The 106,260-nt window shown below is 53.0% G+C and carries 106 protein-coding genes; 40 read left to right on the forward strand and 66 right to left on the reverse strand.

Annotation, left to right across the window (positions count from 1 at the left end):
• Nucleotides 1–153: 153 nt before the first annotated feature.
• From OH663_RS14940 to OH663_RS14955, 4 genes are read right to left on the reverse strand one after another with little or no spacing between them, the layout of a single operon-like run.
• Nucleotides 154–582: a hypothetical protein gene (locus OH663_RS14940; protein ID WP_017384060.1), complete on the reverse strand. Its 429-nt coding sequence runs from the start codon at nt 580–582 to the stop codon at nt 154–156.
• Nucleotides 583–585: 3 nt separating this feature from the next.
• The gene (locus OH663_RS14945; RefSeq protein ID WP_017384059.1) at nt 586–2,703 is read right to left on the reverse strand and encodes a hypothetical protein; all 2,118 of its coding nucleotides are present in this window, start codon (nt 2,701–2,703) and stop codon (nt 586–588) included.
• Nucleotides 2,691–4,457: a hypothetical protein gene (locus tag OH663_RS14950; RefSeq protein WP_007897920.1), complete on the reverse strand. Its 1,767-nt coding sequence runs from the start codon at nt 4,455–4,457 to the stop codon at nt 2,691–2,693. Before OH663_RS14950 ends, OH663_RS14945 begins: the two co-directional genes overlap by 13 nt.
• Complete coding sequence (locus tag OH663_RS14955) at nt 4,444–5,529, reverse strand: tyrosine-type recombinase/integrase (RefSeq protein ID WP_227010010.1); 1,086 nt, start codon at nt 5,527–5,529, stop codon at nt 4,444–4,446. The genes OH663_RS14950 and OH663_RS14955 overlap by 14 nt, the downstream gene beginning before the upstream one ends.
• A 142-nt stretch (nt 5,530–5,671) precedes the next feature.
• Here OH663_RS14955 and OH663_RS14960 point away from each other — a divergent pair, with 142 nt between their 5' ends.
• Together OH663_RS14960 and OH663_RS14965 are read left to right on the forward strand one after the other, a co-directional pair.
• A complete protein-coding gene (locus tag OH663_RS14960) occupies nt 5,672–5,905 on the forward strand; it encodes a hypothetical protein (RefSeq protein WP_012477417.1) in 234 nt (77 codons plus the stop codon).
• Nucleotides 5,906–6,304: 399 nt separating this feature from the next.
• On the forward strand, nt 6,305–6,940 hold the full coding sequence (locus OH663_RS14965) for a hypothetical protein (protein WP_012477419.1): 636 nt from the start codon (nt 6,305–6,307) through the stop codon (nt 6,938–6,940).
• A 27-nt stretch (nt 6,941–6,967) separates the two neighbouring features.
• On the opposite strand, the gene OH663_RS14970 is transcribed toward OH663_RS14965, so the two are convergent.
• The 18 genes from OH663_RS14970 to OH663_RS15055 all read right to left on the reverse strand — a co-directional run bounded on the left by OH663_RS14970 (nt 6,968) and on the right by OH663_RS15055 (nt 18,802).
• Entirely contained in the window at nt 6,968–8,023 is a 1,056-nt protein-coding gene (locus OH663_RS14970) for a phosphoadenosine phosphosulfate reductase domain-containing protein (protein ID WP_022652116.1), read from the reverse strand.
• A gap of 177 nt (nt 8,024–8,200) precedes the next feature.
• Nucleotides 8,201–8,647 carry a hypothetical protein gene (locus tag OH663_RS14975; RefSeq protein WP_015063027.1) on the reverse strand — a complete coding sequence of 149 codons (447 nt, stop codon included), beginning with the start codon at nt 8,645–8,647 and terminating at the stop codon, nt 8,201–8,203.
• Between the two features lie 46 nt (nt 8,648–8,693).
• The gene (locus OH663_RS14980) at nt 8,694–9,500 is read right to left on the reverse strand and encodes a hypothetical protein (RefSeq protein ID WP_015063028.1); all 807 of its coding nucleotides are present in this window, start codon (nt 9,498–9,500) and stop codon (nt 8,694–8,696) included.
• A 229-nt stretch (nt 9,501–9,729) separates the two neighbouring features.
• On the reverse strand, nt 9,730–9,993 hold the full coding sequence (locus OH663_RS14985; RefSeq protein ID WP_040115189.1) for a hypothetical protein: 264 nt from the start codon (nt 9,991–9,993) through the stop codon (nt 9,730–9,732).
• Nucleotides 9,994–10,049: 56 nt separating this feature from the next.
• Nucleotides 10,050–10,382 (reverse strand): hypothetical protein, encoded by a 333-nt coding sequence (locus OH663_RS14990; RefSeq protein WP_022652118.1) that lies wholly within the window; start codon nt 10,380–10,382, stop codon nt 10,050–10,052.
• 334 nt (nt 10,383–10,716) lie between these two features.
• On the reverse strand, nt 10,717–10,947 hold the full coding sequence (locus tag OH663_RS14995; RefSeq protein ID WP_040115188.1) for a hypothetical protein: 231 nt from the start codon (nt 10,945–10,947) through the stop codon (nt 10,717–10,719).
• A gap of 58 nt (nt 10,948–11,005) precedes the next feature.
• Entirely contained in the window at nt 11,006–11,443 is a 438-nt protein-coding gene (locus OH663_RS15000) for an RES family NAD+ phosphorylase (protein ID WP_040115187.1), read from the reverse strand.
• Complete coding sequence (gene parS / locus OH663_RS15005; protein WP_032610495.1) at nt 11,440–11,880, reverse strand: type II RES/Xre toxin-antitoxin system antitoxin; 441 nt, start codon at nt 11,878–11,880, stop codon at nt 11,440–11,442. The genes OH663_RS15000 and parS overlap by 4 nt, the downstream gene beginning before the upstream one ends.
• An 82-nt stretch (nt 11,881–11,962) precedes the next feature.
• Complete coding sequence (locus OH663_RS15010; RefSeq protein ID WP_022652122.1) at nt 11,963–12,271, reverse strand: hypothetical protein; 309 nt, start codon at nt 12,269–12,271, stop codon at nt 11,963–11,965.
• A 175-nt stretch (nt 12,272–12,446) separates the two neighbouring features.
• Nucleotides 12,447–13,715, reverse strand: a complete 1,269-nt coding sequence (locus OH663_RS15015; protein ID WP_015063031.1) for a DNA methyltransferase — start codon at nt 13,713–13,715, stop codon at nt 12,447–12,449.
• Nucleotides 13,702–14,313, reverse strand: a complete 612-nt coding sequence (locus OH663_RS15020) for a polyamine aminopropyltransferase (RefSeq protein WP_022652124.1) — start codon at nt 14,311–14,313, stop codon at nt 13,702–13,704. The genes OH663_RS15015 and OH663_RS15020 overlap by 14 nt, the downstream gene beginning before the upstream one ends.
• Nucleotides 14,314–14,374: 61 nt before the next feature.
• Nucleotides 14,375–15,010 (reverse strand): polyamine aminopropyltransferase, encoded by a 636-nt coding sequence (locus tag OH663_RS15025; RefSeq protein ID WP_015063032.1) that lies wholly within the window; start codon nt 15,008–15,010, stop codon nt 14,375–14,377.
• A gap of 115 nt (nt 15,011–15,125) precedes the next feature.
• Nucleotides 15,126–15,446, reverse strand: a complete 321-nt coding sequence (locus tag OH663_RS15030; RefSeq protein ID WP_077258061.1) for a hypothetical protein — start codon at nt 15,444–15,446, stop codon at nt 15,126–15,128.
• Entirely contained in the window at nt 15,447–15,881 is a 435-nt protein-coding gene (locus tag OH663_RS15035; protein WP_015063073.1) for a hypothetical protein, read from the reverse strand.
• 135 nt (nt 15,882–16,016) lie between these two features.
• Complete coding sequence (locus OH663_RS15040; protein ID WP_015063074.1) at nt 16,017–16,394, reverse strand: hypothetical protein; 378 nt, start codon at nt 16,392–16,394, stop codon at nt 16,017–16,019.
• 390 nt (nt 16,395–16,784) lie between these two features.
• Complete coding sequence (locus OH663_RS15045; protein WP_015063075.1) at nt 16,785–17,966, reverse strand: hypothetical protein; 1,182 nt, start codon at nt 17,964–17,966, stop codon at nt 16,785–16,787.
• 8 nt (nt 17,967–17,974) lie between these two features.
• A complete protein-coding gene (locus OH663_RS15050; RefSeq protein WP_015063076.1) occupies nt 17,975–18,271 on the reverse strand; it encodes a type II toxin-antitoxin system RelE/ParE family toxin in 297 nt (98 codons plus the stop codon).
• A 63-nt stretch (nt 18,272–18,334) separates the two neighbouring features.
• Nucleotides 18,335–18,802, reverse strand: a complete 468-nt coding sequence (locus tag OH663_RS15055) for a DnaJ-like cysteine-rich domain-containing protein (RefSeq protein WP_022652128.1) — start codon at nt 18,800–18,802, stop codon at nt 18,335–18,337.
• Between the two features lie 813 nt (nt 18,803–19,615).
• Between OH663_RS15055 and OH663_RS15060 the strand changes: the two genes are divergently transcribed.
• The 7 genes from OH663_RS15060 to OH663_RS15090 all read left to right on the forward strand — a co-directional run bounded on the left by OH663_RS15060 (nt 19,616) and on the right by OH663_RS15090 (nt 23,909).
• Entirely contained in the window at nt 19,616–20,392 is a 777-nt protein-coding gene (locus OH663_RS15060) for a hypothetical protein (protein ID WP_022652129.1), read from the forward strand.
• Between the two features lie 148 nt (nt 20,393–20,540).
• A complete protein-coding gene (locus tag OH663_RS15065) occupies nt 20,541–21,317 on the forward strand; it encodes a hypothetical protein (protein ID WP_022652130.1) in 777 nt (258 codons plus the stop codon).
• Nucleotides 21,318–21,779: 462 nt separating this feature from the next.
• The gene (locus OH663_RS15070; RefSeq protein ID WP_032610383.1) at nt 21,780–22,121 is read left to right on the forward strand and encodes a hypothetical protein; all 342 of its coding nucleotides are present in this window, start codon (nt 21,780–21,782) and stop codon (nt 22,119–22,121) included.
• 100 nt (nt 22,122–22,221) lie between these two features.
• On the forward strand, nt 22,222–22,485 hold the full coding sequence (locus tag OH663_RS15075) for a hypothetical protein (protein ID WP_022652132.1): 264 nt from the start codon (nt 22,222–22,224) through the stop codon (nt 22,483–22,485).
• A 48-nt stretch (nt 22,486–22,533) separates the two neighbouring features.
• Nucleotides 22,534–22,791 (forward strand): hypothetical protein, encoded by a 258-nt coding sequence (locus OH663_RS15080; RefSeq protein ID WP_125362998.1) that lies wholly within the window; start codon nt 22,534–22,536, stop codon nt 22,789–22,791.
• 35 nt (nt 22,792–22,826) lie between these two features.
• The gene (locus tag OH663_RS15085; RefSeq protein WP_032610385.1) at nt 22,827–23,126 is read left to right on the forward strand and encodes a hypothetical protein; all 300 of its coding nucleotides are present in this window, start codon (nt 22,827–22,829) and stop codon (nt 23,124–23,126) included.
• 84 nt (nt 23,127–23,210) lie between these two features.
• A complete protein-coding gene (locus OH663_RS15090; RefSeq protein ID WP_022652135.1) occupies nt 23,211–23,909 on the forward strand; it encodes a hypothetical protein in 699 nt (232 codons plus the stop codon).
• Nucleotides 23,910–23,918: 9 nt separating this feature from the next.
• Here the strand turns inward: OH663_RS15090 and OH663_RS15095 are convergent, their stop codons facing one another.
• From OH663_RS15095 to OH663_RS15105, 3 genes are all read right to left on the reverse strand, one after another.
• Nucleotides 23,919–24,341: a hypothetical protein gene (locus OH663_RS15095; RefSeq protein WP_015063082.1), complete on the reverse strand. Its 423-nt coding sequence runs from the start codon at nt 24,339–24,341 to the stop codon at nt 23,919–23,921.
• An 87-nt stretch (nt 24,342–24,428) separates the two neighbouring features.
• Nucleotides 24,429–24,833, reverse strand: coding sequence for an Ig-like domain-containing protein (locus OH663_RS15100; protein ID WP_071701118.1), 405 nt, complete (start codon nt 24,831–24,833; stop codon nt 24,429–24,431).
• Entirely contained in the window at nt 24,827–25,294 is a 468-nt protein-coding gene (locus tag OH663_RS15105) for a DUF4165 domain-containing protein (RefSeq protein ID WP_015063083.1), read from the reverse strand. The genes OH663_RS15100 and OH663_RS15105 overlap by 7 nt, the downstream gene beginning before the upstream one ends.
• A 224-nt stretch (nt 25,295–25,518) precedes the next feature.
• On the opposite strand from OH663_RS15105, the gene OH663_RS15110 reads away from it, so the two are divergent.
• Entirely contained in the window at nt 25,519–27,939 is a 2,421-nt protein-coding gene (locus OH663_RS15110; RefSeq protein ID WP_015063084.1) for an Ig-like domain-containing protein, read from the forward strand.
• Nucleotides 27,940–28,397: 458 nt separating this feature from the next.
• Nucleotides 28,398–29,279, forward strand: coding sequence for a RepB family plasmid replication initiator protein (locus OH663_RS15115; RefSeq protein ID WP_040115182.1), 882 nt, complete (start codon nt 28,398–28,400; stop codon nt 29,277–29,279).
• A gap of 587 nt (nt 29,280–29,866) precedes the next feature.
• Here the strand turns inward: OH663_RS15115 and OH663_RS15120 are convergent.
• On the reverse strand, nt 29,867–30,382 hold the full coding sequence (locus OH663_RS15120; RefSeq protein ID WP_015063086.1) for a hypothetical protein: 516 nt from the start codon (nt 30,380–30,382) through the stop codon (nt 29,867–29,869).
• Nucleotides 30,383–30,570: 188 nt separating this feature from the next.
• Here OH663_RS15120 and OH663_RS15125 point away from each other — a divergent pair, with 188 nt between their 5' ends.
• Complete coding sequence (locus OH663_RS15125) at nt 30,571–30,897, forward strand: hypothetical protein (protein ID WP_015063087.1); 327 nt, start codon at nt 30,571–30,573, stop codon at nt 30,895–30,897.
• Nucleotides 30,898–30,943: 46 nt separating this feature from the next.
• Here OH663_RS15125 and OH663_RS15130 read toward each other — a convergent pair whose 3' ends face one another.
• Nucleotides 30,944–31,102 (reverse strand): hypothetical protein, encoded by a 159-nt coding sequence (locus OH663_RS15130; protein WP_022652137.1) that lies wholly within the window; start codon nt 31,100–31,102, stop codon nt 30,944–30,946.
• A 108-nt stretch (nt 31,103–31,210) separates the two neighbouring features.
• On the opposite strand from OH663_RS15130, the gene OH663_RS15135 reads away from it, so the two are divergent.
• Entirely contained in the window at nt 31,211–31,483 is a 273-nt protein-coding gene (locus OH663_RS15135; RefSeq protein WP_022652138.1) for a hypothetical protein, read from the forward strand.
• Nucleotides 31,473–31,868, forward strand: a complete 396-nt coding sequence (locus OH663_RS15140) for a DNA-binding protein (protein ID WP_223203170.1) — start codon at nt 31,473–31,475, stop codon at nt 31,866–31,868. Before OH663_RS15135 ends, OH663_RS15140 begins: the two co-directional genes overlap by 11 nt.
• A 292-nt stretch (nt 31,869–32,160) precedes the next feature.
• On the opposite strand, the gene OH663_RS15145 is transcribed toward OH663_RS15140, so the two are convergent.
• The 16 genes from OH663_RS15145 to OH663_RS15220 all read right to left on the reverse strand — a co-directional run bounded on the left by OH663_RS15145 (nt 32,161) and on the right by OH663_RS15220 (nt 47,497).
• Nucleotides 32,161–32,403: a DUF2274 domain-containing protein gene (locus OH663_RS15145; protein WP_004883121.1), complete on the reverse strand. Its 243-nt coding sequence runs from the start codon at nt 32,401–32,403 to the stop codon at nt 32,161–32,163.
• Nucleotides 32,400–33,680 (reverse strand): TraB/TrbI/VirB10 family type IV secretion system protein, encoded by a 1,281-nt coding sequence (locus OH663_RS15150; protein WP_004883119.1) that lies wholly within the window; start codon nt 33,678–33,680, stop codon nt 32,400–32,402. Before OH663_RS15150 ends, OH663_RS15145 begins: the two co-directional genes overlap by 4 nt.
• Nucleotides 33,681–33,682: 2 nt before the next feature.
• A complete protein-coding gene (gene trbG, locus OH663_RS15155) occupies nt 33,683–34,675 on the reverse strand; it encodes a P-type conjugative transfer protein TrbG (protein ID WP_004883112.1) in 993 nt (330 codons plus the stop codon).
• On the reverse strand, nt 34,672–35,376 hold the full coding sequence (gene trbF / locus OH663_RS15160) for a conjugal transfer protein TrbF (protein ID WP_004883108.1): 705 nt from the start codon (nt 35,374–35,376) through the stop codon (nt 34,672–34,674). The genes trbG and trbF overlap by 4 nt, the downstream gene beginning before the upstream one ends.
• Before the next feature lie 29 nt (nt 35,377–35,405).
• Nucleotides 35,406–36,770 carry a P-type conjugative transfer protein TrbL gene (gene trbL / locus OH663_RS15165; RefSeq protein WP_004883106.1) on the reverse strand — a complete coding sequence of 455 codons (1,365 nt, stop codon included), beginning with the start codon at nt 36,768–36,770 and terminating at the stop codon, nt 35,406–35,408.
• Complete coding sequence (locus OH663_RS15170) at nt 36,767–37,093, reverse strand: hypothetical protein (RefSeq protein WP_004883103.1); 327 nt, start codon at nt 37,091–37,093, stop codon at nt 36,767–36,769. Before OH663_RS15170 ends, trbL begins: the two co-directional genes overlap by 4 nt.
• 12 nt (nt 37,094–37,105) lie before the next feature.
• Complete coding sequence (trbJ, locus tag OH663_RS15175) at nt 37,106–37,843, reverse strand: P-type conjugative transfer protein TrbJ (RefSeq protein WP_004883101.1); 738 nt, start codon at nt 37,841–37,843, stop codon at nt 37,106–37,108.
• On the reverse strand, nt 37,840–40,290 hold the full coding sequence (gene trbE, locus OH663_RS15180) for a conjugal transfer protein TrbE (RefSeq protein WP_004883099.1): 2,451 nt from the start codon (nt 40,288–40,290) through the stop codon (nt 37,840–37,842). The genes trbJ and trbE overlap by 4 nt, the downstream gene beginning before the upstream one ends.
• An 11-nt stretch (nt 40,291–40,301) precedes the next feature.
• Nucleotides 40,302–40,574 carry a VirB3 family type IV secretion system protein gene (locus tag OH663_RS15185; protein ID WP_004883097.1) on the reverse strand — a complete coding sequence of 91 codons (273 nt, stop codon included), beginning with the start codon at nt 40,572–40,574 and terminating at the stop codon, nt 40,302–40,304.
• Entirely contained in the window at nt 40,571–40,945 is a 375-nt protein-coding gene (locus tag OH663_RS15190; protein WP_425267603.1) for a TrbC/VirB2 family type IV secretion system protein, read from the reverse strand. Before OH663_RS15190 ends, OH663_RS15185 begins: the two co-directional genes overlap by 4 nt.
• Before the next feature lie 5 nt (nt 40,946–40,950).
• Entirely contained in the window at nt 40,951–42,018 is a 1,068-nt protein-coding gene (gene trbB / locus OH663_RS15195) for a P-type conjugative transfer ATPase TrbB (RefSeq protein WP_004883088.1), read from the reverse strand.
• The gene (locus tag OH663_RS15200; RefSeq protein WP_004883086.1) at nt 42,015–42,479 is read right to left on the reverse strand and encodes a ribbon-helix-helix protein, CopG family; all 465 of its coding nucleotides are present in this window, start codon (nt 42,477–42,479) and stop codon (nt 42,015–42,017) included. Before OH663_RS15200 ends, trbB begins: the two co-directional genes overlap by 4 nt.
• Nucleotides 42,476–44,491: a conjugal transfer protein TraG gene (locus OH663_RS15205; protein ID WP_004883083.1), complete on the reverse strand. Its 2,016-nt coding sequence runs from the start codon at nt 44,489–44,491 to the stop codon at nt 42,476–42,478. The genes OH663_RS15200 and OH663_RS15205 overlap by 4 nt, the downstream gene beginning before the upstream one ends.
• A 290-nt stretch (nt 44,492–44,781) precedes the next feature.
• Complete coding sequence (locus tag OH663_RS15210; protein ID WP_004883082.1) at nt 44,782–45,057, reverse strand: EexN family lipoprotein; 276 nt, start codon at nt 45,055–45,057, stop codon at nt 44,782–44,784.
• Entirely contained in the window at nt 45,054–45,998 is a 945-nt protein-coding gene (locus OH663_RS15215; protein ID WP_004883081.1) for a LysR family transcriptional regulator, read from the reverse strand. The genes OH663_RS15210 and OH663_RS15215 overlap by 4 nt, the downstream gene beginning before the upstream one ends.
• Nucleotides 45,999–46,072: 74 nt before the next feature.
• Entirely contained in the window at nt 46,073–47,497 is a 1,425-nt protein-coding gene (locus OH663_RS15220; RefSeq protein ID WP_028699135.1) for an efflux transporter outer membrane subunit, read from the reverse strand.
• A gap of 109 nt (nt 47,498–47,606) precedes the next feature.
• Here OH663_RS15220 and OH663_RS15225 point away from each other — a divergent pair, with 109 nt between their 5' ends.
• The 6 genes from OH663_RS15225 to OH663_RS15250 all read left to right on the forward strand — a co-directional run bounded on the left by OH663_RS15225 (nt 47,607) and on the right by OH663_RS15250 (nt 55,313).
• Nucleotides 47,607–48,242 (forward strand): TetR/AcrR family transcriptional regulator, encoded by a 636-nt coding sequence (locus tag OH663_RS15225; RefSeq protein WP_022652140.1) that lies wholly within the window; start codon nt 47,607–47,609, stop codon nt 48,240–48,242.
• Nucleotides 48,243–48,292: 50 nt separating this feature from the next.
• The gene (locus tag OH663_RS15230) at nt 48,293–49,408 is read left to right on the forward strand and encodes an efflux RND transporter periplasmic adaptor subunit (RefSeq protein WP_044256783.1); all 1,116 of its coding nucleotides are present in this window, start codon (nt 48,293–48,295) and stop codon (nt 49,406–49,408) included.
• Between the two features lie 22 nt (nt 49,409–49,430).
• Entirely contained in the window at nt 49,431–52,547 is a 3,117-nt protein-coding gene (locus OH663_RS15235; protein ID WP_004883075.1) for an efflux RND transporter permease subunit, read from the forward strand.
• 190 nt (nt 52,548–52,737) lie between these two features.
• On the forward strand, nt 52,738–53,073 hold the full coding sequence (locus OH663_RS15240) for a DMT family transporter (protein ID WP_004883073.1): 336 nt from the start codon (nt 52,738–52,740) through the stop codon (nt 53,071–53,073).
• 12 nt (nt 53,074–53,085) lie between these two features.
• Nucleotides 53,086–53,703, forward strand: coding sequence for a DUF3313 family protein (locus OH663_RS15245; RefSeq protein ID WP_004883071.1), 618 nt, complete (start codon nt 53,086–53,088; stop codon nt 53,701–53,703).
• 299 nt (nt 53,704–54,002) lie between these two features.
• Nucleotides 54,003–55,313, forward strand: coding sequence for a patatin-like phospholipase family protein (locus tag OH663_RS15250; RefSeq protein ID WP_023123864.1), 1,311 nt, complete (start codon nt 54,003–54,005; stop codon nt 55,311–55,313).
• Here the strand turns inward: OH663_RS15250 and OH663_RS15255 are convergent.
• The 9 genes from OH663_RS15255 to OH663_RS26100 all read right to left on the reverse strand — a co-directional run bounded on the left by OH663_RS15255 (nt 55,306) and on the right by OH663_RS26100 (nt 62,967).
• A complete protein-coding gene (locus OH663_RS15255) occupies nt 55,306–57,288 on the reverse strand; it encodes a relaxase/mobilization nuclease domain-containing protein (protein WP_004883068.1) in 1,983 nt (660 codons plus the stop codon). The two genes, OH663_RS15250 and OH663_RS15255, sit on opposite strands and share 8 nt — an antisense overlap.
• Before the next feature lie 436 nt (nt 57,289–57,724).
• On the reverse strand, nt 57,725–58,324 hold the full coding sequence (locus OH663_RS15260; RefSeq protein ID WP_004883067.1) for a S26 family signal peptidase: 600 nt from the start codon (nt 58,322–58,324) through the stop codon (nt 57,725–57,727).
• Complete coding sequence (locus OH663_RS15265; protein ID WP_004883064.1) at nt 58,321–58,866, reverse strand: DUF2840 domain-containing protein; 546 nt, start codon at nt 58,864–58,866, stop codon at nt 58,321–58,323. The genes OH663_RS15260 and OH663_RS15265 overlap by 4 nt, the downstream gene beginning before the upstream one ends.
• Nucleotides 58,863–59,138, reverse strand: coding sequence for a hypothetical protein (locus OH663_RS15270; RefSeq protein ID WP_004883063.1), 276 nt, complete (start codon nt 59,136–59,138; stop codon nt 58,863–58,865). Before OH663_RS15270 ends, OH663_RS15265 begins: the two co-directional genes overlap by 4 nt.
• A complete protein-coding gene (parA, locus tag OH663_RS15275; protein WP_004883061.1) occupies nt 59,135–59,773 on the reverse strand; it encodes a ParA family partition ATPase in 639 nt (212 codons plus the stop codon). Before parA ends, OH663_RS15270 begins: the two co-directional genes overlap by 4 nt.
• 265 nt (nt 59,774–60,038) lie before the next feature.
• Nucleotides 60,039–60,857 carry a replication initiator protein A gene (locus OH663_RS15280; protein WP_425267602.1) on the reverse strand — a complete coding sequence of 273 codons (819 nt, stop codon included), beginning with the start codon at nt 60,855–60,857 and terminating at the stop codon, nt 60,039–60,041.
• A gap of 50 nt (nt 60,858–60,907) precedes the next feature.
• The gene (locus OH663_RS15285; protein ID WP_004883058.1) at nt 60,908–61,192 is read right to left on the reverse strand and encodes a helix-turn-helix transcriptional regulator; all 285 of its coding nucleotides are present in this window, start codon (nt 61,190–61,192) and stop codon (nt 60,908–60,910) included.
• 112 nt (nt 61,193–61,304) lie between these two features.
• Nucleotides 61,305–62,072, reverse strand: coding sequence for a DUF2285 domain-containing protein (locus OH663_RS15290; RefSeq protein WP_004883055.1), 768 nt, complete (start codon nt 62,070–62,072; stop codon nt 61,305–61,307).
• A gap of 343 nt (nt 62,073–62,415) precedes the next feature.
• A complete protein-coding gene (locus tag OH663_RS26100; protein WP_004883053.1) occupies nt 62,416–62,967 on the reverse strand; it encodes a DUF2958 domain-containing protein in 552 nt (183 codons plus the stop codon).
• A gap of 79 nt (nt 62,968–63,046) precedes the next feature.
• On the opposite strand from OH663_RS26100, the gene OH663_RS15300 reads away from it, so the two are divergent.
• Nucleotides 63,047–63,379: a helix-turn-helix domain-containing protein gene (locus OH663_RS15300; protein ID WP_004883052.1), complete on the forward strand. Its 333-nt coding sequence runs from the start codon at nt 63,047–63,049 to the stop codon at nt 63,377–63,379.
• Nucleotides 63,380–63,681: 302 nt separating this feature from the next.
• On the opposite strand, the gene OH663_RS15305 is transcribed toward OH663_RS15300, so the two are convergent.
• On the reverse strand, nt 63,682–63,996 hold the full coding sequence (locus OH663_RS15305) for a DUF736 domain-containing protein (protein ID WP_004883051.1): 315 nt from the start codon (nt 63,994–63,996) through the stop codon (nt 63,682–63,684).
• Between the two features lie 69 nt (nt 63,997–64,065).
• On the opposite strand from OH663_RS15305, the gene OH663_RS15310 reads away from it, so the two are divergent.
• The gene (locus tag OH663_RS15310; protein ID WP_174330000.1) at nt 64,066–64,437 is read left to right on the forward strand and encodes a hypothetical protein; all 372 of its coding nucleotides are present in this window, start codon (nt 64,066–64,068) and stop codon (nt 64,435–64,437) included.
• A gap of 370 nt (nt 64,438–64,807) precedes the next feature.
• Here OH663_RS15310 and OH663_RS15315 read toward each other — a convergent pair whose 3' ends face one another.
• Nucleotides 64,808–66,874: a ParB/RepB/Spo0J family partition protein gene (locus OH663_RS15315; protein ID WP_004883050.1), complete on the reverse strand. Its 2,067-nt coding sequence runs from the start codon at nt 66,872–66,874 to the stop codon at nt 64,808–64,810.
• A gap of 80 nt (nt 66,875–66,954) precedes the next feature.
• The gene (locus OH663_RS15320; RefSeq protein ID WP_004883049.1) at nt 66,955–67,785 is read right to left on the reverse strand and encodes a DUF932 domain-containing protein; all 831 of its coding nucleotides are present in this window, start codon (nt 67,783–67,785) and stop codon (nt 66,955–66,957) included.
• 679 nt (nt 67,786–68,464) lie between these two features.
• Here OH663_RS15320 and OH663_RS15325 point away from each other — a divergent pair.
• The 5 genes from OH663_RS15325 (at nt 68,465) to OH663_RS15345 (ending at nt 75,709) form a co-directional block, all read left to right on the forward strand.
• The gene (locus tag OH663_RS15325; RefSeq protein ID WP_004883046.1) at nt 68,465–68,656 is read left to right on the forward strand and encodes a type II toxin-antitoxin system RelB/DinJ family antitoxin; all 192 of its coding nucleotides are present in this window, start codon (nt 68,465–68,467) and stop codon (nt 68,654–68,656) included.
• A 61-nt stretch (nt 68,657–68,717) separates the two neighbouring features.
• The gene (locus tag OH663_RS15330) at nt 68,718–70,127 is read left to right on the forward strand and encodes a Shedu immune nuclease family protein (protein ID WP_004883043.1); all 1,410 of its coding nucleotides are present in this window, start codon (nt 68,718–68,720) and stop codon (nt 70,125–70,127) included.
• Between the two features lie 105 nt (nt 70,128–70,232).
• Entirely contained in the window at nt 70,233–72,371 is a 2,139-nt protein-coding gene (locus OH663_RS15335; RefSeq protein WP_004883041.1) for an AAA family ATPase, read from the forward strand.
• 2 nt (nt 72,372–72,373) lie between these two features.
• On the forward strand, nt 72,374–74,173 hold the full coding sequence (locus tag OH663_RS15340) for a UvrD-helicase domain-containing protein (RefSeq protein WP_004883039.1): 1,800 nt from the start codon (nt 72,374–72,376) through the stop codon (nt 74,171–74,173).
• Nucleotides 74,174–74,461: 288 nt separating this feature from the next.
• Nucleotides 74,462–75,709 (forward strand): hypothetical protein, encoded by a 1,248-nt coding sequence (locus OH663_RS15345; protein ID WP_004883036.1) that lies wholly within the window; start codon nt 74,462–74,464, stop codon nt 75,707–75,709.
• 239 nt (nt 75,710–75,948) lie between these two features.
• Here OH663_RS15345 and OH663_RS15350 read toward each other — a convergent pair whose 3' ends face one another.
• The 7 genes from OH663_RS15350 to OH663_RS15380 form a co-directional block, all read right to left on the reverse strand.
• Nucleotides 75,949–77,016, reverse strand: a complete 1,068-nt coding sequence (locus OH663_RS15350; protein ID WP_004883035.1) for a PDDEXK nuclease domain-containing protein — start codon at nt 77,014–77,016, stop codon at nt 75,949–75,951.
• Complete coding sequence (locus OH663_RS15355) at nt 77,013–78,212, reverse strand: tyrosine-type recombinase/integrase (RefSeq protein ID WP_004883034.1); 1,200 nt, start codon at nt 78,210–78,212, stop codon at nt 77,013–77,015. Before OH663_RS15355 ends, OH663_RS15350 begins: the two co-directional genes overlap by 4 nt.
• Nucleotides 78,213–78,714: 502 nt before the next feature.
• The gene (locus OH663_RS15360) at nt 78,715–81,171 is read right to left on the reverse strand and encodes an Ig-like domain-containing protein (protein WP_040115178.1); all 2,457 of its coding nucleotides are present in this window, start codon (nt 81,169–81,171) and stop codon (nt 78,715–78,717) included.
• A gap of 315 nt (nt 81,172–81,486) precedes the next feature.
• A complete protein-coding gene (locus tag OH663_RS15365; protein ID WP_040115176.1) occupies nt 81,487–83,874 on the reverse strand; it encodes an Ig-like domain-containing protein in 2,388 nt (795 codons plus the stop codon).
• A 247-nt stretch (nt 83,875–84,121) separates the two neighbouring features.
• Nucleotides 84,122–84,298: a hypothetical protein gene (locus OH663_RS15370; RefSeq protein ID WP_044256769.1), complete on the reverse strand. Its 177-nt coding sequence runs from the start codon at nt 84,296–84,298 to the stop codon at nt 84,122–84,124.
• A gap of 14 nt (nt 84,299–84,312) precedes the next feature.
• Nucleotides 84,313–85,989: a DUF4942 domain-containing protein gene (locus OH663_RS15375; RefSeq protein ID WP_040115175.1), complete on the reverse strand. Its 1,677-nt coding sequence runs from the start codon at nt 85,987–85,989 to the stop codon at nt 84,313–84,315.
• A gap of 264 nt (nt 85,990–86,253) precedes the next feature.
• On the reverse strand, nt 86,254–87,408 hold the full coding sequence (locus OH663_RS15380; protein ID WP_040115173.1) for a ParB/RepB/Spo0J family partition protein: 1,155 nt from the start codon (nt 87,406–87,408) through the stop codon (nt 86,254–86,256).
• A 339-nt stretch (nt 87,409–87,747) separates the two neighbouring features.
• Here OH663_RS15380 and OH663_RS15385 point away from each other — a divergent pair, with 339 nt between their 5' ends.
• Nucleotides 87,748–88,593 (forward strand): DNA adenine methylase, encoded by an 846-nt coding sequence (locus tag OH663_RS15385; protein ID WP_015063093.1) that lies wholly within the window; start codon nt 87,748–87,750, stop codon nt 88,591–88,593.
• 14 nt (nt 88,594–88,607) lie between these two features.
• On the opposite strand, the gene OH663_RS15390 is transcribed toward OH663_RS15385, so the two are convergent.
• From OH663_RS15390 to OH663_RS15405, 4 genes are all read right to left on the reverse strand, one after another.
• Nucleotides 88,608–89,429, reverse strand: coding sequence for a hypothetical protein (locus OH663_RS15390; RefSeq protein ID WP_015063094.1), 822 nt, complete (start codon nt 89,427–89,429; stop codon nt 88,608–88,610).
• Nucleotides 89,430–89,695: 266 nt separating this feature from the next.
• Nucleotides 89,696–90,415 carry a DnaJ-like cysteine-rich domain-containing protein gene (locus OH663_RS15395; protein WP_015063095.1) on the reverse strand — a complete coding sequence of 240 codons (720 nt, stop codon included), beginning with the start codon at nt 90,413–90,415 and terminating at the stop codon, nt 89,696–89,698.
• Entirely contained in the window at nt 90,412–90,612 is a 201-nt protein-coding gene (locus OH663_RS15400; RefSeq protein WP_022652148.1) for a hypothetical protein, read from the reverse strand. Before OH663_RS15400 ends, OH663_RS15395 begins: the two co-directional genes overlap by 4 nt.
• Before the next feature lie 17 nt (nt 90,613–90,629).
• Entirely contained in the window at nt 90,630–91,703 is a 1,074-nt protein-coding gene (locus tag OH663_RS15405) for a hypothetical protein (protein WP_022652149.1), read from the reverse strand.
• 541 nt (nt 91,704–92,244) lie between these two features.
• On the opposite strand from OH663_RS15405, the gene OH663_RS15410 reads away from it, so the two are divergent.
• The 12 genes from OH663_RS15410 (at nt 92,245) to trhC (ending at nt 104,203) form a co-directional block, all read left to right on the forward strand.
• Nucleotides 92,245–93,120, forward strand: a complete 876-nt coding sequence (locus tag OH663_RS15410) for a RepB family plasmid replication initiator protein (RefSeq protein WP_015063098.1) — start codon at nt 92,245–92,247, stop codon at nt 93,118–93,120.
• A gap of 1,034 nt (nt 93,121–94,154) precedes the next feature.
• Complete coding sequence (locus OH663_RS15415) at nt 94,155–94,340, forward strand: hypothetical protein (RefSeq protein ID WP_032610388.1); 186 nt, start codon at nt 94,155–94,157, stop codon at nt 94,338–94,340.
• A gap of 289 nt (nt 94,341–94,629) precedes the next feature.
• Nucleotides 94,630–94,983 carry a hypothetical protein gene (locus tag OH663_RS15420; protein WP_015063100.1) on the forward strand — a complete coding sequence of 118 codons (354 nt, stop codon included), beginning with the start codon at nt 94,630–94,632 and terminating at the stop codon, nt 94,981–94,983.
• A 51-nt stretch (nt 94,984–95,034) separates the two neighbouring features.
• Nucleotides 95,035–95,352, forward strand: coding sequence for a type IV conjugative transfer system protein TraL (locus tag OH663_RS15425; RefSeq protein ID WP_022652151.1), 318 nt, complete (start codon nt 95,035–95,037; stop codon nt 95,350–95,352).
• An 11-nt stretch (nt 95,353–95,363) separates the two neighbouring features.
• Nucleotides 95,364–96,149, forward strand: a complete 786-nt coding sequence (locus tag OH663_RS15430) for a TraE/TraK family type IV conjugative transfer system protein (protein WP_022652152.1) — start codon at nt 95,364–95,366, stop codon at nt 96,147–96,149.
• 2 nt (nt 96,150–96,151) lie between these two features.
• Nucleotides 96,152–97,390, forward strand: coding sequence for a TraK domain-containing protein (locus OH663_RS15435; RefSeq protein ID WP_015063103.1), 1,239 nt, complete (start codon nt 96,152–96,154; stop codon nt 97,388–97,390).
• Nucleotide 97,391: 1 nt separating this feature from the next.
• Nucleotides 97,392–97,832: a plasmid transfer protein HtdO gene (gene htdO, locus OH663_RS15440; RefSeq protein WP_015063104.1), complete on the forward strand. Its 441-nt coding sequence runs from the start codon at nt 97,392–97,394 to the stop codon at nt 97,830–97,832.
• On the forward strand, nt 97,822–99,180 hold the full coding sequence (gene trhB, locus OH663_RS15445; protein WP_022652153.1) for an IncHI-type conjugal transfer protein TrhB: 1,359 nt from the start codon (nt 97,822–97,824) through the stop codon (nt 99,178–99,180). Before htdO ends, trhB begins: the two co-directional genes overlap by 11 nt.
• Nucleotides 99,181–99,188: 8 nt before the next feature.
• Entirely contained in the window at nt 99,189–99,695 is a 507-nt protein-coding gene (locus tag OH663_RS15450; protein ID WP_015063106.1) for a hypothetical protein, read from the forward strand.
• Between the two features lie 105 nt (nt 99,696–99,800).
• Nucleotides 99,801–100,553, forward strand: coding sequence for a protein-disulfide isomerase HtdT (gene htdT, locus OH663_RS15455; RefSeq protein ID WP_185757620.1), 753 nt, complete (start codon nt 99,801–99,803; stop codon nt 100,551–100,553).
• A 9-nt stretch (nt 100,554–100,562) separates the two neighbouring features.
• Nucleotides 100,563–101,513, forward strand: coding sequence for a TraV family lipoprotein (locus tag OH663_RS15460; RefSeq protein WP_015063108.1), 951 nt, complete (start codon nt 100,563–100,565; stop codon nt 101,511–101,513).
• 8 nt (nt 101,514–101,521) lie between these two features.
• Complete coding sequence (trhC, locus tag OH663_RS15465; protein WP_015063109.1) at nt 101,522–104,203, forward strand: IncHI-type conjugal transfer ATPase TrhC; 2,682 nt, start codon at nt 101,522–101,524, stop codon at nt 104,201–104,203.
• The last annotated feature ends 2,057 nt before the right edge of the window (nt 104,204–106,260 follow it).

Consider the following 106,260-nt stretch of genomic DNA (forward strand, 5'->3'; position numbering starts at 1 on the left):
GCGATCAACAACCTGTTTGACTGCTTCAGTTTTAAACTCTTCAGGATAACGCTTACCGCTCATGGGCACCTCTCTTTAAGTCATCTTAAATGACTCTGAGGTGTCTGTTAAACGCGTGGCGATTCACCTCGCGTCCTTCCGTTCAGTATAGCCTCAGTCCCTGACACCACCCGAGAACGGAATGACGTCCCCTTTCTCCCTCCCGGTGTTGCGTTCAAGCTCCCTGACATACTGCTGTAAAAGTATAAGGTTATGTAACAGCTCTACATTTTCAGCCATCATCTTTTTGATTTCTTCCCTCAGCTCATTTCTCTGACGGCGATACTTTTCTTTCAGCTTGATCTGCTGCTCAATGCCCTGCTCATCAACCGGCGCGGTGCCCTGGCACGTTTTTTTCAGACTGCGGATAGCCTCCCTGACCTGCCTGTACTCAGGACAGTTATAATTCAGGGTGCCGTTTGCCAGCCCCGCTCGTTTTTCCACAGCATACTGGCTGATACGCTCCCCTGATAACATCAGTTCCCTCAGGGCCTGCTCTGCTCTTGCCTGTGTTTTTTTAACCCCCGACTGTTCGTTCGTCATGCTCTATTCATCCTTTTCAAAAAAGCGGACAGCATCTGCATAAAAATCTCTCTCAAGCATCAGAAAATCCCTGTCAGCCTGAGGAGCATTATTTCGCACGGCAATCTCCAGAAGGTTGTCATAATGAGCCATCCTGCGTTTCCACACGGGAACAGAATCAGCTCCGGCCAGCATGTTCTCACATCCCGGATTGCAGGACGCTGACTGAACAACCGCCTTAAACTCGCAGTCATGGCCATTCATGCAATAAAAACCGTTTCCAAGAGATACCAGTTTTTGCCCGCCTCGTTTAGCCATGCTCATCGCTTTTTTCAGTGTAGGAAACGTCATCTGATGTAAGTGCCCACCTCTCTGGGACATCAGTAACTTCCCGCCTTCGCCATAAAGCAGGCCTTCATGCTGATAAGAAACAGCCCTGGAAGCTGAGAGTTCGGTATCAACCCTTTCAATCTCGGCAGCGAATGCCTGAGGGATCGCCCGGCTAAAATGCGAAGCGTTGAGTGCACCGGACATATACCACTCCGTCATGCCTCTGATTAAGTGCTTAAACTGCCGGATAAGATCATTAGTAGAAATCAGATCAAGACGCCTGAGGTGTACAGCAAGTGAACGGCGAAACTGATGGGTTCGCAATGGCCAGAAAGCCCCCTCCCGAATCTCCATCGCAACGCGTTCATCATCACGTATGTTTGGATTTAAAAGCCTGAACTCATCAATATGGTCACGTCGGATGAACAGATGGTGTCTTTTCACAAATTTCTTTGCCCACTCAGTCTGGCGCTGCGTCCCCATAAAAGAGAGTTTTTGCTCCGAGAACCACGACCTGATATTTAAAGACAATGGAACATTGTCCAGCGTCTTCCCGTCCAGGCCTGTCATGATTTGATTAATTCTGCGTAAATGCTGAAAAGGCTTTTCCACATAGCGACAAACAACCCAGTCTTCGTGACTTCCACCTTCCGGGGCGAACTTATGCAACACCGAACGAAGTCCCAGGATATCACCATCATAAATCAGTGAACCGTGCATCACGCCAAGCACTTCGCTGTGTCTCATCCCCGACATGGCCTGTATCACATTCATGACTTTTAACGTCAGCTCAAAATGCCAGGTGTTCAGCTTTATGTGATCAACGCCAATAAAATCAGATCTCCAGCGCTTATTTTTATGTACCGAGAACCAGCCCTGCATCCCGGGGCCAAGTGTCGCGAAAAGCGCCCGAATTTCCCCGGCAACAATATTGTAGTAATACGCGGCCCGGTAATCCGGTATGCTTTTTGCTGTCCCTCTTTTACGGGCTTCCAGCATCGACGTATAGTAAGGCGAATCATAAAAACCGTTTATGATAGCGCACAGCCGGGAAAACCCGTCAAAATCGAAATCACTGATTTCAGCATCCAGTTCAGTAATCAGCCCTTCCCAGACAGACATCATAAGACTGAAAGGCATACAATATGTCTGGTTTGAATCATCCACACTGTTGTAACTGTCGAAGCTAATATCAGGAAAGTAACCGTATTTTCGAAGACGGGTATGACCTGTCAGCGAGATATCCGCCAGGTCCATAAAGTAATTACGTAATGTTCTTTCAGAACGCTTCCTGCCGTGCTCATCCTCCTCCTTCATCTTTACAATGAAAGCATTCCGGACAAGCGGAAAACGAAGCTGAAACAGACTGCGATACCCCATAGACTCAATAATACGGGCTCCCGCCACAATGTTTGCACATTTCCGGATCAGTGACTGCGTCTTCGCGGTCCTGCCGACAATCCAGAGCAGGCTGGCTGAGATGATTTTGGCTTCAAGACGCAGTTCAGGATCCCGTATGCCTGAAAAATTAACGGTTCTTAACGTTTCACCAATATGGGTTCTGACATAGCGATTGGTCCAGACATCATCCCTGAAATAAATATTCAGCGTCTCCTCATTGATAAAACGCATATCATGTTCATCTGAGCTGGCGATAACCAGGCAGTTATTCAGACGTTCAAAGCTTTTGTTTTCTAGTGCCTCACAGATGATATCCTCAGTCGGAAACTCATCCCCTGAACGAAGCGGCGTTCCGGCAGGAAACTCCGCCATTCGACTACGGCTTACCTCTTTTTTCTTCAAATCTGCCATACCGGAGCCACACCTTCTCGCTGAAGTTTAACGCGCGCTTTTTTCAGGGTCGCCTCATCTACCAGCCCAAGCCGTAAATCAATCTTCAGGAGTAACGTTTCATAACGCTCCACAGCATTGACCGAACCGATGTACAACGGTTTTCCATACTCGATAGCATGCCTGAATGACAGCAGGAGCCATACAGACTCCAGCGTTTCCACAACGCAACTTTTTGAACATTCGACACAATGAGAAAAATCCGCACAAGCCTTTGGTGTCCGGCCAAATCGTTTTTGCTTTTTTATAAAGCGCAATTCAATATCTGTAGGCGGCTCCTGCGATCGACATCCCAGGCCATTCAATAAAAGATCCACACCCTCATCGCTTCCACGCAGATCGATCCCCAGCTCATCAGCAACTTTTACCCGCTCGGATAACGCACGTGTCGCAATCCCCTGATTCATAAGCGTATCAAGTGCAGCACTGAAGTTTTCCTTCGCCCCCTGTGGGTTACCTGCAGCATAATTCCGCCTGTAAGTGCCCCAGTTATGCTGTGCTTTTTCCGCCGTAATCAGACCATTCTTTAATGTTCTGTCCGTATACTGCTCAGACGTTTTGCGCAAGCCAGAAACGGTAATTGATGGAAGCGAGGGATTAAGCTGCCGCATCGTGGCCCACGCCCCCTCAGAGTTAGAAAATTTAGTCAGATGACTGGGATTAAGAGAATAAAGCTTACGGAATTTCACCTGCGGCTCACTCAGAAACAGCGCCTGTACCGGAGGGAAGTTATCTGCGGAAACCAGATAGTTAACGATGTCGTCCCTGAGCCTGATAAAAGACAGAAACCAGTAATAGCCCGCACGTTTGGTCACATACTCCGATTTACCTATCGTCAGACGTATATACTTATTCGCTCTCCCCTTATAAACATAATCAGTGCTGATACCCTTTTCATCCAGATGTATATCATCCCGCGTCAGACCCAGAACCTGAGAGGTGTTTCCCCATGTGTGGTAACAGAACAGAAAAAAAGAAGTAAGAAAGTAATTTTCCAGAACGTCCCTGATGATGATCTCTGCCCTGCTGACCCCGTTCTCTCCCGGATACCGGAAATACGCTTCATAAACAGGTGCCAGCAAAGACGGTGAGAAATGCCGCACCCCTTTTTCCGATTTAGCGATATGCTCCCGGATACATCCCGCAAGGAACTCATTCATGGATGACAACTGCCTCAGGATCTCGGAAAGTTCATTCCTGGTATAGCTATCCCTTCCCTGCTGCTGATACGTTCCTTTCGGTAAGAATTCATATTCATACCGCCTCTGAATCTGCCCGCCCGTAAGCAAAAACCGGTTGACCACGGACAAGTAGTGTCTTGCCATCCTGACTGAAATTTTTCGCCGACGAATATCGTTCATGAGATGTTTAATATACATTTCAACGCCTTCAGCCGTGCCATAGTCATACTGATTGACTGACTGCCATATAAAAAACATATTGAGATAACGGAAAATGGTTAACCTTCCGGCGGGACGGTAAGACAGAAGAAATCGTTTCAGAGAGGCAATAAAATCGCGTTTTTCAGGGCGGGCAAGATGCGAATGTTCACTAAACCATCCGGGGAGCAACACATAATCTGAAAAATGAGCCTGAAGATAAACGTCAAGTAAATAATATCGGTTCAGATCCCGCTGAGTGATGTGTCCGCTGACCGTCTCCCATGACAGCACATTTTCGGCCATCCACGTTATCTGCGTTTCACTCCGGCTCATATATGGCTCCATCGCGACCTGCAGCACCGTCAATCAATGCGTCCATGACCCCGGCGACTGCATCAGAAATCTGGTTTTGCTGAAGAAAGACGATGTATTTCATCGTCGTATTTTCGCTTTTATGGCCCATCCAGTATTTTACTGTACCCAGCGCATTTGCGGCCTGATCGGGATAGCAACTCAGTGCCGAGCGTAAAAAATGGGTCGCAAACGTTGCCCGCAAATCATGGGGTTTATGTCTGAACACATTTCCCGGAGCAGACCGGGCCAGGCGATGGCGAAAACTGTACCAGCGGGAGTAAAAGGCTTTTTCAGACATCCGTTTCCCGTTTGCCATTAAAAATAAAGGCTCGTGCCGCCCTTCCCCACCCTGTCGTGCACGCCATTTTTGGATCTTCTTTTCATACTCCTCATCCGCCAGATAATCCAGAACCTGCTCGTACAATCGTCTGGTGATGAAGAGTTCTCGCGTCATCCCAAACTTCGTATGAACTCCGCATCTCGGACCAATATGAAGCCCCCTGATGGTCAACTCAGATACAGGGACACTGGCAAGGTACTCTTCAGTAAAGAGTGACGACGGCAGGGTCAGCATTTCATCCAGCCGTAGCCCACAATTTTTCATCAGCACAATCATTAAACTGAACAACCCGGACTCAGATTTCAGTGCCTCATCCAGGATATGAACCTCTGCATCATTCAGTGGGTTGATTGTCCTTTTTGTTGTGCTGGTTATCCTGATGGCAAGATCCGAACTTATCACCTTGCGTCGCCCGTCAACGACTTTTTCGACCAACGTAAAAAATGAGCTGGCAGCCAGCTCACCACACTTGCCCAGAAATACGTAAAACCGTCGGATAACGCTGATGTACACCGCCGCGGTGGATGAGGCGATGCGCCCCTGCCTTACGGCCCCCAGAAGATACTCCCTGAAGCCATATGTAGGGCTTTGGTATTTCAACGTTCCCGGGGTGAAAGGGTCAAGTCCGTTATCCTCCAGCCACCTTATCCAGCGTAAAAATGCCCGGGCTAAAGGCTTTAAATCCCTGGCCTGCAGGATAGCTTTATCCATAAGATAAAAGTGTACATATCGGCTCAGTTTTCGATTCTGGATGCCGCTAATATAAGGTATTTCAGCATACAGAAATCCGGGTTCAAATTTCAGTTTCGGCTCTGTTGCATCCAGTTTGCTGACACGCCCATAACGCGCATGAATGTTAGTGATTATCCTCACAGTCTGTCGCCCTGAAACGCCACCTCATGCCTACACTATAAATCCGGAAGAAGAAAAAACAAACAACCAGGTTGCCGGGAGTGAATATGCAAATCAGGAGGAAAGTAAAAGATGTAACGACACCATCACGATGCAATACATTGACCTCAACACGTTACCCGGACCATACGTGATAAACATCACAAATCCTTTGAGTGAAGAACTTAAGATGTGATTTTCATTTCCCGGCACAAACCGTGCCCTTAAAAAACAGGCAACGGATACATCTTAATGCCAGAAGTAAACCTTAATTGATTGAATACAGCCTGAGTCCATTGCAAAAATAACACACAGGGTAAATTCGCATATACAGAACCCAACGAAAAGCAAAAGAAACCTGTAACACATTTCGTTTACCTGTCACTTTCAATTGTAAAAGCCAGCAGAAAAAGCGCATATAACTATATTTATCCCTGCGGGGACTTTTGTTTGTGCTATATATTTTTTACAGAGAACCGCAACGCGTCCAAACACAAGAATATATTTACCTCTGGAAAATGGTCTGACTCCCTTTCACGTGGTTGTAGTGACCTGTTCTGTGATTCATGTAATGTCTTTTCTGGATGAGGAAAATATGTCATCACTGATATTTTATACAGACGAAGCACAAGCACTGATTGTAACAGATACCCTTGCCGTCACCGATAATGGGGAGCCGTTATCTTTTGTTTCCAAAGCAGGTTACATCCCCCAGCTAAGAACCATCATAGCAGGAACGGGGGCAGGTGGATTTTCTAACACCTGGTTGCTTGAAGCATCAACCAGAATGGTCGTATCAGGTATACAAAATCTCAATTATCATACATCGGCCTGTCTAAGGAGGCTGTGGAAACAATACAAGCATGACCATGCAATTCCCTCTTCTTCAACGGTGACAACCAGTGTTTATCAGTTCGCAATTTGCGAGGAAACAGGAAATATCGTTTCGTTCGCCTATCGCTCAGTCCATGATTTCGAATCAGAGCAATTACAATACGGAACAGGAGTAAAACCTGAGTGCCAAATCTTGGATGGGGATTTGTTGCAGACAATTCCTGTAATGATGAATGAACAAAGGGCTATACAGGCGACATACCCACACCCGGAACGGATCCATATTGGCGGTGAGATGATTGCGCATTATCTGACATCATCTATGTATCAATGCTTTAAGATTGGGGAATTTGAGGATTTCAGAACTCAGGGAGAGTATATATTGAGCAGGATTTAGGCAAAACGCGGTTCAGATAAAGTGCTTTTAACAGGCTTGCTGAACATTAAAAGGATATCTCTCAATTACGATGAATAGCTTGAATTCTAAAAATAGAAAAGTAGAGTTTAACTCTAAATACATAAAAACAAGAGTAAGCGAGCATCCATAGCGAGCGCCGCAGGCAGAAGACCGGGCCGTGTATTTCTCCGGCGTCCAGATACATTCCCCGGTCGCGTCTTTGTAAAGCGTGGCGAGGCTGAAGTTGTCCGGCAAAAAGCTTGGCAGCGGAAATCGCGCCAGCGAACCACAGGCCATCAGAAATGACCAGATATCCTGTGTCCGCCACTCTTTCACCGGGTACAGTTCGCCGCCGAGCTCCGTGAGCGAGACGCTGTCCGACTGCCCGCCCATTCTGAGGATGTTGCCTGCCCGACGGGCGCTCTCATCATCGCGGGAACCCAGCATCAGGCACACTTTGTTGCGGACGGAAGCTGGTGCATTTTTTAAATAACGGGCTTTGGCCTGGCGCAGTGGAGAGCGTTTGAGATCTGTAGAGCATTGACGCGTATTGGAATTTGTCCAGGTCGGAAGTCCGCGCCCGGTCAGAATGCGTCCGACCCAGCTCTGGGTCATGGACGGGTGGGCCACCAGGACGGTCACGGGCAGTTGCTGTTCGGCAATAAAGGCTCGGAGCTGGCTGAGAACCTGCGTGGACTGATGATGCATCTCAGGGTTTTCAATCAGGGTGTTGGAGATCTGAATGAAGTGGTGCTGGCTGACGTTCGACCCGTTCCGTACGGCACGGATCAGGGCCATGAGGAACAGGTGCAGTAGCGAGTGGGAGTCTTTCCCGCCGCTGTAGCCGACGCACATGGTCCAGCCTTCGGTAATCGCATGATAAATGGCACTGGTTGCCGTCGTCACGCGCGATGCGAGACTGACCGGCTCACCGGCATCGGTATAATTCAGATCCGCATCGGTCTTCAGTGTTTGCCAGACATCGCCCCATTTATCCTGCGTCAGAATGGCAGCGTTAGCCGCCTCAGAAAATTGAATTTCTGAGGGTAATTCAAGGAATGTTTCTTTTATTTCGATATACATATTATTTCCTGAATTTTGGCTTTCGCTGCATTATCGCGTTATTTATTAAACCCATCTAATATCTTCAGTGCAATATGTGAAGATAAAATTAGTTAAATTGGAATTATGCCAATTTAACTAAATAGCACTGAATAAATAGAATTACGCGGCAATAAATATATTATCTTTACCACGCTCTCACGAATACTGCTGGGTAATTAAAACCGTCGTATTTGATTCCAGCTCTGCCAACGGAATTCTGGGGGTATTGAGCATCATGTCATCACCGCAATGGCGGGGTACAGCCGTCAGTTGAAATGATTCTTTCATGACCCGGATGGAAGTTGTTTCCGTGCGAGAGGACGGCATGACGTCCCGGAGCATGGTTTCCTGCCCGTTACTGTCACTTTCAATAAATGCAGCCTTCGCCATGAGTTCCTCAATGTCCTCTTCCGATGTTTCGGACCAGAGGCAGTCATAGAAGAAAAACTCTGCAACGTACAAATCATTCTCTTTCACGTATGCCGCCAGTTCACGGATACGCTGAGCCAGCGATGTATCAATGGAAAAGAAGACGCTTTGCGGGACTTCACTCGCAAATTCATTGATGCAGCTAGCGGACGCAATCAAAAGTTTATTGAACATTTCAGCTCTCCATGCCACCGGCTGTCCCGGTGGCAATCTAGGGTTATCAGGCAGTCACGGGGCACAATACGTCCAGCGAAGGCAGCAATTTGCTCAGGCTGTCGTACACGACGGGCGTCAGTTCGGTGACGCTGTGAAGCGCCATGCTGGTGTTGTCTTCTTCGCTGAGAATGATGACTCCATCCTCATCAGGATCGTCAGAAGTACTCTCGTCCGAGGCCAGGCGGTGGCGTGCAACGTCATAAGGCGATTCAGACGCTTTGCAGCTCATCAGATAGCATTCTGTGTATGTGTTTTCGTGGTTATACTGGTTCACTTTCACCAACGCATACTGAACACCGGCATCATGGGCTTCGTTCATCAGGCGGGAAAAATTAAAGCCTTCCTCATAGTGGTGTGTATCTTTAGTCACCACGATTGTCGCACCGCCGAACTCGTTTTCGCGTGGTCGGTCGCAGACGAAAGCGGCATTGATTGTGACCATTTCAGGCAGGTTAAACACCGACAACACGGCAGTTGTTACCGCGATTGCGTGGTCGAGGTTAATGCTTTCATCATGGCTGATTGCCAGACCGCTACCGGTGATTTCCGCTTTGAGTTCCAGCTCGTAATTGTCTTCTGGTGACTCCGGCTGACCAAAAGTCGGCTCAAACGGATCGCACTCCGGGTGGTTCTGAATAATACCCAGGACCAGCAGTTCAGTGAGGGAACACTCTGAAGCAGGTTTAGACAGCAGGTGATCACCTTCCGACACATCCGTGTCCGTAACATACGCAATCGCGTCCAGAGCCATCTGAGCCTGTTCCTGTGAACAGAGAATTGTGAAGGATGCCTGAGTGTAATTATTTGCCATTGCATAACTCCTTATTTAATTAAGTGTGATTGCTGTCTGTGAATAGATAATATCAAAACAGATACCCGCACCTAATAACCCGAAATGAAATATTTTCGAAGTTTTTATAGAGAAGACAGGCGCCATACTTATTAATCCAGCCATTATTTAGAGGGCGGCATTAAGTAATTATGCGGAAAAAATAAAAAACCGCCACAAGGGCGGCATTTATTAAATGGGAAAGATTCAGTTATAAGGTATGTGTCAGGGCGGAAACAATGATCCGGTCTGGTAACAGTGATTGAAGGGACGCCGACGAAATGACAAGTGCCTTTTCAATGTGTGCCTCTCCGTCGGCGATATGTCGCCGGAATGCCGCTTCTGCTTCACCGGAGGAGTCGGCTTCAACCAGCATCACTTCTTCCTCATCATCAAACATCATGCGGCCTGAGATAATATACAGTCGGCTTAAGTCCGGGGGATTTACAGCGTTGCCCTGTTTGTTAATCATCATTTTTCTCCGTCTGCAATTTTTAAATTTGTCAGTTCTGCTACGGGTAAAATACACCATCAGCCCTGTAAACCCGGACAGGTATCAACGTAGCTCATCGGTTTGCCAATCGCGGCGCTTAGGCGAAGGATTTCGCCGATGGAGACGTACCGCAGCATTTCAGAACGCCCGTGTTTCTGGTATTCATCCACCGACATGGTGCGCCAGTCCTTGTGCGGTGTGTTTTTGCACAACTGCCAGTTGTCGACAGTGGTCGGGCGACGCAGGACATACACACCCAGCGAAGGCGTGAGGCCTAAGCCAAATGACTGCTGCACCACAATACGCACTTCAGAGCCGTCGGGGCGTTTCAGTGTCTGAGTAATTTTAGTGATGAGCTGTTCGGATTCCATACTATTAACCTCGACCGTCAGTTGGGTTGCTGTAGGGATATTTTAGCAAAGTCGGTTCACTGGCTAATAAGTACAAAGCGAATTTTTTAAAAATAGAGGAATAAAACAGGAAGAGAACAAATCTGGAAACAGCAAAATCACATTATCCGATTGCAATTCATTTCACATTTGACATATTCGGAATTAAGTACGCAACGAACCTGCATCGTCTGGTATAAAAGTATATTTCAAATATTCAGGTTATTATCTGAAGTAAAATACTCTCTGCCCCGGTTGCAATACCAGACGGAACACAAGACGTTATGAAGAGCCTGTCCCGGTTCAAAAGCTGCGGCTAATTTTTTCTGACCCACTTAACGAGAATGCCAGCCAGAGTCGCAGTCAGCATCAATGCCCATACTGAAGAAATAAAGTTAAGCAATGGAATACGCTCAGAATAATCACAGGTACTGGATGGGTCACTGGCAAATTTACAGATAAATTCGGGATCAAGCCCCCAGTAAACGAAAGAAAATAACACAACGAGCGATACACTGATTTTAAAGATTTTTTCGCTTGTCATCATTTATCATCTCAATCCAGGAGGTTATATAAACCTGAAACTATTTCAGCCGTGTGTCGAACTAGTAAGGAATTTTCTGGACGGTTTTCATCAGATCAAAAATCGCCGGATGAGCCGGATTTAAAAGGTAGTTAAACTCCACCGGAGATAATGCACTGGGAATACGCAGGGCAACAGAAGAGCCACTTTCAGCCCAGTTATCGCCATACAGGGCAAGTTCTGCGGGCGCATCTTCACTTGCCCAGCCCGGCGGCAGCAGGTTCAAGTCAAAGGCCTGGATCTGGTCATCCGGGACATCAATGCTCAGCAGCGTGTAAGCGTCCAGAAGCTGCGGGGCATTGATATGCACCAGCGTCTCCAGCATGGTCAGAGAGGCCGTCTCGGACAGATAGACAAGTGCTGTGCCGACACTGTTCCAGCGGCCTCCCGCTTCTTTCGCACCTAATCCCGACCATGCAGTCGTAATATAGCGGGTCTTGGTCATCCGATACAGGATCACGAATAGACTCCGTGTTCAATACGGGTGATCAGGCGCATCACTTCGAGTGCGCCGGTTTCCGAAGAGACAACATCTGCCGGAGTCTTCCAGCTCAAGCCACGGTTTGGCTCGTTCATCCATTTCTGTGCTGCCTCTTTGTCGCCTTCGAACAGCTCTACAGCCCGTTCAATGACGCGAATAATACGCACCAGACGTTCGCTCTGATCCGCAGTGAAACGGGCTTTTACGCTGCGATTGAAGGTGGTGTTCGGAATGCCGGACATTTTGCGCAGTTCCGACGGCGTGATGTTCGCCCATTCAGAAATGGAATGAGCGACTTTACCTTCCAGTCCGTGGCTAATTTTGTCCATCAGCGCAATGCCGTCATTATCCAGACCCACCACCTGCCATAAGCCGTGCGGGTTCATTTTGGATAAATCTGGAGAAAAAACTTTCATAGTCATAACCGACCCTCCCATTTGGTATGTCAATTATACCATATGGGTGACTACTGGCAATATTTTCACCTTTCTCATAACGTCAGTTCGTCACCCGGCTGACTCTGGCATGGGCATTGCCCTGAATGTTCCAGTACAGCCCAGCCGGAAGCTCTGCGGCCCAGGTTGCCCCCCGTTCCGACATTTGTTCGGGCGTTTCCAGCCATCCACGCGGAATAGTACCGGTGGTGTCACCGATAACCCGCGAGACGCAGGCGGCAACGCGGACGCCGCCGGGGACATCACAGCCGGATTCAACGATGTGCATCACTTCCATTAATGCGCCGTACGCTTCAACACGGTCGCCCTTTTGCAGTTCAATGGGGGAAACCTGTTCAGTCAAATTCTTCATGCTCACACTCCCTTCAGTGATTAAAATTGTCGCCGTCGTTTTTAAGGCATCCGGGAGAAGAATCCTGGTGGCCATTACGCCGGTATGTTGCTGAATCATTTTCTGTCAGCGCCGTCGCCGCAGGACATCCCCGCTGGCGTCACTTCCGGCTGCTGGCCAGGCTAAACCGCCCAGCTCATCCCCCTTCCCGCAGTTCATCACGGTAAAGGGCAACCAGGTCATCGAGTATCGGGCTGCTCTGGTATCCCGGCATTTCTGTAAACAGGCTGCGCGAGATCCCGAGCCATTCCATTATTTTGTCCGTTGCATACCAACGTCTGCCGAGCCGCTCAGCGGCAACCGGTACTTTGTGCAGACCGGCAAATGGCTCAACTACCAGATCACCAGGCCTGGTGAGGAACTCGATCAGGAATGCGGCGAGTCGAGTGGGTGACGTTGCACCGTGCAGCGGAAACCCCAGTTCGCGGGCGATGCGATGGCAGAGCCGCGTATCCGGGCAGGCATTGCCAAACATAAGCGTATTTTTGGGGATAGTCCCTTCTGTCTTATTGCCGAAGGCGCCATTTTTAAGCTGGTAAGCGCCATCCCCGTAAAATGTAGTGCGGTTTTCGCCGCCGGACGCCTGCAATTTCTGATGCTGCTCTGAATGAGGCTGGAGAACGCGCATGTTGTTCGAACGAACCTTTTGCGCGTCATTAGTAAACCACAGCACCGGCTCGTAAGACGAACAGAGCTGAACACGCTGTTTACACGCCCAGTGAGTCGGCGACGGGGGTTTCGCTCGGTTCACCCAGTTCAGTCTGTCCATCAGCTCAAGACCCAGCTTATCGCACAGCGCCAGTGTCAGTCTTTCCAGATACAGAGAGCGCGATGGCCTGCCTGGATTAAAGCTGTCCTGCGTCACATTGAGCGCCACGCTGCCCCCCGGCACGAGCTGCTTCACGATAGGCTCAAGAATCCGCAGCAGCCAGTCAATATACGCCTGCTCACCGCGTCCGCCGCCGTGCCCGTAATTTCGGGCATTACGCAGCAGGAACGGGGGCGACGTAAGGCAGAGATGGATTTGCTCATTGATGTTGCTGAAGAACGCGTACGCATTCCCGAAGACCGATGCCCCGAGCGAAGTTGAGAAGCCAACGACACACAGTTTGTCCCAGGACTCATGCAGCTTCTTGTCATTTTTGAAGGCATAGCGCCAGACGCCCCGCTTTTCCGGGACACGCTCGATCACCCCGGCCTGCCGCAGCGTCTGCTGATACCAGCGAACCTGATGCTTGACGCCGCTGGTTCGCATTTTGTCCGAGCCGAACGCCTTCATTTTCTGTAGTTCTGCATCCGACATCCCCGTTTCGCGTTGTACCTCGCGATACAGCTCTTCGTTCGTTAACGGGGTGTCTGACGCGGCATAGATCCGCGCAATCAAATCGCTGTTAAGGTTGCTCATCAGCCATCCTTGAAAAACGGACCAGGGCGGCTTCACACTGCTCTTTACCCCACGAGTCCTGCCAGTCGCACAGGTGGAGATATTTGCGTTCGAGTGCTTCCATTTCATCGAGATTTGAACTCGATAATCCCGCCCAGACGTCGTGCCAGCACACATCGTAAGTAACGCCTGCCGGTGGGCAGTATTCCAGAGCATCCGCATGGATGATTTCAACACGGGGATCGTGGGCAAAGGCCTCGGCAACCAGGTTAATCACATCCTGCGACTTCTCAATGACAGTCACGTTGTTAACTTCCGGCTTCTGAAGAATGGCGTGCAGCACCATCCCCAGCCCCAGTCCGTTGATCAGGACGTGCCCTGTCGCTCGCTTTATGAACTCCTGACAGAGTTGGATTTCGTATGGCAAATTGGTCATCACCACATTTCTGCCATTTGAAAGGCGGCGATAGTTACCGGGCTGTAAAACCGCGTCGATATCCTCCGTAGCGGCACGGAGGAAAAGGCTAACCGCCTTATCTTTGGAGATTTCGAAGCTGTCCAGTGTCCAGGCACCGGATGTTCCATCTTTAACAGGTAAATTAGAAAAGCAACTCTTCATCAGTCATCCTTAAAATGGATTCAGTTCAACGTAAGTGGGCGCAGGAAGACGGTGAAGCAGGTCACTTCCCTTTCTGCATCAGGGACTCCAGTGACGATTCCAGCGCCGCGAAACGAATCAGGGCAGCTTCACACTGCTCTTTACCCCACGAGTCCTGCCAGTCGCACAGGTGGAGATATTTGCGTTCGAGCGCTTCCATTTCATCAAGATTTGATCTCGAAAAATCTGGCCAGATATCATGCCAGCACACATTGAAGGTAACGCCTGCCGGTGGGCAGTATTCCAGAGCATCCGCAAGGATAATTTCAACGCGGGGATCGTGAGCAAATGCTTTGGAAACCAGGTTCATCACATCCTGAGACTTCTCAATGACGGTCACGTGGGTCACGTCAGGCTTCTGAAGAATGGCGTGCAGCACCATTCCCAGCCCCAGTCCGTTAATCAGGATGCGTCCAGTTGCTCGCTCAATGAAAGCTTCACAGGTACGGATCTCCATCGGCGTATTGGACATCACCACTTCGTTATCACAGGACAAACGCCGGTAGACGCCTGCCGGGATATATTCATCCTGATCCTTTGTATATTCGGCGCGAAGCTTCAGGGTCTGCGCTTTTTCTGGCGTAATCACAAAGGAGTCCAGCGTCCAGTTACCGGATTTCCCGTTTTTCACCGGCAGCTCAGCAAATTTACTTTTCATACTGATAACCTTAATTTCGAATCATTCTGTTGCCGGGAAATTACCACATAACCCTCGGGCTGGGCAGGCAAGATCGCGTTACAACGGACGGCGGCTGACGCAACCGTCCACGGGTTCACAGGTAACGAAGTAGGATCTCCGCATCCTCCGGTGGCAGCTGTTGGCAGCTCTTCACTTGATAGAAGAATTCCCCGCCAAGATCATACACTCCGCCGTCTTCAAAACTCAGTGCTTCGACCTCGTCGCGACACTCATTCAGTAATGCCGTCTGGCTGGCGTTTGCCTCAGTATCGCTGGCGACAAGCTTCACGCTGGAATGCTCATACTCGCCATTCCGGCATACAATTTTGACAATGAAGTTTTTTTCAGGCATCTGCGCCTCCCGGCTGGTTAGGGGTTTATTCAGCGTTGCCCCGGCGTCCGGGGCAAGACTCAATCAACCCTTGATGAAACTCTGGCCGAAAGAAGGATTGGCTTTAAACTGGTGCTCCTTTATGATTTTTTTCATCATCTGAGAGCATTTCTTGATCGATTTGGTGCTGGCATCCGTGACTTCAGCCATCTTGCGGATAAAGCGATTCACCTGATACTGCGCCTCAGCATCTTGGCTGAGGGCTTCACTGTGGATGCGGTCTTCATGCTGCGCAATCAACAGCACATAGCAGCGGAGACCTGTGGCGGTGCTCACGCGCTGGCTGATCGTGATTTCCGCCGAGCGGGTAGACTGGACGACAGAGAGAGAGACTCTCGATAATTCGCCGTCCCGGAAAATAGCCGGAGTAAGACCATTAATATCCTCGCGGGAATAATTCAGAGAGTCCAGAATGGAAAATAAATCACAGGTGGTAAAATCGAATTCCTGAATGCTCATATCGCCTCCGACGCTTCATTATTTGTTGGCATTGCCTGTAGATATATAATACCAGGTTGGGTTCAAAACCTAATAACCCGGAAGAGAATATTTTGAAGAAAATCTCAGGCATCCATGCCGTGAATTAAGCTGGCACTATTCTGAAATAATATCACCAAGGCTGGTGGTAAATTCTCTTTTGACGGATTCAGTAAACGGCACTCGCTCAATATATTTATAATTCGTGGCATAGGTGTTGGTGTCTAAAGTCCGGGAGATCTCATCATCAATCGGGTCTTCAAACATATCAATGCGCACATCGATATGCTGCGTGCCTTCTGCGGTAGGATGTGACAGGCTGCACGACACTTCGATATAGCGATCTTTCTGCTCCGCGACAAACGTCCAGAAACCTGCATTAAAGTCGGTTGATGCACCGTGACGTTTAAATACAACATCAGATACGGAATAACCGACAGCATTAAGAAGGGAAATGAAATTAAGCTGACTGGAAATGATATCTAATTTATTCATGATGTCTCCTGTTGGTATGTGGCAATTATACCAGGACGCGCTCGACGGCTAATAACCTGCGGCAAAATTTTTCCGAATAGTTGATGATGTGATTGATAGCTTTAAAAATTAGGAGGATTGTTTATAAGAAGGAATATAACCAGAGGATTTGAAATTTAATACACCATGCCGACTGACCACGTCTAATTTTTCAAAAGTTACTTTTCCCGGCTGCCCTGATCCCACGTCGCTAAGACCCGGTATACTCAGGCATTCTGCCCGGAAGGCAATTGGCTTCGGTGATCGGGTATTAAAATAGGGCCAGTCTGTTTTTCTGCGAGTTTCGCGCTCTGTTGATGGCGTGAAATCACCTTTTCCGGATGCCCTCCCTGGCTGTCCGGTGCGCTGGCGCTACGCCCAGCGGTATGGGGTAAAATAGGTCTCGTTAACTTCAAGAAATTCGGTCAGGGAATTCATCGCTCTCGTGTCGTATGCAGTCACAATAAAACGGTAACCGTCCACCGTTTCGATGTAACTGATCCCCCGTGGCGTGCTGCTGGCATTCACCACTTCCGCCGTCATCATAAACTGGCCTTGCGGGAATTCCTGTGACAGGTAGATAAATCCGGTGGTTGCTGATGACGGGGTGGCATTCATCAGCACACCGTTAAATTGCTGGCCGTGTCGCGCCGGGATCAATGTGCTGTCCGCCGTCGCCTGATTCAGCAGCTGCCGGATCAGGGTTTCCTCTTTATATGAGCTGTAAGCGCGGACATCGTCTTCAGCCCCGGAGCGTGAGCAAACACCTACATGTGCAAGCCGCCGGTATTCGTTACGCATGTAGGCATGACAGGATGCACCCGCTCGCCCCTGAAGGGTGACACCAAAATCTTCACACAGCATCAGAACCTGGCGCAGATTGTTGTCATATACCGTCGCAGTAAGGGCCAGGTTATAACTGACGAATGTCAGCTCAAAAACCCGTGTATGCATGTCACTAACGTGTGCCTCCATCCGGATCAGCGGCTTTTCAGTCAGCGGATATGGAGTGCCGTTCACGCAGTACGGGGTAACGCCGCTAAAACACTCGCCGATCACGCTAGCAATGACTACGTCGGCGTCAATGACAGCCGGTGCCGGGACATAGATCTGAAACTGTCCTTCCGTGCCAGATTGGGTAAGGACGGGGAACAAACGCGGGGAATTAAGCTGCTCAAGGTCAGCATTGATCAGTTCTGTCCAGCTGGGTTTCCCGGTGGGTGCATCGAGGCGCAGGCCCAGGTTATCGCAGAAGTCGACGATCTGCCGGGAGTGTTCCACCATCACTGCCCCGGAGAGAGTCAGACCGTGCGTCGTCATCTTCAGCTCACTCGTCCGTGTCTGGGTATTCTGGGACCAGGGCTGTAAAGAAAGTGTCGTCCGGCTTAGTGAAGGTATAATTGTTTCATTCAGTGGGTCGATCAGTTGGCAATGCGCATTCAGCCGGGGGACAAGGGCATCAAATATGAAGCTTGCCTGTTGTTTAGTGCTGGCCTGAATATAAAACATCGCATCCGTGCCTGCATCCCTGGATAAAATACCGAAAAGTTTCATTTTTTACCTTAATGGATTAGCGATTTATAATCATGCGCCGACAGGTGAACGTTATGTACGCCATCATTCCACACAAAGAATAACCGATATTTTGAATTAACTCGAATGGAAGAGTACCGGTTTGCGGTCATCCTTAAGCGTTCGTAACGCAAACTACTTGATAACAATTCGCGTTCGTTTTTTACATTATTTAACGTTTTCAGTCTGCATGAAATCGCATTTAACAGATCAGCAGGAATACCTGCTGTGGACTTTCCATTACGGAAAAAGCTTTCCAGCCGTCTGTCTTTAAATGAATGGATCATATCTTCCTCCGTAATGGAATGAGTAAAATTAAATAAGAATTATAAAAGCCTGAAGCTGATTTATTAAATCCCGAGAATTCTGGCTGCGACCGTTAGTTGTTTATCACTTAATGGATATTTCCGTGATAACGTCGATTTCAGACTGTTCAGAAAGCTGTTCTCCCCGTCTTGCTGTGTGATGGCGTCAACCAGTTCCTGATTGCTCTTACACCACAGATTGAACGCGGAAGTCTTTGATTGTACAGCACGCTGACGCACTACTGCCTGAGCTGCTGAAATCTTGCGTGCCGCTTCCGGGTATGTGCGATATAACGCGGAAAGGGTGTAACATGTACGGGTTGTGACCAGGCTATAGCCCGTACCATTACATGCCATGCAGCGGCTCCTATAAAAGTGTTTACGCTCACCACGGCCTTTGCATTTATTGCAAGTGACCCGATAAATATATTCCCCGGTGCCTTTTACTGAATCAATACACTGAATCTTAGCGTTGTCGATTTCAATTCCGCTCTGGTCAAAGTATTTATCCATTTTTGATTCCTCAGGTTTGGTCTGAAGTAATCATGACAGATTGGTCTCGCTGGCTAATAACCTGAATGAAAGATTTTTAAAAATAATTTTGCAGCACTGCTAAAGGCAGTTTATATATGCAGGATTCAATTTTACTGAGAAATATTTTCGGAATTATCTGTTTACAAATACCAAAAAAAAACCAATGAGGTCTTAATTACATCCTTAATGGGCATGGTTATTTTACATCCTTATGAGTAGCAATGCTTATGTGTTAATTTAAAAACACCATATGCGTCTAAGGAACTTCCTATCCGCCTTCATGAAGCTTTTTTCCGGTTACCAGTAAGGGCCATATGACTGGCAAATATTCCGCTCGCGGTATACCGAAGTTCCGAGAGGATGGCGAAACGGCAGAATGCTACAGTAAAGGAGAAATGTTAGCTATAAAACGGTGGCACAGGGTCGGGATACTCGCGGGCTGAAATGGCAGATTCAGTTTGTCTTCCGGCTGTAGCGTCCCTTCCCCACTCACAAGACCCATCTTAACCGAAGGTGTCGCAGCCTTTCTCCCAGACGCTCGACGATTCCTGGGTTTAAGGTCACGAAACAATGGTCATGCACACCGGCTTTCAACTGGCACAAATGTGATTACGAAACACTCGTTAATGCCCTCCCGGTAAGCCTTTAGAAAAGTTACTTTTCTGAGATTAAAATGGACTATTTTAATTATAGTTTGGATATGAATTTTTAAAAAAATAAATGCCTTCAACTTATTTGGAAAATAAGCCGGAATGTTAGAGTGTTCTCATTCAAAAAAGAGGAGAACCAACCATGCCAAAATGTCTATTACCTGCCGAGCTTGCGGAAATTGTCTGTGGATTACTGGTGCAACCCACATTAATGAATGAATTAAAAACACCGGAGTCGCATAAAGCATTTATGCAGGATATCGCTGAGCTGGTGGCGAAACATTGCGGAGGAGAGATTGACGGTGTGATCATGCCGGTGGATCGCGATGAATCAAGCCAGGCCGATTATCTGACCTCTCCGGATGTAACCCCTTATCTCGTCGTATCTCCCGGCGCGGACATGCACTCCCTCACCGATAATGTCTGGCGTCACCATGCCCGAGATGGCTGGCTTGACCATATCAAAGGCAGCGACGAAGAAAGCCCTGATGAATTGCCGACGCATAAAGAGTGCTCAGTTCGCCGCTACGCCCTCCAGCGGATGCTCCTTCAGACACAAACCAACCATGCTAATCTTCCCTCGCAGGTGGTACGAATGCGTGATTACTGCAACCTCGACGACGAACAGCCCGGGTCTTCAGCAGAGTTTATCGTTACTATGGCGCTCGGCGGTCATGCCCAGCTGGCAGTACAGGATGTGGAATCACGCCTGGTAATGGCCCTGACGTTGTTAATTGAAAATGGTGTTCCCTCGGTCCATGTAAACGCGGGTGACACTGATCCTTCAGTTCTGCACGTCCAGGCTGCTCACGGCGGCATGGTCCTTTCAACTGACTCCCTGAATCATGAATTCGGTATTTCGCCGCCTGACAGGTATACCAACGGTCGCCCTGGCTTATTAGTTAAAGCAGCCTCCTGATTCATTAATTACAAATTTGTCCTTTTTTAATTCCATTGTTCGCTCTTTGTTTAAAGGGCGAATATATTTTTAAAAAACTTCACGCCGGGTTATTAGCCAGCAAACCGAAACTGTTAGAATTAACACATCAGATGAAAGGATGACTATCATGGCTAAATTAATTTCAACTCGTGAACTGGCAACAATTATTACTGCATTACTGGTAAAACCGGAATTATTGGGCGAGCTGGATTCTCCAGAAAAACATCGCGCACTGATGGAGGATCTGGGGCGTGTTGTGGCAGAGCATTGCGGCGGCAATGTCACGGAAATCGCATTGCCGGAAACCGATGGTACGGCAGTTGATGAAGCTTTGCTGGATGGCCAGCCTGTCCGCTATCTGGAAACAAAAGAAAGCTCCCCATATCTCATCGTACACCCTGACGACTCACTACCGTCTCTGACGCATAACGTTTGGATGCACGCTGATCCTGATGGCTGGGAAGAACATTTCGATGGCGAGGACAATCCCCTGATGGAGGAGTTGAGCCAGCAGTTCCGCCAGCAGGTGTATGCGCTTCTGACGCCGGAATCGCAGGCAACGCCTTCAGAGATTATCCGGACGTTACAGGACTGGCAACTGGGTGAAACCCAGCTGCCAGAAGAAGACTGTCAGTCCTATCAGGTGAAGGTGTTGTTAGAAGAGAAAAACATTCAGTGTGAAGTGGTGAATGAATCCGGCACGACTTGTTTCGGCCTCATTTTTGAGATCGATCGGGGTGTACCGACGCTGCACATCGACACGGGCAGTGATTCACTGCTGCATATTCACGCGGCACATGACGGCCTTGTTCTGACACCAGATGCGCCGAACCACGGATTTGAAGATGCTCCAGTAGACCGCTTTTCTTATAACAGCCCGTCCCTGTTGGTGCCAGGGGTGTAACCTGGCAAACAACACAGCGGTATTTTGGCCCCGAGTGAAATAATTCAGGACAGGAGTCAGGCAGATGGGCGATGTTGCCACACTACCACCGAAAATTAACGATGGCGTACTTCGACGCTGGAATGCTCAGCGCGGGCAACGAAATGGCCGAGGCGGAAGGTATAAGCGCCTTCCGTCACAAAGCAACCTAAGTAACTGGGTTGTAAGACGTCTGATTGAAGAAATCATAATGGAGGACCGACGAAGAGCAGCATCAGGTTGAGCAGTATGTTGATCAAGTTACCACTACTGGCGCAGGAGAAGTGGAAGGTATGACCCGCGTCCCGGTAGTTCCCACGATGGAACAGCTAATTGCAGGCCGGAAGCAGATAACTTCGGCCACTGGAAAAATGTCTCGATTAATGAGCCAGCGTCTTGCAGATGTTTACCGTGCAATGGTCGCAACTGCAAAGGGGGAGTGAGATGCGTGAATTACTTGGAAAGACAGGGGCAGAACATCAAGCCTCCGTAATGTATCAAACGTTTGGACACCTCGATGCGAAGCCAGGCGAAAAGCATAAAGGTCACTTCGTTTTTATCAACGGTCAGCACGGCGATCTGTGTGTTGTGCATAGTGAATTTTCATCCTTTGACGAAGGTCCTGGCTATTTCAGTGACCGTGCCGATTTCATCTGGGAATTGGTTAAAGACGGAGGACCCTGCTCTAAGGTCGGCATCTACCGGTTTGACGGCGAATACTCGCTTCCTAAACGCCGGAACGGGAAAAGGTTTTCGGGAAGCGTGACGTGCCTTCAATCATTCTAATTTCGTAGTGCATGAGCACCGACAGGTTATCAGTAAAACGGGGAGCGCCACAGTTCGCGTGCAACCTTCCCTATCCATCAACTCGAATGAGTACATAATAATGACGAACGCTGACGCATCTAACGTTAAGACCAGTCCAGAATTACCAACTCTCGAACGTGTCTATGCTCTGCTCAAGGACAACTATAAACCCGCAAGATTTGCTGATCGGGATGGGGAAATCTGGGGGCATGAGTATTCATGGAATCTGGCAAAATCAAGCCTGCAAGACCTGGAGAAGTACGGGAAATCGTATGTATCGAAGCATTCCGACCGGATGGGCGATGGATTCAGTTTTGGTCCTGACCTGGTCATTATTCGCTGACATGCGCACGGAAGTGAGTAAGATGGCTGGCTGCACCGGAGGACAAGAGTGATGAAGGGTAAAAATATCGTGGCTCGTGTCGTGCGGGAAGCGACCTATAAGTGGGAAACCCGCCACAAGTTAACGCCAGAACAATGCTCTGAAATTAATCAACTGATGCGTCGGCTTTCAGAACACCTTGCCTGCCCCGTTTGCAAAGCAATGTCCTTAAAGCAACTCAGGCACGCAGAATACATTTTGAAATGCGGAACGTGCGGTGAAGAGTTTCTTATCAATAAACGTAAAGAATCGGCTCACGCGAGTTAAGCGCGGTGAATGAGCACAACAGTAAGGTGACAACCATGAAAGAACTGATTTCGGTAGCTCAGGCGGCTCTGGACTATATCGATGCCTTACCCAGCGACATGGTGGCATCACTCCATACGATGCCTGGCTTTGATCGCGATTGGGCAACAGAAGTCATTGCCGATGCTATCGTCGAAAGTAACGAGTCCCGGGAACAGATACAGCAGCAGTCGCAGGCAATTCAGTTGCCCGAGACCTGTTTCTTTGATGGCCCGGGCAACACAACAGAAACGTATTTCCTGGCAGACGATGTCAGAGAGTTACTCCGGTCAGCGGGCGTCCAATTTAGCGAGTGATACGGGTAAAGTTCCCAGGCAGTCCGGTCTCACATCGGTATTACGCCAGACGCTGTCAACATTAATTCGATTCAGGGCATGACAATGGAAAACACAGTAATACCGACGGTAACAGAAAACGAGATGGAAGAGGTGATCACCCGTCACACGGCATACGGGCAGGTATCGGTAAGCCGCACGACAACGACGGGGCAGCGCTTGTATGCCTCCGACCTCATTCATAAAGAGGTGATTACGCTGACCTTCAGTGAATCAGAGCAGGTTGAGCGCGATGGAGTGATCCGTCATCGGCTGGCGGAAGGCAGACGCCGTTCCCCACTTCTGAAAGTCAGTCTGTCTCCGGCTCAGTGGGCCTCAATGATCACATCGTTCGGAATGAGTGACGGCGTGCCGTGTACCATTAACAGTTTGATTCGCGGCGACTATGAGCGCCAGCCGGAGATTGGCTATATTGAGTCGACACGCGAACGTTATGAGCGTCAGATCCGGGAAGCCTCTGAGCGCGAGATGGCGAAAGTGAATGAAAAGCTGAAAGCACTGGCTTTGCTGGTGGCAAAAGGCAAGGCAGGAAAGCGCGAGCTTGAAGAAGTATATCAGTCTCTGTCCGGCGCAATCGCCAACCTGCCGGTTAATCTGGCCTTCAGCACCCAGTTGATGCAGGAATCCATGGACAAAATCGTCTCACACGGCAAGGCCGAACTCGAAGCCTCCGCCATGGGCGTGGCCGCTCGTCTCGGTATGAAAGAAATTAGCCGCTTGGCCTCGTTGGAAGACAAGAAGTAACCGGTACGATCACCCATAAGCATACCTGCTGCACACATAAGCGGCACAAAGCTCAGTGGCCAATTCATAGCGTGTTGACATAAACCGTACACACAAATGTGCTTCGTCGTGGCGGGTGCCTGATATGCGGTTCCCGACGCGGCCCCCTTCTCTCTTTAGCGGTCCACAGGACTCCAGGTAATGCCGGTGGGCTGTATCCAGGACGTTTTCCAGTAGCCGACAGTGGTCGGCGTCATACCCCTTAAGAAGGTGTTCCAGTTCTGCCATGGCGAGTGCGGGTGGTAACCAGGTGACGCCAAGACGCAAAAATTGGAGCTGCATTTGAATTTGATGGCGATCGGGCGTGAGACCCTGCACCCGGGGAGCGCGATAGCAAATTCTCTCCAGTGGAGCGAAATGCGTGATAAACGTTTTCTCAGCAATCTCTGACATTCGACTAAATCAGCCTGTTCCGTTTCTTTCTGGCTACGTTAAGACACCATGAAAAGGCCCCGTATGACGGGGCCGGTTCTGTGGTGTTTATTGGATTTGCGGCAGCTCGATCATGAAGCTGGATTCGCCAACTTTGCCGCTGGTGGCCGGGAAGATCGGGATCAGGATGCCATCCCCTTGACCGAAGTCTATTGTGATGTCTTTCGAATCTCCGGGAATGACAGTCGCCCCATTCATACTGACCGCAAAGGCCGCATCTTTACGGACCGTCAGCGTGCCGGTCTGCACTCCTGTGATCAGCGAACCATCTTTCTTCCGGATGCTGTTGGTCCGCAGATACGCCAGTGGCTGGTTATCTGATGTCTTCAGCCCCACGCCCACAGCCAGCGTCTTGATGGTATTAAATTCAATCAGGTTGTTCGGTACGTAGCGGAACCGGCTGCTCTTTGTGGTGCTGTTTCCGGCTTCATCCATTGCTATGGCAGTCAGCACGTAGGAATCTGCATCATCTGTTGCGGGGAAGATACGCGGGTATCAATGCTGAAGGAGTAGCTGGTTGTGGCCACGACATTCGACTTATTGTCGAGGGTTTCGGATTTAAGGGCAAAAGTCCCCTCGCCCAGTACCGGCAGTGCCATGGATTTGCCGTAGTACTCACTACCATCAGCGGCAGTGATCCTGTCGGCCACTGTCACCAGGCCGGTGACACTCTGGAACATCTGCACATTATCTGATGATCGTGTCACGGTAACGCGCTCGTAGCGGTCGAGACCAGATATCAAGTTCAGCGTAATTGCGCTACCTGGGTTGAGATACGCTCTGGAGGGTTCAGCATTCACTTTCGTACCACGTGTGTCGGTGTACGAATAGTTGTACAGCTGAGCCTGGCCGCAAAGTGGGAACAGCAGTGCCGCATAGACGGCGGCGATCAACGGACCTCTGTAAAATTTCATTTATGTTCTCCTGGTTGGCCAGGAAATTTTACCCGAAACGTTTTCATCACCCGGGTGATAAGAGGTGTAATTATTCAGTAAAACAACGCCCGTTTGTGCGCCTTTTGCCAGGCCAGCGAAAGTGACAATATCCGCTGATTAACGGCCCAGAAATACTCTGCTTAACGAAAAAGTGCCGGAGGTGAATCGTTTAAAATAACGACAAAACAATAGGGGAATACTGAATGAAATATCAGACTATAACTTTGGCTATGGTTTTGCTCGGCGTCTCAGTTCCGGTAACAGCTCAGATTTATGAATCCAGCTTTACAGATACCAATGGCATTGAAGTACACGCGCCTTCAACCCGGATGCTACTCAATCCGGCTTCTACCGTAACGCTGACGCTTATTTCTGGATTGGATCGCTTTGTAAACGTTAAAGTGACCCGGGAAACCGGGGCGCAGTTGTACAATACCACCACTACCCGTACCGGTGTGGCTGATCGGCTAAAAGCAGCCGACGGCAGTGAATTTTACGGGAAGAAAGTAACTTTACCCGCTCTCGGGGAAGGAAAACTGATCGTCCAGGTCAACATTTTGGATCTGAATCAGTCAGTGGTAGCTACGTATAACTACAACTGGACAATAGACACCACACCTCCGGCTGCAAATGCCCTTACAGCAACCACATCACTGGGCACTGGAACTGGAGCGGTATTTAAATTAGGTCTTGAAGCTGTGGCGCAATACAGCTTTTTATCAACGGGCATCGCTGATGCGGTTGGAATAGATAAAGGCATATTTGAAATCTATCGCGCTAATGGAACCCTTTTCAGCTCAACGCCAATGAAATACAACGTCGGTGACAAGACGATGTACCTGCCCTACACCTTCGCAAGTGTGAAGCAACCGGGCATCCCTGATAGCAACCTTGACGAAGAATTTCAGGCAAAAGCCAAAATTTACGACACCGCCGGGAATATCCGCACGTTACCGACCCAAAAATTTCGGTTTGATAATACAATTGGTGAGATATCCCTTTTCGCTGTTCATGATCCAAATGATGCAACCAGCGTCGTTCCCGGCGTGAAAAACTACCCGGCCTATAAAGCCGGTATGGTGGTTAACGAAAACCCTATCAGGCTGGTGTATAAAATCCCGAGATCTAACTACCGGGCATATGCAGAGGGTGGACTGGAATTTATTAACCTTTATTCGGCTGCAAAAGAAATCGCTTCTGATGCCACCTACAGCTATGTCGAAATGACGCTGCCATTTGGTGCCTTCAATGGGGATATGGCTCGTATGGCCAACTTTGGACAGTGGGCAGGATACTTCCCGACCTACACGATGACGCTCAACCCGAACGCAAACAAGACGCCTGCTTTTACTGGCACCTGGGAGGATTTTCAGGATAGCAATGGCACCTGGTATAAGTCGAAGGACTTCGAGACAGTTCTGTCTTCCAGATTGCCGATTAAAATCGTCCGGGCAAGATTTAATGTAGAAGCCAGACCGTTTGAGCAGGAAGTTGGGGGACGCCTAACCTGCCGCATTCCGGTTGGCCAGACAAGTTGCGAAGCTCCTGAGAATTTTGATATGGCGGTAGGGACTCAGGGTTATAACCGTACACTTTATTATGTACGCAGTGTCGCGAACCCTATTCTTCGTTCCGAGCAGTGGGTTATGACACGCTGGAACAATCAAATCGTCCCAGAAATTGGTGAGATCACCTACAGCCCGACATCTAAGATACTGACTGTTGAAGCTCATCTCAACAGAGATAATGATTGGTTCGACGGATTCAGACTCCTCGGATTCTATCTTACTGATAAGAACTCCAAACAGCGCATGACGCCTGTGGGAGTCGAAAAGTCCAGAAACGCGGGTAACTACACGATTGAGTATGACCTTTCCCGGCAGTCTGAAGGGCAATACAACGTTGAAGTGAATATTCAGGATCGTTTCGGTAACCAGACAAACAAAACCTATGGCGTGATAGCTCTCGATGCCACACCCCCAACGGTTGCTATTACCTTCGAAGGGAAGCCGGTAAAGGATGACACCGTCGTCTATGGTCTGGAAAATCTGCGCATTGCACTGAGCGATAACCTGACCACACCTCGCATTACTCGTCTCCAGCTAACTGGCGGACCGACATCAGACAATGTTGAACTCAGTTGGTCACCTGCTGGTAAAGACATATACTCGCCGGAATATCCGCGCATATTCCCGAATTTCGAGCCCTCTGAAAACTATGCTCTCAGTGTGACAGTGTCGGACAGCCAGTCCAACACAAAAACTTACACACAGAAGTTCAGTTATCTCCCGAACAACTTGGTACAGCTGCATAACCTTCGAACCCTTGCAGTAAAGTCGGCGCTCAAAACCTCTGATAACGTGCCACTTGCCTATCTGTCTACAAACATGCTCCGCAAGACTAACGGTGAAATAGCCAAAGGCTTACAGAACGCGACCCTCTCAGTACGTAAGGATGCCAACTTCGGGATAGTGTTTAATGGAGCGGAGGCAGCTCCTGGGGAGTCTGTAAATGTTAATATCGACATGGGTATGGGTGATAATCTTCTCATGCCGGTTTATCCATCAGAGAACGGCAAGACCGGAGCCGCTGAGTTTATGATCCAAATTGATGAGCTGAAGTAACCATAAAAAGCCGTCAGTCACTCTGGCGGCTTTTTTTCGTGACGCCATTTCCTGCATTTTCTCCGCTCTCTCTCCTCATAACTCTGTAGCCGCTTGCGTCAAAAAAGTAACTTTTTCTACAAGGGAAGAAGTGTGCTAGTGCGGTTCTTAGAACGGATCGGAATTTACTCACATTTCGATCGTAATGCTTCATGACGTCTCTGTGCATAGTTATCAACAGGATAGAATAATAATAAAGATCAATATAGGATCAATAGCAGATCAAAAAGGAATAACGATCCTCGCAGGCCAGTAATATCGGGGCTCTCAGCGGATCGCCATCCACTGTACAGGGGGCGAAATACACTATGTCGGGTAATCCATCCACTATACAGGGTGCATAATCCACTATACCGGGTGGATTCGATACACTATACCGGGTAGGATGTAGATCTTATGCACAAAACGGATCTTTCTATATGTCTAGTAATAACAACAAGTTATCTCTTGTCATTGAAGAGTCCCTAAAAGATTCCGGGGAAGTTATCCAACTGCTTCCCACGCTAAGACAGACCATTCAGCCGAAAGTTTTACTCCGTCTGGGTGTGTTTGTGCCAACACTGAAATCCACGGATAAGGGTGGCCGGAAGAGTCACCGTATCGATGCCACTGAACCCCTTTCGAGATTATCCATTGTGGAGGGTGAAGGCTACAGCCAGATACAAATTTATGGTCCCCGCCTCGACATGGACTCTGACTTCAAATCATGGTGTGGGATCGTTTATGCATTGTCTAACCGTCCGCTCGACTCGGAAGGTCAGCTGGAGCTGAATTTCCCGGAGTTTGCTAAGTTCTGCGGTTTTGACACCAAGCGCATTGATAAACAACTGAAAGAGCGTTTTGATGCTTCATTGACGCGTATTGCCCGAACCAGTATCTCGTTCATTAAGAAAATACCCGGTACAGACGATCAGATAACGATAAACATGCACCTCGTGGAATCCACGTACTACGACAGTTCCACCGGGAAAATCGTCATCAAGCCAAATTCGAAGCTCAATACTCTGTATCGCGTCGACGGTAAAACCCGACTCTACCTGAAGACGTTGCAGAAACTGGCCCGTAAGGAGTCCGCACAGGCCCTGTATCTGTATCTGGCTGAGTTACCGAGCACCTTTTACCGTATCGGATTTGACCGGCTGCGTGAACGCCTGCAACTGTCCTCACATCTTGGCAACCAGAATGCCACAGTTAAAAAGGCGCTGGGCCAGCTTAAAGAGATCGGTTTTCTGGAATACTCCATAGACAAAGAAAACGGCGATTATGTACTGAATATTCTGAAAAGAAACATGAAGCCATGATAGATGCCGGATAATGCAGCTGCCTGCCGCGTGGGTGGCTGCATTACCCGGAATAGTGGATATTCTTCTCCTTTCCGCTCTGTTTTTACCCGGTACAGTGGATCTCCACTACACCGGGTAATGTCAGCCCTAAAACTCCGATGCAGCCCTTTCTCTTCAGCCTTACCCTGACGATTCTGTGTGTTTTTCAACCAAAATGTGAACTATACCCGGTACAGTGGAGCCACGAAAATGTGATCCATACCCGGTATAGTGGATAAGGCCCCTTGCGAACCAGGCACCGGAAATGTGGCGGCACTGGTTGGCAAGTTTTACCCGGTATAGTGGAGCCCGTTACTGCCTCCGCCCCGGATGGCGTGATGTCACGGGAAGGAAGATATACCCGATAAAGTGGTTCGTGAAGGGTGAACGGCCCTGATAGCACGATGAGGCTGAAGTGGAAACTGTACCCGGTATAGTGGAGCCACTAAGATTGCGTACCCGGTGGCTGAGAGGGGAATCTTTTCCCGCCACAGTGGAGTAGCTGATATCGTCGAAAATGTCTTAACCACAATACGGCCATTCTGTTGCTGCACTAAAGAAATGCATCATCGAGTCTCAGGTGTTTTAAGTTGGTAAACCCCCTTCCACCAGGTGTCGAAAGAGACGCTATCATCGCAGCGCATAAACATGCCGTTATGCCTTGCGACAACGCTGAGAGAACCTTTATTTTTACCGCAGGTCTTCTCAAAAGACTCTGTAGCTTTAATAAAAGTTTCACCATCCGTGATGGTCGGGGAATCCAGTTCCTTCGCCAGCCATGACGGATAGCTGTCAGCATTAACCCATACAAGGCGTTCCACAACTGAAAAGAGTACGCCGACAAGGCCAACCGCCCAGAGCGTAATAACCAGTAAACGTAAAATTCGCAGGACTATGAATTTTGAATGCTGTAAAGGCGAGACAAGAAATGGCAACGATATCATGACTGTGAGCATGACTGATGACGCCAGCAACGTGTATAACAATGCCCATGATTTCACATAGGCCGAAAACGCGATCATCAAGCCAATAAGAACAAAGAGCGGTGCAGCGCTTTTCAGACTACCCATGTTTATTTTCATTATTTTGATGCTCCATTTTGTACGAGTTTAGAGATACTACGTTTAAAATCATCTACGGCCTCAAAAAAGGTTCGTGGATGACGTTATTGGTTTTTTATATTGTACCATTGGTGAGCGTTTACCTTTTTACCCTTTAATTAAGGCACCAGGATTCGCCCCTGAAAAAACGAATTCCATGAGGTTAATGTATGTCACACAATATTTTTATAGCTGAGTTTGATGATGGACTTCGGATGTACGGTATCAATGACGGTACAGCCTGCCATATGCATGCTTTTTTGTTTCAGACCCAGGCGCAAGTAGAACACTGGCTGGGAAGCGGTGATCGTGATACCCGCAAGTTACCTGTAATGCCAGAAAACGCCTCATTGACGGAGGAAAACGTCACTATCGGCCCTGACGAAACATGGGCTTTTCGCTCCCGAGCTTCACGCACCGCACAATGGATCACCGGCCCCCTTGAACATGACAGTGAGTCATGGGAAGACCAGTCTGTATATGGCCACAGCACGTGAACTTCACGCCTCCAGTCCTGCTGACCGACATAGGCAGGACAGGGGTTTACAGTACCCGGTACAGTGTATCGCCTTGCTGAACCCGTGTTTGCTGCTGCTGGCCCAGCGGACGGATGCTGGGAAAGTCAAAGATGATCAGTTTTAGATCCGCGTTCGCGGGGATAATTATTCCTACTGGAATGTTAGCTACAGCGTTAGAATCCATTTTGTTGCCTCACCTTACAAGGGCGATTAACCGTCTTAATGGCAGCATTCGCCCGATCAGGCCGCAGGGGTAACAACTTGTGGTCTTTTTCGTACACAAGGAGTGTTTATGCCTTACATCCCCGAAACACTGGAAGGAACGTTTTTCCGCAAGACTATTGAAACATCACCGGAAGGTGAAAGCCTGTACTGGTTTCGCCGTGCAGATGGCATAGAATTCGCCGTCATTGAGTCGGCTCGCTACCCAGGCAATGATGCCGTGGTAATTTGCGGGGACGGGCGCCCAACAGGCAACACGATTTCAGAATCGCTTTTTGTCATTACTGATGACATGCGGGCGCTTCCCCGTGGCGTGTATGAACAGGAGGCGCATGATGCCTAACCAGATCCCGAACAACCCTACACTTCCGAAGAATTTCGACATTACGCCTAACGAGAAGCGCAGCAAGGCCCAGCTCGATGCCTGGTGGGATCATCCTTACTGCGTCACCCATAACGAGAAATTTCACGTGTACTGTCTGAACGGCGGGGCGTGGGATAGGCCGACATGGCTGGCTCAGGCTGACACGTATGATGAGGCCTGTGAACTGGCAGAACGGAAACAAGCTGAGTGGGTGGCACGCCGGGAACAGCCTATTTACTATATGACCTTTGAGCCGCCTTTTCAGATGGTGCGACAGCCGCAACGCCCTGATCATGATGCTGTAGTAGTTGTGTCGTTCGAAACGAAGGAAGAACTGGACGCCTGGAGCGCAGCGCAGCAATAAAAAATGTCCGCAGTCAAGCGATTGTTGAAATCAGCCTGATGGCCGGAAGTCTATATGGGGTGCGGGTTTGGCTCTACTTCGGGCCGCCTTGCGGGGCTGTGGCGTTGTGGGCTGGGAGCCACATAGGAGCTTCGCGGTAGAAAGCCCGAGCGTGCTGCATCGGGGGCGGTTGCCTGCAGGCGGTAGCCGCGTTTGGTCTTCATAGCCCAATCGGTCGCCGTCCTCCAGAATGAAGAACGCGCAGCCTTGGGCTGCGCGTTTGAGGGATGGCCGCCAGCGGAAACCGGCATCATCAGCTTGGCTTCGGCGGCGCGGCCTTGCCCGCGCCTCCCTTCCTGAATCCCCGATCTCCGACCATGAAGGCTTCTAGCATGTGCGGAATTAGCACCGTGGCATCGACCGCCTCGCCGTAGGTCTGCGCGTGCAGCGTAGCGTAGCGGTCGAGGTCGGCTTTCAGGCTGGCCGGGCAAGCAAAAGTCAGCTTCGTGGATTCCGTTTTCGGCAGCGGCCCGAGCCGTAGCTTGCGCGTCGTCATCGCGAAGTCCCCCTGTTGAAGAAAAGTGGCTGGTACGGCCGCAGCACCAGATCGCGGTTGACGATGATGCGAACCGGCAAGCCGGGGCGCTCCGTCAAGGTGGGCTGGATGTTGAGGTTGCGCCGGGTCATCTCCTGACCGACCTGATTGATGCTGTCCTGGGCGCTATCGCGGCCGGCGATGATGACGCGATCACCGTCCTGCCGGTTCTCCGGCGCAGCCAGTTCGGCACCGATGCCCAGTAGCGTCGTCAGTGCCGCACCGGCAAAGACGCGATCCCAATGCCAATCCACATCATCTTCCAAGCCGGCGTAGCCGGCCGGATCGGTGCCGGCCAAGTTGTCGAGCTTGAGCGAAGACGTGTCGGGCAGGATGATCCGGTTCCACACCACTTGCACGCGGCTCTGCCCGTAGCTGACCTGGCTGTTGTATTTGCCCAGGATGCGTGACCCCTGCGGGATCAGCAGGAACTTGCCGGTAGCCGTGTCATAGACCGGCTCCGTCACTGTGGCGATCACATCGCCCGGCAAGTCCGACTTGATGCCCGTCACCAGCGCCCCGGCGACCACCGTTCCGGCCATGACCTGATACGGCGACGCCGGCAGCGTCAGGTTGCCGGAATCACGGGCTTCCGTGGTTCCGGCTTTCTGGAATGCCTCTTTCTGGTCTTGCCGGTTCTGCACGGCGGTCGGGTCGGCGGGCTGGGCCGCCGTCGACGCAGGCCCGGCCGCCAGCGGGTCGAAGGCCGCATTGGCGGTGAAGCCCGGCGCAGCGGCTACCTGTGTCTGCGCCACCGGCGCGGCCTTCTGCGAACCAGAGCGGAAGAACACCGCCGATGCCGCTGCTGCTTCGGCTTCCTTGCGCAACGCGTCGTTGGGGTCGTTGCCGGGGGCCGCGTAGGCGGCCGTCACCGGCTGCTGCGACTTCACAATGGCCGGGCCAAGATCGCCTGGCAGCGGCGGCCCCAACTCCGGCACGGATGCCGCCAAGGGGGGCGGCAGCTTCGAGTAGTCCGCCGGCAGCGCGTCCAACCCTTCGGACTTCGAGACGCGATCGACGTTGTAAAGCTCGGTCTGCTCGCCTGCACCGCGCCGCTGCGGTTGCAGCGACCACATCAGCGCGCCGAGCACAGCGACCGAGAGACCGCCGACGAGGATGGCCAGCGTGCGCCGGTTCAGGCGCGTGACCGGGCGCGGTTGGGCGCGCAGCGCAACTGCCTCGGGTGCCACCTTGCCCGCATGCGGCGTGGCGAGGTCGGGAGTGTCGTCCTGGCTCATGGTCAGTTCCTCCGCGCCAAGCCATCCGTGCGTTCGATACGCACCACGTCACCCTTGTCGCCGCCCAGGCGCAGTTCGGCCGCGCCGAACAGCCGATCCACGATGTAGTAAGGCGAGCGAAAACGGTAATTCACCAGTTGTCCGTCGCCCTGCGCGCCGATGACGAACAGCGGTGGCAGCTCGCCTTGGGCGATTCCCGGCGGGAACTGGATATAGACCTTCTCGCCATCGTCGAAGGCGCGCAGCGGCTTCCACGGCGGATTGCTGCCTGAGACGGAATATCGGAAGCGGATCTTCTCCAGCGACAGTCCGGTATCGACCGGTGCGGCGGCGCTAGCCGCCTGCGACTGGCGCTGCAAGGCCAACATCCGGTCTTTTGGGTAGTCCCAGGACACCGACGCCATCCATGCCTTTTCCGTCGAGGTCAGTTCCAGCAGGTATGTTCTGCGACTGGTGGTGATGACCAAATTCGTCTTGAGGCCTGAGCGGATGGGCTTGACCAGCACATTGATGCGCATCGCGTCGCCGCTGCCGCTGGACGTGTCACCGACGATCCAGCGCACGGTATCGCCGGCTGCGACCGTCACTAGTTCCTCGCCCGGCTGCAAGGAAACCACGGTCACGCGTCCCGGCGCGGCATAGACTTGGTAGAGCGCACCATCGGTGAAGGGCCACACCTGAATCGCATTGACGTAGCCCTCGCGCGTGGGCGCGATGCGCGCCTCGGCATTGGCACGGGAAACGCGCACCTTCTCATCGGCCGGCTCCGGCTTAGCCGGGGCCGCGTCCAACTCGTGCAGCGGCTTCAACTGCGCTGGCAGCGCCAGCGGCTCGGGCATGGCGACGACTTCCACTGGAGCAGGCGGCTCCGGCAGCGGCTGTGCCTGCACCGGCTCATCGAGCGAAATGGACGGAGGCGGCTTGCCCTGCGAAGCGCAGCCCGACAGGGCCACCACGGTCAGCGCGAAAGCGTATAAGCGGAAAGACAGGTTCATGGCTTGGCTCCTTCAGAAGAATCCAGTTCGCGGCTCCACGACAGGCCGTTGACGTAGATACCCAGCGGGTTCTTGCGCAGGCGCTGTTCGGTGCGCGGGGTTTGCAGGACGGTGGAAAGCACCGCGTTCCATCGCTCGGTCCCGGCGGGGGCACCGTTGATGAACCGTTGCTCCGTCCAACGGACGTTGAACGAGGCATCGCTGGCGCGTACCACGCTGGTGATCTGCACCGTCACCGACTCGCGGCCAACACGGGCGAAAGGATCGTTCTTGCTGGCGTAGTCGTTGAGCACCGCCGCGCCTTTGTCGGTGGTGTAGTCGTAGGCGTCCAGCCAGTTTTGCCGCACCACGATGGGATCGATAGACAGCGAGCGCACCAGCGTCACGAAGCGCGCCAGGTGGTGCGCGATCTGCGCATCGGCGGGCCGGTACGGCGTGGCGGCTTCGCCGACGGCGCGCACCTGCCCCGACTGATCGACCTCGATGACGTAAGGGGTGACGATGGACTGCGCCGAGCGCCACACCAGGCCACCGGCCATCAGCAGCGCAAGCGTGAGGCAGCCGAAGGCCATAAAACGCCAGTTCTTGGCCTGGACGCGGGCCGAGCCGATGCGCTCGTCCCACACCTGCGCGGCGGATTGGTACGGGGTGGCAGGCTGCGGCGTGTCGGCATAGCGCACCTGCGGGCGTTTGAATCGCATAGGGTTCTCCTTGGTGGTCAGGTATCGGGTCACGCATCGGGGCGCAGGCTTGGGCCTTGCCCTGAGCCGCCGCCGTCGCCACTGCGCAGCGTGTGGGCTGCGGTGGTTGCGGCATGGGTGATCTGCTGGCGGCGGTGCATCCGCTTTGCCCAGGCGGGTTGCTCTTGCTTCGGCGCGCTGGCTGCGCCTTCGCCTGCGGCGGCCTGGCCGGAACCGGCAGCGCCGACATCCGCACCGTTCCATCCTGCCCGGAAGGAGTCGGCCACCTTCTGACCGGCAGCGGAAGCGCCCGATGCAGCTCGGCGGCCTGCCGCTTGCGCGCCGGTCTTGGCGACATTGCCGAGGCCCGCAGCCGCGCCTTTAGCCCCGCCGCCCGCAGCGGCGGAACCGGCCTGGAATGCGGACTTGGCGCTGCTGGCCGCCGACGTGGCGGCGCGTGCGCCGCTCCCGGCCAGCTTTGCGGCGGCCGGGGCCATGCGTGCGCCCGCCATGACGGCACCGCCCACGCCGGTCGCGGCGGCACCGATGGCAACACCCGTGCCTACCGCGCCGACGGCAGCGCCCGCCATCGCACCCGCGCCGAGCTGCGGCGCACCGGACACAAGGCCCGTGGCGATGCCGGGGCCGAAGATGCCCAGCGCCAGCAAGGCAAGCGAAGCCAGCATCACGACAAGCGCATGGTCGATGGAAGGCTCGTCGGGATGAACCTGGAACTCCGCGAACAGGCCCGAGCCGATGCCGACGATTACCGCCAGCACCAAGACCTTGATGCCTGACGAAACCACATTGCCGAGCACCTTTTCCGCGAGGAACGAGGTTTTGTTCCAGAGCGCAAACGGGATCAAGACGAAGCCGGCAAGCGTGGTCAGCTTGAACTCGATCAACGTGATGAAAAGCTGAACCGCGAGCACGAAGAAACAGAGGATCACCACCAGCCAAGCGATGAACAGCACCACGATGGGGTCGAGGTTCACGAACACTTCGGGGAAGCCGGCCATGTCACCGATCTGGTCGAGGATCGGCGCAGCGGCGTCGATGCCGGTCTTGGCAAGCCGACCCGGCTGCAAGAAGTTCTCCATCGTTATGGCCGAGCCAGTGGCGGTGATGCCTAGCCCGGCGAACGAGCGGAACACGATGCTCGACAGCCAATTGAAGTTACCGATGATGTAGGCGAAGGCACCGACGTAAAGCACCTTGCGCAGCAGCTTGGCGATCACGTCCTCGCCCTGGCCGGTCGCATGGCTCATGGCCCAATACAGACCGGCAATGGTCATGTCGATGACAATGAGAGTGGCCGTCAGGAACGCGACTTCGCCTTGCAGCAGACCGAAACCGGAGTCGATGTAGCGCGAGAAGGTATCGAGGAATCTGTCGATGATCGTTACGTCGTTCATGGCGTGTCCTCCGCAGCGGCGAGCGACGCATCACCTTCCGGCGCGTCGTCGGTTGGCGTGTCGAAACTCGCCGGAATCGGCGGCAGTTCTGCCAGCGTCCGGTATTCGTCCGGCCCAGTCTGGCCGGTGAAGAAGCGCCGCCGGAAGGCTTCGGCAGCGGCGCGACAGGTGTCTTCGCCTGCGGTTTGCCGGTCGGCTGCGCATTGGGCGCGCAGCGCCTTGAGCCGCACGGGATCGGCGGCCAAGGTGGCGGTCAGGTCTTCAGCCGGCTGCTGGCCGCATGCGGTCAGCAGCACGGCCAGCAGGACAGGAACGCATCGCATGGCCGCCTCCCGTCAGTTGTTGTAGAAGTTGACGGACTGCGGTGTGTACGGCGTGCCGGTGCCCAGGAAGCGCCGCCGCACTTCGCGGGCGCGCTCGGTGGCCGCTGCCTGCCGCGCCAGCTCCAGCGAGGCCGCCCTGTCTTGTGTGATCTGGAGCTGCTGGGCCTGGATGGACTGCTTGGCCTGCAAGGCGAGAAGCTGGTTCGTTGCCTGCATCGCTTGCAGCGCACCCGTGGCCGATTGGCTTTGGCTCACGAGGTCGGCCAGCGCGCTTTCGTCTTGCGTCAGGTTCTGCGACACCTGCGCCTGCATCCGCATCGCGGTGTGCAGGCCGTCGAGCGTGTTCTTCCAGCGTTCGCGTGCGTCCTGTGCCATGCGGTCGCCGCTGATGGTGGCGGCGTACTGCTCCGGGTACAGGCGCGAGAACGTGGCATCCATGCTCTGCACGTCGTAGGCCAGCCCTTGCGCCTCGGCAATCAGGCGTTCAGTCGTGGCGAGCGTCGAGCGCAGCCGGTTGACGATGTTGAAGTCGAGATTCGCCAGGTTGCGCGCCTGGTTCATCAACATCTGCGCTTCGTTCTGGAGCTGGTTGATCTGGTTGTTGATCTGCTCCAGCGTGCGGATGGCAGTCAGCGTGTTCTGCACCAAGTTGACGGGATCAACGAAAGTGAGCGCCGCCGCTGGCTGAGCGAGCATCAGCGAGCCGGCCAGCGCGGCGGCGAGCGAAACGGAAAGTACACGGGTCTTCATGGCGAAATCTCCAGGGGTTGAGTAGCGAGGAAAGAAGCCGCCGACGGCGAGGACGGCAGCAGGTCGGCGGCCCAATCGAGGCCGCGATGGCGTAGCCACGCACCGGCGAAGCCGGGAGCGCCGGCCTGCGTCAGCACTCGGTCAATGTCGCGTTGGTCTTGCGGTGTGGATGCGCCCGAGAAGGCGAGCGCGGCTGGCCCCAGGTCGAGGTCGAACAGACGATTGCCCAGGCGCGATTGGTAGTAGTAGTCGCGCTTGGGCTGCGCGGTGGCGACGATTTCGATTTGCCGACTGTTGAGGCCAAAGCCCTCGTAGACCGTGCGAATCTGCGGCTCGGTCGCCTGCGGGTTGGGCAAGAAAATCCGGCTCGCGCAGCTTTCGATGATCGCGGGCGCGATGGTCGAATCCTTGATGTCGGCAAGCGACTGCGTGGCGAAGATCACCGACACGTTTTTCTTGCGCAGAGTTTTCAACCATTGCCGGATGCGTGCCGCGAAGGACGGTTCATCAAGGAATAGCCAGGCTTCATCGAGAATCAGCAGCGTGGGAGCACCGTCGAAACGTGCATCGAAGCGGGCGAACAAGTAGCGCAGCACCGCTTGCACGGCGGCGGGGCTGTGCATTAGCTCTTCCATCTCAAAGCCCTGCACGTCGCCGCTGCCGAGCCGGTCGCGGTCGGCATCCAGTAGCTTGCCGTGCGCGCCGCCCAGCACATACGGCGACAATGCCTGCCGCAGCGCGTTCGATTGCAGCAGCACCGAAAGCCCGGTCATCGTGCGCTGCTCCACCGGCGCACCAGCGAGGCTGCCGAGCGCCGACCAAATGGCGGCTTTCTCGTCGGGGCCGACGGTCACGCCTTCATGCAGCAGGCGGCCTTCGATCCACTCGGCGGCCCAGGTGCGATAGCCTTCGCTGTCGATACGGGCCAAGGGCTGAAAGGCAATGGCGCCGTCCGCGCCGAGGTCGTAGTGTTCGCCGCCCAGGCCCAGCACCGTCGCCCGCATGGATCGCCCCATGTCGAAGGCGAAGATGCGCGAGCCGCCATAGCGGCGGAACTGCAAGGCGAGCATCGCCAGCAGGACAGATTTTCCCATGCCCGTCGGCCCCGCGACCAGCGTATGCCCCACGTCGCCGATGTGCGTCACCAGCCGGAACGGCGTCGCGCCATCCGTGCGCGTGACGATCAGCGGCGGGCCGTCGAGATGGGCGTTTTTCTCCGGCCCAGCCCACACGGCGGACACCGGCATCATGTGCGCCAGATTCAGCGTCGAGACGATGGGCTGGCGCACGTTGGCATAGGCATTGCCTGGTATGGACGACAGCCACGCATCGACTGCATTTAAGGTTTCGGGGATGGTGACGAAGCCACGTCCTTGGATGACACGTTCCACCATGCGCAGCTTTTCGTCGGCTACGGCAGGGTCGTCATCGAACACCGTCACCGTGGCGGTGAGGTAGCCGAAGGCGACTTGATCGCTGCCAAGCTCTTGCAAGGCGGCATCCGCGTCGGCCGCCTTGTTGCTGGCATCCGTGTCCACCAGCGGCGATTCCTGCTGGAAGATGGTTTCGCGCAGTAGCGCAATGACATTCTTCCGTTTCGCAAACCACTGGCGACGCAGGCGGCCCAGCTCCTTTTCCGCCTCGGCTTTATCGAGGCAGAGAAACCGGGTACTCCAGCGATAGGCAAAGCCCAGGCGATTGAGGTCGTCCAGCAGGCCCGGCCAGGTCGAGGTCGGAAAGCCCCGCACCGACACCACGCGCAGATGCTGGTCACCCAGCATGGGCGCAAGGCCGCCGACTAGGGCGGAATCGGCCAGCAGTGCGTCGAGGTGGAAAGGCACCTCGGGCACGGCCAGCCGGTAGCGCCGCGTGGACACCGTGGCGTGAAGATAAGTCAGCGTCGCGGCATCGTCCAACCAGACGATTTCTGGCATCACGCCATCGAGCAGGTCGAAAACCCGATCCGTTTCTGCCAGGAAGGCGTCAAGCCGACCGCGCCAGTCCACACCATCGCCCGGCGCGTGCTCGTAGAGCAGCTTGGCTGCACGAGCGCGGGATTCCTCCGGCGGCAGATAGGCTAGCGTCAGGTGATAGCTGCTTTCGTAGTGGTTCCCCGATTCCTCAAAGGCAGCGCGGCGTTCTTCGTCCACCAGCCAGGACAGCGGTTCGGGAAAGTCGGAATGCGGATAGTCCGCGGCCGACTGGCGCTCGGCTTCCACGAACAGCGCCCAGCCCGAACCCAGCCGGCGCAACGCGTTGTTTAGCCGTGCCGTCGTGGCGATCAATTCGCCCTGCGTGGCGCTGTCCAGATCAGGCCCGCGAAAGCGCGCCGTGCGCTGAAACGAGCCATCCTTGTTCAGCACCACGCCCGGCGCGATCAGCCCAGCCCAGGGAAGCCAGTCGGCCAGCAAGGCGGGCCGCTGGCGGTATTCGGCAAGGTTAAGCATGGCGGCGTCTCCTACACGTCCAGCAGCGGCTTGTGCTTGATGTGCCGGGCGAAGACCTGCATGAACTGCGGATCGACCCTCGCGCCCCACACGGCCAGCGAGTGACCGACGATCCAGAGCACTACGCCAGGAATCCAGAGTTGCAGGCCCAGCCCGACGGCAGCGGCTAGCGTGCCGTTGGCAATCGCCACCGTGCGCGGTGCGCCGCCCATCAAGAGCGGCTCGGTCAGCGAGCGATGTAGCGGCACCTCGAAGCCGGCCGCGAAGCTATCCGGGCCACTCATACGACAGCCCCGCCGGAGAAGCTGAAGAACGACAGGAAGAACGAGGACGCGGCGAACGCGATGCTCAAACCGAACACGATCTGGATCAGCTTGCGAAAGCCGCCCGACGTGTCGCCGAAGGCGAGCGCGAGGCCCGTGGCGATGATGATGATGACCGCGACGATGCGTGCCACCGGCCCCTGAATCGACTCCAGAATGGATTGCAGCGGGCCTTCCCATGGCATCGAGGAGCCGGATGCCTTCGCCGTGCCCGCCGTCATCAGCATGACTGCGGCCAGCAGCAGGCCGTGGTGCGCGGGGCCGGCCAGCCGCCGCAGGCGTGCGATGGTTGAAACCGGATTTACGGAATTACGGAAAGCGTGAACGTGCATCTGCGTCATGGCAGTTCTCCAGGTAGGTCAAGGGACGAGGAAGGCGCAGCGGCATCGGCTGCGAGAGGAACCGGCATCAGCTCGGGAAACGGTGTTTCCAGCGCGTCCGCCAGGCGATAGCCGGTGCCGTCGAAACCGACGACACGGGCGATGCTTTCGACGCGGCGCTTGCGGCCACGCCCGGCGATGTGGATCACGACGTTGACCGCCTCGGCGATCAGCGCACGCGGTGGGTTCACCGCCACTTCAAGAATCAACTGTTCGAGGCGCAGCAGCGCGCCCAGCGCGGAACCGGCGTGGATGGTGGCGATGCCGCCGGGGTGGCCGGTGCCCCACACCTTAACCAAGTCCAGGGCTTCGCCGCCGCGTACCTCGCCGACGATCACGCGGTCGGGGCGCAGGCGCATCGTGGCCCGCACCAGCTCGGTCATAGACACGACGCCAGCGCGGGTGCGCAGCGGCACATGGTCGCGGGCTGCGCATTGCAGCTCGATGGTGTCTTCGAGCACAAGCACGCGGTCGCCCGTGGCGGCGATCTCCGCAAGCAAGGCATTGGCGAGTGTGGTTTTGCCGCTGCTCGTCGCCCCGGCGATCAGGATGTTCTGGCGCTCACGCACGGCGCGGCGCAGGAACTCGGCCTGGCCTGTGGTCAAGATGCCGTCGGCCACATAGCGATCCAGCCCGATGATGCTCACGGCGCGCTTGCGCAGCGCGAAGGCTGGGCCGGGCGCTGCGGGCGGCAAGATGCCCTCGAACCGCTCGCCGGTTTCGGGCAGCTCGGCGGTCAGCAGCGGCCGCCCGCGATGCACCTCTGCGCCGACGTGCGCAGCCACCAGCCGGATGATGCGTTCGCCATCGTCTTGGGACAGCTCCACGCCCAGCGGCATGCGGCCCGATGACAACCGATCCACCCATAGGGTGCGGTCGGGGTTGAGCATGATTTCCACCACGTCGGGGTCGGCCAGCGCAGCGGCGATGACTGGCCCCATTGCCGTGCGCAGCATCTGGATACGGCGATCCAGAGAGGTTGCGGCGGATGAGAGTTCGGGCGGGGTTTGCGGAATGGCGCTCATGAGGCACGCTCCTGCGCTTCAGCCAGTGCCTCCGCGTCATCCATTCGCGCCGGGTCTGGGTGCAGTTCTTCCACAACGTCGCGCACCAGGCTGCGGCCACGCAGCAGGTGGCGGCCGAGCCGCTCCACGAATTGCTCGAAACGCGCTTTGCCTTGGGCGCGAGCTGCGTCCTGATGGGCTTCGGGAATCGGGGTGCTGACGGTCAGGAAGTAGCGGATGAACAGCGCCAGTGTTTCGATCTGGATGTTCTGGTCGCGCTCCATGCGCTCGGCCTGCCGCGACAGGCGATCGAGCCGCTTGGCGATGGCCGCCTCGCGCTGGTCGCCAGCATCGGGCGATAGCCACGACGCGAGCGCCGCCGCGACAATGGACGACTTGGACACGCCTTTCTTGGCGGCCAGTTCTTCGAGACGCTTGGCGTGCTCGGGCTGAATGAACAGATTGAGGCGGTATTGGCTCATAAGTCGATTCCGTCGTTGGGGTCGAGGGAAGCCAGCCGGGCCGTGCGCTGCATGGCCGGGTCGAGCTGGCCGGGAAGCGGCAGCGGCAGGTCGTCGTCGTCATCGAGCAGAGTCAGGTCATGGCCGGCGAGCAGCGGTTCGGGGCTGTATTCGCTGACTTCGGATAGCTCCGGCTGTCGGCGTGGGCCGCCGTCATCGGCGGTGCCTGTGCCATCGCCGGACAGGCCCGCAGCCCGGACCGTTGACACGGCTGGGATCGATAGGCCGCTCCAGTCGTCGGGCCGGGCCGGTGGCGCGTCCGCGTATTGCCCGGCCGCGAGCACAGGCGGCGGTAAAACGCGGTTCTTGAAATTCGCGTCGGCGTAGTAGCGCAGCTTCTTGGCCTTGATCGGTGCCACGCTGGACACCATCACCACAGCTTCCTCAGTCGGAAGCTGCATCACTTCACCGGGCGTCAGTAGCGGGCGGGCCGTCTCCTGCCGCGACACCATGAGGTGCCCCAGCCACGGTGCCAATCTGTGCCCGGCATAGTTGCGCTGCGCGCGCAGTTCGGTAGCGGTGCCAAGCGTTTCGGAGATCCGTTTCGCAGTGCGTTCATCGTTGGTGGCGAACGTCACGCGGACATGGCAGTTATCCAGAATCGAATGGTTCTGGCCGTAGGCTTTGTCGATCTGGTTGAGCGATTGGGCGATAAGAAAACTGCGGATTCCGTAGCCCGCCATGAAGGCAAGCGCCGTCTCGAAGAAGTCCAGGCGGCCCAGCGCCGGGAACTCATCGAGCATCAGCAGCAGCTTGTGGCGGCGTTCGATGCCGTCGCTGCCGTCGAGCGATTCGGTGAGCCGTCGGCCGATCTGGTTGAGGATCAGGCGAATGAGCGGTTTCGTCCGCGAAATATCCGAAGGTGGCACTACCAGATAAAGCGACACCGGATGCTCGGACGCGATCAGGTCGGCGATACGCCAGTCGCAGCGCGAGGTGACTTCGGCCACCGTGGGGTCGCGGTAGAGGCCCAGGAACGACATGGCGGTGCTCAACACGCCGGAACGCTCGTTGTCCGACTTGTTGAGCACTTCGCGCGCCGCCGAAGCGACGACTGGATGCGGGCCACCACCTTCCACGTTCACGAGGTGCTGTGTGGTCATCATCCGGTGCAAGGTCAGCTCGAAGGGGCTGGCCGGATCGGAGAGGAAATTGGCGACGCCGCGCAGCGTCTTGTCCTCGCCCGCGTAGAGCACATGCAGGATGGCCCCGACCAGCAGCGCGTGCGAAGTCTTCTCCCAATGGTTGCGCTTCTCAAGCGCGCCTTCTGGATCGACCAGAATGTCGGCTATGTTCTGTACGTCACGCACTTCATGTGCGCCGCGCCGAACTTCTAGCAGCGGGTTGTAGGCCGCCGACTTCGCATCGGTCGGATTGAACAGCAGGCAGTGTGAGTAGCGTGAGCGCCAACCTGCGGTGATCTGCCAATTCTCGCCCTTGATGTCGTGGACTACGGCGGATGCAGGCCAAGAAAGCAGCGTCGGCACCACAAGGCCGACGCCTTTGCCTGAGCGCGTGGGCGCGAAAGTGAGGATGTGTTCCGGGCCTTCATGCCGAAGGTACTTGCCATCGTGCTGACCGAGGAACACGCCGATCGGCTGCGTAAGGCCGGCTTTGCGAATGTCCTCCGTACTTGCCCAGCGTGCCGAGCCATAGGTCGTGACTAGGCGTGATTGACGAGAGCGCCAGATCGACATGCAGACTGCGACCACCACCGCCAGCAAGCCACTGCCACCCGCTATGGCACCGCCCGTGTCGAAAACGCGTGGCGCGTAGGCATCGAAGAAGAACCACCACTCAAACAGCTTCCACGGGAGGTAGATCGGTGTGCCGAGGAAATCAAACCAGGGGGAGCCAAGGCGTACCTGATAGCCAAGGGCTGCTGCCGTCCATTGTGTGGCGCCCCACACACCCGCGATCACGATGCCGAATACCACGGCTATCTGACCGAACAGCACATTCGTACCTTGCATAGCCCCGCCTCCAATCTCTCCTACGCTGATTCCCTTGGGAAACGCGGCTTAGAAATGTGCCGCAGGCGTCAGGATCGGTGCTGGCTTAGTGCCGGTCAAAGACCGTTTGGGGCAGAAAGGTCGATAAGAAAGAATGAATTCGCGCTGTGTCTAGCCAGGGAGTGACTCCGTAAGCGCCGGCGAATATCAGCGTGCCGAACAGAAGATTCAGGCAGACTAGCGAATTGCTGAATTGCTGAATTGCTGAATTGCTGAATTGCTGAATTGCTGAATTGCTGAATTGCTGAATTTCAGAATTTGGGGGATTCTTTGGGCGGTGTGTATGGCGTTTTTCCGTCACCGTAGAACCGCTTACGTGTTGCCTCCGCTACCCGGTTGCAAAGCAGTTCGCCCAAAGTAGGCCGATCCGTCTTGCATTGCTGGCGCAACTTCTTGAGCTGTTCCGGGTCTGCCACCAGCTCTTCTACTGTCGGGGTTTTCTTTTCTGCACTAGTGGCTTTGTGCGGTTTATCAGATTGACCGCATGCGACTAGCATTGCAGCGACGAGCGTGATGGCGAGTCTCATGGCATCAATTCCTCCGGAAGATCGGGATTTCGGCTTTTTGTTGACCTGAGAAACTCTGGCAATTCGATGGCCTGTACTCGCTGAATGAAGCGCGCAAGCTCGTCAAACGGATCGCCTTCAAGTCTGAGTAGATAGGTCGTCAAAGGTGGTACGCGTGTCGAAAGCGGCCTCGCCACGACTCCTGGCTCTCGGGAGGCTGCAATGTGTGCAGCCCCTGTAAGTCCGAGTGCAAAACCGGCAGATACCAACGCCATCATCAGGTCGAAAGTGGTAACCCGCTCGGCAACTAGAGGCTGCATTTCAGCCCGGCTAAGTACTCGCTCAATGTGCTTGGCGTGGCCCTCGCACACTTGAGGATCAGATAGCACTAGCGGGTAGCGCAGCAGTTCATCCAATGGAATTCGCTTAAGAGCCAGCAACGGATGCCGAGCTGGCAGCGCCACCATAAGCGTGTCAGTCCACGCGGGAAGTGCGACGATTCCATCACCTACGTCGTCGGACTGTGCAAAGCCGACGTCATACAGGTCGTCGTGCAATCCTTTGATTTGTTGGGATAGTGGCACCTCAAAAAAGCGAATCTCAACCTCGGGCTCCTCCTCGCGACACAACGCCAATAGGGCTGGTAAGCACAGTAGTGTTGCGCCGTCTGACAAGGCGACGCGGAGTTGTCCATGAAAGCCATTTTTTGCTGCCTTCACGCAGTCCCGCGCCTGTTGCAAGGATGCGAACACCCGAGGTGCGTGCTCCATGAGCATCAACCCAGCTCGTGTCAAACGCGTGCTTCTCGTGTTCCGAATAAAGAGCTGTGCTCCTAACTCCTCTTCGAGTTCTTTGATCGTGCGAGACAGTGGGGACTGCTCAATATGCAGTTTCGCAGCGGCGCGAGCGAAGTGAAGTTCCTCGGCGAGCGCCATAAAACAACGTAGATGTCGAATTTCCATGCGTCCCCTACTAATCGTCGATCTATTCAGTATTTAAAACTCGCTGCCATGCTGCGTTCTTCCAACTCAAGGACTCAGGGTGAAGATTGCAGATTCACATGCTCTGGCGAACCAGAAAGCGCTTTAGCGAGAACACCCCATTGCACGGCTGCGTCGGCGCGAGCACGGACCAGAGCCGCTCGCTGGGACAAGGTGCCACGCTCCGCTTCTGCAACAACGGTCGCATCCACCTGTCCCGCCTCAAAGAGGCGTCGACTGCGGTCAAGGAGTCGATCAGCGACGACAAGACCATCGACCTGATGCTGCAGAGAAGTCCGCTGGGTCTGCCAGCCCAGATAAGCGTTCTCCACATCCTGAAGCGCAAGCAAAACCGTGCGTTCCAGGTCAGCCTGTGCGCCGCGACTGCGTGCTGAGCCCTCGTCGATTCCCGCTTGTATTGCTCCACCGTCAAAGATCGGAAGCGTCACACCCAAGCCCAGAGAGAAAATGTTCCCTGCCACACGTGTTCCGTTGTTCTCGAAGCGTTGGCGCCCACCACTCAAATCGAGCACAAGTTTGGGGAACCGCTCGCCTTCTGCTGCGTTCCATCGCGCCGTCGCCGCTGCAAGACGCGCCTGCGCGGCTCTGACGTCGGGGCGCTGCTGCAGCAATTCGCCTGGCACGCTTCTGGGAGTCCAATCGGGCATGGTGAGAGAGGCAAGCGCAGGACCGCTGCCAAGCGCCCCCGGAATCCGGCCAACGAGCACATCCAAGGCATGCGTTGCTTCGCCGCGTACGCGTCGCAACTGCTCTTGCTCCACCCGGAGGGCGATGACCTCGGAACGCGTGCGTTCAATGTCAAAGCCCGTAGCTTGACCTGCCTTGAACTTCTGCTCTGTCAGACGCTCAAGGCGCTCGGCGACTTGAAGTCGCTCTTTTGCCAGATCTTCCAGCTCTGCCGCCTGCCGCTGCTGCAGTGCAGCGGACACTGTCTCAAAGGCGATCTGCCAACGTGTCGCGAACCAGTTCTGTTCGACAGCAACTGCGTCCATCCGTGCGCCATCAGCGGCATGCGAGAGGCGGCCCGCTAGATCAACTTCCCATGAAGCCGACAGCGGAAGCCTGGCATCGCTGCTGATGGTCGGTGCCAAAGAAAAGTCGCGCGCGCGCGTTGCTTGGGGCGTGAGCGCCAAGCTAGGGAACATTGAAGCGCGTGTACGTCGGGTGATCGCCACAGCTTCATCAATCCGCGCTCTTGCAATAGCGAGATCGGTGTTGTGCTCCAGCGCGTTGCGCACCAGCGCGTCAATCAGCGGATCACCGTACGCCGTCCACCACTCGGCCGGGAGTGCTTGTGCTGGCACCTGCTGCACAGCCAGACCCGCTTCGTTCATGAATTTGGCCGGAACCTCAACGCGTGATGTCTCCACCCTGTGAGGCGAGTGGCTGCACGCGGCGAGAAGCGTGATCGATAGGAATGCAACAGCAGTAAGGCCGCGGCGGGCGTAGGGATCGGACATGTTGAGCCACTAGGTTGTGAATTGAGGAGGCCGTCTTGACGGGCATAGTTCATGGCGTGTACTATACCGTTCAGACGGTTCAAAAATCAAGCATCTTTGGAGTTTCACCATGGCAACTCGTATGAAATCAAGCCCAGAGGAGTCGCATTCGGCGGACAACGGCGCTGAAGCCCCCTCCATCTCTAAGAAAGCGCAACAAACACGGGAGCGCATCCTTCAAGCTGCGCGTGACGTAGTCATGGAGGGAGGTGCCGGGCACCTAACGCTTGACGCGGTCGTTGCACGGGCAGGAATGAGCAAAGGTGCGTTCCTGTACCACTTCAAGACCAAGCGCGATCTGCTCCTCACGATGATTGATGACCAGGTCTCGGCGTTTGATGGCGGGCAGGAAGAGCGAGAGCTGCCATTCGTCGGCGATCCAGACCCTTGGCTATCCAGCCAGGTCTCGGCTATGCCTGACGGCGGGATGCAAAAGATGAGCGCTGCATTGCTGGCGGCCGTGGCTGAAGACCCCACGCTGCTTGAGCCTGTGCGCGGCTGGTACCGCAGGCAGTACGAGAACGCGAGCAAATCTCCACGCGGCACCGATATCGCCGGAATCGTTCTATTTGCCTTGGACGGAGTCTTCCTCGCCGAAATGATGGGTTTTCCGACGTTTGCTGCCGAAGACCTTTCTCGACTCATGCACACCCTCCAGGCGCTCGCCCGCGGCGAACTGGAACTCACCCCTATTGATAAACGCTGATGAAAGGCCTTCCCGTGTCTTGCACTCCCTTTAAATCCCAGTCCTGGCAAATGCAGAAAGTCGGCCTCGCGTTTGTTCTGCTCGCATCGCTTGCCGGCTGTGATAGTCAGAAGGAGCCTGCTTCCGATCCACCGCGAGCGGTCAAGCTGCTCACGGTGGGGGATGTAGGTTCTGTGGCCAATCGCATTGAATTGAGTGGTCTAGCTCGCTCCAGTGAGCGGAGTACCTTGGGGTTCGAGACTGGCGGGCGTATCAGCAAGCTTCATGTGGACGTGGGAGATCGCTTCTCTCGCGGACAGCTTCTGGCTGAGTTGGATGTTCAGCCCGAGCAACTCCGCCTAGAACAGGCTCGGGCGACACTCGCTGCTGCGGAAGCCGCATTGGCAGACAGAATCGTGCAGACAACGCAGCAAAGGGGGCTGCTTGAGGGCAACGTAATCTCCCCGGCTGCATTCGAGAGTGTGAAAGCACAGTTGGTTGCAGCTGAAGGCCAGGTGCGCAATGCAAAGGCCGCATTCGGCCTTGCCGAGCGTGCGCGAAGGGGGGCCGCCATTCATGCGCCATTCGACGGCGTCGTCGCGGAGAAACTCGCTCTGCCGTTCACAGATATTGCAGCCGGAGCGCCGGTGCTTCAAGTGGATGGACTACGCAGCGGCGTAGAAGTCCTTGCGACTGCATCGACGACCCAGGCGGCAAATATCAAAATTGGGCAGGTCGCCGAACTGCGCCTGAGCGAGTCAGCAAGTCCCGTTCGTGCTTCGGTACAACGCATCGGCTTGCGTGCTGAAAATGGCTCACTTTTACCTGTCGTGCTCGTTCCTCAAGATGCTACTCTTGCGCGCAGTCTTCGACCCGGGTCTGCCGTTCAAGTATTGCTGAAGGCACCGGAAGCGAAGGATGCCTCACCAGATCGTCTGATGCTTCCCTATTCGGCACTGGTGCTCAGTGAGAAAGCAGGACAAGCCGCAGTGTTTGTATATGACGTGACCGGAAAGAAGGTGCACCGCCGGGAAGTGCAATTCCAGAGCGAGCCAGGCGGCGACAACGTTCGCGTTGTGGGCGGCCTGAAGCGCGGCGAGATGGTAGTCGCGGCTGGCGCGAGTTGGCTGACGAACGAGCAACAAGTCACCCCACTCAAGGCCACGACCCAATTGGCCGGACGCTGACCCGCTACAGGAAGACTTCGCTATGAAGATCACAGAAATGGCGCTGCGCGCCAGCAGACTCACCTACCTTGCCGCGGTCATCATTCTTGTTGCCGGCATTGCCACGTTTCTCAATTTCCCTTCGCAGGAAGAGCCATCGGTCACGATTCGAGATGCGGTTGTTGCCGTTCTGAACCCTGGCATGCCAGCCGAACGTGTTGAGCAGTTGATCGCGCGTCCGATCGAGGAGCGTTTGCGGGAGCTGGCCGAGGTCAAGCGTGTAACCACAACCGTTCGCGCGGGCGGGGCCGTCATACAGGTCACGATCTGGGAGCGGTACACCGACCTAGCCCCCATATGGCAGCGCGTTCGCGCGAAGGTTGCCGATGCTCAGCCTCTGCTTCCACAGGGTACGTTGGGGCCATTTGTCAACGACGACTTCGGCCGTGTTGCCGTGGCCTCCATTGCGGTGACCGCGCCGGGCTACTCCATGGGCGAAATGCGTGTGTCGTTGAAAGAGATGCGCGATCGCCTATACGCGCTTCCCGGCGTTGATCGCATCAGCTTCTACGGCTTGCAGGAAGAGCGCGTCTATCTCGAATTTGATCGACCAAAACTAGCCCAGCTTGGATTGACCCCACAAGGGGTGATCGATCAACTCGTTAAACAAAACGTCGTGCTTTCAGGCGGGCAAATCGCCATCGGTGGCATCAACGCTTCGCTGGCTGTTAGTGGAGAGGTTCGCGACGCCGCCTCGCTGCGCGCGTTGCCGATCATGATGGCGCAAGCTCAGGGTGCGCGCGGTGCTTCGCCTGCTCCTTCAATCTCACTGGGAGAGCTTGCGCGCGTGCAGGTACAACCTGCAGATCCTCCCGAGTCTGCTGCAGTCTATAAGGGCCAGCCTGCCGTAGTGATGGCAGTGTCCATGACCTCGGGCCAGAACGTGGAGCAATTCGGCGTAGCCCTCAAATCCCGTGTGGCCGAGCTTGAGAAACTTCTGCCCGCAGGTTTCGAGCTCTCCTATGTGACATTCCAGGCAGACGTCGTCAAACGTGAAATGGGCAAGATGAACCAGGTGATGATCGAAACGATTGTCATCGTGCTCGGCGTCGTCGTCCTTTTCCTGGGATGGCGCACAGGATTCATCGTCGGGATGATCGTGCCGCTTACCATTCTGGGGGCACTGATCGTGATGCGCGCGCTGAACATCGAGCTGCAAAGTGTTTCGATGGCAGCCATCATCATCGCTTTGGGGCTCTTGGTAGACAACGGCATCGTGATTGCCGAAGACATTGAACGGCGCTTGGCAGCCGGTGAAGACCGCAAACAGGCTTGTCTCGAAGCGGGTCGTACCCTCGCACTGCCGCTGCTGACGTCCTCATTGGTTATCGTCATCGCCTTCTCCCCGTTCTTCTTCGGCCAGAGTGCGACGAGTGAGTATCTGCGCTCTCTCGTCATTGTCCTCGCGCTCACGTTACTCGGATCTTGGCTGTTGTGTCTGACCGTCACTCCACTGCTGTGCTACCACTTCACCAAAGTGCATCATCAACCGGCGAATGACGCGCAAACCTACAACACACGCTTCTATCGCGGCTATCGCAAGTTGCTTGAGTGGGTGCTTGACCACAAGGCGATCTACGTTGGTGTGATGACGGGTGCATTGGCCGTAGCTCTGTACGGATTCACGACACTGCCATACGACTTCTTGCCGAAGTCCGACCGAGTTCAATTCCAAATACCGGTGCAGCTCGCCCCTGGAACGGATTCACGGCTCACTCTTGCCAAAGTGAAGGAAGTGAGCGGCTGGCTCGGTGATCAAGAAATCAACCCCGAAATCACGGATCACATTGGCTACGTCGCTGACGGTGGGCCGCGCTTCATCCTTGGGCTCAATCCCCCATTGCCAGCATCGAACATCGCGTACTTTGTCGTGACGGTCAAGGCAGGCACCAACATTGACGTCGTGATTGCCCGAACTCGGGCTTACTTCGCGCAGCATCATGGAGATGTACGCGCAGAGCCTCAGCGGTTCTCGCTAGGCACTACCGAAGCCGGCACAGCCGTCTACCGGGTCAGTGGGCCGGATCATGAGGTGCTGATGAATGCGGCGGCGAAAATTGAGTCCGCGCTACGGGAGCTGCCAGGTACGGCCAACATCAAGAACAACTGGGATACCCGTGTCGGCCGTCTCGATGTTCGGGTCGATCAAGATCGTGCGCGACGTGCTGGCGTCACCACCGACGACATAGCTGCCTGGCTTGGCACCCGCTACATCGGCCAGTCGATCTCTGTGATCCGAGATGGCGATACCAGCGTGCCAATCGTGATGCGCGGGACGTCCAATGATCGGCGCAGCACTGCGGACGTTGGTTCGACGACCATCTATCCAGCGTCGGGTGGCCAGCCGGTTTCCCTGGCGCAAGTGGCCGATGTCACGCTCGCTAGCGAGCCGTCTGTGATCCAGCGCCGCAATCTCATTCGTACAGTCACAGTTCAGGGGCAGAACACCGCATACACCGCGCAAGAGATCGTGGATCACCTCGCACCTCGGATCGCCGCAATTGAACTACCTGCAGGCTATGCCATAGAGCTTGGTGGAGAAATTGAGGAATCGGCTGAATCGAATGCATCGCTCACGCACTACATGCCGTTCGCTCTTCTGGCGATGTTGCTGCTATTCATCTGGCAGTTCAACTCCTTCCGCAAGCTGATCGTGATTCTCGCAACGATTCCCTTCACGTTGATTGGGGTCGTGATTGCACTGAAGGCAACAGGCACTCCTTTCAGCTTCATGGCGACATTCGGGGTGCTTGCGCTGTTCGGAATCATCGTCAACAACGCCGTTCTTCTGCTCGAACAAATTGAACACGGCCTCTCGGAAGGTCTCGCCCGACATGAAGCCCTGGTGGGAGCTGCGATGCAGCGGCTGCGTCCAATCGTGATGACCAAGGTGACCTGTATCGCGGGTCTCGTGCCCCTGATGTTGTTTGCGGGGCCGCTGTGGAAGGGCATGGCCATCGGCATGATCGGTGGTCTCGCACTTGGCACGCTCGTGACGCTTGGCCTGATTCCGTTGCTCTACGAGGTGCTGTTCGGAATGAAGTGGCCGGGCAGCAAACGGAGTCACGAGGCGGTACAACAACCAGTGCAACCGGTCTGATCCCTCAGCGTAACTGTCCACACGCTTCCCCCGATCTCTCTCGTGGCCGGAGAGATCGGGGAGACAGATTCTCGCCATCAGAGAGTTTAAGAAGAAATCAGAAGCAGAGCGAATTGACCGCCTACTGCCTATTCTTTGATGCTTTGATGCTTTGATAATCAATTTTCACTGAATAGATTTGGAGAAATATATGAACCCGTTGTCATGGAATCCATGGTTGGTTCTACTGATTGCCGGCCTGTTCGAAATCGGTTGGCCACTAGGCCTCAAGATGGGTGCGGCCAATGCAGCGATGCGCTACGTGGGGCCGGCGATTGCAGTTGCCTGTATGGCAGCCAGCGGCTTTTTCCTATGGTTATCTCTTAAACAGATCCCCATAGGAACAGCTTATGCGGTCTGGACCGGCATCGGTTCGCTGGGCGCGTTTTTCGTGGGCGTGTATGTGTTCGGCGATACCGCCTCCTTGATACGTTGGGTTGGAATTGCGCTGGTTGTTGCTGGCATCGTCTGTCTGAAAATGGGATAAATGAAAATATATATGAAACGCCCTATTTCATTAATCCATTTTGTGCTGCTGGCAGGCCTCACGGCAACCTTATCTGGCTGTGCTTCAAACGGAATGACTCGATCAGGGTTTCTTGGTGATTACGATGTATTGGGAAAAACGAAGTACGAAAATGTTCTGCTCTTCAAGGCGCCAGGCTTTGAACCCAGTCGTTACCGGGAAATATTAGTCGAGGATGCTCAGGTAGTGACGGCAACTGGACGCATAGGTGGGCTTGAAGCTGAGCAAGTGCGAGAGCTTCTCGATCACGTCAACAGTGAACTGCGACATCTCCAAACTAAGTCCGAAGCTCCCGCATCGTCAGGCCGCATACGTGTGCGTGTGGCAATTACGACCATTGAGACGCCCAATAGAGCAGTCAACACCCTAACGACGTTGCTTGTTGGACCAGTGACAACTGGGGGAGCTAGTTTGGAGTTTGAGGCAGTAGATGAACAAACAGATCGTCGGGTGGCTGCTGCTAGCTGCTTCGAGCACGGCAACGCTCTCGCGGATTTCAAAGGCTCCTACACACTGCTCGGGCATGCAAAGTCTGCAATCACCACCTGCCTTGAACGGATCAATAGCGCTTGGAGAAGTGCTGGCTCGTGAATAGCTGCTATTCCATAACTTCGCGCGGATCGCGAGGAGCCTCATCAAGGGGATTCGTAGGGTGCCGTTCTTGTAACGTCTGCAGCATTCTGGAGTGGCTCTGCTTCGTCGCAAAATTGCCGGCGTTTCTCGTTCTTGTCTATTCGAAACGCTGCGTGGTGCTGCTTGCAGAGGTAAAGCGCCTGGAGGTGTGTAAATTCACACGATGGAGTTTGGCCGGTGTGCTGGCAACGGTAGTTCTGACAGGGTGTTCCACTTACCGTCCTTGGATCAACCCGACACTTTCCGACGCCGCCTTAATGTCTCTCGCCGAGAACGACCAACGCATCAGGCCGTCGGAGGTCAACCAACCGGTGGTTGTAGCGGTGACACTGTCAGGCGGGGGCGCTCGGGCGGCGGCCTTCGGCCTGGGCGTGCTGCGCGAACTCAAGGCCACACGCTTCGCGCTAGAGGGCCAGGAGACCACTCTGTTGGATCAGGTGTTCCTGGTCAGCGGAGTGTCGGGGGGCAGCATCCTTGCCGCGCACTTCGCGGCCTTCGGCGATGCCACGCTGACTCGTTTCGAGCCGGATTTTCTGCTTGTGCCTTTTGAGGGGCGACTCATACGTGAAGCTCTGTGGCCTGAGCGTCTTTATAGACTAACTTCACCTTGGTTTGGGCGCAGCCAGATCCTGGCTCAACGCTTGGACGAACTTTTTGAAGGCCGCACCTTTGGTGACGTGCGCCGACGACCGGGCGCGCCCGAACTGATGATCACGGCAACCGACCTCACGACCGGTGCCCCTTTCGATTTCACCACCGAGCAATTCCGGCTAATCTGTTCCGACCTCGATGCAACGCCGCTGTCTTTCGCGGTGGCGGCCTCGTCGGCAGTACCGCTGGTGCTGTCGCCCGTAACGGTGCGAAACAACGCCAATACCTGTCCGCCGCCTCTCCGATCTTTGCCTGTCAGAGGGCAAAATTACAGATCACGCATCCTGCAAAGCGGCATAGACAGCTACCTCAATGCGCACGATCGGCCCTATATCCACCTCGTGGACGGTGGTGTCTCCGACAACCTCGGCGTACGTCTGATGCTAGACCGGCTAGTAGCTTCGGGCTCAATGAGCGCCAATTTCTCGGAGGTCAAGCCCGGAAGCTTGCGCCGACTCGTGTTGGTGACGGTGAACTCCGAACGAGGACTGAGCGAGAGAGTGGACAGTAGCGACCGAGTTCCCAGCACGACGCAAGTACTTGAGTCGCTGATCTTCGGTGCCGGCGCTCGCGAGACCCAGGTGACGCTGGCCATGCTTAACGACGACCTGCAACACTGGCGTTCCGAGATTGTCCGCACCCGTGGCCAAGCGGACAGCCCCTTTGCGGCCGACGCAGAAATCTACGTAGTAAGCGTAAGTCTGAACGACGTGCCGGACGACAAGATCCGGCATTCGCTGCTGCGCGTGCCCACAGCCTTCACGATCGAGGCTACGGATGTCTTGGACCTGCAAACTGCGGGAGGCGAAGCACTGAGGCAATCCAAGGAGTTTATGGCATTGATTGAATCTCTAAGAAGAATCACAGCAGCCAAGCAGACTGCGCCTGGTACTCAGCTTCCCTTGATATCTAACTGATACCGATACTGGGCTTTCGTCCAAGTTCCCAAGAGGCACTTCCGCCGATAACCTTTGCGGCAAGCTGTTGTCCCAGTCGCGGCTCAATTACCGGCCGCCACGGCACAAGGCTGAACCCCATGCCGTCATCGAGCATCGCGTAGCGCCCGCTGGCGAGCATAATGGAACGCCGGTAGATACCGGCTACGCGCTGCCCGTCGGCCACCGGGCGATGCTCTAGGCCGGTTTCCGCCGCAATGTCTTTCGCGGCCTGCACTAGTTCCCGATTGCGTAGCGTGCCCAGCAGGTTGCGCGCGAGGATGACGCGCTGCCCGCGGCGCTGTGCCAGCCCCTGTTCTTCGAGGAAATCGGCTCGCTGCTGTATGGCCTGCTTGGTATCACCGCCAAAGCCCAAGTTGCCCAGCCCACGGCCACCGCCGATCAGTTGCTGGTCAAGCCAAGTCGCGCCGATGACGCGGGCCTGCCGTTCAATAGGAAGGTGTGATTTCAGCTCTACGGCTACATCGCCCAGCCGTTGCGCGTCGTATTGGCGGCCACGCTCGGCCAGGTCGTCCGGTACCTTCCATAGCCCTTCGGCCACGCGCTCCACGATGCAAGCCCGGCGCAGGGCTTCCAGCCGCCGGACATGAGCGGCGACGACTTCCTGCGGGTCGCGTCCGGGCGTAGCCCGGCCCTGCTCGATTACCAGGTGATGATCGGTGCGGTACAGGCCATCGCTCGCCAGCGAGGCGATGTTCTTGTCGGCCGTGCGCACCTCAGTCGAACCCTTCACCTCTACCACAGCGCCCGTGGGATAGTTCGCCAGTTCGTCGCGGGCGTTCAGTGCAACGTAGTGGGCCTTACCGTCCGTGCCGTCGATGATCAGATAGCCTCGGTCGTGCAACTCATCGGCAAGCCCCTTCGCGGCCACGCGGCCGATGAGGCTGCGACCATCGTCGCCCGGCTCGAACACCGCCAGCTCACGCGGCTGGCCGCTCATGGCCCGCTGCATCGTTCGGATGATGTCGCCACGCTCACCCAGGGCACGCAAGGTCTTCTCGGCATCGGCATGAATGGCCCAGGTGCCGGGCTGCACCTCGTCGGCTAGGCCCAGGCGCTGCAAGCGTTGCAGGCGGCCGATCAGCAGCAGGCGCTGGCGTTGCAACCTCGGCTCGTTGAGCCGTTCGACATGCACCCGGCCATCCTCGCCGGTCTCGCGCTGCAAGGTGCGATCCAGGCTCGTCCACCGCTCCTGTTCCACCTCGCGCCTCAAGGTCTGCTGAATCTCCAGTTCGGTGCGCGGCCCCAGCCACTCGGTCGCCAGCTCGGCGGCGCGATGGCGGAAGCCGTGGGCGATGTAGTCACCCGCGATGATGAGGTCTTTGCCGGTGTCGTCGCGCCCGCGCACGATCAGGTGGGTGTGCGGGTTGTCGGTGTTCCAGTGATCCACCGCCACCCAATCCAGCCGCGTGCCCAGGTCGGCTTCCATGCGGCTCACCAGATGCCGGGTGTAGGTGCGCAGGTCGTCCAGCTCGGCCCCGTCCTCGGGCGAGACGATGAAGCGGAAATGGTGCCGGTCGTCGGCGCAGCGTTCCTTGAAGGCGTCCAGATCGGCTTCGTCGGCCTGTGGCCCGTAGCCCCGGCCCGGTTCGCCATCGCGACCCGCGCCGTCGCGCTCGATGTAGCGCAGGTGCTTGGCGAGCGATTGCGGGCTGGCCCGCTGGTGATTGACCAGCAAGGTCTTGATGGTCACGCGCCGCGACATGGGCATTAGCTTCGCCCCGGCGAAGCGCGCCGCCGTGTGGCCACGTCCGAGCCGAGAGCCGGGCCGCTGGCCGGTGCCAGCCGCGCCAGGACGGCGTACTGCCGACTTGCCGCTGCTGGCTTTGCCGGCCTGCTTGAGCACCTTGGAAACGAAGCTCTGCCCCTGGCCCTTGCCCCGGTTCTTCGGGGCGCTGGGGCGCACGCGAAAGTCGTCGTCGCGGCTGTCGGTCATGGCTGCGCTCCCCGCAAGCTTGGGCGTGTCCTGTCGTGCGAAGCACGCGGACATGCCAGCATTGGCGCGACCCTCGCGCCAAACGCGGCACGGTGGCGAAGCCGCTCCGTGCCGCGTTCCCCCCATGTGCTGACTGGCTTTCGACGCGGCCAGGTGCCGCGTCCTTTTGTCTTGCCTTCCGCCTTTGCCCTTCGCTGTCGCTCCAGGCAACGGCGGCCCGGCGGCGCTGCTGCGTGAACAGACAGCGCGCCGGCGAAAGCGCCAATGGCCGCAGGCCGGGCGCGTTCGAGGCAAGACGCCTGAACGTTGGACGGCTGCGCCGGATGCTGCGCGACGTGCGGTGCGAATGCACCGGCACGACAGGCGCAGCGACACTGAAGCAGCCAGCAGAACGACATGCCCGATGGCACGTCAGAGCGCAGCGAATCGGCGGCCATCATGGGCGTATCTCCGGCCACACCGGATGCGCAACGCCGATCACGGCGGATGCGCTGACCGGGCCGAAATAGCGGCTGTCGAACGATGCTGGATTCGTCACGCTCAACAGGAGCAGTTCGCCCGGTTCAAGGCGGCGGCAAAGCTGCAAGGACGGCAGCGCCCGGCCCAGCCGGTCGGCGGGCAGTACGGCGGCCGAAGGCACGCCGTCGATGCGTACCTGACCGGCGACGATGCAGACGTGTTGCGGCGCGACCGCGCCCACACGTTTGAGCAGCGGAACGCGCGTCGGCAGGTAGCCGCGCTGCGCAGCGAGCGCGGCAGCCGTGGCCGGAAGCGGCACCAGCACGATGCTGTCCACGGACAACGGACGTGGCAGCGAGGCGGTGCGCGGGTCGAACGGGTCAATGCGATACCAGCCGACCGCCACGCTGTCGGACGGGTTGTAGGTCAGACGCGGCAGCGGCGACACGAAAGCCGCCCAGGCCAGCGCAGCGAAGCCGATGGCGGCCAGTGTCGCCAGCACGATGCGAGCGCGCAGGCGTGAGCGAGGACGCGGCGCCACGTCGGGCGCGTTGGGTGTGGTGGTCGGGGCGGTCATGGCAGCACCTTCCCGGCCAGCCAGGCGGTATGCCGCTCGGTGGTGTATTCGGGCAGCGCAAGGCGAGCCGCAAGACGGTTGCCCAGCGTGCGCCAGTACGCCGGCGACACGTCGATGGCAGCGATGCCCAGCGCCTCGATGCCGTCGATGCGCTCCAGCACGGCGCGCACGTTGGCATCGCCTTCGGTGTGTAGGAGCAAGCGCGCGCCCGGCTGAACACCGGGGATGCGCTGCGCCGCGTCCAGCGGTGTGCAAGCCTGCATCACCATGAGTTGCCAGCGGATCGTGCCGTAGTCGTTGGCCTGCCAGCGGATGCGGCAGAGCATCGCGCCCGGCAGGAACACCGCGCAGCGCCGCCAGCGGTCGAGCTGAAGCGTGCGCGCCGGTTCGCCGAAGCGCAGGTAGAGCTTGAAGCGATGTTCGAGGTAGGCCAGCGAAACGCGCGTCAGCGGCACATTGCCGGCCTGTCCGGCGAGTGCCGAAAGCGCAGGCAGCGGCGCAGCCGGTGCCGCGTTCGCGGCAGGCCAAGCGAATGCGTTCATGGTGTGTTCTCCGGCGGAAACTCCCGCTCCAGCAGGCCGCGCAGCAGGTCGGCCACGGTCACGCCTTGCGTGAAGGCCGACACCTTGATGCGCGCCCGCATGGCGGGCGTGATGTCGAGCGTGAGGCGGGCCGTGTAGAGGTCGCCTTTGCCCAGCGCGTCGGCATCGCCCTGACGAATCCACGCCTCGGCGTGCGGATTCGCGGGCGGACGTGCGCCGATGCCGACGCGCTTGCCCGTGCGTTTGCTGTTGGGTGGCTGCTGCGCTGTCATGTCGGCCACCGCAGCAGTTCGTCCACCAGGGCGGTGATTTCGCGGGCGGCGGCACTGTCGGGCGCTGTCTCGCGTGCGAGCCGGCCAGCGGCCACGCTGTCGGCGAAGACGATGCGCTGATGCACCTCCGAGCGCAGCGCGGGCAGCGGCTGTTCGGCGAGCGATTGCCGCGCCTCGCGCCCGATGATGGTGGTGCTGACGCGCCGGTTGATGACGAAGGCCGCGCGGAGCAGCGGCCGGAACACCTGCGCCTCGCGGATCAGCGAAACCATTTCCGAGCTGGCCCAGAGGTCGTAGGGGCTGGGCTGCACCGGGATCAGCACGCGCTCGGCCGCCAGCAGCGCGGAGCGCGCCAAGGCGGCGATGCGCGGCGGCCCGTCGATGATGACGTGATCGGCCCGCCTGGCGAGTTCTGGCGCTTCCTGATGCAGCGTTTCGCGTGCGAGGCCCACGGCGCTGAACAGCCGTGGCAAGCCTTGCTGGCTTCTGCGCTGCGTCCAGTCCAGGGATGAACCCTGCGGGTCGGCATCGAGCAGGACGACATGCTGGCCGCGCATCGCCAGTTCGCCCGCGATGTGCGTGGCGAGCGTGGTCTTGCCGACACCGCCTTTCTGGTTGAGCAGAGCGAGGATCATGGCGCGGCCCTCCCTGCTGGAAAGCCGGGCTTTACCTGCCGTGCAAAACGCTGTTCGCCGTGCCGTTTCTCGGTTGTCCACCGAAACGGCGCGCTTCTACTAAAAGTTATGTATTTCTTGTTAGGGAAGTTAGAGGGGCCGCAAACCCGCGCCGTTATTGGCTTTCCGGCGTTTTCGTACTCCTGATAGCACGATAGGCGTACTCCCGATAGCACGATACCCGGTACTCCTGATAGCACGAGGCCGTCCACACCTTTTCCACGAGTTATCCCCGTGCCGTGTGCAGCACGGGCCGGAAGGTCAGCAGTTCTTGTCCGTCGTCCGGCATTCGCTCGATGCCCAGGACGTAGCCGGGCAGCGACTGCCGCGCCACCAGGACGCGCAGGTCGTAAGCGAAGTCGGAGAAGCGCGCAGCGCTGCCCGACTTGCGGTGCAGGTGCCGGAAGTCGAATTGCCAGCCGCCCGGCTGCTTGCCGCCGTGCTTGCGCACCAGGCGGTACAGCCAGCGCTCGATCCCGCCCTTCAAGCGGAAATAGGCTGGGTCGATGGTCAGCACCAAGGCGGCATCGAGCACGCCCGCATAGAACCAGTCCGGCAGGATCAGTTCGATGCCCAGCGGCACGCCGCTGGCATCGGCCAGTTCCTTCCACTCGTTGATCCACGAGAAGCGATGCAATCGCCTTCCCGTGGTTTCGCGGATGGACGTGGCCACCGTGGTCGATTGCAGCCGGTCGAGCGCGGCTTTCAGGCGCAGGTAGTCGTTGAGAGACGTGCCGCGCCCGATGAAGCGCAGGATCTCGTAGGGAGTGGCGCGTATCCAGCGCGACGGGCGCAAGCCCGCGTCGCGCGCCTCCACGATCTGCGAGGCGGCCCAAATCAGCAGGTCGGCATCCCATATCGTTGCGATGCCGTGCTCCTGCGTACCCTCCACGCGGATGGTGATGCCGCCGGCGCGGAAGTCGATCGGCGCGGTACGCCGCGACTTCGCCAGCGAGAAGAACGGAAAGGCCATCAAGTCCTGGCTGTCGCGGGGTGCCATGTCGCCCGGCAGCGCGCGGAACAGGTCGAGCTGTTCGCGCTGCAAGGCTTGCCCTGGCGGGCTGGACATGGCGACGGCCACCCACGCGCCAGCGATCAGCGGCCATCACGGTAATCGCCCGCGTGGCGTTCGGCATATTCCGGGTCGGAAGTCGCCTCGTAGCTGCGCTGGTCGGCCCAGGCATCGAGGTCGGACACCGCGTACATGACGCGGCGGCCGAACTTGCGGAACTTCGGGCCGCCGCCGATCACGCGCTGTTTCTCCAGCGTGCGTGGCGACAGGCGCAGGTACTCGGCGGCTTCGTCGTTGGTCAGGTAGCGTTGGGGCTGCGCAGGCGCAGCGACAGCAGCGGCGGCAGGCCGCAAGGGAGCGGGTCGCATGGGATGTACCTCCATCAAGCCCGGCCACACCACGCGGCCGGTTAGAGGCACTTTCAAGAAAGCGAGGCTGCTTGCTAAGGGACGATCTACGGGGGACGCGAAACGTCCCCCCCTACTGCAACGGCGGCGGAAGCTGTGCCAGGCGGCGATAGCCGCCACGCATCAGCGCATCGCCACGACGTACCAGCCGCCGCACGCGGGCACGTAAGGCGCTGTCCTTGTGCCAGTCGGCGGCGACGGCATCGGCGCCGAACAGCCCTTCGGCCACTTCGCGCAATGACGCGCCCGCCAGGGTCGCGTCGAGCGTCTGCAAGGTGTGCAGTTCCAGCACCGCGGCCGTCGTGGGCCTGGAACGGGCCGCCGCCGCAGGCGTGGCAACCGTGGCCACGGCCAATGCGTCCAGCTCGGACGCGAGCGTGCGATAGCGCGCGCAGGGCGTGGCGCAGGCGCGGGTGGCGTAGAGGTAGGCCATGCCGTCTTCCAGGCCCGGCGCGAGCGCGAGCCGCAGGCAGCAGCCGGGCCAATGCGACACCAGCACCAGGCGCTTGCCGTCGTGGATCAGTTGCTTGCGGCCAGGGACGCGCCAGAACTCGAAGGCATGGGCTTCGGGTGGCGGGTCATCGTCCGGGTAAACCTGCACGACGGCATCGTGATCGGGAAACCAGGCCGGATGCGCGTCGCGCGCATCCAGGGCTGGGTCTTCCAGCAGGCGCAGGCCCCACGCCTGCGCCGTGTCCGGCCGGCGGCGGCGGCGCAGCCAGTCGCGGCGGTAGTCGGGATTTCGGCGCAGGTATTCCCACGCCAGCGCAGGGCCGTCAAGGTGCAGAACGTAGAGATAGGCCGCTGTCGGATACCAGTGTTCGGCGCTGCGATCAGTCATGGCGAAACCTCCCTCTGTTTGGGATGCGTCGCCACGATTTCCGCGATGCGGGAACTATCGAAATGCCATCAGGTCGTCATCAAAATTGGTTAGGCTGTAACTGTCGGTGTCAAGACCATTTGGCTCTGCGTGTTGCGGAAATCGTCTGAATGCGACGGCTACGCCTTCAGGAAAATGACGCGCAGCACCGAACACCGTGCCGCAGCCCGCGCCCAAGATCAGGACTGTTTTCAACAGGATCGCACCACTTCGGTGCAAGAATGCGGATTCAGACCTGCACGGTCTTGATCAAGATTGAAATAGTCACGATGCGCCCCGGCTGGCTAGGCCGCGCTGGTTTTCATCAGTCCGTGATCGCGCCGTTCTCCTGCGCCAGCCGGACGTACTCCGATAACGGGCGCACCGCCTGGAAATACCGATCCCGCCGCACCGGCAGCTTGCGCGGCCCGACGATGCCCGCCAGGTCGGACAGCTTGACCATCCCGAGCTCAGGCATACCGATACCGAGGTCGATCAGGCCGTAGGCCGTGTCGCCATCCGCCGGGTCGAGCGACACCAGCAGCCAGGTCACATGCGCGTCCGGGGTGAACAAGCGCACCACGGGCAGCGGGTCGAGCCGCTGACCAGCGGCGAGCGCCGCGCCGTGGGCCAGCAGCCGGGCGCGTTCATCAGCGGTGACAAGCGGCAGGGTCATGGGCAGCTTCTCCACGAAACCGACGATGCGCGAATGCGCTTTGGTGCCGAAGCGCAGAACTGCCGAAACGCATCCGTGCATTCGTGTGGAAGCACCGATGTGCAAGCCATCGCATCCGTAGAAGAACAGAAGCGCCGAAGCGGAATTGTCGGAAGCCGGAAAGACACGGATGCGATTCCCCGGTTCTGTCGGAATCCGCATCTGCGGATTTCCGTAAAAGCACGAAAGCGGGCCTTTCAGCCATGAATGAACACTATAGATTGTAGCCCTATAGGGCGCAATGGGCTGTCATCTTGGTTTTTATGGGGAAACCAAGTTAGTGACAGCGAAACACTCATTGGCAACGGCAATACGGACAGTCAGGAAGGCGCGAGGCTTGAGCCAGGAAGCGTTCTCCGACGTGTCCAGCCGCACCTATATGAGTACGCTGGAGCGCGACTTGAAAAGTCCGACCCTGCACAAGCTGACCGAGCTGTGCGAGGTCATGGAAGTGCATCCGCTGACGCTGTTGACGCTGGCCTACGCCGGCGACGACACGCACAAGGCCGACGAACTGCTGGCGCGGGTGCGCCAGGAGTTCGAGGCCGTGCTGAAAGAGCGCGACGCGCCCTAGCGCGTCTGAATGCCCGCAAGCGGAGCGCGCAGCGCCGCCAGGCGCGAAGGCGTGAGGGATTGAAGCCGAATGGACATGACGCCATTGGCGGCATGGGGCGCAGCCCGAAAGCCCGGCGGCGCAATGCGCCGACACGCCATGCTGTTCCTACTGCCACGGGCTTCGAGCCATTCGACCATCACCAATGCAATGCTGGCCTTGGACATGCGGGACATGGGGCAACTGCCGAAACCCTGTGCGTGCGATGCTGCGATCAGCAGCACCGCGCCCCGCCGCAATGGGCGGGGCGCGGTGGGCGGCCGTCAGGCCGCCTTGGGCTTGCTGCGCGACCAGATGAGGTCGTGCGTGTCATTCTCGCCTTCGATCAGGCGGGCATAGACCGTCGCCGGGAATGAAGGATCGTCGATGGCCACCGACAGGTAATCCCGCCCGGCCTCGCTGGTTTTCTTCCACGCCGCGCCGAAGTCGTGGCCGGCCGCTTGCAGGCGGAAGTCCGGGGCGCTTTCGTTCTCGCCCTTGTCGTTGGGAACCAGCTTGACCTTGAAGTTGAGGGTCAGGGTGCGGAGCTGGCCGGTGAAGCCGTCTTTCTCTGCGGTGAAGGTGCCGATGTTAGCCATGATGATTTCTCCTTTCGGGTTGAACAAGGTCGCGCCAGTGCGTCCTTGTTGTGATCCGTCCGGCGGGGGATGGGCTGGCCGCACCGCGCAGCGGTCGCAACACCGTGGAGAACCTGGAAGCGAAAAGAATTTGTCCCGCGAGGAATGCGCGCAGCGCAGGGGGAATTGTTTTCGCTGGAAGGTTGCGGCCATGAAGCCCAGCCACCGCCAGGATTCACAACAACACAAGGACGTACTGGCCGCCCGCTCCCGAATGGAGGCATGGCCGACTCGGCATCCCCGCGCGACGGCTTCACCGGCCTGCGCCCTGACACGGGCAAGGACAATGCCCAGCGACAAGGTGAAAGCGTTCCTACCGCTGCTTGCGGCCCTTTGCGTGAGGCGTGGCGTGGAAGCTCCATTGCAAGGCCGGGCGGCGTGTCGGTGAACCGTCCTTCGTGACGTACAGGCGACGAACCGCCAGCGTCGAGGACGGCACGCTTTCGTGCAACCTGCGGCAGCAAGCCGGGGCGTAGCCACACCAGCCCCGCCCATTGCGGTGGGGCGCGTTCGGAATGTCGTCGGCGCTGTGCGCCGACGCACTTATGGGCTTCGAGGGTTTCCCGCGCACAAGGTCACTTGTGCGCCGCCCCTTCGCCGTCCGCCCGAAGGCGGCGAAGGGGCGTTCTGGCTTTGGGCTTGGAAACCGGGCGCGGCCACCGCCGCGCCCGGATTTTTGACCATCGGCACCAGGGCGGAACGGCCTGGGGCCGATGCTGATGGAACAGCGAAGCGCCCCGGCCGAAACCGGGGCGCTCGGTGGTGGTGAAGGTCAGGCGGCGAGTGCGTGGGCCTGCTGCTCGTCGTCGTTGTCGATGGCTTCCGGCTCGTCGTTCGTCACCGCCTGCGGCGCATCCTGCGCCGTGGTGTCGTCGGTGCCTTCGGCCTTGAAGATGGCAGGCATCCAGCCGGTGCCATCGGCCAGCCGCTCGGCTTCGCTGGCAATGTCGGCCTTCTTCAACTTCGCCAGCCGGGTGACGTGCGCCGGGGCGTACTGCTCCACGGCTTCCAGAATCGCGGCCTTCGGCACATGCCGGAAATAACCCTCATTGGTGGGCTTCCACCATGCGGCCATGTCCAAGCCGACAGCCTGCGCCAGTTCCGCGCCCGGTTGCTGCGGCGTGGCGCGGGGTGTCACCACGTCCACCGTGACGGCCACGGATATCGCCAGCAGCCGCACCAGTTCATCTTGCGACTTCGCTAGCAGCACGGCGAACAGTTCGGCGCTGTCCTCCGGCAAGCCTTCGCCTGCTACCTGCTGCAACTCGCGCAGCGCCACGGCGGCGGGCGAATCCGGTATATCCGGGGCGATGCCTTCCAGCCGGTCTTGCGCTTTCAGGCTCACGCCCAGCGGCAAGTCGTGGCCGTAGTGGCTGCCCTGCAAGACGGTCTGCACCATGCCATGCACCAGCGCGGCCAGCGCCACTTGCGGATGCCGGGCGACTTCGATTTGCAGCGCGGCGGTGCGGTGGGCGCTCAACCGCTGCGCCAGCTTGTCGGACATGGCGGCGGTCTTGGGCTGCTCGTCGTCCTCGCCTTCGTCGTCGTTCCCGGCTTCGCTTTCGCTGCCGAAACCTTGGCGCAGGCGTTCCAGTGTGCGCAGCGCCTTGGCCTCGGCCTCGCGCATCAACCCGCGATGAATCACTGCCTGCCCGTTGCGGTCGATGGTGACGATGGCACCGGCTGCGGCCTTCACGGTCGTGCCGTAGTCCTGCAAGCCATCTTCCAGCGCCTGCAACTGCTCGCCCACGGCTTCGCCTTCTTCCTGCAAGGCATCGGCCTTTTCCTCGTCCTCGGTATCAAGCGCGTCATCCACGGCGGCGGCCAGTTCGTGCATCTTGGTTTGCAGCTTCTCGATGCGCTGCGCTTCGCGCTTGTTCGGTTCGCGGCGCTCCCTCGGCGCACGCTGGAAGGCGTGCAGGTCGGCATGGGTCACGGCGGGGGTGGCATCCACCCACGCCCAGCCTTCGTCCTTCACCTCGGCGGCGATACCTGCCAGCTTGTCTTGCGCCAGCCGTTCCAGCAGCGCGGCATCGGTCAGATACACGCCCGCGTCACCTTCCGCGAACAGGTCACGGCGCACACCACCGCCTGCGGCTCCGTAGGTATCCAGCCCCACGAAACGCACCAGCGGATGCCGGTATGCGTCAATCTCGCGCTCGGTGAGGCGGTCGCGCAATTGGGAAGGGTTGCGCTGCCACGTCGGCGCGTCGTAGAACGCGGTTTCCTGCGCGGCGTGGTCGTCGGTGATGGCAAGGGCCATCAACTGATCGAGCGTCACGGCTTCGGCGCGGTAGTCGGCCAGCAGCCGGGGCGAGACGTTCGCCAGCTTCAAGCGGCGCTGCACCACCAGCGGCGTGACGCTGAAATCGGCGGCTATGTCCTCGATGGGTCGGCCTTCGGCCACCAGCGCGGCGAATGCCTCGAACTGGTCGGCGGGGTGCATGGCTTCGCGCTGCACGTTCTCGGTGAGGCTGGCCGTGCGGGCGGTGCCATCGGCCACCAACAGGCAAGGCACTTCCCATTCCTTGCTGATGCGGCGCTTCTTCGCCAGCAGCTTCAACGCGGCCAGCCTGCGGCCACCGGCCACGACTTCGTAATGCTCGCCATCGGCGGCGGCAATGACGATGAGGTTTTGCAGCAGGCCGACACGCTGAATGCTCGCGGCGAGTTCGGGAATGGACATGCGCGGGGTCTTGCGCACGTTGCGGCCAGCAGGACGCGACACCAGCCGCGACAGCGGAACCAAAATCAGGTTCTTGGTCGGGTCGGCGGCTTCCAGCGGGATAGCGGCGGCGGTGTTGAGGGCGCGGGCTTCGGTTTGGGTAATGGCGTTCATGGTGATAACTCCTATCGGTTCAGGGATGCAGCAGCGAAGAAAGCGGCAAGGGCTGCTGCCTGCCCCTGCCGCGTGGGGAATCAGGCCTTCAACTGGCGCAGGCCATCGGCCAACATCCAGAGGGCGCGATTGAGGCGCACATCGGAATCAATGCCCTGCACGGGGCGGGTCTGCTGGCGGCGTCCGTTGGCGCTGCGGCCATGCAATCCGCCTTTGGTCAGGTTTTCTTGGGTGCGGTTGAACACGCTCCACAAGTCCGGGCGGCGGTCGTCGAACCGGCGCGGCATCAGGATTTGGCTTTCCGTGATGGGCGCGGGCTTGTTATCGGTGGGGTCGTACTTGAGGGCCAGCGCGGAACGGGCGAACACTTCGGCTTCGCCTTCGTCCAGCGTGATAGCGCGCATCAGGTCGCGGGATTCCTTCACGCGTTCGAAGCCGCTCAACACCTCGAAAGCGCCTTCGATGACAGAACCGGCCACGTCGCCCTTGTGCGGCACGCGCACATCGGCCACGGTATCGCCGCACACAAGGCCATTGCTGCAAACGAACCGGAACATTCCGGCCAGCATCTGATAGCTGCTGGTGCCGTCGTGCGAGTTCAGCAGCACGATTTCATTGGCTTCCGCGCCGTTGATCTGACTGGCATGGCGCAGGCGAATCATGTGTTTGGTGTAGTCGCGGCGGTCGTCGTGCCGCACGCGGGTTTGCGCTGCCATGAAGGGTTCAAACCCTTCCTTGCGCAGTTCCGCCAGCACGGCGGCGGTGGGAATGTAGGCGTACCGTTCGGAGCGGCTATCGTGCGGGGCCTCCGCGAAGATGGACGGGGCTACGCGGCGGATTTGGTCGTCGGACAGCGGGTAGTCACTGCGCAGCGTCGGGGAATGGGAAGCGAATCGAGATGCGAGTTGCATGGTTTTCTCCAATGAGTTGCTGTGGTTTCAAAGCTGACCGGATTCCAAGATTCGGAGCCCGTTGTGGCTTCGGTTGGTTCGGCGCAGAGACCTGGGCCGGTCCTGTTTGCCGCCGTCTTTCCTGAGTTCATCGCCCGCGAAAAACCGGGCCAGCGAGGGACTGGCCGTCAAGGGAGAAGCGCAGGGTTGGTGCGGCCCGCAGCGCAGCGAGGACTCGGCCCTGCGCGCCTTGACGGCCAGGCACCGCGGGCTACGGTCGCGGGAAAAAGCGATGAACTTGGGGAAAGACGAACAGCGGCCAATGGGCCAGGGGGTGCGCTGAAACCAACGCCGCGCGGCGAGCGCCCCTGCGTGCCAGCGGCACGCCTAGCTGGATGGCTGTTGGTCGATCAGGTGCAACCTGTTCGGTGCATGCGAGGGGCGCCAAGCAAGGCGCGGCGGGGATGGGCTGTCCAGCCGATCCCCTGGAGGGCAAGCGCCGCGCGCAGGCCAGGAGCGAAGAGACGGCCGGAGGCATCAGGGATCAAAGCCGCATGGCCGCGACTCGGCACGAGGCGCGGGGCAACGCCCGCGAGCCCGACGGCGGCACGCCGGGATGCTCTACTGTTCACAACAAAATGTAAGTGACGCAATAGTACTTATGAGCCACAATGTAGCTACATCTATTGTGAGCGCAACAATGGCAAGTAACGACGTCGTTCGTGCCCGGATTGACGGGCAGATTAAAGAAGCCGCAACTGTTGTTCTGGCTGAAATGGGGTTATCAATTTCGGATGCGATTCGGATGCTGCTGACCCGAATCGCGGCAGATAAGGCACTCCCCTTTGACATCAATCGTGTGTCGTCCGATTCTGATCGGAAGGCACCATAAGGTTGCGCTGAGGCAAGGCCCGCAAATCGTTTCTCTGAACAGTAGGGATCAAGAATAGTTCATGGCATCTATCAGACCTTCAGCATTCAATCAACGTGAGCGTTTGGACGGCGGCCCCTTCCTTGTCATTGAAGCAGCCGAACCGGAAGAGGAAGGCATTAACGTTTTCTTCACTGATATTCCCGCAGCGGAGCGCAAGCCGGATTCGCCAATAGCGAGACTGCTCAATGTGTGTCCAGACAGATTGACCATTTGGCCTCTTAATATTCGAGAAGATCGCGACGATTACCTGCAACCTAAATACGGCACCCTTGAACGCATCGTCGTCGCTCGGCCTGTTATCGAGCCCTACATACTGCCAGAGACTACTGACGATGTCGTTGGGCTTCTTGAGCAGTTGCCGGATGGGTTTGCCAAAGATTTTCGATTCGGTTTGGGGCTTCTGTGGGAATATCGGCAAATTTGCGAAACAGCCGCCAGCTTAGAAAACGTAAGCATACTCATTGTCCACAAAGGAAATGACGCGAAAATTGATTCGCCATTCTTTATTCTCGGAATAAGAAGATTTCATGAATTAAGAAAAGAATTAAATCGCATAGCCTCTCGCCACCAGAGAGACGCGCGCAAGGACAAGCAATTTCATGTCTACCAGACCTTATTACATGCTGCCGATTCAGCACAATTTCCCGCTCTAAAGAAGAGCGTAAGACCTGATGCACTAACGGAAATGACCGATGGTGGGCGGCAGCATGTGACGCTTTCCAAGCGTGATCGGCGCGCCGCTGTTCGCATGGTTCAAGACAATATAGAAGCACTGGCGGAATCTGAGCCGCGCTCGCTGCTGGCATTAAAGAATGATATTGAGCTCATCACACTGAATCAACTGATTGAGCGATACCAGGAAATGCTTGGAAAAGGACTGACGGAAAGCAAGTGGCAAAGCTTCTTTCTGGAAAATCCTTTCATACTTAGTCTTGCATTTGCCGTTCCAGCCATGCTGGTTCAGGGGCAAGCTTATGCAGGTGGCAAGCGACTTAACGGGTCCGGCGGAAAATTTTCAGATTTTCTATACGCATCCGCTTCCACGGGCAATCTTGGCCTCATTGAGATAAAAAAGCCGCAAACCGAACTGCTAGGAAAATCTCCCTATCGTGGAGATGATGTTTTTGGCCCATCGACAGAATTGGGTGGAGCGATTGCTCAAATTCTAGATCAGCGTTTCAAATTGCAGAGTGAACTACCCGTCATAAAAAATAACATGAACCGATACGACCTCCACAGCTATGCGGTTCGCTGCATAGTTGTCGCTGGCATGACGCCACAAGAGCATCAGCAAAGAAAGTCATTCGAGCTCGTTCGAAATGCGTTCGCAGAGATCGTGATCGTGACTTTCGATGAACTACTTGCAAGGCTAACCGAGATTAAAAATGCGCTCCAACCGATTCCTACCTTAGACACGGTGCCGTTCTAAAACCAACTGACAGTTGGCCATTCCGTAGTTGGGATCAATGGCTGCAGTGTTCAACCAATCCATCGGCCGATCGGCATGTGGATTTCAACAACAAGATTGAATCAAATGCATATATCCAAGCTCAGCCTGGTCAACTACCGGAACTTTCCCAACACGAAGCTGCTGTTCCAGAAGGGTATCAACACTGTCATCGGCGAAAATGGATCTGGCAAAACCAATCTCTTTCGCGCAATCAGATTGCTGCTTGATGACAACATGATTCGCTCTGCCTACCGGCTGGAGCATACCGACTTTCATCGCGGCCTAGGGCGCTGGCAGGGACATTGGATCATCATCAGTCTTGAGTTTGAGGAAATCTCTGCGGATGAATCAGTGCAGGCGCTCTTCCGACATGGGACGGGCGTAATTGAGGAAGAGGCGAACGGCAAGGCCACTTACAACCTGATCTTTCGTCCGAAGAAGGAAATCAGGCTGCGACTTTCTCAATTGAACGATGGTGATCAGGCAGGCCTCGACGCTATCCTGAACCCGGTCACCATCGACGACTATGAAACGATTTTCACAGGTCGGAGTGAAGCCGACTTCAACGACGAGGCCTTCTATAAGGATGTGGTCGGCGACTTCGCGAATGTTCGATTCAATGAAGAGGTTGAATTTCGTGTTATCGGCGCGAAGATTCCGAACGTGCTGTCCGTCTCCAAAGAAATTTCGTTCACTTTCGTCCAGGCGCTACGGGACGTCGTCTCCGAATTTCACAACAACCGGACAAATCCGCTCTTTTCGCTTCTGAAGGGCAAGAGCGGCGATATCGACCCCGTGGCGTTCCAGGCTATCACCGACGGGGTAAAGGCATTGAATGACTCCATCGAAGCGTTGCCAGACGTGCAGGTCGTCCGGACGGATATCAGAGACACCATCAAGGATGCGGCGGGTGAGGCGTATTCGCCGTCTTCTCTTTCTATCAAGTCGGATCTGCCAGACGAAGCTGACAAGTTGTTCCAGTCGCTCAAGCTGTTCGTTGGCGAATCGGGGGAGAGCCACGAAGGACCGATCCACGAGCTGAGCCTTGGTGGAGCAAACCTGATATTCCTCACGTTGAAACTGCTTGAATTCAAGTATCAAAAGGCTAAACAGTCGATCGCCAACTTTCTGCTTATCGAAGAGCCGGAAGCTCACATTCACACACATATCCAGAAAACACTGTTCGACAAGCTCAAATACGACGACACACAGATCATTTATTCGACCCATTCGACGCACATCTCTGAGGTCAGCAATGTTCAGAACGTGAACATCCTCGGCAGAGAAGGTGATCGTTGCGAGGCATACCAGCCTGCAATTGGCCTAAACCCAGAAGAGATCGGCAACATTCAACGCTACCTGGATGCTGTCCGTAGCAACTTGTTGTTTGCCAAGAGCGTCCTCTTAGTGGAGGGCGATGCAGAAGAAATTCTCGTTCCGATCCTGATCAAGAACGTGCTAGGCGTCAGCCTTGATGAACTCGGCATCAGTTTAATTAATATCCGCAGCACTGGATTTCAGAACGTCGCGGTTCTTTTCGATGATGCCCGAATCCGGAAGCGGTGCAGCATCGTCACCGACCTTGACAAGTCCATCATTGACACAACGCCGGCGGCGGGAGACTCCGAAGGGCTGCTCCGGCGCAAGGGCAAGTATCAGGCATCCCAGGAAAAAGGGGTCGCCAGGAAAGCGTTATTGGAAGACACCTTCAAAGATAACGGGTGGGTTTCTCCATTCTTTGCCCCCCATACCTTCGAGGTCGACTTCATTGCCGCCGGCAATGCGCGTAAGGTGGTCGGCATCCTTCCTGATGTCTACAAGGATGCACCAACCATCGCGACGGCCAAGGCGGAGCTCGAATCAGCGGACATCGCGTTGTTCGGTCAGCGCGCATTGACCATGGCGGACAACTACGGCAAGGGATGGTTTGCCATCTTGCTGGGAAAGAAGATCGATCCGCAGACCGCCATTCCGAAGTACATCTTGGACGCCATCGCTTTTGCGCATCCGGTGGTCACTAAGGAAGTCTGGTTTAACGTGCTGAGCTACCGCGTGAACTACATCGATGCAGAAGATATCTTCACTGCGTCTGCCGTATTCGACGACTTTAGGGCCAAGCTGCTGGCCTTCCGAAATGGAGACATCGACTTCGTCGGCATCCGAAACGAGATGCTTGCCACGTTCCCAGATGATCGCATCAACGATGTACTCGCGGTGTTCTGATCATGTTCATGTGGAACAAAGATGATCTGAATCCCGAGCAGGAAGCAGCCATTCTGAAGCCAGGGAGCGTCTTTCTCATCGCTTGCCCGGGCAGCGGGAAAACGCGCACGCTCACCTACAAAATCGCCTATGAGTTGTCCAGGCTGAAATCGAACAAGCAGTTTGTCGTTGCCATCACTTATACGCACCGTGCCGCCGACGAAATCCACGAGCGCATTGAGAGCCTTGGGGTGGATACATCCCGATTATGGATAGGAACGATACATTCGTTCTGTCTTGAATGGATATTGAAACCGTACGGCATCTATCACGAAGCGTTGGATCGAGGCTTCCGTGTGATCGATCAGCATGAGCGCGAGAAAATCCTGGAGGCATTGTGCAAGCCTTACCAGAAGCCAAAAATAACATTCTGGGATTGTGAGTTTTATTACACCGAAACTGGATATGTGCTCTCCTGCCCACAAGATTGGAAGCATTCGGGTCTTCACGTCATATTGGGCAAGTATTTTGAGATTCTGCACGAAAGTCGGCAGCTAGACTTTGAGCTCATTCTTTACTATGCGTACCAACTGATCGCACGTCATCCTGCGATCAGCACTCTTCTGGCACAGTTGTTCTCTTTCGTGCTGATCGACGAGTATCAGGACACCAAACGAATTCAGTATTCGATCATCACCGCCATTCTGAAAGCTGGTCAAGGTGCGACCAAGGCCTTTATTGTCGGAGATCCTAACCAGGCGATTTATCAATCGCTTGGCGGATATCCGATTGCCTTCGAGGATTTCAAGGCGATGGCCAATATCGATTTGGACGAACTCGAACTGTCGCGGAACTACCGTTCTTCTGAGCGCATCATTGAGTACTTCGGAAACTACAACGTTCACAACACACGCATCGAAGCCGCATCCGAGGACAAGGCGTACCCAAGCCTTATTTCATTCGACGACACAGTGAGCAAAAATGATCTGGACGCTGAGCTCATCCGGCTCATCCGTTTCAACATTGAGACTATGGGCATCTCACCTCACGAGGTGTGCATTCTCGCGCCACAGTGGACGCATCTTGCAAGCATGACACGTCGTTTGGTCGCCAGCATGCCGGAGTACTCATTCGATGGCCCCGGTATGGTTCCCTTTGCACGGGACACAGAGAATTTCTGGTACAGGCTTTCTAAGATTGCACTTACTCAGGCATCGCCGGGAATGTATGTGCGCAGACTGCGGTGGGCCGGGGAGATTCTGAATGACCTAGAGGCGGCCGGGGCTAGCGTGTCGAAGCTCACGCGGAGGTCCTTGTTGAGGGAGTGCAATGCAATTAAGATCGATGAAACAGATGGTCTTACCTACTTGAGCGCATTTTTCGAGCGTCTGTTTGCAAACTTAGCAATCGACTTTCGCCTTTTCACGCTGCTTCAAGAGCATCACGTTGCCTTCTTCGATAGTTCGCAAGCCCGGGTAAATCGATTGAAGAGTGAAGGTAGCGAATTTATAGGCGATATTGAGACATTCAGGAAGGTATTTCAGCATAGGACTGGAATCACCATCTCGACGATACACGGCGTCAAGGGAGCCGAGTTCGATGCAGTGATCGCTTATGCATTATTAGAAGATATGGTGCCGCATTTCAATGATCCGAACGGTCAAGAAAGCGCGATGAAATTGCTGTATGTCATTGGTTCGCGGGCAAGGAAGAACCTGCACCTTGTTTCGGAACGAGGTCGAGTTCGCCAGTATTCTGGCGAAGAGTATCAAGTAACTCGCAAGCTTGCCTCATGCAGTTTTGGATACGATCAAATTCCATAGAAATCACGAGTAGCGCAACCGCGCTCTCTATGGGATGCCCTACAGCTTTGTTTAGCGTTTGGCTGAATCATCTGCGCGCGGCTCGCTCTGCATGCCCTGCTGTCGCCAGCTCAACATGCAAGCGGAGCGCGCAGGCCCGGATCACAGTGTCGGGCCGTGGAGGGCTGGCGAATGCCAGTCCCGTCAGGGATGAGCGAATAGCGAACGTGGAGCAGCGCGATCCACAAAGTGGAGACGCTCAAGGTTCCGTCGCTTACTATTTGGACTACGGCGAGTTGAGTAAAAAATATGAAAAATATCTTTGAAGAAATCAATGAATTTTCTTCGGAAAAAATCGCGTTATTCAGCTTTGGGAAATTTTGCTACGTCTTTCTTAATAAAGACCCGATCTTTGTCAAGAAATTGCTTCCCCTCATCCAAACCTCTCTGGCAAATGAGAGCTTTCAGGCAGACGTAATGCGTGCTTATACGGAGGGCTGCATGAATGAAAAGGCGGCCATTCTGAAAGAATTTGAAGCCAAACGCGACCATCCAAACGCAGCCAAGTTTTATGGGCCACAGCTTGATCTAGTGGACAAGCGATTGGCTATAAAGACAATCCAGCATTTAATGGACTACTTAAATAATTATCTCAACGAGTATCCGGGATCGCTAGAAATTCTCAACAATTCCTACAAGCATATCCATGACGAAGATGGTGTTTCGTACATAAAAGAAAATTACGCAAATTATCGCATTGGCTGCATTTTTTATTCCAAGCACCAATCAATCATGGGGAGGGCTGAGATGCTGGAGCTAAAATATTCCAAGGTAGTTGAACGTGAGTACGAGAAAATTGGAATTGACATAAGAAAGGAAGATGCTCAGTTCTCTAAATATAGTCTTGTCAGCCTGAACGAGAATATTCAGATATTCAACGACAAGGATAGTCAGACAATACGCGATGAACGCATAGGGCGACACTTCTGGATAAAAGTTCCGAGGAAGCTGCTTACCTCTATCGAGGAACTCATTGAAAAAGGAATGCTGTCCGAAATAGCATTCAGGATTGATTACGTCTCCGATTATGTCCCTGCAATGGAGGAGATGGAGTTTGGCGCTCCGTTGCGATTGAAAATATCTTCCCTTCCTAGATTGTCAAAGTTCTACTCCACCGATAAATATGAGAACAATCTATGGATTCACCATGACGCAGAGAAGCTAAGTTTGACTTTTGAAGAATTGATGGAGGACTTTGAGGTGGCAGGCGACGACGTCGTAACGCAAGTCATCCATCTTGAATACAGTTCAAAAGGCGATGATTTTTTTATAACTCACTTGGATCACGAATTTATCGTATATACGTTGGATAGCTATCAAGAAAGATTGAGCAATGCCAACATCAAGGGGCATAGAAAAATAAAGACATTCAAAATAGATAACTCAATGATCCCGTTTGATATAAATATTAGCGGGGATCTTTTTCTGTTTCAGGTTCTCGATTCGTATTTAAAAAATGATGACTTGATTCGTGAATATTTTGAAAAAATTAACTGACTTTATAGTTTGAGATATTTAATTAAAACAGCGATCGGCATAGAACATGGCGCTGCTGCCCGCGATAATCATGTGATTGGGCGCTCGCGCCCACTAGCCCCAGCGCATCCTTGAGCCGCAGGCCAGTTCCTTATCGGCCTATGGCGATTCCACACTAGCATGGAGCCTCGATAGAGCAAGAGATCCGTTGCCACATGCTCGTGCTGTGGTTTGGGTGTACGGTTGGACAGATGCTGCTGTCAGGACTTCTCGCCAGGCTGCCGCTGCTCGATCTGCAACCGCGCCCGTTCGGTCGCCTGCTGCAACCGCTCCCCCAGCACCGCACGCGGCGGCAGGGTCGTCAGGTATTCGGCTACGTGGATGCCCGACTTGTCCAGCTCCAGCAACTCGATCTGCTCTGACTTCTTGCCGGTACAAAGAATGATGCCCAGCGGCGAGGCTTCCTCCGGTTCGCGTTCGTGCTTGTCGAGCCAACGCAAATAAAGCTCCATCTGCCCCTTGTATGCTGCCTTGAACTCGCCGATCTTCAACTCCACCGCCACCAGCCGCCGCAGCTTGCGGTTATAGAACAGCAGGTCCAGGTGGAAATCCTCGTCGTCGATCTGGATGCGTTTCTGCCGGGCTAGGAAAGAGAAGCCCGCGCCCAACTCCAGCAAAAAAGACTCCATTTCGCGGATGATCGCGGCTTCCAGGTCGCCTTCCTGCCAGGTATCGCGCAGGCCCAGGAAGTCGAGGATGTACGGGTCGCGCATGACCAGCGCCGGCGACATGCGCTGCGCATCGCGCATCGCCGCCAGCTCTTGCGTGATCGTCTCGTCCGGCTTCTTGGACAGCGCCGTGCGCTCGTATAGCATCGAGTCGATGCGCTCGCGTAGCGTCCGCACGCTCCAGCGTTCGGCGCTGGCCATTTGCACGTAGTAGTCCCGCTGGAGCGGGTCTTTTAGCGGCAGCAGCGCCACGAAATGCGACCAGCTCAATTGTCGTGACAGCGTCACGACAATTGGCTCGTCCGAGAAGGTGGCGGCGAACTGCACCATCCGGCGCAGGTTCTTGTCCGCGAAGCTACGTCCGTAGTCGCGGACAAGCTGCGCCGCCAGGGTCGGCAGGATTTCGTCGCCGTACCCGGCCCGCTGCCCGGCAAGCACTTCCGTATGGATGCGCTGGCCAATGCGCCAGAACAGCAATGTCAGCTCGGCATTGACCGCCGAGGCGACGCGCTGGCGCGACGCTTCGATCAGTGCCCGGATGTCGCCCAGCAGCGCGGGCGGCGCTGCTGGCGCTGAGACGGATGCCTTGCGCCGGGTCATGCGGCCACCTCCTTGGCTCCCTGCATCCCGGTGATCGTCTTACGCCGATTCGCCACCAGTTCGGCCGCCTCTCGCACCGGCTTATCCTCGGTGTGGACGTAGCGCATGAACATGACGACGGTCTTGTGCGCCGTTAGCGCCATGCCGACCTTGACCGGGATGCCCGAATTGGCAATGTCGGTCGCCGAACGGTGGCGGATGCCGTGCGTGCCCACGTGCGTAGCGCCAGCCGCCTTGAGCGCACGGCTCCAGCCACCGTAATACTCGCCCGTGGTTAGATGCTTGCCAGCGTGGCTAGGAGAAGGCAGCACATAGCGGCTACCCTCCTGCCGGGGTGCCGTCGAGAGTAGCCGATAGGCTTCCTCGCTCATGGGCTTAGACATGCCGCCTGTCTTGCTGTCAGGCCAGACGACGCGCCGGTTCTGCAAGTCAACCCAGTTCCATTCCAGCGCGATGATTTCCGAGCGGCGGCCGGCGAACTCGAACTGCAGGCGGATTCCCAAAGGGATGACGTAGTTCTCCAGCCCCTCCGACTCGATCTTGTCGAGCTGTCGGAACAGGTTGCCCATTTCTTCGTCGCTGATGAGGTGAGTCGATTTGCCGGCAGGGAACATCGGGACGTGACGGCAAGGGTTGGTACCGTCGGGCCGATAGCCCCATACCTCGGCCATGTTGAACATCTTGCGCAAGACGCTGAATACCTTGTTCGCCTCGGTCTGCTTGTACGAAAGCTTTTCCATCAGTCCGGCGATTTCAGGACGCTTCACGTCCTGAACTTTCTTGCGTCCCAGCAGCGGAATAATGTTGCGATTGATGACAGCCTGATAGCCGGCTTGGGTGCTGAGCTTGTTGCGCTTCTTGGAGTAGTCCTCCATGAACTTCGTGCATAGCTCCTTGACCGTAGGTGCCTGGCGCGCCTCCGCCTTCTCTGCGGCGGGATCTCCGCCTCGGCGGACTTGGGCCAGCCATTCCTGCGCCAGCGACCGCGCCTGTTCGACGGTCAGCTCCCCGTACAGTCCTAGCGAGGGCTTGCGGCGCTCGCCAGCGTTCGTCCGGTACTGGAGCATGAACACCTTGCGACCCGCCGGGGTAATCTTGCACAGGAAGCCGGGGACCAGCGTGTCCCGGAGTTCGACGGCCTCTGCCTGGGGTTGCGCCGCATCGACAGCGGACTTAGTGAGTTTGATCTTAGCCATGATGACTCCTTGGAAAGACCTGGATTCCAAGGGCCGGATAGGAGTCAGGCGGTCGGAAGTCAGGTCAGGTTTCGGAAAGCACCGGCATATGTTGAACTCGCTTAAGTCATTGATAAACCTGCTGTATCGGGCTGTAGCGTAGTCCAGCGAATTTCGGTGCTGGAGTCATGGTGAAATAAAAAAGCCTCCCGTTTAGGCGCCTCTTAAGGATGGGTTTTCGTGGCTAAAGATGAAAAGCAACACGCTTCCCGGTTAGGAGAGTTGCCCAAATCCACTATGCCGGGTGAATGATGTGTTGATCCATGCTGACGGGTAGGTGTATGGGCAGATCCGCAGAGAGCGGCAGGCCAGTTTCATTTGCGGTTTTAGTGATGGGACATCAGGTTATCCACAAAAACGGTGCATAAACCTGTGACCGGAATCTGGATAAGATGGGATAATCATCATCGCGGTGCCATTACCTTGAAAGGGTGACCCGGTACCGGGTCACCCTGCCTCGCTTTTACTTCAGTTCCTCGATATTCAGCATAAATTCTGACGTTCCGCTGACGCCGGAAATCGATGGGAAAATCGGGAAGCTGCGGCTGTCACCCAGACCCAGATCCAGCTGAACGTTTTTGCTCTCCCCTGGTGCTGCGGAAACCCCATTCACCGTAACGCCGAAGGCCGCATCCTTACGTACCGTCAGTATCGCGTCCTGTTTCCCTGTTGCGATAGAACCGTCCTTCTTGCGCAGCTGGCTGGCATACAGTACAGCCAGCGGCGTGTTGTCGGACGTTTTCAGGGCGGTACTGACGGAGATGGTCTTAAGGTTCTCCAGACGTACCAGGTTGTTCGGCAGGTAGTTAAATTCGACGGCGCTTTCTTTAACGTTGTTCATCTCGTCTTTGGCATACACGGTCAACGTGTAGGTTTCACCGTCATTAAGTGACGGGAAGATCTTCGGGTAATTCGGTGTATAGAGATCATTTCCGAGATTTACCCAGGACAACTCAACAGCATCAGATACCGGTCCACCTCGAAGCGTCATGCGAGTTAACGAGGGTTTGGTCAGCGTATCTGCGAGCTGAATTCGGACGTTTTCCAAGCCGAACACTGTCACGTTGCTGGTGATAGGTTTGTTTTCGTAGTTGATACTGATGGACGGCGGCGAGTTATCGACCGTCACGGTTTTGTAGGCTAAGCTTCCCGTGTTGCTGAAAGAATCCTGGGCGTTGAGCTGCACGTTATAGCTGCCCTCCGGGATCTGTTTCAGGTTGAAGTCGTAAGTATAATTCCCGGTTGCTGTGTTACGCCCCGTTTGTTTTCCTGTCACGTTGATATCCGCGTTATTGCGGGATTTGTCAGACAACCACACCCGGCTCAGTTTAACGGCATCGAAATACCATCCGTCTCCTGGCTCGTTGACGAATACCTGAAGAATGTTGGTCGCATCATTGTAGTTGTAGCCAGTAACTGTGGGCCCCTTTGTATGCCAGGCGATGTTTTCCCAGAGCGGCATGAAGAAGGTGGACTCGGTTGTCGAACGCACTTCATAGGCAGTATGTATATAGCCGGTGGTACCGTTTGTAATCGCCTGTGTCAGGTCGACAGTACACGACGTTGACCCGGCAGGGATCTTGCAGGTGGCACTGCCGGTAATTGCTTGTTCGTAGGGGCGTGCTTGCACAGTGAAACGGATCTTGGTTAGGTTCACCGGCATATCTGAAGCCAGAAAATTTTTCCAGTCGACGCTATTGAACCAAGTGCCGTCAGACTTCTGTCGCTCAATCGCAGGACTCCCCCACGCAGGACTTTTTACCGCCGCCGGGTCCCAGTTCAGCCAGGAGGCGTACTGAGTCAGACCGCCACCGGCCCATTGGTACCTGTTCACAGGGCGATAGTAGTTTCCATCCAGAGTACCCTGTGGGAGCTTCACTTCTACGTACACATAGGTCGTGTCTTCTGAAATAACCTTAGAGCCGCCATAATTGTTAAGAATGGTGATGCCGCCGTTACGGTATGGCTGCCAGTTAGTTCGGGGAATACGAATGACCATCCGGTACGGGTTTTCGAGTACAGAGAGCCCCCGCACAAACGGTACGTACCCTGAAGAGATCCCTGGAACCACACTCGTACTGACTCGTGAGTCATGGACCGCAAAGGGCGTATATTCCCCCATCTGGTCATCAAATAAAAAGCGCTGCGGCGGAATATTCAGCGTGTTTCCGGCCTTATCAGTGATGATAAAATTGAAGGTGAATTCTTCATTGAGATCGCTGGTGGGCATGCCAGGTTGAGTGACCGCTTCCTTTATCCAGGGGTAAAAGGCACGTTTTGCCGCCGTGTCGTAGCTGAGTGTATTATCGGAAACGACTGTTCCATTGCTGCGCTTGATGACCAACCGGATCTTGTCTATGCCATACGCATCATCAACGCCGTCAGCAAAGATGGAAAACTGGCCAGAACCTCCGCGACCGAGCTCCCAAAGTGGTCCACTCAGGACCATGTCATAGCCTGCGTTCTGGCTTGGGTATATGCTGGTGTACTTCGGCGCTGTAGTATCGATGGTGAAACGATACGTTGTGGAACTTACGACGGCTTGCTGGAGATCTAGCGTGTCATTGATTACCGTGAAAGACCCTTCACCAAGTGCAGGTAACCCCATGTCCTTTCCGTAATACTCTGTGCCGTCGGCAGCAACAATGCGGTCTGCAACACTTATCTTGGCCGTTAGTCCCGAATACATAACCTTTTTATCACTGTCCCTGGTTACAGTCACACGTTCGTACCGGTCTAGACCGGAAATTAAGTTTAGGGTCAGGGCGCCAGCCGGATTGAGATAGCTCTGCGTTGCAGGCTTAAGCGTCATTGCCAGCTGATTGGTGTCGGTATAGGAATAACTGAAAATCTGAGCCGCCGCCGGATAAGTTGAAGAGATGGCCGTGGCAATGATACAGCCTGTCAGTATTTTACGCATGTGATGCTCCCGGGATGTATTTGTCCCTATTTTACAAAATCATTTCTTCTGACCTTGCTGGTTATCAGAGGTATTTCATAGCTTTAAACTTTTGAAAATGTCCGTTATAACAACTTTGGCGAGGTAAAAATTGGCAACGGATTGACTATTGAGATGGATCTTCACCAGGACGAGAAAAAGTGACTTTTCGTACACGAACAAGTAAGCAAGAATTCATGTTTTGATGTAAATGCCACAGTGCGGGAACTGAAAGATATGGGTGGAGGTTTGGCTATATTTCAGCAAGGTGCCGACTTAACGACACCCCAAAATTATTCAGAACTGCGGGAATTCCACGGCAAACTCAGATGTACCAGAAACGCCACTCTTTCCTGGTGTGACAGAATAAATACGTTCTTCACCCTGCCCCATATCAAAAATGATTGCCTTTGTCTCTCCTGGCGCAACGGTTACGCCAGCTACACTTACCGGGAAGTCAGCATCTTTCCGCACGGACAGCGTACCGTTTAACTGCCCAGTAATGACAGAACCATCCTTTCGGCGAAGTACGCTTGTCCGGATAAAAGCCAGTGGCTGGTTATCCGTGGTCTTTAGTGCAGCCGCAGTAGCAAGGGTACGTAGCCTGTCCAGAGTGATCATGTTTGCTGGTTGATAGAGGAAATTGAGCTTTTTCGAGGACCGGTTTCCAGAGGCATCGACTGCGTGAGCTTCAATTGTATAAATGCCATCCTCTTTTGCTATTACGGGAAAGATACGCGGGTACTCTGGCGTATAAACTCCTGAGCCCTGACTGGAATAAGCTAATGTCACCTGTTCACTGTTTGGTCCACCGCTCAACACCAGTGATTCAAGCGAGGCGTCACCTGAAGGGTCAGCTACACTAATTCTGAGGTTTTCTAGTCCCTTAACCAGTTTGCCTTCAGGATCATCATTCAGATACCGGTAGGAAATTAGAGGGGCAGTGGAGTCAATGGTAAGCAAATCATTTATCACGTAGTTTGCCGTGTTGCCCACAAGATCTCTTGCATAGGCGGACAGAACGGTATATTTGCCGTCCGGCAGATCAGCATAGGAAATGACCGCGTTTTTTGTTTTAAAATCACTCTCTGTCCATGTCCTGGCGGGTAGGTCAATCACATTCCCCGTTTCGGTTTTAAGCACCACGCCAAATTCTCGAGTATCCCATGCTCCTATTTGCCATCCATTTATCCGGTCATCATCAGTAACCGTCATGGTTACATTTTTATCCATACGGTTAATTTTTACGGCGTTAATAACCGGTGGGTTGTTATCCCAAATCACTACGAATGCCCCAGCCAGATTATCATAAATAGCAGTACCGTCTTTACCTGAGACCAGATGGATGTATTGCATCCCCTTATCGGAAGTAAAGGTATAATCCACGTTCATGGTACAACCAGTGCTTCCTACCGGGATAAGGCAGTACCAGTTACGGTTCGAATTAGCTGCAACCCGTTGTACATAGTTACGAGGTTCGGTAGTCACGCGTATTTGGGTAAATTTGGCAGTTCTTACATTCCCAGTAGCACTGCTCCATTTACCGGTATCACTACGAAAAATTTCTTTGCTTGTGACCTTTGGTGCAAGTTCCATGGTTGGGGAAGGAGTGAAAGATAACTCAGAGTGATGGTACCGACGAACGCCTCCCGCAAGTGTCTGGAATTCGTGATAAATATCACCGGTACTGGGGAAAACAAAATTGAACGAATAAATATTATATGTGCTGTCAGAACTTTGATAATTGGCATCTGCCCACCCAAAGCTTGTTTTATTAGCAGCAGTAAAGTTACTTTTATTCCTGAGTACCCGCAATGATATTGGATTACTGTAAACAGTTATCCCAGCTGAGTAGTTTTCCCAGGTATTTGACCTGGTATTAAGCACCTGTAGAACAGAAGGAGGGTTGACCCGATCAATCACACTTTGTCTGCTTACTGATGCTTTATTTCCTGCCTTGTCATAAACATAAAGGCCCATACGGTATTCAGACTGAGAAGCTGGCGCCAGGGCTGGATCGCTCGCAGTAGTATTTTGGACGGTTACTGAATTATCGACCAGGTTAATTACAGCCCCTCTCTTTCGTTCAACGCCGTTCGAATCGACAAGAAAGTACTCAGCCCGGTCGAGACCAGAGCGACTGTCTGAAAGGCCTGAAAAGACGAGAGCCTGAACAGAGGCATACTGCATACCTGAAGGAACGCTGGTAAAGATGGCTTCGCTACCATATTGCCATCCATTTCGCGTATATCCAATTGTGCTAGTTTTAGGGGGAGTGCGGTCGATAGATATAACGTAGTCCCGGCGAGAAATTTCATTATTCTGGAGATCTGTGATCACTTCCCTCAGGGTGTAATTATCTTCACCAAACGCAGGGACACTTAACCTTTTTCCATAATAGTCATACCCGCTACTGGAGGTCATACGGTCATCAACCGTAACTTTGCTACTTTTCGTGCTCCACAAGCTTGCACCGTTGACATTAAGTAACGACAACTGGACGTACCGGTCTAAGCCGGAGATTACATCAGCCTCGAATGAGGTTGCTGGATTAATCCACTGCACAGATGGAACAACAATCTTTGGTTGATTCTGAGTGTCATTGAATCTTAACTCTGCAATCTCAGCTTGTGCCGTAAACGAAAAAGCTATGAGTGGTGCTAAAAGTATCGCCCTGCATTTCATGATTATCCTCCCCCAGTCAAGGTATCAATAATACCAAGTGAGCAAGGCTAACTTTTCTGGGAAGGGGATATAAAAAACAAGAAAAAAAATAGTGAAATGTTCGCCAATAAAAGCAGGAATGCGAAGTGCTTAACATGCACTATTAATCACAGTTTATCTCATCCTGAGTAATAACCACTGCTCGGGCTCCCCGCTATCTTGTAGGGAGCCCATAAAGGGAGCAATCTGTACCAACTCCTTTAACAGGTTAGTTTTCAAACCAGGGCGAATCGGCAGCGTTGGCGGATTCTTCACTTTGCGGTGACTCTCCCAGAAATTGTACTTCATGTACCGGTTTACTTTTCCCCAGGCTCTGCTGGAAATCATCCATCATAAATTCAACATCATTTTGGTCCTCTGGCAGGCCAGGTGAGATTTCAGACATGGTCTTTCCTTCAGTTAAAGGCATTCTACATACAGAACACGGACGGAGACGGCAGTGTTGTCAAACTCGTTATCGAAGGTGTCCATCCATTCAGCACGGTATCCCTCGCCCAGCAGGTTATCGATCCCCTGAAGGGATAGCGGCAGGACGGCCGCTAAACGCCCGCCGGAAACTAGATGAGACGCAGCGGCCAGTAGATGGAGTTTAGCCCGGTTGTCAGCAAAAGGTGGGTTCATCACCACGCAGTCGAATTTCTGATTCGGGTTCGCTGCTGACCATGCCAGAAAATCGGCCTCCGTTGTATCGTAACCTTTAGCTCGGGAGACCAGACAATTCAGTGTATCCAGTTCGATGCCGGTAACGTTGACGCTCTTAGGGAAACATTGCAGCAAATCCCCGTGCCCGATGCTTGGCTCTAGCAGCCGCTCCCCCTCCCCGGTCGCAATAATGGATGCGACGTATTCACTGAGTCGCAGCGATGAAGGGTAAAACTGGTGGGATACAATATCGGGCATGGCACCCATATGACCGATGAAGCGCATCACTTCGGTCGGGTCATAATCAAATGTCACATGGTAGCTAGTAATCCGGGCACCGAGGAAACGCAGAACCTCCGCGTTCACCTGCCGCGTTTTATCAGCGAACTCACCGGCATAACCGAGCGATGTCCAGCTGGACCATTCCTTTTCATTCCGAGTGAATTCCAGCTCTGCGAGCTGCATCCGTGAATGAAAATCGATGCAGCGTTTCAGTGCCGGGAACTCCTGCAACGTGGCTTTGTAATGGGCTAAGCGTTCAGTAGGCAGCGCCAGAGGGACAATGGCAGCAAGAATGTTGTTAAGCCGTTCTGCAATATCAGGATGTACATCAATGTGCATCGAACCATTCTTGTAAACCCGAAAACGAATACTGTTGCCATCCAGGCTGATCCAATTTCTGAACCCAGCATGACCAACCATATTCTCTACCATTTTTTTCGTGTCATAGACCGGTTTAACTGTTTCTCCCCGGAAATAAGAACAGATCACCCGCAGTTCCGACAGTGGCATGAGTCCTGATTCTTTGAATTCAACTTTAAGTTTTACCCACTTGTCTTTCACCCCTTCACAGACGCCGACGGTGATCATGCGGGTTGAGAAACCAAACGCTTTATTGGTTTTGTGGTGACGGCTTAATGATTGAAAAACGGCATAGACGCGCTCTTTAATGAACTGATGCCGGTCATTGAGCAATGTGACAACCGTGGCAACTACTGCGTCGAGTGTAAACTCAGGGATCTCCTGCGGAGGCCGGTGATATCGGTCAGCAGTAAATTGCTTGTCCCATTCGTTCTTTTTTTCGTCAGACATCACGGACAGCACATCGGTAAGGGCCATTACCCGCTTCCAGTACTCAGAACGAAGTGCGTTTTCTGCGTACAAGGCATCTGCTTCTGAAATGAGATGGTTATAGCCCGAGAGGTAGGAATAGAGCTTCTGATTTCCGTATTTCATAAACTGAGTGGACATGGACCTCAGTAAACTAAGCTCTTCGTTATAGGATTCGACCTGGCTGGCAATGATGCCAAGCTCTTCCCGCATTTCGGGCAGAAAGTTATCCTCGTTAACACTGAGGCCAGTTAGAGGCATACAAGCGACCAGAGAGTTCCCTGGGGCGCCCATTTGGGGGAAATCAGATTCAACAGCAGACATAGCACCAGTCCTTTATGTAGGAATTATCTATTACCAGGATAACAACCTCGATCAAAAAGCTAATAGGTTGGGCGACATAAAAATATTGAAAGTTGCGCTGCGGGAGGTAGGACAGACAGATGTCGTTTTAATGAAGAGAAAGCGTGCCGGAGACAGGACAAAAAAAGCCCCTACTTAGTAGGGGCAATGGGCGTGAGCCTGGGTGGCTCGTTCTTGAATATCGTACTTCTAATTATGTGCTACTCATATGTTGAAATGCATAATTCAGGCCTGTGCTGGTGGTGCTTCAGATTGTGGTTCTCCGCCAGTATTTGTGTTTTTCGCGGATTTGTAAGTCACTTTCTCCCCTTTCAATCGAGCTTGCCGATTTTCGACCCGGCGAAGCTGCTTGTTTTCTGCTTCAGTGATCTCACTTTGCAGGTTCTTGAGCATCTCCAGCATGCTTCGGTTCAACGTAAAGGAAATTTCTTCATCTTCGCTGGAGTCGGTCACTTCGGGAAGTTGGATATCACCGAGTTTCTGCAACAAACTCGTAGTGATGAGTTTGACCCCTTCTACGGCTTTTGTGGCGAGAACAGGTGGAACACGTGCCGGTTTAAAATCGGAAGGGACAACACGAATACTGCCACGTGGCGTCTTCTTAATCTTGATACCGCTTGAATCAGCTTTCTCAAGCTCGGCGATCATTTTTTCGATACGAGAGATGGCTTCCGTTTCACCGAACTCATCAATAAGGGATAGGACTGCAACATAGGAAATAGCATCGGCATGGATTAATTTTTTGATGTAGACAGAGCATCCGGTCAGACGAATGAGAGCAGCAATGGTTGTACTACTCTTGCCCTCACGTTCGGCAATACGATCAAGCGACCATCCGCCCAGCGCCTGAAGACGTCTGTAGGATTCACCCAGTGCCACTGGAGAAAGAGCCAGACCACGGTTCCCGTCAATTGTCGTCAGTTCGCAGCTGATCTCATCGGCTTTCATCTCGATGCAAAGAATGGTGAGGTCAGTATGTCCTTCTGCCTGAGCCATTAAAGCCGCTTTTAAACGGCAATGGCCCTGGCGAACGTACGGAATACCGTCTTTGATCAGAACGCGTATAGGGTCAACGTAATCACCCCGGATGAATGCACACTTGATGTTATTGAGATGATCTACGACTTCCGGCAGCTGGTAATATGCCTCCCCCATCCCCATCTCACGGGAGTTGAAGCCTGGCGAGATTTGAACCACTGAAGGGTTGATAGCCCAAGCTTTTTGTTCAGTGACTTCATTACAAAGGTCAGGGTTCGCGTCGCGGAACTGCTTCATGCCACTGACGAATCGGCCGGAACCTGTCACTGTTGAAAATGACACGAGGGGTGATTTAAAGACCCGTGAGTTAGTTTGCTGGGAATCAGTCATCAGATCACTCATAGATACTCCGTTGTATTCTTTTTTGCCATACCTTTCATCTGTGCGTGAATACTATCGGAAAAAAAAATCTCACTTTTTCGTTAAAAAGGTACTTTTGGGGTTTATTCCGAATTTCGCGAAGCAAAACGTTCTGATGCTCAGACCTAAAAGATTAAATAAACAATTAAAAACAAATGTTTATGCGAGCTAAGAAGGTAGTTAACTTTTTTGCCAAAAAGTGAAAAAAAATAAAAAAATGTGTCGGAATGAAAATTTCTTTCACAACACCCGCGATTTTCCCTGCTTAAACCTTGTTGGTTGTAATCCGGCTTTCGGTACCATAAGGGTGACATACCGATAATGCTTAAAGGAGAATACGCGTTGCGAAAACATACACCAATCATCAAATGGGCGGGGGGTAAAACCAAACTGATGCCATTCATCAGTCAGCATTTCCCACATGATCAGAGCCGCCGGTGGGTCGAACCATTTATCGGCGGGGGCGCTGTGTTCCTTAACATGTTTGCCACCGATGCACTCTTGGCAGACAGTAATCCGGATCTAATCAATCTGTACCGCAACATCCAGCGGAATAAATCGGCATTCATCAGAGAAGTGAATCTTCTGGCGGAAAGGGAATTTGATAAAGAGGATTACTTAAAGCTGAGGAACACGTTTAACAGCACCAGTTTGGATGATGCCCCGCTGCAACGAGCAGTCCTTTTCTACGCAATGAACCGACTCGGATATAACGGCCTGTGTCGTTACAATCTGAAACGTAAGTACTCAGTTCCGTGGGGGAATCGATCCAAGTTAACTCTGGACCCCCAGAAAGTCGATTATCTCTCATTCAGACTTTCTGGCGTTGAGCTGACAACCGCAGATTTTGGTCTGACGTTGGAGAGTGCTGGTGGTTGTGACCAAATTTATTGCGATCCGCCTTATGATAAAATCAGCAAAACCAGCTTTGTCAGTTATGACGGCATACCGTTCAATAAGAGCGCACATGTTAAACTGGCGGATATGCTGGTGGCAGCTCATCGTAAAGGGGCTTCAGTGGCCATATCCAACAGCTTGACTCCCTTTACGCTGGAGCTCTATGAAGAACGCGGTTTTGAAATTCATACTCTCAATGCTTACCGTTCTGTCGGCAGTCAATCAAAATCGCGAAAAAAGGAAAAAGAGATCCTGGCTGTCCTTCGTTAAGTGACAGTCAGTGGTTAGTCGATCGGGCTTATCCATTCCTCAAAGCTCAAAACTTCGGAATGGTCCCGACTGGCATAAGGAATAAACTGAAGCTCTTCGATGGACCGCTCCCCTCTCTTACCTTCACAAATAAACGATATAAGCCCCAGATCTGCAAGTTGGGTAAGAACATGCATGATTCGTACGTTCACCGTCTGCAACTGAAGAGCGTTAGCAATATCGGTAATTTTATGGGAATGGCGCCGAGACTTTCGCAAATATTCAAAAATGACAAGTTGGGTATTACGTCTCTTCAATAACTTCTCGGTCATAAATTCCTGAATTAACCCCCCAAGTAACACCAAGATCGGCCGCAGCACACCAGGGAACATCAAAGTATAAGACTGTGATGTTTTGATCAGTGTAAAGGACGTCAGAAAGCTAAAGTTCAGGCGCTTCTTTGAATACGGGATATATACGGCCAATGTAGTCGACAAGTGAGTAAGTAATTCTTCCAGATGATCCAATGTGATCATTGCTGTTTTATCGGTATTACGCAGACCGTGATAATCAATAAATGCCACTCTGGCACGACTCAGCCATTCATGTATGTTAATGGATACAGTGAACGGAGCATTTTCATCGACAACGTTGGCGGCATGATCAGCGAGCTGGTTGTGGATTAGCATAGACAGCTGGTAAAACGGAAACCGGCAGGATGGATGACACTGTAGTCCCGTTAGGGTAAGTTTTGTAGTACTCGAGCCATTTAGCGGAAAAGTAACTTTCCGGGATATAATTTTTGCTGACGCTCTTGCTGACTTGCAGATGAACCCAAGTCCAAGATCATTTTGCATACATCACTCCGTTTTAACAAAATCGCCTTAACCTGAATGTTAAGGAGAATAAAATTAAATATATAATTAATAAGATTATCATTTTTAATTTAAAAGATTAGTTAATAACGGGTGTTGAATTTAAAGAAATAGGCATATTTTTCAGAGTTTAAAACCGGGTAAAAACCCGATGCGTGAGCAACAAATTTGACGTGAGTGAGTCGGCACGACAGTGCAGAAAGCCTGTGGCTAATGAATAAACACCCTGTATTTGGGAGTTCTGTTCACTACGCACTAGGCTTTGTGGTTAATTTAAACACCGTCAGTAATGCGTAGGGCACAGAGTCAAAATAGTGGATCTTTCTCACCCTTCCGGAAAGATGATAGCTATGCCCCAATAAAACATGATCCTGCACATTACCTGTTAATGCGAATCCATCATTCTGCTTTTTGCCTGTAAAAGTAAAAAAGTAGCTGTGGGAGCCTTTTGAAAAAGCAGCTCGCACTTCTGTAAAAATGATATCAATACTCACTACATCACCAATGCTGAAAGAATGCTCAACAGGTACATCAGCGTTTTCTGGCAAATCTTTAGAAACGGGTTGGTAAGTTGAGTAGAAAGATTCTAACTGACGAACTGTTAAAAAGAGATTGTTGTTTAACTGCTGTGAAATGCTTACTGCAAACTTAGAATTATCGGCTTGTAACAATGCCAGGTGCCCGCTGTGCCTACGTTTCCAAGCGTCTAGATCGGGATTGCAGCGAAATTCCGGGATAGTTTCAAGAAATTCGATGCCCTCTTTCAGTACCAGTTTTTCCTCTGTGGCCGGTGACGTTTTGCTTCCATTACATGTCACGCAGACGGCGTTTGCGATTTCTCCTGTCCCTCCGCAGGCAAAGCATTCACGTGTGATCATGGCATAATAGTGCCCATCGTTACCGTGGAAAGGCTTTACGACCGCTGGCAATAAATAACCATCGTGAGTAAAAAAAATTGAATGTTTCATTTTTTAAGGTTCTCCAGACGTCCCTCCACGATAAGTAAAGCGTCAGTCACTTTCTGTACATACTGATCATGTCCTTCTTCAAAATGATCAAAGCGCTTACCAGCGTTGATCTCAACAATGTTACGGTCGAGCGAGGCTTTCGCAATAAGTAAATCGTTAAAAGTATTAATGACGGTAAAATGTACAATCTTGTCCATAAATTATCCTCAGCTATCTACTCATTTGTCAAAAGGTCACGAATTTCGTTCAGTTCTGTAACCTTAGATTTTGGAATGATGATTGCAGTATTTTCATCATTTAGAAGACTTAATACAAGTTGAAGTTTTGCTTCATCTAAAGTGATCTTTACACTTTCATTTGTTTTTGTGATTAAAGTGTTACTGACGTTCATAAATAAATTAGAATGCTGTCCGTCTAAAATTAATTCTGTCAGTTTATTATTGTCTGACATTGTTGACCCTACATTATCAATCAAACCAATAAATTCATTTTTTAACCGTTCAGTTTTTTTATGTGAAAGACGTTTAATACCTAACGAACTGCGAGTGATAGACTTTGTTTTAATGTCTTTAGGGTTAATATGTACAGGAGGTTTTTCCTGTTCTTCGAGTGGCTCACTGTTTGTTGCTGTTTCAACGGTTGTTGGTTTCGATAAATCAAGTACGCCAGAAGATGGCACTAAAAAAGAACAGGACTCCAAGTGTGCAAGGACTTTTGCATGATCATTGGAATACTTCAACATGATTTCAATCGCGAGTGTTTTTTTAATAAGGTTTAGGCTGATTAAACGTTGCAGTTCTAAAGGCATATCAAGGATTTTAAGCTGATTGCGAATCGCTGTGCCAGACCGCTGATAGCGCATAGCAAGGGATTCAACGGTAGAGCCAAGCTTCAGGGTCTCTGCGAGTGCGTAAGCTAGTGCAACGGGATTGAGACTGTTATTCCTGTTCCCATCAAGGTTCTCTAGGTATTCTTCGATTTTATCCTTGTAGTGCATAAGTACGACTGAAAAGAGCTGGATGTCAGCTCCTTCCGCGAGAGCAAGCAATAATGCTCTGTAACGACAATGCCCTTGCCGGACAACGTACTTGGAGTCCTTCTTTACTACCTTAATTAAATCAACACGTCGCCCCTCTTTATAGGCTTGCTTGAGAGAAATAATTGCCGATTTTACTGGCTCCTGTTCGTAACAAAGATCACCGATTACCGCTTCCCGTGGATTAAATCCAGGCTCGATAATAAGATCTTTTGGGCTGATTTCAATAATCTGATAGTCGCAATGATTCATATAAGCACCTTTTTTTATTACATGATACATTAATGCTCTCAGATTCAAACAACTCTGAAGGCATAAAAAACAAAATTTCTTTTAGTGGTTAGGTATCTTACTAATTCAAAAATAGGCTGTTTTAAAAATTAAATTAAAAAGAAAATCTGAATAGTTTGAATTTATCTTTCTTAATAACTTCATGCTAACTGATATTTTTCCCGGCTGCATTCTATACAGGGTTTGTATCCAATCCTAAATTTGTAGGGCCAGAGCTCTTTCTCAGAGGGAATTTATCCCCGTTTTCCACAAGATAGATCAATTCTTTAGATCAATAGAGATCAATAGAGAACAATAAAGATCACGACCATTGTAACGTGATGATTTTTAAAAGAAATAGCAATGATCCGGCATTCAGGTGCATGCGAAAAGCATTTGATCGAATAAGAAAAGCATTTACTTGAATTGAAAAGGCATTTAGTTTAATGCGTGAAAAGCATTTGGACGAATAATCTATTCACAGCTAAATGTAGAAAGGGAAAAACATGGTGGGTAAGTTTAAATGAGTGATAACAATGAGTTAGCACATCCGTTTGATGTGACCAACACGGATACAGGGAGGACTTATCAACTGAGTCCAAACTCTTCGAAATCGGTCCAACCCATTGCTTTACTGCGCTTAAGTGTTTTTACCCCGGTGGGAACTAAAGAGAAGCGATTCAGAAATTTTGAGGTTGATGCTTCTGATGAGTTGTCGAGCATGGAACTGGCCCGGTCAGAAGGATACGATGACATCCGGATCACTGGCCTTAAGCTTTCGATGTCCACGGACTTCAAGTGTTGGCTTGGGTGCATTATGGCGTTCAGTAAATATGGATTCGCCTCCGAGAAAATAACATTGTCGTTCAATGAGTTTGCAAAAATGTGTGGTATCAGTTCTACAAATATCAACAAGCGAACCCGTTCACGATTTCAGGAAGCGCTGGCAAACCTCGCGTCCGTTGTTATTTCTTTCCGTGATTCTAAAACTGAACGCTTCACTGTCACACACCTTGTGCAGAAAGCTATGATTGACCCTAAGAAGGACACAGTAGAGCTCGTGGGTGATCCCTCGATGTGGGAGCTTTACCGGTATGATCATAAAACCCTATTAAGCTTACAGGTACTGTCGGTTCTCGCCAAAAAAGAAGCTGCACAGAGCCTGTACATCTATTTTGAGGCAATGCCTGCCGGAACGTTATTCGTTAACATGAAGCGTTTGCGTGAGCGGCTTCTTTTGACGACTCCAGTACGTACTCAAAACCAGATCATCAGAAAGGCTATGTTGGAGTTAAAATCAATAGGATACCTTGAATATCAAGAGGTTAAGAAAGGTAGAGATATTCAGTTCCAGATTTTTAAGAGAAGTCCAAAGCTTGCTCTGGCAAAACAAAGCTGATCCTCTGGTTCAGTTCGCAGAAAAGTAACTTTGGATGTAATGAGGCGTACGGGCATTCATCCAAATGCTTTTTTGGACGCCTCTGCTGATATGAATACCCTTCCCTGCTTCCCTGCTTCCCTGCTTCCTTTCTTACTTTTGCTTAAGCACCCTGGGAATTTTGAGCATTCGATCGAATGCTTTATTTAACTAATTTTCACTGAGTTAGATAACGAATACTAAGCAATTGATTTTGAATGATTTAATCAGAAGTCATTCATCCAGATGCCTTTAGATAAAACTACCCATCAACGTTTGTGCATAGTGGCTATACGTGAAAAATCCCTGTCCTTCTCATGTCACACTGAGATTTGCACAGAAAATTAAAGCCTGTAATTGTCTGGGACATGATTAGAACAGAGGCGTTTTGATAAATATCCAGTTCAAAACAGAGGTCCCATAAGTAAACATAACCTCATGAAAATAAAAGCAAATCGTTTAAAAATCCCATAGTGGTGGTGAAAAGCATTTGCTTCAATGGGGGGAGAAAAGTGACCTTTGTGAAAAGCACTTGCTTCAATGGCGACAGAAAAGTGCCTTTTGTATAAAAGCATTTGCTTGAATGAGTTTGTGTAAGGTGCCTACGTTGGAAACCCCTGGCATGAATGAGGCGGGAAGATGCCTTTAGCTGAAAAGCATTTGCATGAATGGGACAGTAAAAAGGTGCCTTTAGCTGAAAGCATTTGCATGAATGGGGCCGCAAACGGTGGCATTGGTCGAAAAGCATTTGCATGAATGGTGCAGCAAACGGGGCATTGGTCGAAAAGCATTTGCATGAATGGGATAGTAAAAGGTGCTTTTGGTTGACAGGCATTTGCATGAATGGCGCCGTAACGGTGTCTTTGACCGGAAAGCATTTGGATGAATCGACCTGAAAAGGTGCCTTTGGACTGAAAGTACCTCTCTTAATGGGATTCGATAGCTGAATTTCACTAAAAAGCATTTACATGAATGGAATAGTAAAAGTTGCCCTTGGTCGAAAAGCAACTGCATGAATGAGCCCGGAAAAGGTTCCTTTGGTCGAAAAGCATTTGCATGAATGGGTTTCGGATATGTGTCTTTGCTACAAAGGCATTTGCATGAATGAGGCTGGAAAAGGCGCATTGTTTGAAAAGCATTTGCATGAATGGGGCGACACACAGGATGTGGCTGAAAAGCACTTGTATCAATGGGAAAAGTGACTTTTTTAGAATGACATCCTTACACAGAGCTTTCTCAAATATCGGACTGGATGGTTATCACAAAAATGGTGAAGAGATAGACGATGAACTTCTTCCCTATAAAGAAAAAATAACCTGCCTCACCTTCTTCAATCCGATATACACACGGTATTCACATGTGACATTCATAGGCTAAAAAAACACCAGGCGCAATTAAGGGAAAAAAAGGGTGGTTAACAGAAAAATGAAAGAAAAATAAAAAGTATTATGCAAATGCGTTTACGTGAACTCAAATCAACACGGAGTAATTATGGAACTGACATTGAATACTAACGTTGAAAGAGAACAAACTAACGCTTTTGCATTTCTGAAGTCTAAACATGCAAAAGTGCCTTTGTTTATTCTCCTGTTTTTAGCAAGTTGCGGTTTAGCGTACGCGGGTTCCGACGACGGAGCCTTCGGCGATATCTGGGCCTACATGAGCGAAGCATTAACTGGTGCGCCGGGTAAAATCATCGCTTGCGGCATGTTGTTCTCCGTAGCTTATTTCGGCGTTGTAAAACCTAACCTTGGTTTGGCGCTGGTTTCAGCATTAATGATGCTGATTATGGCAAACGGTGAAAAAATTATCAGCACGTTCCTGGATGCTGGTATCCCGCTGTGATTTGTTAGAACAATAACGATGAGGGGGATATTCCCCCTCTCTGGAGTTTTTATGACAAGTCAGTACGAGGTACCTCCACATACCTATCGTTTCCCTTACAGAATTAATATGCCTTTGTTGATTCTATTCTGGGATGCAAAGCAATTGGGTATAACATTCGTGACTATCGCGAGTGGTAATATTTTTGATTTCTTTATAACTTCTGTAGTTGTTGCGGTTGTGTTTTGGTTTGCATATAAAAAAGCAGCTGAAGAAGGAGTTAGAGGAAAACTCAAACACAAACTGTGGTGGTTCGGCTTGTTTCCAGGGAAATCAGTGTTTAGTAGTCGTTACTTTACCGATCCATTTATCAGAAACCTCTATTCTTGATGGAGCTAAGAATGAAACTTCTCAGCAAGCTTAAAATTCCATTCATTAAAAGTGCCAGTAATGGCGATTTTGATAAAAAGGACGAGACTTCGCAAAATGGAGGCGAAGACTCAAAAGGACGCTTTCGGGATTCTAAAGCTCGCTTTAGTAAAGAGATTGAAGCTTCTGAAATTGGAATTACTTATAGTGCATTGATTAAACGTGACGAAAAACTCTTACGTGTGAATTCAATTGCTATATTAGTCATCGCAGTTTTAGTGGTAAAAAATCAATTTCTTACCGATCCTGTGACTATTGTGCTTCCGCCTAATATGACGGAAGAAGTTAAAGTTGTGGGAAATAAAGCCTCAGAGTCATATAAAACTCAATGGGCCTTATTCTTCAGTACTTTAATTGGGAACATAAACCCAACAAACATAGGCTTTGTAACAACAACCATATTGGATGCGCTTTCTCCGGATTTACAGGCGAAAACCCGTGAGTCATTACAGCAGCAGACCAATATTATGCAAGCTCGTGGTGTTGAACAGTCATTTAAACCGATCGATATGTATTATGACACCAAAAATGACATGGTCTATGTCTGGGGAACGAAATCAACGCGTTTGATTAATGTTCCGGACAAAACAGAATCATCAAAATGGACGTTTGAATGGGTGCTGGGTATGAAAAACGGACGACCACGCATAGCCTATGTAAATCAGTATTCTGGTACACCAAATATTAAGAAAATTACAATCAACGGCAAAGAACAACTGGCAACACTCGATAATCCCCCGCCGTCTACAGGTAACTAATTATGACTTCTAAAAAGGGCTTTCGCTGTCACGCGATTACAGCAATGATCTTGCTGGCAACTTCGAATGTAGTCTTTGCTGAAGACTATCAGTTACCGGCGACAGTAAATAACCCGGTTGTTATGCCTGTCGGGGCAGATGAATTTCAGAATGGTGTGAAAAATGCGATTATTAAAGAATCTGGCACCGGCCCCGCGCCTGAGACGTCACAAGCAACAAAACCGACCACTGAACTACCAAGTCTTTCACCTGCAAGTAGTGCCTCCCCAGCTGTCAATGAGATAACTGGCGCATTGTCAAAAAACCCTACGCTTGTCGGTTATCAGCAACAGGTTAAATCCGGAAATTTTGATAGTTACGGAAGACCGGCAGGGAAAGAGCCTCAACAAAATGCACAAAGCACCGGGGCCCCTTCAAAAGCAGATGAGTTATATGTAGAAGCTCGTAATCGCTACAAAGAAGTGCAGCGAGTAAACGTCCCACCGGGTGGGAATATTGTACTGCCAGTTTCACGGGGTCTGCAAAACAGAATTTCAACTTCATTTAAAAACGCATCTGTAAGTACTTCAACGCCAGGTGATGAAGCCAGTATTTTCGTTAACGGCGGCGATGTATTTATTTCAACAAACACGGATAAGCCAATTGGAATAATGCTTTCAGAAGATTCAGTGCCTGAATCGACTTATAACCTGACACTGGTTCCACTGGATGTTCCTGGTGCAATGATTTCGGTCACAACTTCTTTGAGCCCGACAATGCAGGCGAAACGTGAGACATCTTTGGATAAACATAATTATGATGAGATGCTGGCACGATCCCAGTCAGAAGAGTTGGCACCATCTGACCCTCGTCAGGATGACCATAAACAGCGGATCATTGATTTACTGACTCCGGTTGCGCTAGGTGAGGTTCCTTCTGGTTTTAGTTTACAAGAAGACCGCTTGTCACGTATACCGAGCTCAGAGCAGTCCCCGTGTAATTTCAATATGTATTCAAAGTTAGGGCAAAGACTTGTGGGATCTAGGGAATTGATAGATGTCATTCTTGTTAAAAATGACAAGCCTTACGGACAAGTTGTCGCTGATCAGCAATGTATAACTGAAGGAGTAATTGCAAGTGCTTTGTTCGATAAAGCATTTCTTCAGCCTGGAGAGGAAACCGAGCTTTACATTGTGCGGGATAAATTATTTAAAGAGCGCCAGACTCGTGTAACCACACGACCAAGCCTGATTAAAAGATAAAATGAGAAAAGCTACTTTTCTTACAGGGGTCTCATTTGGACTAGTCGTTTTTTTGGGTACCAGTTATTACTACCAAACTGAGTACATTCCAAAAGGAACAGTGAATATAGTTCCCGATGACCACCGACCGGGTGAGACAGTTGACGATGCGTTTGAAGAACATACGATAATTATAAGCGACCCTACCCTTGCGCAAAAATTCGTTGGAAGCTCAACCGAGTTTGAAAGTCGGCGCGGAGTTAAGGAAATTAAAGAAGTTGGTTCGCTTAATAATGGTAAGGATTTTGCCCCTGTTGAATCCGATAATTCAGGATTGAATTTTAAAGATAAATGGCCCAGGGCGGGTGAACCTTATATCGTGCCTCAGATGACAGAAAACGAACGAAATTTGAAAGTTAAGCGCTTCCAGCAACCAAAGAGTGGAGTTAATAATGGACATTAAAAATGCCTGGGAAAATAAAACTGTCAGAATCTCAGTAATTGGTGCTGCGTTGATTGTATTGATTATCGTTATTAGTCAATCAATTTTTTCCACTCCGGTTAAAAAAGAGAAGAAAACCCAGAAAAAAGATATGCAAACTGGGTTCCTGATTGATGATTCACAAATGACTAAGCTGAGTAACGAGGAAAGCCAGAAGACTTATAACGAAATGGTCAGGCAGAACCGCATTGATCAGAATGCGGCAAAGGCAGATCGTGATAAAGCTGAAAAGGCCCAGCAAGAAAGCAAAGTACAGATTGCCAACCTTGCTTCACAAGTCCAGCAGCTCTCGACGCAGTTGACTGACATGCAGACCTCACGAAACGGTAATCGTAATCTCGACGCAGGTGGGTCACGCAAAAACGTCAATGAGCAGGCCCCAGCAACGCCATACCAGCTAAATCCAAATGCTGCGGTGAATGGGGCTAGTTCCGGATACGCTCCGATCACACCGACCCGAAATAGCCCAATGCGGACTATCACGCAGAGTTCAATTAAGACAAATGGTTCTGATGGTGTCATTCAGGTTATGCCGATATCCGAAAGCCGGATAAGAGAGGGGCGTGAGGTCGTTGCTGGCGGTGACAAAGCCCCGACACGAACTATTCGCGGCGACGGGACCGCTCCTGTAGACAGTAAAGCTCGGCATGCGGCACGTAAAGACGAAATGTTTCTCCCAGCGACGTCAATTATCACAGGGGTGCTAATTAATGGTCTGGAAGCCCCAACGAGTCTGTCGTCTAAAGCTGAACCCATGCCAGTCACTATGCGTATTAAAAAAGACATCATCATGCCAAACAATTTCACGATGGATTTGCGGGATTGTAATTTGTTGGGTTCAGCTGTGGGTGATCTGGCGTCACAGCGAGCATACATTCGGGCAACATCAATATCTTGTGTGAACTCGAAAGGAAAAGCTTTCGACGTCAAACTGGAAGCATACGCAGTTAGTGAAAATGACGGGAAAAATGGTATTCGTGGAAATCTGATAAGTAGAAATGGAAATGCGATCGCAGGTTCTGCTTTTGCAGGAGGCCTGTCAGCACTGGCTGGTAGTCTGAGCCCATCTAAGGTGTCTTCGTTAAATATCGATCCTAACTCAACGGCTGAATACCAATCGCCGAACATCGGGGCATTAGGAGCGTTGGCCGGAGCCGGAGCAGCTCAGGGCGGTCTAAACCGTCTTGTGGACTACTACACATCAATTGCTGAGCAGCAGTGGCCAATAGTCGAAGTTAGCCCAGGGCGCCCAATTACGTTTATCGTTCAATCAGGCGCAACAATACCTACAAACCTGACGAGTCGCTGAGGTTAATTATGGAAAATAACATTGAACCAGGAACAAAAAGTGATTCTGCTGAAAACGTGAAGCTTGAGGCGGCTAAACCTGTTGGGGGTATACGTACAACCAAAAAAGTAACTTTGGAAATAGATATCGAGAAAACCCTCAAGTATTTGATGCTAGCTGGCCTAGCTGTGCTTTTCGTGATCTATGGATACAAGGGGGCGAGTTTTGTTTATGAAAGCGTCAAAGCAATGTCGAATCCGTCCTACCAAATTGCAGTACTTGATATGCAAACTTTAAGGAAAGAATTTAATAAGCAGAATCCTGAGCCGGATTTGGTACAGTCTAAAAACAACTTTGAAAATTACTTTAAAGCATTAATGAAAGTTTACCGTTCTCGTGGCTATTTGGTTATTGATGCATCATTAGCAGTAACAATTCCAGATAATGTTCAAATAGTCTCTTATATCGACCTTGGTGGAAGTTTTGGTGAGGTACAATCTCTACAAGGCGAAACAAAAGAAAGTGAGATACGATAATTGAAAAAGTTACTTTTATCTCTGCTGGTCTCTATGATCACAGTGTGTCCACCCCTTACAAATGCTGCTGAAAATGTATTAAACAACACTGATGCAGCTGCATTAATGGAAAAAGCAAAAGAAGGTGGAGTGTCCACGAAACCTTTAGAGGGCGTACTGGCGAAAATGCAAAGCTATAAGCCTAAAGATGTTATTTACATCCCGACTGGAGGTCTTTATCTGTTCCAGGATGAACGTTCGCAGTTGATGGCTGTGACCACTGATGGACGTTATACAATAACGGGTGGTAGCGTCATGGACATTCTTCAGAGAAAGTCAGTCTTATCCGTAGAAGATGTACGAAAATCCTACTTTATTAATTTAGACGACGCCCCCTTTCCTCTTGATACTGTGGCATTGATCCCTTTAGGAAACCCAAAACTAAAAAGACAAGCCGCTATTTTTATCACGCTTGATTGTGATGGTTGCCAAGATTTAATAAAAAAATTCTATGACGAAAGAGAAAAATACCGGGTTGACATCATTTTAATCCCCTCCCCCGGTGAGCCAAAGCAAGAATTACGTCAACTATGGTGCAGTAAAGAAAAAGGCAAAGTGAATGACCTTGATATCTTGCGTTGGCTTATGGGAAATAAGACCGATATAGAACAAAGGCTCCTGACAAAAAAAGAGGCAGAAACATGTCCGGCTGAGCCATTGGTAGGATCTCTGATGCTGGCAGGTATTTATAAATTACAGGGCGTACCTTCAGTTGTGAGACAAGACGGACTTGCCGGTAATGGCATACCGAAAGATTTTGATTCATGGTTAAAACAAAGTGTCGAACCCTTACTCAAAAACCCATTTGCTACTAATTAAGGTAATGAAATGAACATTAAAAAAGTTATTTTCAGCGCTCTGGTTGTTGGTTCATCTTCATACCTAGCGGGTTGTACTATCGGCAGCTCAGAATCAGAATGTCCGGGAATTGAAAAAGGGGTCGTTTGTAAAGGCCCTCGTGAAGTTATGGAACTAACGAATAACCGTGATGATCTTTCCGGCCTTGCGGAGGAAGAAGCTAATTCGGGAAAGGAGAAATCGGCTGTCAATGACAGCCAGTACCCTGCCCAAATTTCGCCGCCTGGCGCTGTGCAATACCCTAAGTCTGCCGTCTTGGTAAATAAGCCTGTGACATACAAGACGACGCAAATTAAACCTGCTGGCCAAGTCCCCGTTATGTACGATGAGACATTAAAAATGGGCGCGCCAACATCAACAATCGGGCCACGGCCGATAAGCGGCGTTCCAGTTAATTCTAATGTAAGGATGACAACGAGCTACAGCTCAACAGGTGCATCCGGTAACCCTTTTATCCATCCGACTGCTGATGTCATGAAGCAAACAACACAGGTTGTATCTCCGGCACCTGTACCGCGCTACGTTGCGCCAAATTCCGATATCAGTGCTAGTAAAGACCTTTACTCCGTTAATAATGGACAGCCTGTAAACCCTACGCTCAGCTCTGGCCAGATCCAGCAATACCGTACACAAGGGTATAAACAGGCTGTGGTAGCTCCAGAACCGCTTGCTGTACTTCAGCAAGGCCGCGTCATGAGAATCACCTTTGCACCATACACGGACGATAATGACGCTTTAAACCTGCCTGGCTTTGTCTATGTGAATGTCAAACCCCAAACTTGGATTGCGGGTAAAAATTCGACATCAAATCCGGCGCGAATAGTTCCTTTGCAAGTTCAGGATGCCGCTCGTGAAAATATGCAACAGCAACAGCGAGCAACGAAAGCAGTTTCGTCTAACGGTATTATCAGACAACTCTGAGGTCGCGAATGAAATCTGCTAACATCTATAATAAAGAATTAAGTCGCCACCAGTTTGGTGGGTTTATTCCTGTATACGACCAGATTCCTGGCACGAATTATTTTCTAATAGACGGTAATCGGCTTGGGTTTATGTTTATTTGTAACCCCTCACCTGGTGTTTTTGATAATCAGCAGGATGTGTTAGCTGAATTATTTAAAATGGATTTTCCTACTGACACTATCTGTCAGACCTCATTAACAGCACTGCCGGACCTGACCTTGCATTTAAGTGCCTGGTCGGCAGTTCGTGGTGGTCGAATGGAAGGACATGATAAGCTTAAGGGGGACTTACTCACGGCCTACCAGCTGGATTATTATGATAGAAGTCTAAATGAACCCTTAAAACCGGATCATGATAAATTAATGCTTCGTGACTTTCAGATCTGGATGTCATTTTCTATTCCGTTGAAATCTGCGCTTCCTACTGAAATTGAAATTAATCGCATCGATGCACTGTACTCTGACCTAATCAGTAAGTTGAACACACTGGGCCTTTTTCCACATAAAGTTAGCGCCGAAAACTGGCTTTATTGCATGGATAAATTAATGCATCCGGGAAAAACATCACGTTGGGCTGAAGGTCATGTTGAAGTCAACACTATGAGGCGTCTTAACGAACAGCTAAATGTTCCGGGGCGAAAATATACAGTAACTGAAAATAATTTTTCATCTACAACGCAGAGTACTGATGTTTCTGAACATCGTTATTTCAAACAATTATCTGTGGTCAAGTTCCCAGAACATGTAAATTTTGGAAGCATGTATGAACTTGTAGTGAATTGGATGAATGGGCGTAAAACTATATTTAGCCCATTTATGATAACTCAAACAGTCCATTTCGCCGATCCCTTAAAATTAGCTAGAGATAACGTCAGATATAAGGCAATTACTAACAAACAAGCTAGTATCCCAACCGTCTTAACGTTTTGTCCAAGACTGAAGGACATGGATAATGATTACATGGCGGTAACACGTGAACTGGAAGATGGGGCCCGTCTTTTACACAGTTATCTGACATTTACCGTCATGGGGAATTCAGCATTAGATGTCCAGTCTGCCGCAGACCAGTTAAAATCATTTTATCTGGAAAGTCGCGTTAAAGTGGCTGATGATTCATACATCATCTTTCCATCTTTTGTCTCTTGCCTTCCAATGTGTAATGACCCCAAGACGATACTAGATCTGGACCGTTTTGAGGTAGTCAGTAATACTGGTGCAGCGCATATGACCCCTCTATTCGGCCCATGGAAAGGTAATACTGACAGACCTGTACTTAACCTCGTCTCACGAGAGGGCCAGCTGTTGGGGCTTGATATCTTCAAGACTTCTGCCAGCTATAATATGGTTGTTGGGGCGACTTCTGGTGCAGGCAAATCGTTCTGGGTTGCATACATCATTAATAACTATCTTGGTGCAGGGCCGCGTTCTAATAATCTGATCCATTATCGTGATACTTTTGAAGGTTTCAAAAACAATGCTTATGATGCATTTGACCCTGATGGAGCCCAGATTTTTGTAGTTGACGTTGGTCGCTCGTATCAGGGTATTTCGGAGCAATATACAAATAGTCAGTTTATAGATTTTGGTAAAAAGCCTGATTTTACTCTGAATCCGTTCGCATTTTTGACCGATGTCACTGTTGCAGACCGAGTTTTTGATGAAGCGCCTGTTTTCAATGACGACTCAAATAATAACGATGAAGAAAAGGATAAAGTTGCACAGACCATTATGGTCCTGAATCAGTTAAAAATAATGGCATCTGAAAAAGGAAATATTGACGACTTTCAACAATCGGTCATGCTTCAACTGATTGGTGATGAATATAACGAATCACGTAAAGTCGGAAGTACAGGCTCTATTACAGGATTTGCACGCCGCTGTTCTGCCCATGAAGATAAGCGTATTAAAGATATCGGTGAGCAATTAGGGCAATGGTGTGAAGGAGGCATTTACGGAAATCGATTTACCGAAAAGCTCCCGCCAATAAACTTCGGTAGTCGGTTTATAGTTCTTGAGCTTGAAGAGTTGAAGGGTACCCCTCACCTCCAGACAGTCGTGCTCATGTCGATCATTCAAGCTGCTCAGCATGCAATGTTTATCAAAAAGGACGGTCGCCGCCGGTTGTTCATCCTTGATGAGGCATGGGAGTATATTCGCCCGGATAATGCTTCAGGCTCCAGTAATCAGTCAAATCAGTTTTTCTCATCTTTCCTTGAAGCTGCCTGGCGCCGATTCAGGAAAACGAACTGTGCTGGTATTTGTATTACCCAGTCCTTTGAAGATTACTTCACCTCCTCGGTAGGTCGAGCCCTGACGGCCAACTCGCCGTGGAAGATCATCATGAAGCAGGAAAAGGAGAGCATAGAAGCCATGAAGGCTAATAACTACTTCTCCACGACTGATGCTGAATATGAGCGTATGAAAAACATACGAACGATAAAGCGTGCATTTTCTGAGATGCTCGTCCGATTCGAGAATTTCCAGGAGATATGTCGCCTCTATGTAGACAGGAAAATGGAGCTTTGTTTTACGACTGACAGTACCGACCGTGGAAAGCTATGGGAAATACAAAGCCGTCTTGATTGCTCTTACGGCGAAGCAATTGAGATACTGTATGAACAGGAAGTTGCTAGCAATGCAGCTGCATAACGTTTAAGTAGTACTGGATACCTCATCTTTACTGGATGAGGTATCCGTACTTTACTCAAATTACAGGTTTTTAACTGTGTTACACTGCCCTCCCCCGCAACAATTGTTCAGGTTCAGAATTTCTGGATCGAATTAACTCCCCTAAATATCCCTAAATTTTATTTGTAGATACTGTTGATTGGCTTCTCTGGGGCTTCTACTTAAGTTGATTGGTGATGTAGCTTTTATACGGCTGATGTTTAATCATGCTCGGCCTGTGCTGAGCTAAATTTCCTGCCTTGGATACGGATGTTGTGGTTGCAAGTGATAACCAAATTTGTCGCGCTACTGTATATTAGATATAAACACTATCTTTATGGTTAGCTAAGCAACCCATAATTTCTTATGTATCGATTTAAAGTTTGGTAAGGCATTGAAAAACAAATAATAACTCATGTCTTGTTGGTTTGTTTAACAAGTTAGAGATAATATTTGTGAGTTGGTGTCTTTTTGTTTTGTTAGTCAATTTTCGTATTTGTGGTTATCTAAACCAACCATAACTATTAAGTTGCAGTTTTGTTTTGAACTAAAATGAAATGCCTTCTATTTAGGTTGGTATAGTCAACCATTTTCAGCTTCAAGTGATTACTAGAATATGGTTAATCGAGATGTTGTAACTGGTTGCTATCTGTAAAACAAGCGTAGTGCCATTTACCAAAAAACCTGAAATTCGCATCTTGAAATTGGGGAAGTTTATTCCTAATAAAACAATTTACTGACGATCCAACCAATTCGCTCCGCCGGGTATGTGCGCCTTAATCTCCAAAATTGGTATATAAACACCTTAAAGTTTATCCCGGGTGTTGAGTAACATTGCTTTGCATAATTTAGCCAAAGGGTTATAGGCTCAGATTCGGCGTGCTTTCTTAGTATTCTGAATGCCATCTTTTGGATCACGAGGTAAGCAGGAAGGATTTAGTTCATTCCTGAATGGCGCCTTAGCCGTCGAAAATTTTGCGGGGGCCTGGCATATTCTACTCTTTTGCCCGGTATTAGAGTCCAGGCTTTAAATTCCAACAAAGTTCTAGCACACCGAAACCTTATTTCGAAAACACTAGAAAAGGTAAAGGAAATTAAATGTTAGTAACATAGAGATAATTAGAACGGCCTACGAGATTTCAGAAGAAGTAATCTGCACAAGTCTCCACAACTTTTGTGAGAACGCCCTCTTATTTTGCTGCGAAGAATTAACATTATTGTCTGGGTTCACGCCGAACCACACGGTACTCTTTCAGTCTGTGCGCTTCAGACCGGACGTCGTCTAACCAGCTTCCCATAAATATGTAGATTTATGTTTGCACCATAAGTCATTACCACTAACGTTAGAGAGGTCCAACCCGCGTTTCATATTTCAACTTTGTACTTTTCAGTTCTTACAACCAAACTTTAATGTTGTTTTGCTTTTATCGTAGGTCATGTATAGATCCCTCCCGGGAACTGATTCATATAACCCCTTAATCGCCAGCTCTAGGCGGGATACTGTCCGGGTGCCGGAACACATTTAACCCCCTTAATCGCCAGCCCAGGGCGGGATGCTGTTCGGGTGCCTGTATATTTAACCCCCTTAATCGCCAGCTCAGGGCGGGATACTGTTCGGGTGCCTGAATATTTAACCCCCTTAATCGCCAGCTCAAGGCGGATACTGTCCAGGTGCCGGAACATTTAACCCCTTTAATCGCCAGCCCAGCGCGGGATACTGTCGGAGCGGCGGTACATTGAACCCTCTTAATCGCCAGCTCAAGGCCGAATTCTGTCCGGGTGCCGGAGCATTCAACCTCCTTAATCGCCAGCCCAGGGCGGGATGCTGTTTGGGTGCGGGAACATTTAACCCCCTTAATCGCCAGCCAAGGGAGGGACGCTGTCCGGGTGTCGGAACATTTAACCCCCTTAATCGCCAGCCAAGGGAGGGACGCTGTCCGGGTGTCGGAACATTTAACCCCCTTAATCGCCAGCCAAGGGAGGGACGCTGTCCGGGTGTCGGAACATTTAACCCCCTTAATCGCCAGCCAAGGGAGGGA

Source organism: Citrobacter sp. Marseille-Q5395, assembly GCF_947057495.1.
GTDB classification, from domain to species: Bacteria; Pseudomonadota; Gammaproteobacteria; order Enterobacterales; family Enterobacteriaceae; genus Citrobacter; species Citrobacter murliniae.

Coding starts and splice junctions, on each gene's coding strand:
- trbG (WP_004883112.1), bottom strand. CDS start 34,675: ATGAACCTGTCTTTCCGCTTATACGCTTTCGCGCTGACCGTGGTGGCC.
- OH663_RS15375 (WP_040115175.1), bottom strand. CDS start 85,989: ATGTCTGCTGTTGAATCTGATTTCCCCCAAATGGGCGCCCCAGGGAAC.
- OH663_RS15240 (WP_004883073.1), top strand. CDS start 52,738: ATGAACCCGTTGTCATGGAATCCATGGTTGGTTCTACTGATTGCCGGC.
- OH663_RS15420 (WP_015063100.1), top strand. CDS start 94,630: ATGGAACTGACATTGAATACTAACGTTGAAAGAGAACAAACTAACGCT.
- OH663_RS15265 (WP_004883064.1), bottom strand. CDS start 58,866: ATGAACGCATTCGCTTGGCCTGCCGCGAACGCGGCACCGGCTGCGCCG.
- OH663_RS15460 (WP_015063108.1), top strand. CDS start 100,563: ATGAACATTAAAAAAGTTATTTTCAGCGCTCTGGTTGTTGGTTCATCT.
- OH663_RS15055 (WP_022652128.1), bottom strand. CDS start 18,802: ATGGATAAATACTTTGACCAGAGCGGAATTGAAATCGACAACGCTAAG.
- trbB (WP_004883088.1), bottom strand. CDS start 42,018: ATGAGCGCCATTCCGCAAACCCCGCCCGAACTCTCATCCGCCGCAACC.
- OH663_RS15050 (WP_015063076.1), bottom strand. CDS start 18,271: ATGATCCATTCATTTAAAGACAGACGGCTGGAAAGCTTTTTCCGTAAT.
- OH663_RS15170 (WP_004883103.1), bottom strand. CDS start 37,093: ATGCGATGCGTTCCTGTCCTGCTGGCCGTGCTGCTGACCGCATGCGGC.
- OH663_RS15010 (WP_022652122.1), bottom strand. CDS start 12,271: ATGAAGAATTTGACTGAACAGGTTTCCCCCATTGAACTGCAAAAGGGC.
- OH663_RS15270 (WP_004883063.1), bottom strand. CDS start 59,138: ATGACAGCGCAGCAGCCACCCAACAGCAAACGCACGGGCAAGCGCGTC.
- OH663_RS15045 (WP_015063075.1), bottom strand. CDS start 17,966: ATGAAACTTTTCGGTATTTTATCCAGGGATGCAGGCACGGATGCGATG.
- OH663_RS15290 (WP_004883055.1), bottom strand. CDS start 62,072: ATGACTGATCGCAGCGCCGAACACTGGTATCCGACAGCGGCCTATCTC.
- OH663_RS15230 (WP_044256783.1), top strand. CDS start 48,293: ATGCAGAAAGTCGGCCTCGCGTTTGTTCTGCTCGCATCGCTTGCCGGC.
- OH663_RS15035 (WP_015063073.1), bottom strand. CDS start 15,881: ATGAGCATTCAGGAATTCGATTTTACCACCTGTGATTTATTTTCCATT.
- OH663_RS15085 (WP_032610385.1), top strand. CDS start 22,827: ATGAAAGAACTGATTTCGGTAGCTCAGGCGGCTCTGGACTATATCGAT.
- OH663_RS15365 (WP_040115176.1), bottom strand. CDS start 83,874: ATGAAATGCAGGGCGATACTTTTAGCACCACTCATAGCTTTTTCGTTT.
- OH663_RS14990 (WP_022652118.1), bottom strand. CDS start 10,382: ATGGAATCCGAACAGCTCATCACTAAAATTACTCAGACACTGAAACGC.
- OH663_RS15355 (WP_004883034.1), bottom strand. CDS start 78,212: ATGGCTAAGATCAAACTCACTAAGTCCGCTGTCGATGCGGCGCAACCC.
- OH663_RS14965 (WP_012477419.1), top strand. CDS start 6,305: ATGTCATCACTGATATTTTATACAGACGAAGCACAAGCACTGATTGTA.
- OH663_RS15395 (WP_015063095.1), bottom strand. CDS start 90,415: ATGAAACATTCAATTTTTTTTACTCACGATGGTTATTTATTGCCAGCG.
- OH663_RS15125 (WP_015063087.1), top strand. CDS start 30,571: ATGTCACACAATATTTTTATAGCTGAGTTTGATGATGGACTTCGGATG.
- OH663_RS14950 (WP_007897920.1), bottom strand. CDS start 4,457: ATGAGCCGGAGTGAAACGCAGATAACGTGGATGGCCGAAAATGTGCTG.
- parS (WP_032610495.1), bottom strand. CDS start 11,880: ATGAAAGTTTTTTCTCCAGATTTATCCAAAATGAACCCGCACGGCTTA.
- trhB (WP_022652153.1), top strand. CDS start 97,822: ATGGACATTAAAAATGCCTGGGAAAATAAAACTGTCAGAATCTCAGTA.
- OH663_RS15390 (WP_015063094.1), bottom strand. CDS start 89,429: ATGCAAAATGATCTTGGACTTGGGTTCATCTGCAAGTCAGCAAGAGCG.
- OH663_RS15060 (WP_022652129.1), top strand. CDS start 19,616: ATGCCAAAATGTCTATTACCTGCCGAGCTTGCGGAAATTGTCTGTGGA.
- OH663_RS15410 (WP_015063098.1), top strand. CDS start 92,245: ATGAGTGATAACAATGAGTTAGCACATCCGTTTGATGTGACCAACACG.
- OH663_RS15380 (WP_040115173.1), bottom strand. CDS start 87,408: ATGAGTGATCTGATGACTGATTCCCAGCAAACTAACTCACGGGTCTTT.
- htdT (WP_185757620.1), top strand. CDS start 99,801: ATGGAAAAAGCAAAAGAAGGTGGAGTGTCCACGAAACCTTTAGAGGGC.
- OH663_RS15400 (WP_022652148.1), bottom strand. CDS start 90,612: ATGGACAAGATTGTACATTTTACCGTCATTAATACTTTTAACGATTTA.
- OH663_RS15015 (WP_015063031.1), bottom strand. CDS start 13,715: ATGAGCAACCTTAACAGCGATTTGATTGCGCGGATCTATGCCGCGTCA.
- OH663_RS14970 (WP_022652116.1), bottom strand. CDS start 8,023: ATGTATATCGAAATAAAAGAAACATTCCTTGAATTACCCTCAGAAATT.
- OH663_RS15350 (WP_004883035.1), bottom strand. CDS start 77,016: ATGACCCGGCGCAAGGCATCCGTCTCAGCGCCAGCAGCGCCGCCCGCG.
- trhC (WP_015063109.1), top strand. CDS start 101,522: ATGAAATCTGCTAACATCTATAATAAAGAATTAAGTCGCCACCAGTTT.
- trbJ (WP_004883101.1), bottom strand. CDS start 37,843: ATGAAGACCCGTGTACTTTCCGTTTCGCTCGCCGCCGCGCTGGCCGGC.
- OH663_RS14980 (WP_015063028.1), bottom strand. CDS start 9,500: ATGGCAAATAATTACACTCAGGCATCCTTCACAATTCTCTGTTCACAG.
- OH663_RS15225 (WP_022652140.1), top strand. CDS start 47,607: ATGGCAACTCGTATGAAATCAAGCCCAGAGGAGTCGCATTCGGCGGAC.
- parA (WP_004883061.1), bottom strand. CDS start 59,773: ATGATCCTCGCTCTGCTCAACCAGAAAGGCGGTGTCGGCAAGACCACG.
- OH663_RS15285 (WP_004883058.1), bottom strand. CDS start 61,192: ATGCGACCCGCTCCCTTGCGGCCTGCCGCCGCTGCTGTCGCTGCGCCT.
- OH663_RS15040 (WP_015063074.1), bottom strand. CDS start 16,394: ATGAATAAATTAGATATCATTTCCAGTCAGCTTAATTTCATTTCCCTT.
- OH663_RS15430 (WP_022652152.1), top strand. CDS start 95,364: ATGAAACTTCTCAGCAAGCTTAAAATTCCATTCATTAAAAGTGCCAGT.
- OH663_RS15345 (WP_004883036.1), top strand. CDS start 74,462: ATGAAAAATATCTTTGAAGAAATCAATGAATTTTCTTCGGAAAAAATC.
- OH663_RS15415 (WP_032610388.1), top strand. CDS start 94,155: ATGAGCCCGGAAAAGGTTCCTTTGGTCGAAAAGCATTTGCATGAATGG.
- OH663_RS15305 (WP_004883051.1), bottom strand. CDS start 63,996: ATGGCTAACATCGGCACCTTCACCGCAGAGAAAGACGGCTTCACCGGC.
- OH663_RS15115 (WP_040115182.1), top strand. CDS start 28,398: ATGTCTAGTAATAACAACAAGTTATCTCTTGTCATTGAAGAGTCCCTA.
- OH663_RS15335 (WP_004883041.1), top strand. CDS start 70,233: ATGCATATATCCAAGCTCAGCCTGGTCAACTACCGGAACTTTCCCAAC.
- trbF (WP_004883108.1), bottom strand. CDS start 35,376: ATGCGATTCAAACGCCCGCAGGTGCGCTATGCCGACACGCCGCAGCCT.
- OH663_RS15385 (WP_015063093.1), top strand. CDS start 87,748: ATGCTTAAAGGAGAATACGCGTTGCGAAAACATACACCAATCATCAAA.
- trbE (WP_004883099.1), bottom strand. CDS start 40,290: ATGCTTAACCTTGCCGAATACCGCCAGCGGCCCGCCTTGCTGGCCGAC.
- OH663_RS15070 (WP_032610383.1), top strand. CDS start 21,780: ATGCGTGAATTACTTGGAAAGACAGGGGCAGAACATCAAGCCTCCGTA.
- OH663_RS15130 (WP_022652137.1), bottom strand. CDS start 31,102: ATGGATTCTAACGCTGTAGCTAACATTCCAGTAGGAATAATTATCCCC.
- OH663_RS15200 (WP_004883086.1), bottom strand. CDS start 42,479: ATGAGCCAATACCGCCTCAATCTGTTCATTCAGCCCGAGCACGCCAAG.
- OH663_RS15370 (WP_044256769.1), bottom strand. CDS start 84,298: ATGTCTGAAATCTCACCTGGCCTGCCAGAGGACCAAAATGATGTTGAA.
- OH663_RS15210 (WP_004883082.1), bottom strand. CDS start 45,057: ATGAGACTCGCCATCACGCTCGTCGCTGCAATGCTAGTCGCATGCGGT.
- OH663_RS15405 (WP_022652149.1), bottom strand. CDS start 91,703: ATGAATCATTGCGACTATCAGATTATTGAAATCAGCCCAAAAGATCTT.
- OH663_RS15140 (WP_223203170.1), top strand. CDS start 31,473: ATGATGCCTAACCAGATCCCGAACAACCCTACACTTCCGAAGAATTTC.
- OH663_RS14945 (WP_017384059.1), bottom strand. CDS start 2,703: ATGGCAGATTTGAAGAAAAAAGAGGTAAGCCGTAGTCGAATGGCGGAG.
- trbL (WP_004883106.1), bottom strand. CDS start 36,770: ATGAACGACGTAACGATCATCGACAGATTCCTCGATACCTTCTCGCGC.
- OH663_RS15095 (WP_015063082.1), bottom strand. CDS start 24,341: ATGTCAGAGATTGCTGAGAAAACGTTTATCACGCATTTCGCTCCACTG.
- OH663_RS15215 (WP_004883081.1), bottom strand. CDS start 45,998: ATGGAAATTCGACATCTACGTTGTTTTATGGCGCTCGCCGAGGAACTT.
- OH663_RS15205 (WP_004883083.1), bottom strand. CDS start 44,491: ATGCAAGGTACGAATGTGCTGTTCGGTCAGATAGCCGTGGTATTCGGC.
- OH663_RS15135 (WP_022652138.1), top strand. CDS start 31,211: ATGCCTTACATCCCCGAAACACTGGAAGGAACGTTTTTCCGCAAGACT.
- OH663_RS15220 (WP_028699135.1), bottom strand. CDS start 47,497: ATGTCCGATCCCTACGCCCGCCGCGGCCTTACTGCTGTTGCATTCCTA.
- OH663_RS15120 (WP_015063086.1), bottom strand. CDS start 30,382: ATGAAAATAAACATGGGTAGTCTGAAAAGCGCTGCACCGCTCTTTGTT.
- OH663_RS14960 (WP_012477417.1), top strand. CDS start 5,672: ATGTTAGTGATTATCCTCACAGTCTGTCGCCCTGAAACGCCACCTCAT.
- OH663_RS15300 (WP_004883052.1), top strand. CDS start 63,047: ATGGGCTGTCATCTTGGTTTTTATGGGGAAACCAAGTTAGTGACAGCG.
- OH663_RS14975 (WP_015063027.1), bottom strand. CDS start 8,647: ATGTTCAATAAACTTTTGATTGCGTCCGCTAGCTGCATCAATGAATTT.
- OH663_RS15145 (WP_004883121.1), bottom strand. CDS start 32,403: ATGACGACGCGCAAGCTACGGCTCGGGCCGCTGCCGAAAACGGAATCC.
- OH663_RS15310 (WP_174330000.1), top strand. CDS start 64,066: ATGGGCTGGCCGCACCGCGCAGCGGTCGCAACACCGTGGAGAACCTGG.
- OH663_RS14940 (WP_017384060.1), bottom strand. CDS start 582: ATGACGAACGAACAGTCGGGGGTTAAAAAAACACAGGCAAGAGCAGAG.
- OH663_RS15025 (WP_015063032.1), bottom strand. CDS start 15,010: ATGAAAAGTAAATTTGCTGAGCTGCCGGTGAAAAACGGGAAATCCGGT.
- OH663_RS15330 (WP_004883043.1), top strand. CDS start 68,718: ATGGCATCTATCAGACCTTCAGCATTCAATCAACGTGAGCGTTTGGAC.
- OH663_RS15075 (WP_022652132.1), top strand. CDS start 22,222: ATGACGAACGCTGACGCATCTAACGTTAAGACCAGTCCAGAATTACCA.
- OH663_RS14995 (WP_040115188.1), bottom strand. CDS start 10,947: ATGATGACAAGCGAAAAAATCTTTAAAATCAGTGTATCGCTCGTTGTG.
- OH663_RS15360 (WP_040115178.1), bottom strand. CDS start 81,171: ATGCGTAAAATACTGACAGGCTGTATCATTGCCACGGCCATCTCTTCA.
- OH663_RS15190 (WP_425267603.1), bottom strand. CDS start 40,945: ATGCACGTTCACGCTTTCCGTAATTCCGTAAATCCGGTTTCAACCATC.
- OH663_RS15260 (WP_004883067.1), bottom strand. CDS start 58,324: ATGACCGCCCCGACCACCACACCCAACGCGCCCGACGTGGCGCCGCGT.
- OH663_RS15065 (WP_022652130.1), top strand. CDS start 20,541: ATGGCTAAATTAATTTCAACTCGTGAACTGGCAACAATTATTACTGCA.
- htdO (WP_015063104.1), top strand. CDS start 97,392: ATGAGAAAAGCTACTTTTCTTACAGGGGTCTCATTTGGACTAGTCGTT.
- OH663_RS15325 (WP_004883046.1), top strand. CDS start 68,465: ATGGCAAGTAACGACGTCGTTCGTGCCCGGATTGACGGGCAGATTAAA.
- OH663_RS15235 (WP_004883075.1), top strand. CDS start 49,431: ATGAAGATCACAGAAATGGCGCTGCGCGCCAGCAGACTCACCTACCTT.
- OH663_RS15435 (WP_015063103.1), top strand. CDS start 96,152: ATGACTTCTAAAAAGGGCTTTCGCTGTCACGCGATTACAGCAATGATC.
- OH663_RS15255 (WP_004883068.1), bottom strand. CDS start 57,288: ATGACCGACAGCCGCGACGACGACTTTCGCGTGCGCCCCAGCGCCCCG.
- OH663_RS15185 (WP_004883097.1), bottom strand. CDS start 40,574: ATGAGTGGCCCGGATAGCTTCGCGGCCGGCTTCGAGGTGCCGCTACAT.
- OH663_RS15105 (WP_015063083.1), bottom strand. CDS start 25,294: ATGAAATTTTACAGAGGTCCGTTGATCGCCGCCGTCTATGCGGCACTG.
- OH663_RS15320 (WP_004883049.1), bottom strand. CDS start 67,785: ATGCAACTCGCATCTCGATTCGCTTCCCATTCCCCGACGCTGCGCAGT.
- OH663_RS14955 (WP_227010010.1), bottom strand. CDS start 5,529: ATGGATAAAGCTATCCTGCAGGCCAGGGATTTAAAGCCTTTAGCCCGG.
- OH663_RS15250 (WP_023123864.1), top strand. CDS start 54,003: ATGTCTCTCGCCGAGAACGACCAACGCATCAGGCCGTCGGAGGTCAAC.
- OH663_RS15090 (WP_022652135.1), top strand. CDS start 23,211: ATGGAAAACACAGTAATACCGACGGTAACAGAAAACGAGATGGAAGAG.
- OH663_RS26100 (WP_004883053.1), bottom strand. CDS start 62,967: ATGCGGATTCCGACAGAACCGGGGAATCGCATCCGTGTCTTTCCGGCT.
- OH663_RS15245 (WP_004883071.1), top strand. CDS start 53,086: ATGAAACGCCCTATTTCATTAATCCATTTTGTGCTGCTGGCAGGCCTC.
- OH663_RS15315 (WP_004883050.1), bottom strand. CDS start 66,874: ATGAACGCCATTACCCAAACCGAAGCCCGCGCCCTCAACACCGCCGCC.
- OH663_RS15425 (WP_022652151.1), top strand. CDS start 95,035: ATGACAAGTCAGTACGAGGTACCTCCACATACCTATCGTTTCCCTTAC.
- OH663_RS15020 (WP_022652124.1), bottom strand. CDS start 14,313: ATGAAGAGTTGCTTTTCTAATTTACCTGTTAAAGATGGAACATCCGGT.
- OH663_RS15450 (WP_015063106.1), top strand. CDS start 99,189: ATGGAAAATAACATTGAACCAGGAACAAAAAGTGATTCTGCTGAAAAC.
- OH663_RS15340 (WP_004883039.1), top strand. CDS start 72,374: ATGTTCATGTGGAACAAAGATGATCTGAATCCCGAGCAGGAAGCAGCC.
- OH663_RS15150 (WP_004883119.1), bottom strand. CDS start 33,680: ATGAGCCAGGACGACACTCCCGACCTCGCCACGCCGCATGCGGGCAAG.
- OH663_RS15110 (WP_015063084.1), top strand. CDS start 25,519: ATGAAATATCAGACTATAACTTTGGCTATGGTTTTGCTCGGCGTCTCA.
- OH663_RS14985 (WP_040115189.1), bottom strand. CDS start 9,993: ATGATGATTAACAAACAGGGCAACGCTGTAAATCCCCCGGACTTAAGC.